Origin of the sequence: Citrobacter sp. B72 (assembly GCF_016894305.1) — a bacterium.
Lineage (GTDB): Bacteria > Pseudomonadota > Gammaproteobacteria > Enterobacterales > Enterobacteriaceae > Citrobacter > Citrobacter portucalensis.
On the sequence record NZ_CP069801.1, the window covers coordinates 230,685 to 346,027 of the forward strand.

The window sequence follows — 115,343 nt, forward strand, 5'->3', positions numbered from 1 at the left end:
CGGCACCGGTATTGTCGCCGACGGCATAAATACCCGGCACGCTGGTGTTCTGGAATTTATCAACGACGATGTAGCCTTTTTCGTTGGTTTTCACGCCGGTAACAGCCAGATTGAAGTTGTCCGTTTCTGGCTCACGACCAATCGCCCAAATCAGGCAGTCTACCGTTTCGCTACGACCATCTTCCAGTTGCAGGGTCAGGCTGCCGTCAGCGTTTTTAACAACTGCTTTTGGAATCGCGTGAGTATGCAGAGTCGGGCCTTCGGCGTTCATCACCTCAACCAGCGTGTCGACGATCATCGGGTCAAAGCTACGCAGCGGCGCGTGTTTACGTACGAACAGGTGCGTTTGGGCTCCCAGGCCGTTAATCACGCCAGCCAGCTCAACGGCAATGTAGCCTGCACCAACAACAGCCACGCGTTCTGGTAACGCTGGCAGCTCAAAGAAACCATTAGAATCAATACCGTATTCCGCGCCAGGGACAGTCGGGCGACTCGGGCGACCACCAGTGGCAATCAAAATATGATCGGCAGTGATGGTTTCACCATTCACTTCAATGGTTTTTGCATCAACGAAGCGCGCAAAGCCTTTGATCACATCGACATTATTTTTGCCCAGCACATTGTCGTACGAGGTATGAATGCGGTCGATATAAGCGGTACGCGTTGCGATCAGTTTATCCCAGTCGAACTTATTGATGGTGGTGTCGAAACCGTAATCCGGACCGTACATGTGGATCGCTTCGCGGACCTGTGCGGCATGCCACATCACTTTCTTCGGTACGCAGCCAACGTTAACGCAGGTGCCGCCTAACTCTTTGGCTTCAATCAGTGCGCATTTTTGACCGTACATTGCTGCACGGTTAATGGAGGCAATACCGCCGCTGCCGCCGCCAATAGCGATGTAATCGTAATGCCTGGTCATGGCTTTTCCTTTAACTGTTCTGTGAATGATTACCTGACAATATCGTGCTTATCAGGACTAACAAACATCGTCGGTGATGGCCGTAATTGTATGACACCGCCTGATAGGTTCCACTGATATTTGTGATTACTCAGGGACGATCCAGTTGACTGAAGTATGACCGGTTCCTGTCGGAACCAGTTTGCTGTGCAACCACGGCAGGACGTTGTTCATCTGCTGCTCCAGCTTCCACGGCGGGTTAATCACAATCATGCCGGAAGCCGTCATGCCGCGCTGATCGCTGTCCGGGCGTACTGCCAGCTCAATTTGCAGAATTTTGCGGATGCCGGTGTCTTCGAGGTCGTGGATCATGCGCTTGATTTGTTGGCGCAGAACCACCGGATACCACAACGCATAGGTGCCGGTCGCGAAACGTTTGTAGCCTTCGTTAATACCGGTCACTACTGCCTGGTAGTCGCTTTTGATTTCGTATGGCGGATCGATAAGGATCAACCCACGACGGGAAACCGGCGGCAATTTTGCTTTCAGCTGCTGATAACCATCGGCTTTGGCCACGCGAGCGCGCTCATCTTTCTGGAATTCGCCGCGCAGCAGAGGGAAGTCGCTCGGGTGCAGTTCAGTTAATTGCAGGCTGTCCTGTTCGCGCAGCAGCTGGCGAGCAATTAACGGAGAGCCCGGGTAGTAGCGCAACTGACCGCTACGGTTGAAGTGCTGCACTACGCCAATGTAGGGTTCCAGTTCGGCAGGCAAATCGTCCTGCTGCCAGATACGGGCGATACCTTCAAGGTATTCACCGGTACGTTCGGCATGCTCACTGCTCAGCTGATAACGGCCTGCGCCAGCATGGGTGTCCAGATAGAGAAACGGTTTTTCTTTCTCTTTGAGTGATTCAATGATCAGGCTCTGAACGGTGTGTTTAAGGACGTCGGCGTGGTTGCCTGCGTGATAACTGTGGCGATAACTGAGCATGGGTAATGAAATTCCGCTGAAATGACGATTTGCCACAGTTTACAGCAGATCGGCACAGATTACCCGTAGGCCCGGTAAGCGCAGCGCCACCGGGCGTCTTTCCATCACGGTTAGCATTGAAATCCTCTACACTTAACCCCATTGTACAAATTAATATGCACAGCGCCGGATACGCGCTTCATTCACTCTTTTCAACAGGACCGCGCTAATGACCAATCCATTGCTGACTCCCTTCGAACTGCCGCCGTTTTCTAAAATTCAGCCAGAGCACGTTGTGCCTGCCGTCACTAAGGCGCTGAACGATTGCCGTGAAAATGTTGAGCGAGTGGTTGCGCAGGGCGCGCCGTACACCTGGGAAAATCTCTGCCAGCCGTTGGCAGAAGTCGACGATGTGCTGGGGCGTATTTTCTCTCCGGTTAGCCACCTGAACTCGGTGAAAAACAGCCCGGAACTGCGTGAAGCCTACGAACAAACGCTGCCGCTGCTGTCTGAATACAGCACCTGGGTTGGACAACATGAAGGCCTGTACAAAGCGTACCGTGACCTGCGTGATGGCGATCATTACGCCACCCTGAACACCGCACAGAAAAAAGCGGTTGATAACGCGCTGCGCGATTTTGAGCTTTCTGGTATTGGTCTGCCGAAGGAAAAACAGCAGCGCTATGGTGAGATTGCCACCCGCTTGTCTGAGCTTGGTAACCTGTATAGCAATAACGTCCTCGATGCTACGATGGGCTGGACCAAGCTGGTGACCGACGAAGCGGAACTTGCCGGGATGCCGGAAAGCGCGCTGGCCGCCGCAAAAGCGCAGGCTGAAGCCAAAGAGCAGGAAGGCTATCTGTTAACCCTGGATATCCCAAGCTACCTGCCGGTGATGACCTACTGTGATAACCAGGGGCTGCGTGAAGAAATGTATCGCGCATACTCCACCCGCGCCTCCGATCAGGGGCCGAACGCGGGCAAGTGGGACAACAGCCCGATAATGGAAGAGATCCTCGCGCTGCGCCACGAACTGGCACAACTGCTGGGCTTTGAGAGCTACGCCTTTAAATCTCTGGCTACCAAAATGGCGGAGAACCCGCAGCAGGTACTCGACTTCCTGACTGACCTGGCGAAACGTGCCCGTCCGCAGGGTGAGAAAGAGCTGGCTCAACTGCGCGCCTTCGCGAAAGCGGAATTTGGTGTTGATGAGCTGCAGCCGTGGGATATCGCTTACTACAGCGAGAAACAAAAACAGCACCTCTACAGCATCAGCGACGAGCAACTGCGTCCTTACTTCCCGGAAAACAAAGCCGTTAATGGTCTGTTTGAAGTGGTTAAACGTATTTATGGCATCACCGCCAAAGAGCGCACCGATGTTGACGTCTGGCATCCGGAAGTTCGTTTCTTCGAGCTGTACGATGAAAACAACGAGCTGCGTGGTAGCTTCTATCTTGATCTGTATGCCCGTGAACACAAACGCGGCGGGGCGTGGATGGACGACTGTGTCGGCCAGATGCGTAAATCCGACGGCACATTGCAAAAGCCGGTCGCTTACCTGACCTGTAACTTTAACCGTCCGGTGAACGGTAAACCTGCGCTGTTTACCCACGATGAAGTGATCACCCTGTTCCACGAGTTCGGCCATGGTCTGCACCATATGCTGACTCGTATTGAAACTGCGGGGGTTTCCGGTATCAACGGTGTGCCATGGGATGCGGTCGAACTGCCGAGCCAGTTTATGGAGAACTGGTGTTGGGAGCCGGAAGCGTTGGCGTTTATCTCTGGTCACTTTGAGACCGGTGAACCGCTGCCGAAGGAACTGCTGGATAAAATGCTGGCGGCGAAAAACTACCAGGCAGCGCTGTTTATTCTGCGTCAACTGGAGTTCGGTCTGTTTGATTTCCGTCTGCACGCGGAGTTTAACCCGCAGCAAGGGGCTAAAATCCTCGAGACGCTGGCGGAAATTAAAAAACAGGTCGCCGTGGTGCCGGGCCCAACGTGGGGCCGCTTCCCGCATGCCTTCAGCCACATTTTTGCTGGTGGCTACGCAGCGGGTTACTACAGCTATCTGTGGGCAGACGTACTGGCGGCAGATGCCTTCTCTCGCTTCGAAAATGAAGGGATTTTCAACCGTCAAACCGGACAATCGTTCCTCGATAACATCCTCACCCGTGGCGGTTCTGAAGAGCCGATGGAACTGTTCAAGCGCTTCCGTGGCCGTGAGCCACAGCTGGATGCAATGCTGGAGCATTACGGGATCAAAGGCTGATTATTCACGTGAAAATCTGCTTAGTAGATGAAACAGGCGCCGGAGACGGCGCCTTATCTGTTCTTGCCGCCCGCTGGGGACTGGAACACGATGAAGATAACCTGATGGCGCTGGTGATGACGCCGGAACATCTGGAACTGCGCAAACGTGATGAACCCAAACTCGGCGGTATCTTCGTGGATTTCGTGGGCGGTGCGATGGCCCATCGGCGCAAATTTGGCGGTGGACGCGGTGAAGCGGTGGCGAAGGCTGTTGGCATTAAAGGCGATTACCTGCCGGATGTGGTCGATGCGACAGCTGGGCTGGGGCGCGATGCGTTTGTACTGGCCTCGGTAGGCTGCCGCGTAAGAATGCTGGAACGTAATCCGGTAGTGGCGGCGCTGCTTGATGATGGCCTGGCGCGCGGCTATGCCGACCCGGAAATCGGTCCGTGGCTGCAGGAACGTTTACAGCTGATCCATGCGTCGAGTCTGACGGCGTTAATCGATATTACGCCGCGCCCGCAGGTGGTGTACCTCGATCCGATGTTTCCACATAAGCAGAAAAGCGCGCTGGTGAAAAAAGAAATGCGGGTGTTTCAGTCGCTGGTGGGGCCGGATTTAGATGCGGATGGGCTGCTGGAGCCTGCGCGTCAGTTGGCCACCAAACGTGTGGTGGTGAAGCGCCCAGACTACGCGCCGCCGCTGGCGGATGTCGCCACGCCGAACGCGGTAGTCACGAAAGGGCATCGGTTTGATATCTACGCTGGGACAGCATAGTTTGTAGATCTGTGCGCTGTGCTGCCTGATGCGCTACGCTTATCAGGCCTACGGCAGCGTGTGGTTTGTAGGCCGGATAAGGCGTTAGCCGCATCCGGCTTGGTGCGCTGTGCTGCCTGATGTGCTGCGCTTATCAGGCATACGGCTGTGCGTGGTTTGTAGTCCGGATAAGGCGTTAGCCGCATCCGGCATGGTGCGCTGAATTGCCTGATGCGCTGCGCTTATCAGGCCTACGGCAGCGTGTCTTTGTAGGCCACATCCGGCATGGTGCGCTGAATTGCCTGATGCGCTACGCTTATCAGGCCTACGACAGCGTGTCTTTGTAGGCCACATCCCGGCTTGGTGCGCTGAATTGCCTGATGTGCTGCGCTTATCAAGCCTACGACAGCGTGTCTTTGTAGGCCACATCCGGCATGATGCGCTGAATTGCCTGATGTGCTGCGCTTATCAGGCCTACGACAGCGTGTCTTTGTAGGCCGCATCCGGCTTGGTGCGCTGAACTGCCTGATGCGCTACGCTTATCAGGCCTACGACAGCGTGTCTTTGTAGGCCACATCCCGGCTTGGTGCGCTGAATTGCCTGATGTGCTGCGCTTATCAAGCCTACGACATCGTGTCTTTATAGGCCGGATAAGGCGTTAGCCGCATCCGGCATAACCTATTAAACAAACGGTGCCAGCGGGTCGGCAATCTCAAATGCTACTGCTCGGTCTGCTTTCGGTGGGTAAATCAGCTCGCTGACAATCGACACCTTCAGCTTCTTCGCTTCTGCGCGCGTCAGTTTCACCTGCTGATCCCATCCTTCGCTATACACCGCACCCCAGGCACCAAGATCCAGGCAGGTGACGTAGTTTTCCTGACGATATGGCAATGGCGCTACGTCCAACAGATCTGCCGCAGCGTTATTACCGGCAAATTTACCCAACAAAATAGCGTGCTGACAGGTCATTAACGCATGGTTGCCTTTGTCGTCGGTGGCGGCATAGGCCACATCGCCAGTGGCGTAGATATCATCGTGACCCACAACCTGCAGATTGGCATTCACATGCAGACGGCCCTGGCGATCGCGCGGGGCGTTAATCTGTGCTGTCAGGCTATTAGCCTGCACGCCGACGGTCCAGATAACCGTCTGAGAGGCAATCACCTGCCCATCTTTCAGCGTGACGCCGGAGGCATCCACGCACTCTACTTCCGCATTGACCAGCCACTCGACGCCTAGTTCAGCAGAGGCTTCGATAATCACGTCACGTAATTCCTGGCTCCAGCGTCCGCCTGGTTGAGCACCGCGTTCAACTACGACAACTCTGGTCTTAGCATCTGCGCCCAATATTTCGCGCAAACGACCCGGTAATTCCAGCGCCATCTCTATCCCGGTGAAACCACCACCACAGACCACCACGGTATTACGAGCCTCACTTTCCGGTTGTAATGCCAGATTATTAATGTGCTGCTCCAGTACGGCGGCGCTCTCGAGTTGGTCGAGGTCAAACGCGTGCTCGGCGGCACCGGCGACGGCGTCGCGGTTTACGTGACTTCCGCTGGCGAGCACCAGGCGGTCATAGCGACGCAGATGAGTGTCACCGTTGGCATCTTTCCAGCTCACCTCTTTAGAGTCCGGGAGGATTTGCTCGACGTGACCTTGCAGGAAGTTGACGCCGGTAACGTCAAACAACGGTTGCAGTGGTGCGACCAGCGTATGAACGGCGCTTTCATAAAAGCGTGGGCGGACACGCAGCTCCGGCTGTGGCGCAATTACTGTAATATCAATTGCCTGCTGATGTTTATCCGCCAGTCGTGCGGCGCTTAATGCTGCCCACATACCGGCAAAGCCGGCGCCCACGATCAGAATTTGTTTACGCATTGGGGTTTTCTCACTGGTGACTACGAATTATTTACTCGGATTTTATTTGTCGTAGTTATGAATTGCAATGCGATCGAGCTCCTTTTTGCCTTAAAGGGTGGTTTTTCTTGATTATCTGTTTGATAAATATGTATTTAAAGTTCTATTGTGAAAAGGGGGCACTTTGCTGTCTGGAATGAATGAGCTGAAAAAGCTACAATAAACTCAGATTCATTTTGGCTGAGATAAGAGAATGGCATTCTACAGTTCGGGAGTTGAGTACGGCATTCATAGCCTGATGTGTATGGTCGACAGTAAGGGCGACGCGCGGGATATGAGCGTGCGGGAAATAGCCGAACTGCAAAGCGTACCGTATGACTATCTGGCAAAAATTTTCACCCGTCTTTCCAAAGCGGGTCTGGTGCGCAGCATTGAAGGCAAAGGTGGCGGTTTCCAGTTAGCTAAACCCGCTGAACACATCACGGTGCTGGATGTGGTGAATGCTATTGATGGCGATAAGCGCATCTTTGAATGTCGTGAAATTCGCCAGCGGCTGGCGGTATTTGAGGAGCATCCACCCGAGTGGGCCTGTGAAGGCATTTGTGGCGTGCGTTCGGTAATGGACATGGCCCAGCAGCGAATGGAAGAAGCGCTCGGTCAGCATACGATTCTGGACTTGGCGCGCAAAATGTACCGTAAAGCGCCGGACACTTTTGTGGTGGAAGTTCAGGAGTGGATAGACGCGCGTAAAGGGTAGTGAGTGAAAATGCCCGATAGCGCAAGGTGACCGGGCATGTTGAATGTAGACCGGATAGGGGCAATAGCCGCCATCCGGCACTGAAGGTTATTGCTCGGTGCTCGGCGTATTAATCATGCGGTTCAGCCATGGCACCATAATCGCCATAACAACCGTTACGGCCAGGGTGACAAGGCCAATCTTACTGAAGACGTTGGTATAGATAGGCAGCGTTTGCAGCGGGTCGGTGATGTTCTCTGGTACGGCGGTGAACGTGGCGACATAACCCCCCATCAGGAAGGCCGCGGCCTGCGTCAGGAACCACATCCCAAGAATGAAGCCCATCAGGTGTTGTGGCACGAGAGCGGCGACCATAGCCAGTCCCAGGGCGCTAATCAGCAGTTCACCCAGGCTCTGGAACAGATACACCAGCACGATAAACCACGGCGACGTCAGCCCTTGTGCATCGGCAAACCACATCCCGGCAGCGGCGGCCGTCAGGAAGCCCAATGAGCACAGGAACATACCGAGCGTAAATTTCATCGGCATGGTCAGATCTTTGCCTTTGTTGCCCAGACGGGTATAGATTGCGGCCAGTACCGGACTCGCCAGTACCACCCAGAACGGGTTCAGCGCCTGGAAGCTCACCGGGTTGATGGCGAAACCAAGAATTTCATGGTGTACGTTATTGATCGCAAAGAAGTTTAGCGATGTCGGCATCTGCGCGTACAGCACGTAGAACACCACCGCTTCCAGCATCAGGATAAAGGCCACGAACATCTTGTTGCGCCCGGTTTTATCCAGTTTGAATGCCTGACGGAAGAAGATGATGGTCACGGCAATCGACAGGACGATCAGCACCAGGTTGGCAATCTGCACGTTGTGCATCAGCCAGGCGCAGATAAATACCATCACTACCGTACCGGCCAGCACGTACAGCAGGTTACGGAAGTTCAGCGGCTTATGGTCTGGCTCAGAGCCGATATTTTTCACCATTCCGCGGCAGGCAAAGTATACCAACAGCGCGACGATTAGTCCGGCTCCGCACAGGTTGTAAGTCACAGCGTAGCCAAACTTATCGGCAATCACCGGCGCCAGCGACAGTGACAGTAGCGAACCGATGTTAATCGACATATAAAACAGGGTGAAAGCACCGTCCAGACGGGCGTCTTTCGGGGGATAACATTTTGACAGCAGGCTTGCCGGGTTGGCTTTAAATAGCCCGTTACCAACGGCAATGGTACCCAAAGCAATAAAGATCAGATCCGGCTTAAGCAGCGACATCCCGGTCATGAAGTAGCCGATTGCCAGCACAATGGCACCGAGTACCAGCGTGCGCTTGGTGCCTAACAGATGGTCGCCGACGTAGCCGCCGATCGAGATCAGACCGTAAACCAGTGCGGCAAAGGCACCAAAGGTGACAAATGCCTGTTCTTGTGAAAATCCGAGCTGCTTAACAAAAAATACCGCCAGGATGCCCTGTACGCCGTAATAGCCAAATCGTTCCCATAATTCCACAAAGAAGATCATGAAGAACGGACGAGGTTGCTGCAGCAAGCCCGTAGGTGCAGTTTTATTCATATTCCATCGCCTTTCAAAGCCATCCCGAAAAGTATGAACGCGTATGCTTAAACGCGCCGAAAAAGTCTTATTTTGTTATAGACTGCGGTTATTGGCCGCAAGGGTAGAGTATTATAGAGATAGTTTTCGATCCAATTAGTTGATCACACTAATTATGATTTGTTTGTTGGATTGATGTACTAATTGTGACCGAATGATAAAAACAAAAACGCCCGCGAAGGCGGGCGTTTACAGGCTTAACGACTTGCAGTGGGCCGGGTTAACTTCCGGCGGCAAGCATTTTATGCTTCTTCGTCGTCACGCAGCGGAACAATCAACATGTCGACGTGGACGGTGTTGATCAGTTGGCGCGCGGAGGACATCAGTTTGCTCCAGAAATCCTGGTGGTGACCACAGACGACCAGATCCATGTCGTATTTTTTGATGGCATCAACCAGAACCTGACCCAGGTCGCCGCTACCGCTCAGGGTTTCGGTGATAGGGTAGCCTGCATTGGTGGACAGCTCGGTTAACGCGTGGTGGGTTTCTTCAGAAATGCGTTTCTGCATGTCGCCCAGATTCACGTCGATGAGCCCGGTGTACAGGTCGGAATAGTTTACGTCAACGTGGATAAGGGAGACTTTAGCATTGTAAGGTCGCGCCATAGAAACCGCTTTTTCAACCAGAACTTTGCTTTCCGGAGAAAGATCAACCGCGATAAGAATGTGTTTATAAGCCATAGTGTTACTCCTTCCATAAGTTGTCGATGACTAGCCTGCTGGCGTTATATGCCGCCGCGTCATCCGCGTCCTGCGAACCTTGTGCGCGGGGCTAGCCCAGTCGTAAAAAACGTACCATATAAGGACTATCCTTACATTATAGCGACCAGGATAATCCGTCAATCCGCCTTGCTTGCCAAATAGTTAAACAAATTTTTTAGTTAATTGCATTGATAGCGATTAACCTTATGGCAAAAAAATTAACTAATCTCCTACACTATCTAAAGAGGCGTTCGGATGCGTGATACTAACACGAACGGTTTCGGCTGCACTCTTCATTGAATGGTTTGGCAGGGTATCGGGGAGCGGTAGTCCCGGAAAGGAGTTCCGTGGGCGGGTCGCCGGGGAGGAGGTATGATAAGCACCATTGCATTATTCTGGGCTTTATGTGTCGTTTGCATTGTTAATATGGCGCGCTATTTTTCTTCGCTACGCGCACTGTTAGTGGTACTTCGTGGTTGCGATCCATTACTTTACCAGTATGTAGATGGAGGGGGCTTTTTTACCTCGCATGGGCAACCGAACAAGCAGATGCGTCTGGTGTGGTATATCTACGCTCAGCGTTACCGCGATCATCATGATGATGAATTTATTCGCCGCTGTGAGCGGGTTCGCGGTCAGTTCATTCTCACCAGCGCGCTATGCGGCTTGGTGCTAATCAGCATGGTTGCGCTGATTATCTGGCACTGATGCCAACAACAGATACAAAAAAAGCGGGTCAGCTTCCTGACCCGCTTTTTTACCGTGCATTCGCTTAGATAAGCTTCAGGGAGAGCCAGTACAGCACCCCGGAAAGAATAATCGCAGCCGGCAGGGTGAAGACCCAGGCCATCAGAATGCTGGTTACCGTTTTACGCTGCAATCCGCCGCCATCAACAACCATCGTCCCCGCAACGGAAGAAGAGAGAACGTGGGTGGTGGAAACGGGCATACCGGTGTAGCTGGCGAGACCGATAGAGACTGCGGCGGTCATCTGCGCCGACATCCCCTGGGCATAAGTCATGCCTTTCTTACCGATTTTCTCGCCGATGGTGGTGGCAACGCGACGCCAGCCAATCATCGTACCAATACCCAGCGCCAGTGCGACGGCCATAATGATCCAGATAGGCGCGTACTCAATGGTGCTCAGCATGTCAGCTTTCAGTTTTTTCAGCAGACGCTGATCGTCAGCGCTTACGCCAGGCAGCTTAACCACTTTATCGGTGGTATCAGAGATGCACAGCATAATACGGCGCAGCTGACCACGCTGTTCGACGCTTAACTTGTCGTAGGTTTCCAGGTTCGCCAGCATACCTTTCGCACGTTCCAGCGCGTTGATGGTATTCGCCGGGTGGCAATGGAACTCTGTCGTCGTCGCGGGTGCCGCGTCCGTCGGGGACGGAATCAGCTGGTCTACGCCTGTGGCCTGTTTAAGCAGGTCAGGGCGCTGCTGGAAGAAGACTTCGACGTTATTGATTGCATCACGGGTACGGGTAATCTCGTAACCGGAAGCATTCATATTCACCACGAAGCCTGCAGGCGCTACGCCAATCAGCACCAGCATCACCAGACCAATGCCTTTCTGCCCGTCGTTAGCGCCATGAGAGAACGCTACGCCGATAGCGGAGAGGATCAGTGCAATACGGGTCCAGAACGGCGGCTTTTTCTTGCCATCTTTCTTTTCACGTTCTGCTGGCGTCAGGTGGATACGGGCACGTTTTTTTGTACCGCTCCAGTAACGACGCAGAATGAAAATAAGACCGCCTGCAACCACCAGACCAACAATTGGCGAGATGATAAGCGAAGCAAAAATACCGATAACTTTCGGAATGTTAAGTGCGTCCACCACCGAGGTGCCGGTCATCAGTGCATTGGTTAAACCAATACCGATAATGGCGCCAATCAGCGTGTGGGAGCTGGATGCAGGTAAACCAAAGTACCAGGTACCCAGGTTCCAGATAATTGCCGCCAGCAGCATGGAGAACACCATGGCAAGGCCATGTGACGATCCCATATTAAGCAGCAGATCCGTTGGTAGCATATGCACGATGGCATACGCCACGCTGAGACCACCCAGCAAAACACCAAAGAAGTTGAACAACGCAGCCATGACCACCGCCAATTGCGAACGCATTGCACGGGTATAGATCACGGTTGCGACAGCATTGGCTGTGTCATGGAAGCCGTTAATTGCTTCGTAGAACAGCACAAAAGCCAGAGCAAGCAATAGTAAAAGCCCGGTATGTAAATCCAGGCCAGCAAACAAATGTAGCATAGGACGTTACGCCATTTTGAGGACATGAACGCGGCGCATTATCAGTGACTTTGGCGGCGCGGGCAAAGTGAAATATAGAGTTTTTTTGATTTGTCTCCTGCTTTGTTTTACACCACTAAAGAATTATCCTATATATTTCAGTTAAATACCCTTTATCGGTAGTTTGGTGCTGGTGCGACCACTGAGGAATCTTTACAATTCACACCCGCTTTTTAGAGAGGATCGCAACGTGGAAAGGTTTGATACCGTTATTATAGGCGCTGGCGCAGCGGGTATGTTTTGTGCCGCGCAGGCAGGACAAGCAGGTAGTCGAGTACTGCTTATTGATAATGGTAAAAAGCCAGGACGCAAGATTCTCATGTCTGGCGGGGGACGCTGCAACTTTACCAATCTTTATGTCGAACCGGCCGCCTATTTGAGCCAAAACCCCCATTTTTGCAAATCGGCACTGGCGCGTTACACGCAGTGGGATTTTATCGACCTGGTGGGCAAACATGGTATTGCCTGGCATGAAAAAACGCTGGGTCAGCTGTTCTGCGATGATTCCGCTCAGCAAATTGTCGATATGCTGGTAGACGAGTGTGAAAAAGGTAACGTAACTATGCGGTTACGGAGCGAAGTCCTGAGCGTGGTGCAGGATGATGAAGGTTTCACCCTCGAACTGAACGGCATGACGGTCGGCACGAAAAAACTGGTTATCGCTTCCGGTGGGCTTTCGATGCAGGGTCTGGGGGCAACGCCGTTTGGTTATAAAATTGCCGAACAGTTTGGTCTGAAGGTGTTGCCAACGCGCGCGGGACTGGTGCCCTTTACGTTGCATAAGCCACTGCTGGAGCAGCTTCAGGTGCTCTCTGGCGTGTCGGTCTCCTCCGTTATCACCGCCGAAGACGGCACCGTATTTCGCGAAAATCTGCTCTTTACACACCGAGGACTTTCGGGCCCAGCTGTTTTGCAGATTTCCAGTTTTTGGCAGCCAGGCGAATTTGTCAGCATTAATTTGTTGCCGGATGTTGACCTGGTGAGCTTCCTCGACGAACAACGTAGCGCACACCCTAACCAGAGCTTAAAGAATACCTTAGCAATGCAGTTGCCAAAGCGTCTGGTGGAATGCCTGCAGCAGTTAGGGCAAATTCCAGACGTGTCTCTGAAGCAGCTTAACGTACGCGATCAGCAAACGCTGGTTGAAACGCTGACCGAGTGGCGGGTGCAGCCGAACGGTACGGAAGGGTATCGTACCGCTGAAGTCACGTTGGGCGGCGTTGATACCAACGAGCTGTCATCGCGCACGATGGAAGCCCGCAAAGTGCCAGGGCTCTACTTTATCGGCGAAGTGATGGACGTCACCGGCTGGTTGGGTGGCTATAACTTCCAGTGGGCATGGTCGAGTGCCTGGGCATGCGCGCAGGATTTGGTGTCTGAATAAGCGAAGACGATACGTTGAGCGTGGACCCGCTGCGTTTTACATAAAGCTCACTTGTGAAATTTGCCCGGTAAATGGATTGCCGGGCACGATTTTTTGCCTGCAACATACCTGCTACAACCGAATAGACATATTGAATCCAGGTGTTAGTATTCAATAGACAGCAGTAATGAGTATGCGTGTTTCATTTCCGGCCAGGAACGCTGATGATGACAACATTACTACCCGATATCACAGCATTTTCATCATTCACTTCCTTCGCGGCGCAGGTTGCTTACATGCCTGTCTGCTCTCTGGCCATTGTTTCTCATTCCTTCTTATCCCGGATGGAATCTCCCGCTGAATAGCTGTTCAGTGGGCTTTGTGACACGCATCGTTTGATAACAGGGATTACGGCGGGTCGAATATGGATAAGTTTAAACGTCATATGATGTGGTGGGTGGCGGGCATTCTGGTCGTGGTGGCCGCGATAGCATGGTGGGTGCTTCGTTCTGCGGGAATACCGGAGGGGTTTGCAGCCAGCAATGGCAGAATTGAAGCTACCGAAGTGGATATTGCCACCAAGATTGCCGGGCGAATTGACACGATCCTCGTGTCGGAAGGGCAGTTCGTTCGCCAGGGCGAAGTGCTGGCGAAAATGGATACCCGCGTGCTGCAGGAGCAGCGGCTGGAAGCGGTAGCCCAAATCAAAGAGGCCGAAAGTGCGGTGGCGGCAGCGCGGGCGTTGTTAGAGCAGCGGCAAAGTGAAATGCGCGCCGCGCAGTCGGTGGTAAAACAGCGTGAGGCGGAACTGCAGTCGGTCTCTAAACGCCACGTCCGCTCCCGTTCGCTATCTCAGCGTGGGGCTGTGTCTGAGCAACAGCTGGATGACGACAGGGCTGCGGCAGAAAGCGCACGCGCTGCACTGGAATCCGCAAAGGCGCAGGTCTCTGCGGCAAAAGCCGCCATTGAAGCCGCTCGCACCAGTATCATTCAGGCGCAAACCCGCGTAGAAGCCGCGCAGGCTACCGAACGTCGTATTGCGGCTGATATTGATGACAGCGAGCTGAAAGCCCCGCGCGATGGCCGCGTACAGTACCGCGTAGCTGAACCGGGCGAGGTGCTTTCCGCGGGCGGTCGCGTGCTGAATATGGTCGATCTCAGCGATGTCTACATGACGTTCTTCTTGCCAACCGAACAGGCTGGTTTACTGAAGATTGGCGGAGAAGCGCGTCTGGTGCTGGATGCTGCGCCGGATCTGCGTATTCCGGCGACCATCAGCTTTGTGGCTAGCGTCGCGCAGTTCACGCCGAAAACGGTCGAAACCAGCGATGAACGGCTGAAACTGATGTTTCGCGTCAAAGCGCGTATCCCGCCAGAGCTGTTACAGCAGCATTTGGAGTACGTGAAAACCGGTCTGCCGGGCATGGCGTGGGTGCGTGTTGATGAAAGTCGCGCCTGGCCTGACGACCTGGTGGTGAGGTTGCCGCAATGACGCATCTGGCGCTGGTTCCCGTTCCTCCCGTGGCGCACCTTGACGGCGTGAGTCAGCATTACGGGAAAACGGTAGCGCTGAACAATATCACGCTGGATATCCCTGCCCGCTGTATGGTGGGGTTGATTGGCCCGGATGGTGTCGGAAAATCGAGCCTGTTGTCGCTCATCTCCGGCGCGCGGGTCATTGAACACGGCAACGTGATGGTGCTGGGCGGCGATATGCGCGACCCAAAACATCGCCGGGATGTCTGCCCGCGCATTGCCTGGATGCCGCAGGGGCTGGGGAAAAACCTGTATCACACGCTGTCGGTATATGAGAACGTCGATTTCTTTGCCCGCTTGTTTGGGCATGACAAAGCGGAGCGTGAGGCGCGGATTACCGAGCTGCTGAATAGCACCGGACTGGCACCGTTTCGCGACCGTCCTGCAGGGAAACTCTCGGGCGGGATGAAGCAAAAGCTGGGGCTGTGCTGCGCGTTAATCCACGACCCGGAACTGTTAATTCTCGATGAACCCACCACCGGGGTCGACCCGCTGTCCCGCGCCCAGTTCTGGGATCTGATTAACAGTATTCGTCAGCGGCAGACCAACATGAGCGTGCTGGTTGCGACCGCTTATATGGAAGAAGCCGAGCGCTTTGACTGGCTGGTGGCGATGAACGCCGGGGAGGTGTTAGCCACCGGGAGCGCGCAGCAGCTACGTGAGCAAACCAACAGCAACACGCTGGAGCAGGCGTTTATCGCGCTGTTACCTGAAGCCCAGCGCCAGGCGCATAAACCGGTAGTGATCCCGCCGTATCACGCTGAGCAGGAAGAGATTGCCATCGAGGCGAAAAACCTGACCATGCGCTTCGGTAAATTTGTGGCGGTGGACCACGTTAACTTCCGCATTCCGCGCGGGGAAATCTTCGGTTTTCTCGGCTCCAACGGCTGCGGTAAATCCACCACCATGAAAATGCTCACCGGACTGCTGCCCGCAAGCGAAGGCGAGGCGTGGCTGTTTGGGCAAGCGGTTGATCCGAAAAATATCGATACCCGCCGCCGGGTAGGCTATATGTCGCAGGCATTTTCGCTTTACAGCGAGCTGACCGTCCGGCAAAACCTCGAACTACATGCGCGGCTGTTCCATATCCTCGAAGCAGAAATACCTGGGCGGGTGCAGGAGATGAGCGAGCGCTTTTCGCTGACCGATGTCGAAGATGCGCTGCCCGGTGCGCTGCCGTTGGGGATCCGTCAACGCCTGTCGCTGGCGGTGGCGGTGATCCATCGCCCGGAGATGCTCATTCTTGATGAACCGACCTCCGGGGTCGATCCGGTTGCGAGGGATATGTTCTGGCAACTGATGGTCGACCTGTCGCGCCAGGACAAAGTGACCATTTTTATCTCCACCCACTTTATGAACGAAGCGGAGCGCTGCGACCGCATGTCGCTGATGCACGCCGGAAAAGTACTGGCCAGCGGTACGCCGCAGGAACTGGTGAAACAGCGTGGAGCTGCCAGTCTGGAAGAGGCGTTTATCTCCTGGTTGCAGGAAGCGGCAGGCCCGGCGCCGGAAACTCAGTTAGCGCCAGCCAATGTCCCGACAGTGCATGAAAACAGTAAGCCGCCGCGGCAAGGTTTTAGCCTGCGGCGCTTATTCAGCTACAGCCGCCGTGAAGCGCTGGAACTACGGCGCGATCCGGTACGCTCCACGCTGGCGCTGATGGGCACGGTGATCCTGATGCTTATCATGGGCTACGGCATCAGCATGGATGTGGAAAACCTGCGTTTTTCGGTGCTCGACCGCGACCAGACCGTCAGCAGCCAGGCGTGGACGCTGAATCTGGCGGGATCGCGCTATTTTATCGAACAACCGCCGCTCACCAGTTATGACGAGCTGGACAAACGGATGCGTTCTGGCGAAGTTGCGGTAGCAATTGAAATTCCGCCAAATTTTGGCCGCGACATCGCGCGTGGAACGCCGGTGAAGATTGGCGTCTGGGTCGATGGCGCAATGCCAAGCCGCGCTGAAACGGTCAGGGGTTACGTGCAGGCGATGCACCAGACCTGGCTGCAGGATGTGATGGCGCGCCAGCCAAATGCCAGCGGGCAAAACGGGCTGATGACCATTGAAACTCGCTATCGTTACAACCCGGATGTGAAGAGCCTGCCGGCGATTGTTCCGGCAGTGATCCCACTGCTGTTGATGATGATCCCCTCCATGCTCAGCGCCCTCAGCGTGGTGCGTGAGAAAGAGCTGGGGTCGATTATCAATCTGTACGTTACGCCCACGACCCGCAGCGAGTTTTTACTCGGCAAACAGTTGCCGTACATCGTGCTGGGCATGCTGAATTTCCTGCTGTTGTGCGCGCTGTCGGTGTTTGTATTCGGCGTTCCGCATAAGGGGAGCTTTGTGACTCTGACGCTGGCTGCGCTGCTGTACGTCACCATTGCCACCGGGCTGGGGCTGTTAATCTCCACGTTTATGAAAAGCCAGATCGCGGCCATTTTTGGTACGGCGATTATTACATTGATCCCGGCGACGCAGTTTTCCGGAATGATCGATCCAGTTGCCTCGCTGGAAGGGCCGGGCCGGTGGATTGGTGAAATTTATCCGACCAGCCATTTTCTGACCATCGCGCGCGGAACGTTCTCTAAAGCGTTGGATCTGACCGATCTCTGGCAGCTGTTTATTCCGCTGGCGGTAGCCATTCCGGTGGTGATTGGTCTGAGCGTATTACTGCTGAAAAAACAGGAGGGGTGATGCGCCGATTACGCAATATTTATAACCTCGGCATCAAAGAGTTGCGCAGCCTGCTGGGTGACAAAGCGATGCTGACGCTGATCGTCTTCGCCTTCACGATTTCGGTTTATTCTTCCGCGACCGTCCTGCCGGGTTCGCTGCATCTGGCACCGATTGCTATTGCCGATATGGACCAGTCGCAGTTGTCGAATCGGATTGTGAACAGCTTTTATCGCCCGTGGTTTTTACCGCCGGAGATGATCACTGCCGATGAAATGGATGCCGGGCTGGACGCCGGGCGCTATACCTTCGCCGTAAACATTCCGCCTGATTTTCAGCGTGATGTGCTGGCCGGACGACAACCGGATATACAGGTTAACGTCGATGCCACGCGGATGAGCCAGGCGTTTACCGGCAACAGCTATATCCAGAATATCATCAGCGGCGAGGTGAACAGCTTTGTGGCGCGTTACCGCGATAACAATGAGCCGCCGGTAGCGCTGGAAATGCGCATGCGCTTTAACCCTAATCTGGAACCCGCCCGCTTTGGCGCGGTGATGGCGATTATCAACAACATCACCATGTTGGCGATTGTGCTGACCGGGTCGGCGCTGATCCGCGAGCGCGAGCACGGGACCATTGAACATCTGCTGGTGATGCCGGTGACGCCGTTTGAGATCATGATGGCAAAAATCTGGTCGATGGGGCTGGTGGTGCTGGTGGTTTCCGGTCTGTCGCTGATGCTGATGGTAAAAGGCGTGCTCGGGGTGCCGATTGAAGGTTCGATACCGTTGTTTATGCTGGGCGTGGCGCTGAGCCTGTTCGCCACCACCTCGATCGGCATTTTTATGGGCACGCTGGCGCGCTCTATGCCGCAGCTGGGGCTGCTGATGATTCTGGTACTGCTGCCGTTACAGATGCTTTCAGGTGGCTCCACACCGCGTGAAAGCATGCCGCAGGCGGTGCAGGACATTATGCTGACCATGCCGACTACTCATTTTGTCAGTCTCGCGCAGGCGATACTTTATCGCGGAGCCGGGTTTAGCATTGTCTGGCCGCAGTTTCTGACGCTGCTGGCGATTGGCAGCGCGTTCTTCCTGATAGCACTGCTGCGTTTCAGAAAGACGATTGGTACGATGGCGTAATCATTATTGCTGGGGCACTTCGCTTACCTGGCCTACAAAGTATAACGGACGTAGGCCGGATAAGGCGTAGCCGGCATCCGGCAACGAAACAGGCAATTACTCTTCTTTCGGCAGGCACTGTAGATGGCCGTGGCGCACGCCGCGCTGGGAAATCACGTCATCGGCAAAATGCTGTACATCGCCCATGTCGCCTTTTAGCACGGCGATTTCCAGGCAGTCGTCATGGTTGATGTGCACGTGCAGCGTGGCGACCGATAAATCGTGGTGGTGGTGTTGGGTAGAAACAATACGGCTGGCCAGATCACGCTTCTCATGCTCATAAACATACGAGAGCACCGCGAAGCCCTGAGTGCCGTGTTCAAGGGTAGTTTCCTGCGCCAGTGCGCCACGCAGAATATCGCGGATCGCTTCGGAACGGTTATTGTAGCCACGGCGCTGACTCAGGCCGTCGAGCGTTTCCAGTAAATCGTCATCGAGGGTAATGGTGACTCGTTGCATCTGCAGTTAACCTTTCATGTGGCGCGTTGGCGCACAGGGGGTAAGGGGAATAGCGTATTTTGTAACACACGTCCGGCATCCGGGGAAAAGGTTAATGCTCTCGCAATAAACGCAGCAGGGTACTGACCTGTTCATCCAGCGGAGCGAGAGTATCTTTAACGATCAGATGCAAAGGCGTGGCGCGACGAGCACCATGGCTTAACGGCAGTGGGCGTAAAAGCCCCTGATCAAGCTGCGTCTGAATACGTTCCTCGGGCAGCCAGCCGTAACCGACCTGATACATCACCGCATCAATCGCGGCATCAATGGTCGAGAAGGTCCAGGCATCACGCGCCGGTTGTTGTGGGTTATCGCGATCGGCAATGCGAATCAGCGGCCAGGCGCGTAATGCGTCTTCATTCAGCGGCGCATCCAGCATGCAGAGTGGGTGATCGCGGTGGGCCACGGCCACGAAGTCAATATTCATCAGCCATTCGCCGCGTCCGGTGACATCCTGACGCCGGGTCAGGACCATTACGTCCGCATCGGCATGTGCTGCCAGTCGAGCATCACCATTCTCCAGGACTTCGGTCAGACGCACCTGCGTTTGCGGCCAGGCCTGCTGAAACTGTTTGAGAATGGCAAACAGGCGTTTGCGTGGGAAGATGCTATCTACCATCAAATCCAGCCGCGTTCGTGTACCGTTTTGTAACGTTGCGGCCCGGGTTTCCACCCATAAAAAGGCCTTCAGTAGCGGTTTGACCTGATTGAGTAATAGCTCTCCGGCCGGTGTCAGGACAGCCCTGCGGCCTTCCGGGGTCAGCAGCGTTACGCCAAGTCGCTCCTGTAACAGTGCCAGATTATAGCTTACCGAAGACTGGCTACGGTTGGTCTCTTCCGCCGCTTTAGCGAAGCTGCCCAGCTCCACCACTTTCTCCAATAGGGCCCACTGCTCGAGGGTTGTTTTGTGCATAACTCATCTAATAATTGAATGAATTTGATGCAAACATAGCGTTATTCATCCAATTTTTGAAGCGTTAAGATCCTCACATCAAGTAAGAGGAGAACGAATATGAGCGCGTTTGATAAACATGATTTAAGCGGATTTGTTGGCAAACATCTGGTCTATACCTACGATAATGGCTGGAATTACGAGATCTACGTGAAAAACGACACTACCCTGGATTACCGCATTCACAGCGGTATTGTGGGAAATCGTTGGGTGAAAGATCAGCGGGCCTATATTGTGCGGGTCGGGGAGAGCGTTTATAAAATTTCATGGACCGAACCGACCGGGACCGACGTCAGCCTGATCGTAAACCTGGGTGACAAACTCTTTCACGGCACCATCTTTTTCCCTCGCTGGGTGATCAATAATCCGGAAAAAACGGTCTGCTTCCAGAATGACCATATTCCGCTAATGATGTCGTACCGCGATACCGGCCCGGCGTATCCCACCGAGGTGATTGATGAGTTCGCGACCATCACTTTCGTACGTGACTGCGGCGCGAACAACGATGACGTTATTGCCTGTGCGGCGAGCGAGCTGCCGAAAAACTTTCCGGAAAATTTACGCTAAGGCTTCCAGGCGCTGCACGGTGTCTGCGGTCAGGGTAAACGGCGTGGGGGTGCACACCGCCAGGCTCAGGGTATCGAGCTGGCACTGGCTGACGGAGAGTGAGGAAGTTAACGCGGTACTGTCGACGCTGACGATTTGCCAGGCACTGCCGCCGCGCTGCTTCACGATAGCTTCTTTACGCGTCCAGATGCGCCAGAACGCCGCCAGCTGTTGTTCCGGGCGTTCGGCCTCGACTTCGGCATGTTCACCAAGACTGAATACCGTATTTGCCAGCGTTTGCCAGTTATCGCGCGGGCGAACGACTTCTATATCGCAGCCGACTTCCCCTTCGTCGCTGAGCAGCAGGGCGATATCATCACCGCTGTGGCTGAGGTTGAACCACAGCGGCGTGTCAGCAGAAAAGGCCGGTTTTCCTTGCTCGCCATATACGATGTCCGGTAATGGCGAAAGGGTATGGGAAAGCAGCACGCGACCGGCCAGCCAGCGCGCACGGCGAGCACCTTGCGGCGCTTGCTCACTCAGTGCGGCAGGCAGTGCACCAGCGCTTAAAACAGAAACTTTCCCAAGAACGATCCGGTACATATTAGGGCTAACCTTTAGTAATAATGGGGTTGTGTATCATTCTTCACATGCTGTTTGCAAGTTTATCCCGGTAATCGGCTTTTGGGCCTGCCGGGCCCCAGCAAAATCGCCAGTTTGCTGCCGCCAGTGGTCGTTTCCATCCAGATTTTACACACGCTGGTTAACGGCACGGAGAGCAACATGCCGACCGGACCGAGCAGCCATCCCCATACCAACAGAGAGAGGAAGACGATTAGCGTCGATAATCCCAGCCGATGCCCCATCATTCGGGGTTCGAGAATATTGCCAATCACCATATGCACCACCAGAAACAGTGCGCCAACCAACAGACATTCGTAAATGCCATTAAAAAGCAGTGCCTGGATCATGGGCGGGACGGCGGAAATGACCGAGCCAATGTTGGGCACGTAGTTTAACAGGAATGCCAGTACGCCCCACATCAGAGCAAACTGAATCCCCATCAGTGCCAGTCCCAGCCAGATTATGGCACCGGTCCATAAGCTGAGCAGCGTTTTCAGCGCCAGATAGTGTGACACACCCTTCAGCGCTCGATGTAGCCCCGCAATGTGGATTTGCGGATTATTTAACGCAAAACGCATCTTATAGGGGACATGACGCACCTCAAACAGCATAAAAACTACCGTCATCACCAGCAGAAAGACGCTGGCCATGGCACCAGAAAGACTCGTCATCAGCGTGGTTGTGAAGGTCATCAGCTTGTCAGAGTCCATGCGTTGCAGTATACGTTCCGGGGACATATGCAGATTCAGAAAAGGCACCATCTCTTGCAAATACAGAACCTTGCGCGTTAGCTCCTTATTGTATTTTGGCAGCAGGTCCATGAATTCAGTGATTGACGACGCCAGCACGCCAACCAACGCCGTAAGAACGATCAGCATCACCACCACGACTAAGGTAATAGCGATTGGGCGACCGACTCCCCGGCGGATAAACCAGGTGACCAGTGGATTCAATACAATGGCAAAAAAGAGGGCCAGCAGCAGCTGCACAATGATATCCGCCGCAGCATGGATACCTGCGAGGATCACCACCAGAGCGGCCAGTTTGAGCAAAATGTGCAAACCCGTTTTATCGGGCTGGGTGGTTATCATGTCTTCTTCCTGTTTGCGTTTTTGCATTAAGTGTAGCGGCTGGCTTGCGACTGATATTCCTAAACTGGCTACTGATTTCTGCTCTGCAACATGGTAGAAATGAAACACTGTTGTGAAAACGTGGTGACCCTCCATGCCCGAACCCGTCGCTGAACCGACGCTTAGCGGTTTACGCCTGAACCTGCGTATTGTTTCTGTGGTGATGTTTAACTTCGCCAGCTACCTGACCATCGGCCTGCCGCTCGCGGTGTTGCCTGGCTACGTCCATGATGTAATGGGATTTAGCGCTTTCTGGGCTGGGCTGGTCATCAGCCTGCAATATTTCGCTACGCTGCTGAGCCGTCCGCATGCCGGTCGCTATGCCGATCTGCTGGGGCCAAAGAAGATTGTGGTATTTGGGCTGTGCGGCTGCTTTTTAAGTGGCCTGGGCTATTTACTGGCGGGATCAACGAACGGCTGGCCGTTGGCCAGTCTGCTGCTGCTTTGTCTGGGGCGCGTGATTCTCGGGATTGGGCAAAGCTTTGCCGGGACCGGCTCTACGCTGTGGGGCGTGGGGGTGGTTGGCTCAATGCACATCGGACGGGTGATTTCCTGGAATGGTATCGTGACCTATGGCGCGATGGCGATAGGCGCGCCGCTGGGTGTTCTGTTTTATGCCTGGGGTGGCTTACAGGGGCTGGCGCTGACCGTGATGGGCGTGGCACTGTTGGCAATCCTGCTGGCGCTCCCTCGTCCGGCGGTGAAGGCCAGCAAAGGCAAACCGTTGCCATTTCGCGCGGTGCTTGGGCGCGTCTGGTTGTATGGCATGGCGCTGGCCCTGGCCTCCGCTGGATTTGGGGTAATCGCTACCTTCATTACCTTGTTCTATGATGCCAAAGGCTGGGATGGCGCCGCATTCGCGCTGACGCTTTTTAGTTGTACGTTTGTCGGTACTCGTTTGTTGTTCCCAAATGGTATCAACCGTTTAGGCGGGCTGAATGTGGCGATGATCTGCTTTAGCGTCGAGATTGTCGGGCTACTGCTGGTCGGGATGGCTTCGATGCCGTGGATGGCGAAAATCGGCGTTCTGCTGACCGGGGCTGGGTTCTCACTGGTTTTCCCGGCGCTGGGCGTGGTGGCGGTAAAAGCCGTTCCTCAGCAAAATCAGGGCGCTGCGCTGGCGACCTACACGGTGTTTATGGATTTATCGCTGGGGGTTACCGGGCCGCTGGCCGGGCTGGTCATGACGTGGGCGGGTGTGCCGGTTATCTATCTGGCGGCGGCAGGGCTGGTAGCGGTGGCGTTATTGCTGACCTGGCGGTTAAAAAAACGGCCTCAGGTGGTGTCACCGGAGGCCGCGTCATCGTCTTAACCGTTACTGGATAACCAGCGTGTTAATGATGTTTTCTGCGGTCGTCTGCGCTTTTTGCTGATCGTCAGCAGGCAGCGTGATTTGCAGCGTCAGCAGTTGGTTGTCCACTTTACCCAACACCACGGAAGAGTATGCGGTCTGGCCTTTGGCCGAGATGATGCTGTCTAACTGCTGCAGCGTGTGGCCTTTCAGCTCAATAGATTTATTGGTGACGACCTGCAGCTGCGGGTCACGGCTACGCTGCTGATCTTCCAGACGTTTTGCCAGCACGGCCAGATCTTCGTTGGTGTTGTCGCCAACAATCACAATCACTGCTTTCTGGCCGGTTGCGTCAGAATATACGTGCATATTGTTCGCCTGGGTGCCCAGCTTACCGCTCTGATCGGTCATATCCGCTGGCAGGGAAAAACTGAGTTTGCCGTCCAGCAGGCTGACCGGTTGTCCGGTGGCGTTACTTTCTGCGGCAGCACCCTCGGCTGGCGCTTTTGTATCGCTATTATCACAGGCCGCAAGCCCCATAACCAGCAGGCCAATACCGACATATTTAACCAGATTGCGCATTGACTTCTTCCTTTCGATAAACGGCCATAACGGCTCATTCGTCCATCTTATCACAACTCGGAAAATGAACCTTTAACTCGTCTGCAATGCAGAGATTTCAGATTTATCTGCCAGCCTTTTCAGTAACATATTCAGCAGCACGCCATACATTGGCAGGAAGAAAATAATGCTGATCAGCACTTTGAAGCAGTAATCGACCAGTGCGATTTCCATCCAGTGCTCGGCCATAAAGGCATCCGGGCTACGCCAGAAAGCGATAAAGAAGAAGGCCAACGTATCGCTGATATTGCCAAACAGCGTGGACGCCGTCGGTGCCAGCCACCAGCGACGGTTCTGACGCAGGCGGTTAAAGACATGCACATCCAGAATTTGTCCCAGCGCGTAGGCCATAAAGCTGGCGGCGGCGATACGGGCGACAAACAGGTTAAAGTGCAGCAGTGCGCCGAATCCTTGCCACGATCCCATATAGAACAGTGATGAAACGACATAGGAGATCAGCAGCGCGGGGATCATAACCGCAAAGATGATACGTCGAGCCAGCGGCGCGCCAAAAATACGCACGGTCAGGTCGGTCGCGAGGAAAATAAACGGAAAGCTAAACGCGCCCCATGTGGTATGGAAACCAAAAATGGAGATTGGAAGCTGCACCAGATAGTTGCTGGAGGTGATCACCAGCAGATGAAATAGCGATAGCCAGAACAACGCTTTTACGCGCTGAGTTTGTGTAAACGGAGTCATATTGTGACCTTTTTGTTGGATGGGGTGAGGGAACCCAATAAAAAACCGTCGCATGATACTGCTTTAAGAGCACATTGCAATGGTTGTTTTTCACGCAATCGTTAACCTGATTGGCTTACGCCACAACAGAGCGTAAAATAACGCCGTTTTTGTATGAATGAGACGACGATGAGCGACCTGTTTACTTCCCCCGACCATACTCTTGATGCCCAGGGGCTGCGCTGCCCGGAACCGGTAATGATGGTGCGTAAAACCGTACGCGGCATGCAGGCCGGTGAAACGCTGCTGATTGTCGCCGACGATCCGGCAACAACCCGCGATATTCCTGGCTTCTGTACCTTTATGGAACATGAGCTGGTGGCCAAAGAGACCGACTCGCTGCCGTACCGTTATTTAGTGCGCAAAGGGCAGTAATCTTGTCATGCCGGATGGCGCTAACGCTTCTCCGGCCTATAAAGACTGAGTAACCTGTAGGCCTGATAAGCGAAGCGCCATCAGGCGAGAAACAGGCACTACCCTTTACGCAACAACCGCAGCGCGTTCGCGGTCACCAGCACCGTCGCCCCCGTATCCGCCAGCACCGCCAGCCACAGTCCGGTTATCCCGAGCAGCGTGGTGACGAGGAAAATCCCCTTCAGGCCCAGCGCAATCGCAATGTTCTGGCGAATATTGGCGTGGGTAGCCCGCGCCAGCTGAATCATTTGCACCAGACCACGCAGACGGTTGTGGGTCAGAGCGGCATCGGCGGTCTCCAGCGCGACGTCGGTCCCGCTTCCCATCGCAATACCAATTGTGGCCGCTTTCATTGCCGGAGCGTCGTTGATGCCGTCGCCGACCATCGCCAGCGGCGACTGTTGGTTAAGATGGGTAACGGCCTGCACCTTATCTTCTGGCAAGAGTCCTGCTTTGAATTCGAGGCCCAGTTCACCGGCAATGGCGGCGGCCGCACGCGGGTTATCACCGGTCAGGATCACCCCTTTCACGCCAATCTGATTAAGCTCGCTGATGGCGCTGCGAGCGTCATCGCGCAGCGTGTCCTGTAAGGCCAGTACGCCGAGAACGGTATCGTTACGCAGCACCAACACCACCGTTTGGCCCGCGCTTTCCAGCTCGCTAATCTGCCCGGCAAAGGCATCGGCAGGCTGCTTACCGGCGGCGCAAATCAGTACGCGTTCGCCGTTGACCAGCGCTTCAATTCCAGAGCCAACCAGCGCCCGTTGCTCTTTTGCGACAGGAATAGTCAGCTCGCGCGTTTGTGCTTCCCGAACAATTGCTTGTGCCAGCGGGTGCGTCGCGCCTTGCTCTACCGCTGCCGCCAGTGCCAGCAGTTCAGCCTCACCAATACCGCTTGCCGGATGAATCGCTGTGACGCGTGGTTTACCGACGGTTAGGGTGCCGGTTTTATCAAACGCCACCTGAGTGACTCTACCCAACTGTTCCAGCGCGGCTCCGCCTTTGATTAATGCCCCACGACGCGCCGCAGCGGCCAGACCAGAAGTAATGGCTGCGGGGGTTGAAATCACCAGAGCACAAGGGCAGCCAATCAGCAGCAGCGTCAGCCCTTTATAAATCCACTCCTGCCAGGATGCGGCAAACAGCAGTGGCGGTACGAGGGTGACCAGCAGCGCAACCGCCATAATGGCTGGAGTGTAAATCCGGCTGAAACGGTCAATAAAGCGCTCAATGGGAGCGCGGCGTTCTTCCGCTTCTTCAATCAGCTTCAGAATACGGTCAATCGCGCTGGCACCCGGCTCGGAGAGCACTTCCAGCGTAACCAGACGGTCCACGCTGGTGGCACCCGCCGGGACTTTCTCGCCGGTGGCGCGTTCAACCGGGATCGATTCGCCGGTCAGGGCGCTCTCATCAAAGCTGGCAAAGCCGGAGACCAGTTTGCCGTCGGCAGGTAAACGCCCACCCGCGGCAACCTCAATAACATCGCCAGGCCGGAGGGTATTGATAGCCACCTCTTCGCGCTCGCCGTTACGCAGGCGTGTGGCGGTTTCCGGTTTGAGCGCCATCAGTGCGCTGACCCCTTTACGGGCGCGGCTGGCGGCCCAACCTTCCAGACGCTCGCCAATTAAAAACAGCAGCAGCACCATAGCGGCTTCCGCCGTCGCGCCGATAAACAGTGCGCCAATGGCGGCGACGCTCATCAACGTTTCAATGGCAAAGTAGCTGCCGGTTTTCATCAGACGCAGGGCCTGACGGGCAATGGGATACAGGCCGACCAGCGTGGTGGCGATAAACGCTATCTGACCGAAGGGATGATTGAACTGCTCCAGCACCCAGCTAATCGCCATCATGATAATCAGCGAAATCAGCGGCAGGTTTTCTTTAAAACGTGACTCGGGAGCGGCGTCCGTCGCGTGCTCATCGCGCAGGGTATAGCCTGCTTTTTGCACCGCGTTTTCAACTTGCTGGCGGATATCGGAACCGGCATCGACCACCAGTTTTTCAGTGGCGAACAGAACCTGGACCTGGTTGACGCCGCTGACCTGGCGGACCGCATTCTCTACTTTGCGGGCGCAAGCTGCGCAGTCCATGCCTGCCACTTTCCAGGAATAGCGGGTACCTATTACGGTATCGGATACGGTTGGTGTAGTGGAGCAGCTTCCTTCGCAGCAGCAGTCATCCGCCTTTTGTGGTGCAGGCGCTGGCTTGAAAGAAGAGAATTGTGGGACTTTTTTGCCACGGGTATCGGGTGTCGACATGGCATCCTCCGGTTGATAATCATTTCGTATTAACCGGAGGATACACTCTGGAGTCGACTCCAGAGTCAAGCGTTTTAAAGATACAACGAACGAACAATCAGGAAATGTCCGGCGAAGTAGCAGGCGGCGGCAATGGCGTTATCGGCGCGGAAGCGGCGACGGTAATGGCTACCCAGCCAGACAATGTTGCCGATGAACAGGAGGGATGCGCCCATAAATGCCGACAGCGCCGGGGCGGTCGGGCGGAAGAACCACAGCTCACCGGCCATCCAGACCATCATCAGCGTGATGCCGATAAAGGTGCAGATAGCGACACGCAGCTCTTCCAGACGCGTCCAGATCACGGCGATCAGCAACGCCCCCAGCACTACCAGCACCAACGGCAAAGGCCAGAAGAATGACAGCGTCATTTGGCTGGCGAAGTAGATGGTGTACAGCAGATGCGACAGGAAGAATGCCCCCACGGCGTACAGCAGGCGTTGGCGCGGTAACAGCGTCAGCGCATCGCCCAGCAGCGAGGCAAGCAGGCCAGCCAGCACCAGATAGCTGATAGCGTTAAACATTGGCGCCTGCCAGGCCAGCAGCGCCAGCAGGAGTAACGTCAGGGGCTTAAAGACCCAGCGTTGCCAGGCAGGTCCACGATAGGAAGCATCCACGAACAACCATGCGGAAAGACAGACAGCGATAAACGACCAAAGCATCTTAGTTCCTTGAATTCGTTATTTTTTCGTAAGCGGGGTGCTCACGGCTCTACTGTCCAGTGTAGAGGTCGACACAGCCAGATGACAACACCATAACAGGCGATGTATGCTTATTTCCGCATTTTCTGATGGGTTAATAATATGAGCAAACCACCACTTTTTTTCATTGTTATCATTGTCTTAATCGTTATCGCTGCGTCGTTTCGCTTTGTTCAGCAGCGGCGAGAAAAAGCCGATAATGATGCGGCGCCGCTGGTGCAAAAGCAGGTGGTGGTAAGTAACAAACGGGAAAAACCGCTAAACGATCGGCGATCCCGTCAGCAGGAAGTGAGCCCGGCAGGAACCAGCATGCGCTATGAAGCCAGCTTTAAGCCACAAAACGGGGGGATGGAGCAGACGTTTCGTCTGGATGCGCAGCAGTACCACGCATTAACGGTCGGGGATAAAGGCACGCTGAGTTACAAAGGTTCGCGATTTGTTGATTTTACGCTTGAACGCTAAGGTGTCATCTGACTGATGCCGGATGGCGGCTTACGCCTTATCCGGCCTACAGATTTTTCGCCCCGGCCCGCAACGTGCCGCCGGGAGAAAAGATCACAGCTACTTCTTCAACTGATCTTTAATCTTCTTCTGCCACACCAGTAGCTCAAAGACGCCGAACAGAAAAATACGGATTTTCTCTCCGTTGGTCATCTGCGGGCCATCTTTAGGCATGGTGCTTTTTAGCAGCGCCAGCTGCATGCCATGCATCAGCACCATAAATATCAGTGCGACGTTAACGAAGATGTTGAGCGGGCGTGGAAAGGGTTGGAAAATATTCAGTAGTAAAAATGCCCAGACGCACAGCATCAACAGGCGTCCCAGGTTAATTAGCATCGTGCTCTCCTTGTGCTTCACGTTGGTACAGGCGATAGGCGACCTGTCCGGCGACTTTCTCACGGTATAGCGACCAGTTCACCGGAACCGGCGGTAAGCCGTTTTCTACTTCGCTTTCAACGTAAATATACGCTTCATTTGCCAGCCAACCATGAGTTTCCAGAAGCGTTAATGTTTCTTCCAGTAATCCTTTGCGAAACGGCGGGTCAACAAATACCACGTTATGCGGCGTACCTGCCTGAGCCAAAAATGTCAGCGTATTGGTGTTGACGACGCGGGCGTGAGAGGCTTTCAGCGTGGCGAGATTCTTTTGTAGCTGCTGAGATACCGCGCGATCCATCTCCAGAAGCGTCGCATTTGCCGCATAGCGAGAGAGGGCTTCCAGCCCCAGCGCGCCGCTGCCGGCGAAGCAGTCCAGACAGTGAGCATCGACCATTACCGGGGCCAGCCAGTTAAACAACGTTTCGCGCACACGGTCGGTGGTCGGACGCAGGCCGGGACTGTCCGGAACCGGGAGTTTACGGCCACGCCATTGCCCGCCAATAATGCGGATCTGGCCGCTACCAGAGTGATTCGGTTTTTTCATTTCTATTATTGCTCAATCCGCCTATAGCATGTCATTCCAGGCGGTGATGTGAGTTAAGTTAAGTGATAGACTATTTCATCATTTTTTTAGCTGCTATGTACATAGCGTTGACGCTGTGCCATGAAGCAACAGCGGGGGAGTGTAGTCGCAAATGGCGAAAGAGAAAAAACGTGGCTTTTTTTCCTGGCTGGGCTTTGGTCAAAAAGAGCAGGCACCGGAAAACGAGACAGAAGTAAAAAACGAAGAACAACAACCGGTTGCTGAAGAAACTACCGTCGTTGACGAACAACCGCACGTCGAGGAAACCCGTAGCGAGGCTGAATCGCAAGCCTTTGCAGCTGAAGTCGTTGAAGTAACTGAACAGGTTGCGGAAATCGAAAAACTGCAGCCGGAAGAAGAACCTGTCGCCGAACAAGCGCAGCCGGAGATTGAGCCGGTTGCTGAACCCATTGCTGAAACTGTAGTAGAAACGCCAGCAGCGGTGGTTATCGAACGCGAAGAATTGCCGCTGCCGGAAGAGGTGAAAACTGAAGAAGTTTCTGCCGAAGAGTGGCAGGCCGAAGCGGAAACCGTGGAAATCGTTGAGGCGGCTGAAGAAGAAGCTGAAAACGAACCGCAACTGACCGACGAAGAGCTGGAAGCACAGGCGCTGGCCGCCGAGGCTGCTGAAGAAGCGGTTATGGTGGTGCCGGTAGAAGAACCTGCTGTAGAAGAACCGGTAGAAGAAGAGGCGGTCCAGGAGCAGGAAAAACCAACCAAAGAAGGTTTCTTTGCGCGCCTGAAACGCAGCCTGCTGAAAACAAAAGAAAACCTCGGTTCCGGATTTATCAGTCTGTTCCGTGGTAAAAAGATCGACGATGATCTGTTTGAAGAGCTGGAAGAGCAACTGCTGATCGCTGATGTGGGTGTAGAAACGACCCGCAAAATCATTGCGAATCTGACGGAAGGCGCCAGCCGCAAGCAGCTTAAAGATGCGGAAGCGCTGTACGGTCTGTTGAAAGAAGAGATGGGCGAGATTCTGGCGAAGGTTGACGAACCGCTGAATGTTGATGGCAAAACACCATTTGTTATCTTAATGGTTGGCGTCAACGGCGTGGGCAAAACCACCACTATTGGTAAGCTGGCGCGTCAGTTTGAGCAGCAGGGTAAATCGGTAATGCTGGCGGCAGGTGATACTTTCCGTGCGGCGGCAGTAGAACAGCTGCAGGTTTGGGGTCAGCGTAACAACATCCCGGTGATTGCTCAGCATACTGGCGCGGATTCCGCGTCCGTTATCTTTGATGCCATCCAGGCGGCGAAGGCGCGTAACGTAGACGTGCTGATCGCTGATACCGCAGGGCGTTTGCAGAATAAATCGCACCTGATGGAAGAATTGAAAAAAATCGTTCGCGTCATGAAGAAGCTGGACGAAGATGCGCCGCATGAAGTTATGCTGACTATCGACGCCAGCACCGGGCAGAATGCGATAAGCCAGGCCAAACTGTTCCATGAAGCGGTGGGCTTAACCGGTATCACCCTGACCAAGCTGGACGGTACGGCGAAGGGCGGGGTTATCTTCTCGGTAGCCGATCAGTTTGGCATCCCTATCCGCTATATCGGTGTGGGCGAACGTATCGAGGATTTACGTCCGTTTAAAGCGGACGATTTTATAGAGGCACTTTTTGCCCGAGAGGATTAACAATGATTCGCTTTGAACATGTCAGCAAGGCCTATCTCGGTGGGAGACAAGCGCTGCAGGGAGTGACCTTCCATATGCAGCCTGGCGAGATGGCGTTTCTGACCGGCCACTCCGGCGCGGGGAAAAGTACCCTGCTGAAGCTGATTTGTGGAATTGAACGGCCCAGCGCCGGGAAAATCTACTTTAGCGGGCATGACATCAGCCGTTTGAAAAACCGTGAAGTGCCGTTTCTGCGTCGTCAGATTGGCATGATTTTTCAGGATCACCACCTGTTGATGGACAGAACCGTGTTTGACAACGTGGCAATCCCGCTAATCATCGCGGGTGCCAGCGGGGACGATATTCGTCGTCGCGTGTCAGCGGCGCTGGATAAGGTCGGGCTGTTGGACAAAGCGAAAAACTTCCCGATTCAGCTCTCCGGCGGTGAACAACAACGCGTCGGCATCGCCCGTGCGGTGGTGAACAAACCTGCGGTGCTGCTGGCGGATGAACCAACGGGGAACCTGGATGACGCGCTGTCAGAAGGGATCCTTCGCCTGTTCGAAGAGTTTAACCGCGTCGGGGTCACGGTATTAATGGCCACGCACGATATTGGCCTGATCTCCCGTCGCTCCTATCGCCAAATGGTTCTGAGCGATGGACATCTGCATGGAGGCCTGGCGCATGAATAGACGTGACGCTATTAACCAAATCAAACAGTTCGGTGGCCGACTGGATCGCTTTCGTAAATCGGGCGGTGCGCCGGGTGACGGCGGTCGCAACGCGCCAAAGCGTGCGAAAGCCGCGCCAAAGCCGAATTCGCGTAAAACCAATGTCTTTAACGAGCAGGTACGTTATGCGTTTCAGGGCGCGTTACAGGACCTGAAAAGCAAGCCGCTGGCGACGTTTCTGACGGTGATGGTCATTGCCATCTCCCTGACGCTGCCAAGCGTGTGCTACATGGTTTATAAGAACGTAAACCATGCGGCAAGCCAGTATTATCCGTCTCCGCAGATCACCGTTTACCTGCAAAAAACGCTGGATGATGATGCGGCGGCGCGGGTGGTTGGTCAGTTGCAGGCCGAGCAGGGCGTGGAGAAAGTGAATTATCTTTCTCGTGACGACGCGCTGGGTGAATTCCGCAACTGGTCTGGCTTTGGCGGCGCGCTGGATATGCTGGAAGAGAACCCGCTTCCGGCCGTGGCGGTTGTTATCCCGAAACTGGACTTCCAGGGTACGGAGTCGCTGAACACGCTGCGTGACCGCATCGCACAAATCAACGGTATTGATGAAGTGCGAATGGATGACAGCTGGTTCGCTCGCCTGGCGGCGCTGACGGGCCTTGTCGGACGCGTTTCCGCGATGATTGGCGTGCTGATGGTGGCGGCGGTCTTCCTCGTCATCGGTAACAGCGTGCGGCTGAGTATTTTTGCGCGTCGCGATACCATTAACGTGCAAAAACTGATTGGCGCGACGGATGGATTTATCCTGCGTCCGTTCCTCTACGGCGGTGCACTGCTCGGTTTTTCCGGTGCATTTCTTTCACTGATTTTGTCAGAAATTTTGGTGATGCGTCTGTCGTCAGCGGTGACTGAGGTGGCACAGGTATTTGGAACCAAGTTTGATATCAATGGCTTATCATTCGACGAGTGCCTGTTATTGCTGCTGGTGTGCTCAATGATTGGCTGGGTGGCAGCCTGGCTTGCCACGGTTCAACATTTACGCCACTTTACCCCCGATTAAAAAATCTCTGGTATAATCTTTCCCTGCACTGAGTAGTTCGCTCTGCAGGGAAAGAGTCCCTGTGATCTCTTCCCGGCGTATTCATTGTGATGTCACATTTTGTGCGTAATCTATACACATTACGACATGGAACTTGTGGATAAAATCACTGTCTGATAAAAGATTGAATGATATTCTCGTTGCTCATAAGCTCTGGCATGGTTGTTGCTACTGGTTTTTGTTAATTAGTTTTTAGCCAATGCGCCAGATGAAAAGATTGAGAGGATTTGAATGACCAAAGAAATGCAAAATTTAGCTTTAGCCCCTGTTGGTAACCTGGAATCTTACATCCGGGCTGCGAACGCGTGGCCGATGTTGTCGGCTGACGAGGAGCGGGCACTGGCTGAAAAGCTGCATTACCAGGGCGATCTGGAAGCAGCTAAAACGCTGATCCTGTCTCACCTGCGCTTTGTTGTTCATGTTGCTCGTAATTATGCGGGTTATGGCCTGCCGCAGGCGGATCTGATTCAGGAAGGTAATATCGGCCTGATGAAAGCCGTGCGCCGTTTCAACCCGGAAGTGGGTGTGCGCCTGGTTTCCTTCGCCGTGCATTGGATCAAAGCTGAGATCCACGAATACGTTCTGCGTAACTGGCGTATCGTTAAAGTTGCGACCACCAAAGCACAGCGTAAGCTGTTCTTTAACCTGCGTAAAACCAAGCAGCGTTTGGGCTGGTTTAACCAGGACGAAGTTGAAATGGTTGCTCGCGAGCTGGGTGTTTCCAGCAAAGACGTGCGCGAAATGGAATCCCGTATGGCGGCGCAGGACATGACGTTTGACATGTCTTCAGACGACGAGTCTGACAGCCAGCCGATGGCCCCGGTGCTGTATCTGCAGGATAAATCTTCTAACTTTGCCGACGGCATTGAAGAAGATAACTGGGAAGATCAGGCCGCGAACAAACTGACTCACGCAATGGAAGGTCTGGACGAGCGTAGCCAGGACATCATTCGTGCCCGTTGGCTGGACGAAGACAACAAGTCGACGTTGCAGGAACTGGCCGATCGCTACGGCGTTTCCGCTGAACGTGTTCGTCAGCTTGAAAAGAACGCCATGAAAAAACTGCGCGCGGCGATCGAAGCGTAATCTTCCAGCCGAACTGGAAATGCTGATAAACCCTGGATGAAAATCCGGGGTTTTTTGTTTTTATCTCTTCCCCTCTCTCCTGACGTTTAAGCTTTTTGTCATCAAGTTGTTATCTGCATGTCAAATTTAGCTATTCCAAAATAATAAAAATCGGGTATGTTTTAGCAGAGTATGCTGCTAAAGCACGGGTGGCTATCCAATAATCGAAATAAAGTGCTGAACAACAACATCACAACACACGTAATAACCACAATAATGGGGATTGTCAGGATGAATATGAAGGGTAAAGCGTTATTGGCAGGATGTATCGCCCTGTCTTTGAGCAATATGGCGTTTGCTAAGGATATTAAAGTTGCCGTCGTCGGCGCGATGTCCGGTCCGGTAGCGCAGTATGGCGATCAGGAATTTACTGGCGCAGAGCAGGCGATTGCAGATATCAACGCCAAAGGCGGCGTGAAAGGCGACAAACTGGTCATGGTGAAATATGACGATGCCTGTGACCCGAAACAAGCGGTAGCGGTAGCTAACAAAGTGGTCAACGACGGGATTAAATATGTTATCGGCCACCTGTGCTCGTCTTCCACTCAGCCTGCGTCAGATATCTATGAAGACGAAGGCATTCTGATGATCACCCCAGCGGCAACGGCGCCGGAGCTGACCGCGCGCGGTTATAACCTGGTGATGCGTACCACCGGTCTGGATTCCGATCAGGGACCAACCGCTGCCAAATATATCGTTGAAAAAGTGAAGCCGAAGCGCATTGCGATCGTTCACGACAAACAACAGTACGGTGAAGGCCTGGCGCGTTCCGTGCAGGATAACCTCAAGAAAGCCAACGCTGACGTGGTGTTCTTCGACGGGATCACCGCCGGTGAAAAAGACTTCTCGACGCTGGTAGCGCGCCTGAAGAAAGAGAATATCGATTTCGTTTACTACGGTGGTTACCACCCGGAAATGGGGCAGATTCTGCGTCAGTCTCGTGCCGCAGGTCTGAAAACCCAGTTTATGGGACCAGAAGGGGTAGCGAACGTGTCGCTGTCTAACATCGCGGGTGAGTCTGCAGAAGGCTTACTGGTAACGAAACCGAAGAACTACGATCAGGTTCCGGCGAACAAACCGATAGTGGACGCGATCAAAGCCAAGAAACAGGATCCGAGCGGTGCATTCGTATGGACCACTTACGCCGCGCTGCAATCCTTGCAGGCCGGTCTGAACCAGTCTGACGACCCGGCTGAAATTGCCAAATACCTGAAAGCAAACTCAGTGGAAACCGTAATGGGGCCGCTGTCATGGGATGCGAAGGGCGATCTGAAAGGCTTTGAATTCGGTGTGTTTGACTGGCATGCAAACGGGACGGCGACCGACGCCAAATAATTTTCCAGGTGCCTTTCGCGCTGCAAATGCGTTGGCTACGTTATTCAACCCCGGTCACTTACTTATGTAAGCTCCCGGGGACTTCATAACTTGCCGCCTTCCTGCAACGTGAAATTCTTGGAAAATTGCGAGGTGGTTTTTTATTTTTTGCTCCCAGCATGTAGGCCGGATAAGCGTCAGCGCCATCCGGCTTTTTTATCTTTTTTTCCAGCCATTCTCCTGGGCTGTAAACCCTAACGCCTGCATAAACGCGGCCATCACGCTGCGGTCTTCGACGCCGACGTCGGCCATCCACCATGAACTCACGTCAGGGTTTTCCCGGATGACTTCTTCGATCAAATACTGCCCGACGCCGCGACGGCGGGTGATATCGCGTACGCGCAATGAATCTAATGCACCTTGCGTGCCGCTCAGGGTTACGCGAACTGCGCCTAACAGACGCTCGTTAAAGCGTGCGGCGTAGATCCGGTGCGTTTCATCTACGCTTAATGATGAGGCGGAATATTCCGGCCAGATTTTGCCCAGATCAATCTGGTCCTGGTCGCTAAAGTTATCTAAACGAACGATGGTCAGCTTCATTAACAGCATGTCCAAATCACAAAAGATGGAATGAGTGTACCGAAATAATTCGCCCGGATGCTTTCTCTTTTTTATGTGAATAACCAGATTAATAATTTTGTAACAACGGTAATGACAGTTTGAAACCGTAGAGATTGAAAAACAGGCAGAATAATACCCTGGAATGCAGCATTTTATTCGGCTCTTTGTACCGTTATTTTATGCTGACAAACGTGCTTTTTTTTGTTTATCTATAGTGAAAAGCAGAATATTATCTTTTCTTAATCGACTGAAAAATAGAGATTTTAGCCTGATTTTGCTTAAAAAACTGCGCTAAACCATTAATGAGACTGGTAAAAATAGTGTAGTTCAAAAAAAGCACAGACTGCTTTTTAACCACATAAATACAAAATATTAATTACGTCACGAATGGGGATTCAGGTAATGAAACGGAATGCGAAAACAATCATCGCAGGGGTGATAGCACTGGCAATGTCACACGCGGTCATGGCGGAAGATATCAAGGTCGCTGTTGTCGGCGCGATGTCAGGTCCGGTCGCGCAGTGGGGCGATATGGAATTTAATGGCGCACGTCAGGCCATTAAAGATATCAATGCCAAAGGCGGGGTCAAAGGCGACAAACTGGTCGCTGTGGAATATGACGACGCCTGCGATCCGAAACAGGCCGTTGCGGTAGCGAACAAAATCGTCAATGACGGTATTCAGTACGTTATTGGACATCTGTGCTCATCTTCAACGCAGCCCGCATCAGATATCTATGAAGATGAAGGCATTCTGATGATTTCTCCGGGTGCCACAAACCCGGAACTGACCCAGCGCGGTTACGCTCACATTATGCGTACAGCGGGTCTGGACTCCTCTCAGGGGCCGACCGCCGCGAAATACATTCTGGAGAAGGTGAAGCCACAGCGTATCGCCATCATTCACGATAAACAGCAATACGGTGAAGGTCTGGCGCGTTCGGTGCAAGACAGCCTGAAAGCGGGCAAAGCCAACATCGTTTTCTTTGACGGTATCACCGCCGGGGAAAAAGATTTTTCTGCGCTGATCGCTCGCCTGAAAAAAGAAAATATCGACTTTGTTTATTACGGTGGCTACTACCCGGAAATGGGGCAAATGCTGCGCCAGGCGCGCTCCGTTGGGCTGAAAACCCAGTTTATGGGCCCGGAGGGCGTGGGCAACGCGTCGCTGTCTAATATTGCCGGTGATGCTGCTGAAGGCATGCTGGTAACCATGCCAAAACGCTATGACCAGGATCCGGCGAATAAGGCTATCGTCGATGCGCTCAAAGCTGACAAGAAAGATCCAACCGGACCATACGTGTGGATCACTTATGCAGCCGTCCAGTCATTGGCGACAGCAATGGATCGCAGCGGTAGCAAAGAGCCGCTGGACCTGGTGAAAGATCTGAAAGCACACGGGGCTGATACCGTGATTGGGCCGCTGAAATGGGACGAAAAAGGCGATTTGAAGGGATTTGAGTTTGGTGTCTTCCAGTGGCATGCAGACGGTTCTTCGACCGTCGCGAAGTAATACCTGAAGACGAGTTATCCCACCGCCCGTGCAAAACGGGCGGGTTTAAAAAGGTTACCTTATGTCCGAGCAGTTCCTCTATTTCTTGCAGCAGATGTTTAACGGCGTCACGCTGGGAAGCACCTACGCGCTGATCGCCATCGGTTACACGATGGTGTACGGCATTATCGGCATGATCAACTTCGCCCACGGCGAGGTGTATATGATCGGCAGCTATGTCTCCTTTATGATCATCGCAGCGCTAATGATGATGGGCATCGATTCCAGCTGGCTACTGGTCGCGGCGGGCTTCGTCGGCGCGATTGTGATTGCCAGCGCCTACGGCTGGAGCATTGAACGCGTGGCGTATCGGCCCGTGCGCAGCTCCAAGCGCCTGATCGCGCTGATTTCCGCTATCGGGATGTCCATCTTCCTGCAAAACTACGTCAGCCTGACGGAAGGTTCGCGCGACGTGGCGCTGCCCAGCCTGTTTAATGGCCAGTGGACTGTCGGCAGTAGCGATAACTTCTCTGCTTCCATCACCACCATGCAGTTGGTTATCTGGATCGTAACCTTCCTGGCAATGCTGGCGCTGACGCTGTTTATCCGTTACTCCCGTATGGGCCGCGCCTGCCGTGCCTGTGCAGAAGACCTGAAGATGGCCAGCCTGCTCGGCATCAATACCGATCGCGTGATTGCGCTGACCTTTGTGATTGGCGCAGCAATGGCGGCGGTAGCGGGCGTGCTGCTCGGTCAGTTCTATGGCGTAATTAACCCTTACATCGGCTTTATGGCCGGGATGAAGGCCTTTACCGCGGCGGTACTGGGCGGCATCGGCAGCATTCCAGGGGCGATGATCGGCGGCCTGATTCTGGGCGTTGCGGAAGCGCTCTCCTCTGCTTATCTGAGTACTGAATACAAAGACGTTGTTTCATTCGCGCTGCTAATTCTGGTGCTGCTGGTGATGCCGACCGGTATTCTGGGTCGCCCGGAGGTAGAGAAAGTATGAAACCGATGCATTTTGCAATGGCGCTGCTCTCTGCCGCTATGTTCTTCGTCCTGGCGGGCGTCTTTATGGGCGTTCAGTTAGAGCTGGACGGTACCAAGCTGGTGGTCGATACCGCCGCGGATATCCGCTGGCAGTGGGTATTTATCGGCACTGGCGTGGTCTTTCTTTTCCAACTGCTGCGTCCAGCCTTCCAGAAAGGCCTGAAGAGCGTCTCCGGACCGAAATTTATTCTGCCGGCGATTGACGGCTCCACCGTTAAACAGAAACTGTTCCTGGTGGCGCTGCTGGTGATTGCCGTGGCGTGGCCGTTTATGGTGTCACGCGGTACGGTGGATATCGCCACGCTGACGATGATTTATATCATCCTCGGCCTCGGCTTAAACGTGGTGGTGGGGCTTTCCGGCCTGCTGGTGCTGGGCTACGGCGGCTTCTATGCCATCGGCGCTTACACCTTCGCGCTGCTGAACCATTACTACGGTCTGGGCTTCTGGACCTGCCTGCCGCTGGCGGGACTGGTTTCCGCTGCTGCGGGCTTCCTGCTCGGCTTCCCGGTACTGCGCCTGCGCGGTGATTATCTGGCGATTGTGACCTTAGGCTTCGGCGAAATCGTCCGCATCCTGCTGCTCAACAACACCGAAGTAACCGGCGGTCCAAACGGTATTAGCCAGATCCCGAAACCGACCTTTTTCGGTCTGGAGTTCAGCCGTACCGCCCGTGAAGGCGGCTGGGATACCTTCAGCAACTTCTTTAACGTCAAGTACGATCCGTCTGACCGCGTCATTTTCCTCTATCTGGTGGCGCTGCTGCTGGTGGTCTTCTCGCTGTTTGTTATTAACCGTTTGCTGCGTATGCCGCTGGGTCGTGCGTGGGAAGCGCTGCGTGAAGATGAAATTGCCTGTCGCTCGCTGGGCTTAAACCCTACGCGCATCAAGCTGACAGCCTTTACCATCAGCGCCGCGTTTGCCGGTTTTGCCGGTACGCTGTTTGCCGCGCGCCAGGGCTTCGTCAGCCCGGAATCCTTCACCTTTGCCGAGTCGGCCTTTGTGCTGGCGATTGTGGTACTGGGCGGAATGGGCTCACAGTTTGCGGTGATCCTCGCGGCCATCCTGCTGGTGGTGTCACGCGAACTGATGCGTGATTTCAACGAATACAGCATGTTAATGCTGGGTGGTTTAATGGTACTGATGATGATCTGGCGTCCGCAGGGCTTGTTGCCGATGACCCGTCCACAGTTGAAGCTGAAAAACGGGGAAGCAAAAGGAGAGCAGGCATGAGTCAGCCATTATTATCCGTTAACGGCCTGATGATGCGCTTCGGCGGTCTGCTGGCGGTAAACAACGTTGAACTGGAACTACGACCGCAGGAGATTGTCTCGTTAATCGGCCCGAACGGCGCGGGGAAAACCACGGTCTTCAACTGCCTGACCGGTTTTTATAAGCCGACCGGCGGGACGATTAAGCTGCGCGACCAGCACCTGGAAGGGCTGCCGGGTCAGCAAATCGCGCGTATGGGCGTGGTGCGTACTTTTCAGCACGTGCGTCTGTTTCGCGAAATGACGGTGATTGAAAACCTGTTGGTGGCGCAACATCAGCAACTGAAAACCGGCGTCTTCTCCGGCCTGTTGAAAACCCCGTCGTTCCGTCGCGCGCAGAGTGAAGCGTTGGATCGCGCGGCCACCTGGCTGGAGCGTATTGGCTTGCTGGAGCATGCCAACCGTCAGGCCAGTAACCTGGCCTATGGCGACCAGCGTCGTCTGGAAATTGCCCGCTGCATGGTGACCCAGCCGGAAATCCTGATGCTCGACGAACCCGCTGCTGGACTCAACCCGAAAGAGACCAAGGAGCTGGACGAGCTGATTGCTGAACTGCGTAACCATCACAACACCACCATTTTGTTGATTGAGCACGACATGAAGCTGGTGATGGGGATTTCTGACCGTATTTACGTGGTGAACCAGGGCACGCCGCTGGCGAATGGGACGCCGGAACAGATTCGTAATAACCCGGATGTTATCCGCGCCTATTTAGGTGAAGCATAATGGGGGCGAGGATTAATATGGATAAGGCGATGTTATCGTTCGACAAAGTCAACGCCCACTACGGCAAGATACAGGCGCTGCACGACGTCAGCTTGTATATCAACCAGGGTGAAATCGTTACTCTGATTGGTGCTAACGGCGCGGGAAAAACCACGCTGCTCGGCACATTGTGTGGCGACCCGCGAGCGACCAGCGGGCGAATCGTCTTTGATGGTAAAGACATTACCGACTGGCAGACGGCGAAAATCATGCGCGAAGCGGTAGCGATTGTGCCGGAAGGGCGTCGCGTGTTTTCCCGCATGACGGTGGAAGAGAACCTGGCGATGGGCGGCTTCTTTGCCGAAAAGGACCAGTTTCAGGAACGCATCAAATGGGTGTATGACCTGTTTCCCCGTCTGCATGAGCGTCGTATTCAGCGTGCGGGAACGATGTCCGGCGGTGAACAGCAGATGCTGGCGATAGGCCGTGCACTGATGAGCCAGCCGAGGCTGCTGCTGCTTGATGAACCGTCGCTGGGTCTGGCGCCGATTATCATCCAGCAGATTTTTAACACCATCGAACAGCTGCGCGAACAGGGGATGACCATCTTCCTCGTCGAACAGAACGCTAACCAGGCGCTGAAGCTCGCCGATCGCGGCTACGTGCTGGAAAACGGTCATGTGGTGCTGGAAGACACCGGTGATGCGTTACTGGCTAACGAAGCGGTGCGTAGTGCGTATCTGGGCGGTTAATCATTCTCTGAATAGACAAGGGGCCGCTGTGGCCCCTTTTTATTGCTCTATGTTATTATTGAGAATAGTTATCAATAATAAAATGAACATGGAGAAAGGATGATTCGTTCAGGTACCTGCATGATGATTGGCAGTTTGTTTTTGACGCTTTCATTAACTACCCTGGCCTCAACACCGCCAGCGTTTGACCCGCGCGATCCCGCTATCTGGGAAGAGAAACCGGACAACCCGTTAGCGCAATCCGACTCGCCCTGCGAAGTGTTTACCAGCTCGGTATGTCCTGGCTGGGATGATGATAAATCGGATATCCAACGTGAACGTGAGCGGCGAGAGCAGCAGCGTTTACAGAATGAATATGAGCGACGCTGGCGTCGGGATTAATCTTCCTTGCTGGAGCAGCAGATAACGCCATCCAGGCCGGAGAAGGTATAGCGATATCCGGCTTTGTTGTGCACCACCCCGCATTTTCCTGTCACTACGCTTTCACCGCCTTGCCATCTGTTTGTCGCCTTACTATCTTTTTTTTGTAATAAAAAAGTTATTTTTCTGTCATTCGAGCATGTCATGTTACCCCCGCGAGCATAAAACGCGTGATATCGCGCATCCGGCACAACAAGAGAGATAACCGATGATATCGTTACGACATACAGCTTTAGGACTGGCACTTAGCCTGGCATTTGCAGGTCAGGCACTGGCGGTCACCACTATCCCGTTCTGGCACTCAATGGAAGGCGAACTGGGTAAAGAAGTTGATTCACTGGCGCAACGTTTTAATGCAGCCAATCCCGACTACAAAATTGTTCCGCAGTACAAAGGTAACTACGAGCAGAGCCTGAGTGCAGGAATTGCCGCTTTCCGTACCGGAAACGCGCCTGCGCTGCTGCAGGTTTATGAAGTGGGTACGGCAACCATGATGGCCTCAAAAGCCATTAAACCGGTCTATGAAGTATTCAAAGAGGCTGGCATTAACTTCGATGAGTCTCAGTTCGTACCGACGGTTTCCGGTTACTACACCGACTCTAAAAGCGGACACTTGCTCTCCCAGCCGTTTAACAGCTCCACTCCGGTGCTGTACTACAACAAAGATGCCTTCAAAAAAGCCGGTTTAGACCCGGAGCAGCCGCCGAAAACCTGGCAGGATCTGGCGGATTACACCGCGAAGCTGAAAGCCGCAGGAATGAAGTGCGGTTACGCCAGCGGCTGGCAGGGATGGATTCAGATTGAAAACTTCAGCGCCTGGAACGGTCTGCCGGTAGCAACCAAAAACAACGGTTTTGACGGTACTGACGCGGTGCTGGAGTTCAATAAACCGGAACAGGTGAAACATATCGCTCTGCTGGAAGAGCTGAACAAAAAAGGTGATTTCAGCTACTTCGGGCGTAAGGACGAATCCACTGAGAAGTTCTACAACGGGGATTGTGCCATTACCACCGCCTCTTCCGGTTCGCTGGCCGACATCCGCCACTACGCTAAATTCAATTATGGCGTCGGAATGATGCCGTACGATGCCGATGTGAAGGGCGCGCCGCAGAATGCGATTATCGGTGGGGCCAGCCTGTGGGTGATGCAGGGTAAAGACAAAGCAACCTACGAAGGCGTGGCGCAGTTCCTCAACTTCCTGGCGAAGCCTGAAATTGCTGCCGAATGGCACCAGAAGACCGGCTATCTGCCGATCACCACCGCTGCCTACGATCTGACCCGTGAGCAGGGCTTCTATGAGAAGAACCCTGGGGCAGATATCGCCACCCGCCAGATGCTGAACAAGCCGCCGTTGCCGTTCACCAAAGGGCTGCGTTTGGGCAATATGCCGCAGATCCGCACTATTGTGGATGAAGAGCTGGAAAGCGTCTGGACCGGGAAGAAAACCCCGCAGCAGGCACTGGATGCCGCCGTTGAGCGTGGCAATCAGTTACTGCGCCGCTTTGAGCAATCGACCAAGTCTTAAGTGTATAAGTGCCTGATGGCGCTGCGCTTATCAGGCCTACAAGTTCGTAGTTTGTAGGCCTGATAAGGTGCTTGCACCGCCATCCGGCACCTTCCAGGAAAAGAACCTACATGTCTTCATCCCGTCCGGTATTCCGCTCGCGTTGGCTTCCCTATTTGTTGGTGGCTCCGCAGCTGGTTATCACCGTTATTTTCTTTATCTGGCCCGCCGGTGAAGCGCTGTGGTACTCGCTACAATCCGTTGATCCGTTTGGTCTTTCTAGCCAGTTTGTCGGACTGGAAAACTTTGTCGCGCTGTTTCATGACCCGTACTACCTCGACTCATTCTGGACCACCATTAAGTTCAGTACGTTAGTCACGGTAAGCGGTCTGCTGGTGTCGTTATTTTTTGCGGCGCTGGTGAATTACGTGGTGCGCGGCAGCCGTTTTTACCAGACGCTGATGCTGTTGCCCTATGCCGTCGCGCCTGCCGTCGCCGCCGTATTGTGGATCTTCCTGTTTAACCCAGGTCGCGGGCTGATTACCCATTTTCTCGGTGAGTTTGGCTATGACTGGAACCATGCGCAAAACAGCGGTCAGGCAATGTTTCTGGTGGTGTTCGCGTCGGTCTGGAAGCAGATTAGTTACAACTTCCTGTTCTTCTTTGCCGCACTGCAGTCTATCCCGCGGTCACTGATCGAAGCTGCTGCGATTGATGGCGCAGGGCCGGTTCGCCGCTTCTTTAAGCTGGCGCTGCCGCTGATAGCCCCGGTCAGCTTCTTTCTGCTGGTGGTGAATCTGGTTTATGCCTTCTTTGATACCTTCCCGGTGATCGATGCCGCCACGGCGGGTGGACCGGTACAGGCGACCACGACGTTGATTTATAAGATCTATCGCGAAGGCTTTGTTGGGCTGGATCTCTCCGCCTCGGCCGCGCAATCGGTGGTGCTGATGTTCCTGGTCATTATTTTGACGGTGGTGCAGTTCCGCTATGTGGAAAGTAAGGTGCGTTACCAATGATTGAGAACCGTCGTGGGCTGACAATATTCAGCCATGCCATGTTGATTATGGGGATTATGGTGATCCTGTTTCCGCTGTACGTCGCGTTTGTCGCGGCGACGCTGGACAATAAAGCGGTGTTTGAAACGCCGATGACGCTGGTTCCCGGCACGCAGTTGCTGGAGAACATGAAATACATCTGGGTCAACGGTGTGGGCGTCAACAGCGCGCCGTTCTGGTTGATGATGCTTAACAGTTTCATCATGGCGTTCAGTATTACGGTAGGGAAAATCACCGTCTCCATGCTCTCCGCATTCGCCATCGTCTGGTTCCGTTTTCCGCTGCGCAACCTGTTCTTCTGGATGATTTTTATCACCCTGATGCTGCCGGTTGAGGTGCGAATCTTCCCCACTGTGGAGGTTATCGCCAACCTGAAAATGCTCGACAGCTATGCGGGTCTGACCCTGCCGTTGATGGCATCGGCTACTGCGACCTTCCTGTTCCGACAGTTCTTTATGACCCTGCCGGATGAGCTGGTTGAGGCCGCGCGTATTGACGGTGCGTCACCGATGCGTTTTTTCCGCGATATCGTACTACCACTGTCAAAAACCAATCTGGCGGCGCTGTTCGTTATTACCTTTATCTACGGCTGGAACCAGTATTTGTGGCCGTTGTTAATTATTACCGACGTCAATTTGGGCACTACGGTGGCGGGTATCAAAGGCATGATCGCCACCGGTGAAGGCACCACGCAGTGGAACCAGGTAATGGCTGCCATGCTGCTGACGCTCATCCCTCCGGTAATCATCGTGTTAGCCATGCAGCGTGCCTTCGTACGCGGTCTGGTCGATAGTGAGAAATAAAAATGGCTGGTTTAAAACTACAGGCAGTAACCAAAAGCTGGGACGGCAAAACCCAGGTAATTAAACCGCTGACGCTGGACGTCGCGGACGGGGAATTTATCGTGATGGTTGGCCCATCCGGCTGCGGAAAGTCTACGCTGTTGCGGATGGTGGCCGGGCTGGAACGGGTGAGCGGTGGCGATATCTGGATTGATAATAAACGCGTCACCGAGATGGAGCCGAAGAATCGCGGAATTGCGATGGTCTTTCAAAACTACGCGCTCTACCCGCATATGAGCGTGGAAGAAAACATGGCCTGGGGGCTGAAAATCCGCGGGATGGGCAAGGAGCACATTGCTGAACGGGTAAATGAGGCGGCGCGTATTCTCGAGCTGGGTGAGCTGCTCAAACGTCGTCCGCGCGAACTTTCTGGCGGTCAGCGCCAGCGCGTAGCGATGGGGCGAGCGATTGTGCGTGACCCAGCGGTATTCCTGTTCGATGAGCCGCTTTCTAACCTCGATGCCAAGCTGCGCGTGCAGATGCGTCTGGAGTTACAACATCTGCATCGCCGCCTGAAAACCACTTCGCTATACGTGACGCACGACCAGGTTGAAGCGATGACCCTCGCCCAACGGGTGATGGTGATGAACAAAGGCATTGCCGAGCAGATAGGTACACCGGTTGAGGTGTATGAAAAGCCTGCCAGCCGCTTTGTGGCGAGTTTTATCGGCAGCCCGGCGATGAACCTGCTGGACGGGTGCATCAGTACCTCGGGCACCCATTTTGAACTGGAGGGCGGCATGACGCTACCCATCGGCAGAAGCGCGAGAGAGTCTATTGGGCGTAAAATGACGTTGGGTATCCGCCCAGAGCATATTGCGCTAAGCTCGCAGGCCGAAGGCGGCGTGCCGTTGGTTGTTGATACACTGGAAATGCTGGGCGCAGATAACCTGGCACACGGACGCTGGGGTGAGCAAAAGCTGGTGGTGCGACTGGCGCATCAGCATCGCCCGACGGCAGGCAGCACGCTGTGGCTGCATCTGCCGGAAAAACATCTGCATCTTTTTGATGGCGAAACAGGACAACGCGTATGAGTAACTGGCCTTACCCCCATATTGTCGCCCATCGTGGCGGCGGTAAGCTGGCCCCGGAAAACACCCTGGCGGCGATCGACGTGGGGGCGCGATACGGGCATACCATGATCGAGTTTGACGCTAAATTGTCGAAAGACGGTGAGATCTTCTTACTGCATGACGACAACCTGGAGCGAACCAGCAACGGCTGGGGCGTGGCAGGCGAGCTGAACTGGCAGGATTTATTGCGCGTGGACGCCGGCGGCTGGTTTAGCGGTGAGTTTAAAGGTGAACCGCTGCCGCTGCTCTCGCAAGTGGCCGAGCGCTGCCGTCAGCACGGTATGATGGCGAATATTGAAATTAAACCCACAACCGGCACCGGAACGTTAACCGGCAAAGTCGTGGCGCTGGCCGCGCGGGAACTGTGGGCGGGAATGACGCCGCCACTATTGTCATCCTTTGAAATTGATGCACTTGAAGCGGCGCAGCAGGCGGTACCTGAACTGCCGAGAGGCTTGCTGCTTGATGAATGGCGCGAGGACTGGCGCGAGCTGACCATGCGGCTTGGCTGCGTCTCTATTCATCTTAATCACAAACTGCTGGATGAAGCGCGTGTGGATGCGCTGCGCGATGCGGGGCTACGTATTCTGGTATATACCGTCAACCGACCCCAGCGCGCGGCGGAACTGCTGCGCTGGGGCGTGGACTGCATCTGTACCGATGCCATTGATACGATTGGTCCGGATTTCCAACCTTTTTAAGGCCCAATCGTTTTTAACGGAACGTTAGGCTGCGGCGTGCTGGAGGGCTTCAGCATGTCGCCGTTCTTTTTCTCTGACAGCATATGTTGCTTATTCAGAGAGCTGTCCGGGTTACGGGTTCCACTCAACATCCCACCGTTGCTGTTGGGCAACATTTGCTGCTGGCTGGGATTCAACTCGCCTGGCTGAGACTGAAGGACCCGCTGGGAGTTGGTGTTAATTTGGTTTTCCAGATGCTGTTGCTGCATACGCGTCTGGGTTTGCAACTGTTGGTTGAGCATCCCTTTCTGCTGAATTTGCTGCGTTTGCATTTGGGTTTGCATACGCTGCTGACTCGGGATCTGATAACCGGGTTGGTTCGGGTTATTCATGGTGTTGATGGGCTGTGCAAAGCCTGCAAACGGCAACAGCATGGCTAAAAGTAAGAGTCGTTTCATCGCTTTTCTCCTCTCGGGGATCTCTTAAGTTTACTCCTTTCTCGCCGTTACGATGATTATTTCAGAGTTATGCACCAGGCTTAGTGGGGGCCGACCCCTATACATCTGGAGAATAACGATGATAAAACCGACGTTTTTACGCCGGGTAGCCATTGCTGCTCTGCTCTCAGGAAGTTGTTTTAGCGTTGCTGCCGCGCCGGCTGCGCCACCGCCGGTATCTTACGGAGTCGAGGAAGATGTGTTCCATCCCGTACGCGCTAAGCAAGGGATGGTGGCCTCCGTGGATGCTTTAGCTACCCAGGTTGGGGTGGACATTCTTAAACAGGGCGGGAATGCCGTTGATGCCGCCGTGGCCGTTGGCTATGCGTTGGCGGTGACGCATCCCCAGGCGGGCAATCTGGGCGGCGGTGGTTTTATGCTGCTGCGTACCAAAGACGGTAACACCACAGCGATCGATTTTCGTGAAATGGCGCCTGCTGGCGCGACCCGTGACATGTTCCTTGATGAGCAGGGCAACGCCGATGCGAAAAAGTCGCTGACGTCGCATCTGGCATCCGGTACGCCGGGTACCGTGGCGGGTTTCTCGCTGGCGCTGGAGAAATACGGCACGATGCCGCTAAACAAAGTGGTGCGCCCGGCGATGAAGCTAGCGGAAGAGGGCTTTGTGGTTAATGACGCGCTGGCCGACGATCTGAAAACCTATGGCAGCGAAGTGCTCCCTAATCACGAGAATAGCAAAGCCATTTTCTGGAAGGACGGCGAGCCGCTGAAAAAGGGCGACAAGCTGGTGCAAAAGAATCTGGCGAAAAGCCTGGAAATGATTGCCGAGAATGGCCCGGATGCGTTTTATAAAGGGGCGATTGCCGACCAGATTGCCGGGGAAATGCAGAAGAACGGCGGGCTGATGACCAAAGAGGATTTAGCCAGCTATAAAGCCGTGGAGCGCACGCCGATCAGCGGTGACTATCGCGGGTATCAGGTCTTCTCCATGCCGCCGCCGTCCTCTGGCGGTATTCACATCGTGCAGATCCTCAATATTCTCGAAAACTTCGATATGAAGAAGTACGGGTTTGGCAGCGCCGATGCTATGCAGGTTATGGCTGAAGCGGAGAAATATGCTTACGCCGACCGTTCAGAATATCTGGGCGACCCGGATTTTGTGAAAGTGCCGTGGCAAGCGCTGACCAACAAAGCTTATGCTAAAACGCTTGCCGATCAGATAGATATCAACAAGGCTAAGCCTTCCAGCCAGATCAAACCTGGCAAGCTCGCCCCGTATGAAAGCAACCAGACTACGCACTTCTCGGTAGTGGATAAAGACGGCAATGCCGTGGCGGTAACGTATACCCTGAATACCACCTTCGGGACCGGCATCGTGGCGGGTAACACCGGTATTCTGCTGAATAACGAAATGGATGATTTCTCCGCTAAGCCAGGCGTGCCGAACGTTTATGGACTGGTGGGCGGTGATGCTAACGCGGTTGGGCCGAAGAAGCGTCCGCTGTCATCGATGTCGCCGACTATCGTGGTAAAAGACGGGAAAACCTGGCTGGTTACCGGCAGCCCAGGTGGAAGCCGAATCATCACTACCGTGCTGCAAATGGTAGTGAACAGCATTGATTTCGGAATGAACGTCGCCGAAGCGACCAACGCGCCGCGTTTCCATCATCAGTGGTTGCCGGATGAACTGCGTATCGAGAAGGGCTTTAGCCCGGATACAATCAAGCTGCTGGAGCAAAAAGGACAGAAAGTAGCGTTGAAAGAGGCGATGGGCAGCACGCAGAGCATTATGGTTGGACCGGATGGCGCACTGTATGGCGCGTCCGACCCGCGTTCCGTGGATGATTTAACGGCGGGGTACTGATTTTTGATTAATAGCCCGGTGTCAGGCACCGGGCGTTTTGTTGGCTATGCCGTGAGTAACCGCGCTGGATTATCAATACAGAGCTTGCGAAGAGTATCGTTGTCTACTCCACGGACAGCCAGATAGGCGAGGAAAACATTCGGGACAAACCCCCAACCGTTCCCCCCATTTTTTGCCCACATCTGTTTGAGAAAAACATCATGGCTTAAAACTATCTGATCGGCGTAACCCAGTTCAATCAGATGAGCTACCGCATCTGCGGTCTCCTGAACGCCTGGGGCGATACCTTCTTTAGGGAAAGTGATGTCCAGGCCAATCATGTCAAATTCAAGCCATACGCCACGGTCGAGCATTTTACGTTGATAGGTAACATCTTTTCCTGACGGGTCCGAGTGTGCCAGCGAAACTTTTGCCGGAGAGACGTTCATCTCTTCAAGGACAATATCCAGCACCTCATCACCCAGTCGCAGCCACCCTGGCATATGGATATTCATCGCCGTATGGGGATTATTACGTTGTGCCAGAGACGCTGCCCGCAGACTGTTACGCTCCGCTTGGGTAAATGCGGGTGACACGCCAATTTCACCGATCATACCGGCGCGAATATCTGTCTCGCCAATCCCTTGATTCAGTTCCTTATCAATCAGTGCGGCTAATGAATCGACAGGTTTATGGATCCTGGTGCTTTCAAACTTCTCCAGATAAGGTCCTGATGAAGCAACGATATTCAAACCGGTTTTTATTGCCACTTCCCGTAACGATGAGGCGTCCCGACCGATAGACTCAGAACCCGTCGCGTCGACAATCGTCCTGCCTCCTAGTGACATAAAATTATTGATTTCAAAGATGACATCATCAATCTCTTTTCTGTCCATGTTATCGGCGCAGCAGTATGGGTCGTGTTTCAGTCCCCACTGTAGGTCAGCACTGACTTTTTTTCCTACCAGTTGCTGTGAAAAAGCATAATGTGGTTCATCAACAACGGATGACAGATCGTTAAACAGATGCTCATGCGGGAGCGTTAGCCCCATATCAGTGTGCGCCACTGGGCCTGTCACGGTTTGCAGGAAACCTTTCATCCTGACACCTCCATTTTTTGCGCCATTTTGGATGCTCTGTATTCAGGAATGGTGGTAACAATTGCGCCCACTAACGCGAACAACGTGCCGATGATGGTGACCAGATAGACCGTATTGCCTAAGGATGGGATCAATTCATCAATCAATACCGACCCAAGCAACTGGCCTGCGGTAGATGCTACACCCAGCATTAGCAGACCTAAGCCTCTGACCAGAATCGCCATCAGCCCGATGGACAGCAGACCCAGCGGGCCACCGAGATACATCCACCACGTATCGGGTAACTGGACGGTGACATGGCCTAATGCGACACGTATTGCCAGTGCAGCGCCCAGCACACAAAAGCCGACAATGAAGTTCCAGGTAATGGAAACCAGCATAGAACCCGTGGCCTCGGCAACTTTGGCATTTCCAGCAGGCTGCCAGCCAGCGAGTAATCCTGCCAAAAATGGAAGGATAGCGAGCAGGATAAAGGAGGTTGAATGCCATTGTGGCGACACGACAAAAATCGTGGCAATAACCGCGAATAATGCGCCAGCAACGCGCCATGGCGTAAAATATTTCTTCTCATCGACACCGACGCCAAATCGGTCGCACAGCAGGCCGGAAAGGAGTAGGGCGGAAATTAATGCAGTTTGAAAGGTGGCCACGCCCAACGCGCTGGCAGATGCGCCTTCAGAAAATACGACCATCGCACCGCATAATCCTGCAAACCAATTCCATAGCGGGATTTTTCTCTTTTTAATCAGCGTAGGGATCGAGGCGAATTGCTGGCGTGTTTCTTTGCGCGCAACAATAATAAAAAACATGACGACCAGACCGCTGGCAAACGAGATTACTGCGCAAGCATTACCGTCTTGTAACCAGTGTCCTAACTGCCCATTAACGGCAGACTGCATCGGGGAGAGCATACCGGCTAAGATGGTGGCAAGCATCAGTAAGGGGGTTGAGTACTTATTCTTGTTCATACATCAATCCTTATATTTTATTAAAGGAGTAACTTTCGTTACTCCATTGTTTTTTATTTTCTGGCGATGAATTGAAGCGTGTTGACCCACAGGTCGGTATAAAATGGCCATGACATAAACTGCTGGGTTCCCCAGTGTGGGGAGCAATCACTCATAAAGCAGGCGGTTTTACCCTGTTGGTATTCACCGAACACTAACAATGGGTCATTATTTATTGTTAAAACGACATCGGCATCTTCTCTGGCGACAACCTGGTTATATCCAAGAAATACCGGGTAGTCTGAGAATCCGTTAACGACAGGATGTTCCGGGGAGATAGCCTCAGCGTAGATCCCCTCTGGTTTTTCTACCCGGTCATCGCCATCAAGCATAATAACTGGCAGAACCTCAGCAAGAACGGTATTCTTATAATTGGCTTTTGCCTCAATACCCATAAATGACAGATAGCCGCCAATCATGAGCAGACCACCACCATTTCTGACATACTCTTTAATTGATTCCAGAGCATTTGGCTTTATTTTTAGCTGATAGAACGTCTCGTTTTGCAACAGGAACGTATTGCTGCCGATATCGCTAATGACAATGACATCATAACGATTTAGTTCATCAATGCTTTCTGGAAATGCAATTTGCACGGTGTGAGCCGGCATATAATCAATTTCTACACCACCTTTCTTTAAGCATTCAAGCAACCATGTAGCACCTTCTTCATATTTACTGGAGGTAAAACTGTCATAGCCTTTTGAATGAATCATGTGAATATGCCAGGATTCTCCAATAAAGAGCACCTTTAGTTTTTTCTGCGTATTGTTCATAGTCTGCTCCTTGATTTAGTGAGTAGAGATAGTTTGTTTGTAATGTGAGCCCTGAATGCGATGAAGAACGGATTCATTTTCTGGCATGTCAGAGGCATTCGGTGTTTCAACAGCAAGCGAGGCGAATGCGCTGGCGTAACACAATGCAGATGCCAGTGATTTTCCTTTAGCAAGGCCAGACGCGAGTGCGCCATTGAAGGCATCGCCAGCGCCAGCCGTATTTTTTACAACAGCCGGAAATGCCGGAGAATAGATGAATTGCGCTCCGTCATAAGCGAGAGAACCTTTGCTACCCAATGTGATAATGGTATTTTTGACGCCTTTCTGATGAATAATCTTTGCTGCACATTTGGCTGATTCAATATCGTTGACGGACATGTTTGCCAGCAGACCAGCTTCGGTTTCATTTGGCGTGATATAATCGATGTCATCAATGATGGTGTTAACCATTTCATTATATGGCGCTGGATTAATAATGACCGGGATATCATTTTTCTGCGCGAGGCGAATGGTTTGTTGAAGTGCCTCGTAATTTGTCTCCAGTTGTACGAGAACAATATCTGAATGAACGATGGCTTCTTTTTGTATGGTTATTTCATCAGGTGAAATTGTCATGTTAGCACCTGGATAGATAGCGATGACGTTATCCCCGGTATCTCCATTCACCATAATAGTCGCTGTACCTGTTTGTGTTTCTTTGGTCTGATAGATAACGCTGTTATGGATCTTTGATGAGTTTATAAAATTAATGGCGTAATCACTGAAATGGTCTGATCCTACTTTAGTAATAAAATGCACATCAGAATCGGCATAGCTTGCCGCTAATGCCTGATTGCATCCTTTACCTCCGGGCGAAAAAATAAATTTATCGGCAAGTAATGATTCACCTGTCGAGGGTAGCCTCGGTAGGTAACTGATAATATCAACATTGAACGAGCCAATAACACATACATTATTCTTCATGGCAGAGAGACCTTTTTTTATTTTCTGCGCTGATTCATATTTTTCCAGCACATAAGCAATTTCGTTTTTTGCAACGTTATCAAGAGAGTCAAGGGTAATAAATGCACCACCATGACAGCGAGTGAGATATCCCTGCCCGGCAAGTTCATTGAGATCTGAGCGAATAGTTTCCTTTGTTACCTTGAGACTTTTCGCCAGATTTGAAACTTTTACAACTCCCGAAATACTGATTTCTTTCAATATTCTATGATGGCGTTCAAATTTCATTTTTTACCTCACCGTGGTTAAGTTAGTCCCAGGGGAAGTATATTGTTGTGATTGTCACCATAAAGTGATGGCAGAAACCAAAAAAAAACAAAAATGTAATATTAATATTATTAAAGTTACGAAAAATAGCGATGAAGATAGAAAGCTGGATAACCATATAATTCAGGTGGTTTTTAAGCCGGAACATGGCGGTGGGGGAAGGCGATAGGCTGTAATCAACAACTCTATGCCAGGACTGGATGGCGCTTCCGTTCTTGAATTTTTCGGTGGGATATAAAATAGATTGGCCTACAGCGTTCTGAACGATGTAGGCCTGACCGGTAGGTTATGGCGCATATCGCTGCAGTGATTCGGACCAGCGGAATATTTGGCTGCTTTTATCCTGTAGGTTAACGCGCTCTAAGTCATAAAACCCGTGCGTCTTTGCCGAGCGCATTTTGAGAATGTACTTACTTTCGCTGATGTCGTGCTGCCTTGTGCCGTCTTTATTCCAGTCTCCGGCAATGTCTGAATAGTAATAAACAAGGTCAGAAAACACGTTGATTATTTTGCTGTCTTTGATGGTGTAGAGTTCCAGCACTTCATAAAATGCGCCACCGCCGGAGTAGGCATCGGAGTATCCACCCCGTACCCCGAATGCCAGGGTATCGGGTGCTATCCGGTACGGTGCCAGATCCAGCTTTGTATAATAAGCCAGCGGTCTGACGGACTCATCATCGCTCTCTTTTTCAGCGGCTTTATTCCACTCTGAGAGCTGGTTTAACGGTTTTTCCGAGCGTGCAATCGGCGTTAGCTGTGGATTCTGCCAGGAAAAAACGCCGAGATATAATTTATTAGCACGCCCGTTGCTGTAGTTTTCCGGGCAGGTGTTATCCGCGTATTTTTTTGCTTGCTCGGCGTCAGCCTTATTATCGGCGAAACAGGCAATGCCAATATATTTACCGTCTTTTCCCCAAGATTTAGCACCAGTCAGGATCAGGTTGCCAGGATCTTCATTCGGTGCAACCCAGGCAATCCACTGCTTTTCAGATAAGCCCTGAGGAAGCTCACCAAATCCTTTTGCAGGGGTTGCTCCCGCCATTTGTTCAGAGAAAATCTGTTTACCTTCAGTATGTTGGATAGCACTGGGTATGGAATCGAGATTTTGTACAGTAGTGGCAAAAGCAGGGGAGAGCGAGGCCAGCAAAACCAGGGGAAGAAACTTTTTCACTATTGCGTCCTTTCAATAATCAGGGCGATATGACTCGCCCTTAAATTTATTTCACGCGCGCCATAAAGTAGGCATCAACGTACTCACCGTTGCGCAGGCCGTATTTCTTACCGGTGCCTTCGATTTCAAAGCCGTACTTCTTATAGACTGCTACCGCAGGCTCATTATCAACAAATACCGTCAGCTCAATGCGCTCGACGCGCAGCCAGTTGTCGCACATGTCGATCATCGTACGAATCAGCGCACTGGCAACGCCACGATTGTGCCACCTGGCATCCACGCAGATACCAAAATCGGCCACGTGGCTGCGGCGCGGACGCTGCGCGACCTCAATACAGAGATGCCCCACGACGATATCGTCAATGCAGGCAACCAGCTGTTTGACACCGGCTTGCTCGGTTAGCCGCGCTTGCCACATTTCGAGGGAAGGATGAGGAACCTGTAGCGTGTTGTGGTACACCTCCGGCTGGGCGTGGATCTGACGAATTGCGTCGTAATCTTTCGGTTCAGCGTGGCGTATCACTATCTCACTCATTCCTTATCTCCTGCAGGGTTAATTGTGCATTTACACTCGCTGAGAAAGAAAAATCCGTCAACTGCATTTTTTTGCAAAAAGAAGTAGACAAGTGCGAATGAGAATGATTATTATTGCTCTGCGTTCAGGGGAACCCCTACGGAGAACCTGAAAGCACGACATTGCTCACATTGCTTCCAGTATTACTTTAGCCAGCTTTTGCTGGCTTTTTTTTTGGCTGGGTTTCGGGCTAGTTTGCTTGCCAGCTTAATCCCGGGCTGTGCTCGCAATCCTCACGTACTCTGTGTACGCTCCGGTTGCTGCGCGCAGGCCGTGAATAATCTGCCTACGCCACTTACGCCCGATCTTTTGGCTGTATAATGCGGTAGGCCGGATAAGGTAACGCCGCATCCGGCACGATGACAGGATGGATTCAGTCTCCAGCCGCTTTGCGCTATGGTGTAGACAATCACCTTCAAAAGGATCGTCTCATGACCTTACACTGCGCATTTATTGGTTTTGGTAAAAGCACCACCCGCTACCATTTGCCGTACGTCCTCAACCGCAAAAATAGCTGGCACGTCGCGCACATTTTCCGCCGCAACGCCAGGCCGGAAGAGCAGGCACCGCAGTATTCACATATTCACTTCACCAGCGACCTCGATGAGATCTTAAACGATCCGCAGGTGAAACTGGTGATCGTCTGTACTCATGCTGACAGCCATTTTGAATACGCTAAACGCGCGCTGGAAGCGGGTAAAAATGTGCTGGTTGAGAAACCCTTCACGCCGACGCTTGCGCAAGCAAAAGAGCTGTTCGAACTGGCGCGAAGCAAAGGACTGACCGTTACGCCGTATCAGAATCGCCGTTTTGACTCCTGCTTCCTCACCGCGAAAAAAGCCATTGAGAGCGGCAAGCTCGGCAAGATTGTTGAGGTTGAAAGCCATTTCGATTACTACCGTCCTGAAGCAGAAACCAAGCCGGGACTGCCGCAGGACGGCGCGTTTTATGGTCTGGGCGTACACACTATGGATCAGATTATTTCGCTGTTCGGTCGCCCTGATCATGTGGCCTACGACATCCGCAGCCTGCGCAACAAAGCGAACCCGGACGATACCTTTGAAGCGCAATTGTTTTACGGCGACCTGAAAGCCATTGTTAAAACCAGTCATCTGGTGAAAATCGACTATCCGAAGTTTATTGTCCATGGCACCAAAGGCTCGTTTGTGAAGTACGGCATCGACCAGCAGGAAACCAGCCTGAAGGCCAATATCATGCCCGGTGAACCAGGTTTCGCCGCTGACGATTCTGTTGGGGTGCTGGAGTACGTCAACGATGACGGCATCACGGTAAAAGAAGAGGTAAAGCCGGAAGTGGGGGATTACGGTCGTGTCTATGACGCGGTGTACCAGACGTTGACGGCCGGTACGCCTAATTACGTCAAGGAATCTGAAGTTCTTACCAATCTGGAGATCCTCGAACGCGCCTTTGAACAGGCAACGCCTGCCACGATAACCCTCGCCAAATAGCCTGCACAGACTCCTCTGGGCTTGTTCATATTTTTTGAACAGAGGAGTCAATTTTCACCCTCTATGATCCCAGACGGATTGAGTCCACACTTACTCCATCGAAAACATCTGGGGGTGAACACAATGATCTACTTACGCAAAGCTAACGACCGTGGCCACGCTAATCATGGCTGGCTTGATTCATGGCATACCTTCTCTTTTGCCAACTACTATGACCCGAACTTTATGGGTTTCTCGGCACTGCGTGTGATTAACGATGACGTGATCGACGCAGGTCAGGGATTTGGTACTCACCCCCATAAAGACATGGAAATCCTGACCTACGTGCTGGAAGGTGCGGTAGAGCATCAGGACAGCATGGGCAACAAAGAGCAGGTTCCGGCCGGTGAGTTTCAGATTATGAGCGCCGGGACGGGGATCCGTCACTCGGAGTACAACCCGAGCAATACTGAGAAGCTGCATCTGTATCAGATCTGGATCATGCCGCAGGAGAACGGTATTACACCGCGCTATGAACAGCGTCGTTTCGATGCCGCTCAGGGTAAACAACTGGTGCTGTCGCCGGATGCCCGTGATGGTTCACTGAAAGTGTACCAGGATATGGAGCTGTACCGTTGGGCACTGGTCAAAGATGAGCAGTCGGTGCATCAGATTGCCGCTGAACGCCGCGTTTGGATCCAGGTGGTAAAAGGCAACGTGACGATTAACGGCACCAAAGCCACCACCAGCGATGGTCTGGCAATCTGGGATGAACAGGCAATTTCTATTCATGCCGACAGCGACAGTGAAGTGTTACTGTTTGACCTGCCGCCAGTATAAAAATACACGTCATCCTTCAAGCCGCATCTGTGTTGGCTTTCCTCGCTCACCCCGGTCGCGTACTTAATGTACGCTCCCGGGGATTCACTGCGTCGCCGCCTTGATGCAACTCGAATGATTTTGTGTATTTATCACAATAAAAACTCCTTTTTTTCTCTGCAAAGGTTCACGCACGTCCGTGGTAAACTGGGAGAATCTATCCCTTTTTAACACTTCAGGACGATGAAAAAGAAAAGACCCGTACTTCAGGATGTAGCCGACCGCGTGGGCGTGACCAAAATGACGGTCAGTCGCTTTTTGCGTAACCCGGAGCAGGTCTCCGTGGCGCTGCGGGGCAAAATTGCCGCTGCACTTGATGAGCTGGGTTATATTCCCAATCGCGCTCCTGATATCCTTTCTAACGCCACCAGCCGCGCTATCGGCGTGCTGTTACCGTCTCTCACTAACCAGGTTTTTGCTGAAGTGCTACGCGGCATTGAGGCCGTCACCGACGCCCATGGTTATCAAACTATGCTCGCGCACTACGGCTATAAGCCTGAGATGGAACAAGAGCGCCTGGAATCGATGCTGTCGTGGAATATTGATGGCCTGATCCTCACCGAACGTAGCCATACGCCCCGTACGCTGAAAATGATTGAAGTTGCCGGTATCCCGGTGGTTGAGCTGATGGACAGCCAGTCTCCGTGTCTGGATATCGCCGTCGGTTTCGACAACTTCGAAGCCGCGCGTCAGATGACTGCCGCTATTATCGCCCGCGGGCACCGTCATGTAGCCTATCTTGGCGCTCGTCTTGATGAACGTACTATCATCAAACAGAGAGGCTACGAGCAGGCAATGCGCGATGCCAACCTGGTGCCGTACAGCGTGATGGTGGAACAGTCTTCTTCCTACTCCTCCGGTATTGAACTCATCCGTCAGGCGCGGCGTGAATACCCGCAGCTCGACGGCGTTTTCTGTACCAACGATGACCTGGCGGTAGGGGCGGCCTTCGAATGCCAGCGTTTAGGGCTGAAAATCCCGGATGACATGGCGATTGCCGGATTCCACGGTCACGACATCGGGCAGGTGATGGAGCCGCGTCTGGCGAGTGTACTCACGCCGCGTGAACGGATGGGCAGCATTGGCGCAGAACGCCTGCTGGCGCGCATTCGTGGTGAAGCAGTCACGCCTAAAATGTTAGATTTAGGTTTCACCTTGTCACCGGGCGGATCTATTTAAGCCAACAAGTTTGAAGTAGCTCACACTTATACACTTCGAGCACGAATGGATATTGCTTCTCTATTTATCCGGCTGGACAATGTTACCGATAACAGTTACCCGTAACAATTTCCTGATTCTTGTACCAGTGGGGGCAACGCTTTGAGCACGACTAATCATGATCACCACGTTTACGTTCTGATGGGCGTATCGGGCAGCGGTAAATCTGCTGTCGCCAGCGAAGTGGCGCATCAACTGCAGGCCGCGTTTCTTGATGGCGATTTTCTCCATCCGCGCAGCAACATCATGAAAATGGCTTCCGGTGAGCCACTCAACGATGACGACCGTAAACCGTGGCTACAGGCGCTGAATGATGCCGCCTTTGCGATGCAGCGTACCAACAAGGTTTCGCTGATCGTCTGTTCTGCCTTGAAAAAAGTCTACCGCGACCAGTTGCGCGACGGTAACCCGAACCTCTCTTTCATTTATCTGAAAGGGGATTTTGACGTTATTGAAAGCCGTCTGAAGGCGCGTAAAGGCCACTTCTTCAAAACGCAGATGCTGGTTACCCAGTTTGAAGCGCTGGAAGAACCGGGTGCGAATGAAAACGATGTACTGGTAGTCGATATCGATCAACCACTGGACGGTGTGGTCGCCAGCACCATTGAGGTTATTAACCAAGGCAGTAAGTAGTGAGCACATTAACGCTTGTTTTAACAGCAGTAGGGTCCGTTTTATTACTGCTGTTTTTAGTGATGAAGGCGCGTATGCACGCCTTCGTTGCTTTGATGGTGGTATCCATTGGTGCAGGTCTCTTTTCCGGTATGCCGCTCGATAAAATCGCGGCGACCATGGAAAAAGGGATGGGAGGCACGCTCGGTTTCCTGGCGATTGTGGTGGCGCTGGGGGCGATGTTCGGCAAGATTTTGCATGAGACCGGCGCGGTCGATCAGATTGCCGTCAAAATGCTGAAATCCTTCGGTCATAGCCGCGCACATTACGCGATTGGCCTGGCCGGTCTGATTTGCGCGCTGCCGCTGTTCTTTGAGGTGGCGATTGTGCTGCTGATTAGCGTAGCGTTCTCAATGGCGCGCCATACCGGTACTAACCTGGTTAAATTGGTCATTCCGCTGTTTGCGGGCGTGGCGGCTGCCGCAGCGTTCCTGCTGCCGGGGCCTGCGCCGATGCTGCTGGCCTCTCAGATGCACGCCGACTTTGGCTGGATGATCCTGATTGGCCTGTGCGCCGCGATCCCGGGCATGATTATCGCCGGGCCGCTGTGGGGTAATTTCATCAGCCGTTACGTTGAGCTGCACGTACCGGAAGACATTACCGAGCCGCATCTGGGCGAAGGAAAAATGCCCTCCTTTGGCTTCAGCTTATCGCTGATCCTGCTGCCGCTGGTGCTGGTTGGTCTGAAAACCATCGCCGCACGCTTTGTTCCGGTCGGTTCTTCAACCTACGAATGGTTCGAGTTTATCGGTCATCCGTTTACCGCGATTCTGGTTGCCTGTCTGGTGGCGATTTACGGTCTGGCGGTGCGCCAGGGCATGCCAAAAGACCGCGTGATGGAAATCTGCGGCCATGCACTGCAGCCAGCGGGGATTATTCTGCTGGTGATTGGTGCTGGCGGCGTGTTCAAACAGGTACTGGTAGATTCCGGCGTTGGTCCTGCACTGGGCGAAGCGTTAACCGGTATGGGCTTGCCGATCGCTATCACCTGCTTCGTGCTGGCGGCGGCGGTGCGTATCATTCAGGGGTCCGCGACAGTGGCATGCTTAACGGCGGTCGGTCTGGTGATGCCGGTGATTGAGCAACTGAACTACTCCGGTGCCCAGATGGCGGCGCTGTCTATCTGTATCGCGGGCGGCTCTATCGTGGTCAGCCACGTTAACGACGCTGGTTTTTGGTTGTTCGGTAAATTTACCGGCGCGACTGAAGCGCAAACGCTGAAGACCTGGACGATGATGGAAACCATCCTCGGTACGGTCGGCGCGATTGTCGGTATGATTGCTTTCCAGCTGTTGAGCTGATGGCATTGCCCGGTGGCGCTAGCGTTTACCGGGCCTGGAAACGAGCACATATCGACACCGTAGGCCGGGTAAGGCGAAGCCGCCACCCGGCTTTTTTACAGTACCATCACCCCATCCTCGGTTTTCAACCATCGCGGCGCTTTTAGCGTATCGGCGAAATAGCCCACTAAATCCTGCAGTAAATCACCCGCCACGCGTTCCATCTCGTCAGACAGCGTTTTACTCATCAGTAAATGCGTCAAAAGCTGGCAGTAACGCCCCATCTGATCTGGTTCGGGTTCAAAGAGGGGAGAGCGGGTTGGTAAGGTTTCTGCCGTCAGGCTAGCCTTTAGATGCTGCGGTACAGGTTCCGTTAAGGTTGGTTGCAGTAGTGCCAGACAGGCCGACAGGCGCGCACAAATCGCCAGTTTTTCAACAGGGTCATGACATTCAACAAGCCCTTCGACAAAACGCTCACAGTTATCCGCCAGTTCGGTGAAGTCCGTGGCATGGCTAAAGGGAAGGGTAAATAAAGAGTATGAAAAGAGAGGGGTAGTAGCCATAGGGCAGCCTCCGATGAGTGATTTCATCCACCACTGGAGAGGCTAATCTCACTGGTGGTGGAACCGAACAGGGTTAGCCTTACCGGCCTCATCGGATACCGGCGCGTCTTGCGACGCCCCCGCCCGGTCCACCATTGGAGTGTACCTAAGCGTGCGACACAAAAATACTTGCGTCACCGATGAAGAAGTTCAGAAGGCTAATTCTGGCACCTGATTTTGCAGGTGCAGCGAGAAGATAATGCTTATCCGTGATGCTGACAAGAGGGCATTCCGGAAGGCGCTTCGCAGAAATGAAAATACGTTTTCTCAGCGGTTTAAAAGCATAAGGAATACCTGGTATTACAGTGCAATGCCGTTCAGTTAAGCATGTAGGGTGAACATGTGATTATTGCTCAGGGTTCCGTTCACCTCAGTGGTGTCATTTCTCTGAAGCGCTGATGCCCGTGAACGTGCAAGGGAGGCTCACCGCCGCCTCCCTTGCAACCCAGGCTCCCGGCGGGAAAATCGTCGCTGCGCGAGTTATTCGTCTTATTCCGTCTGCCTGTCGGGTCGGGGCCGAGCCTGCATCCATGCAGGCCGTCCCCTCTGCCCGCATCCCTGCGGGCAGACCCGGTCAGCCGTCAACACCTCATCGATTTTCAGCCGGACCAGGGTGTCGCTTCAGCGCTCTGGCTTTCAGCTATATCCGTTTTGCTGTTCACAGGTATTCAAGTAAAAGCTCAGGTGGTCAGGTGTGAGCTGGTCCGGCTGAAAATTGCCGACACGTTTCCGTAAGGCCGGGAGAACCCGCAGGGATGCGGGTTCAGGGCGCGTTTTGCATGGACGCTGCCTCGCGCCCGGCCCGGTAGCCTGGAGGAATAAGTGGAGGGAACCACGAAGTGGCAATTTTCCTGCCGGGAGCCGGGATTGCTAAGGGGGCTGCGTAGCCCCCTTAGCACGTTCACTGGTGACGAGATCTCAGAGAAGCAATGAGCATAACGTGAACGGAATCGTTCTCTGAAATGCCATGCTCTCCAGCTTCAAAACGGTTACCCCTTCATCCACATCCGCACGCCGTCGAGGAACATCTGGGTTGCCATCATCACCAGAATTAGCCCCATCAGGCGCTCCAGCGCGTTAACCCCTTTCTCTCCCAGCAGACGTAAAAACAGCGAAGACTGCAGCAAAATCACGAATGTACCGCCCCAGGCGATCAGCAGCGCAATCACCAGATGCCCCATCTGGTTTGGATACTGATGCGACAACAGCATTAATGAGGCCAGGATTGTCGGCCCGGCTACCAGCGGAATCGCCAGCGGTACGATAAATGGCTCTTCACCAGCCGGAAGCCCGGTGCTATTCCCGGTGGCGCTGGGGAAAATCATCTTAATGGCGATCAGGAACAAAATGATGCCCCCGGAGATCGATACGGTTTCTGCACGCAGGTTAAGAAATGCCAGAATTTTCTCGCCCGCAAACAGGAATATCAGCATCACCAACAGCGCAATAAACAGCTCGCGAATCATAATCGCGCGGCGACGTTTTGGTTCGGTATGTTTCAATACGGACATGAAAATGGGCAGATTTCCGAGCGGATCCATAATCAGGATCAATAAAACTGCCGCTGAAATGATTTCATTCATAACTCAAATTCCCTGATAATTACCGCGGACTTTCTGCTTGCTTGCGCAGCGGGATAAGTCGCATTACTGATGGCTTCGCTATCATTGATTAATTTCACTTGCGACTTTGGCTGCTTTTTGTATGGTGAAGGATAGGCCAGTAGGATACTGGTTAGCATACACAGCACACATCTCTGCAGGAAAAAACGCTATGAAAAATGTTGGTTTTATCGGCTGGCGCGGTATGGTCGGCTCTGTTCTCATGCAACGCATGGTTGAGGAGCGTGACTTCGACGCCATTCGCCCTGTTTTCTTTTCTACTTCCCAGCTCGGGCAGGCGGCACCGACGTTCGGTGGCACCGCGACCGGCACACTTCAGGACGCTTTTGATCTGGATGCGCTGAAGGCGCTCGATATCATTGTGACCTGTCAGGGCGGCGATTATACCAACGAAATCTATCCAAAGCTTCGTGAAAGCGGTTGGCAGGGTTACTGGATTGACGCAGCCTCTTCGCTGCGTATGAAAGACGATGCCATCATTATTCTCGATCCGGTTAACCAGGATGTCATCACCGACGGCCTGAACAAAGGCATTAAGACCTTTGTTGGCGGCAACTGTACCGTTAGCCTGATGCTGATGTCCCTCGGTGGCCTGTTTGCCAATGACCTGGTTGACTGGGTTTCCGTGGCGACCTATCAGGCGGCTTCCGGCGGCGGCGCGCGCCATATGCGTGAACTGCTGTCTCAGATGGGTCATCTGTATGGCCATGTGGCCGAGGAACTGGCGACCCCTTCCTCTGCTATTCTCGACATCGAACGTAAAGTGACGACCCTGTCCCGCAGCGGCGAACTGCCGGTTGATAACTTTGGCGTACCGCTGGCCGGTAGCCTGATTCCGTGGATCGACAAACAGCTCGATAACGGTCAGAGCCGTGAAGAGTGGAAGGGACAGGCGGAAACCAACAAAATTCTCAACACGTCTTCCGTGATCCCGGTTGATGGCCTGTGCGTGCGCGTCGGTGCGCTGCGCTGCCACAGCCAGGCGTTCACCATTAAACTGAAAAAAGATGTGTCTATTCCGACCGTGGAAGAACTGCTGGCGGCGCACAATCCGTGGGCCAAAGTTGTACCAAACGATCGGGATATCACCATGCGTGAGTTAACCCCGGCGGCCGTTACCGGCACGCTGACCACGCCAGTAGGCCGTCTGCGTAAGCTGAACATGGGACCGGAGTTCCTGTCAGCCTTTACCGTGGGCGACCAGTTGCTGTGGGGTGCTGCGGAGCCATTGCGCCGTATGCTGCGCCAATTGGCGTAATAGTTTGTTAACGATCAAGGGGTGAGGAATCACCCCTTTTTTTGCGTAATACAGGAGTAAGCGCAGATGTTTCATTTTTTACCAGGAGTAAGATAAAGCATTGGCTATTCTTTAAGGGTGACTTAGTACCGGAGGTATTAAGTTGTTGCCTGAAGGTGGGACGACGCAGAGAGGATGCACAATTGTGCTGCGCCGTTCAGGTCAAAAAAAGTGTCACTACCTGATGTCGAAAATCAGTTGGAAGGGGTGACGCCATAAAACAGGATGACAACCATGTCCGTTCGTATCGATAGAGACGTGATTAATGCGCTAATTGCAGGCCATTTTGCGGATCCTTTTTCCGTACTCGGTATGCACCAAACTGATGCTGGACTTGAAGTCCGCGCCCTATTACCTGACGCCACCGAAGTGTGGGTGATCGAACCCAAAACCGGACGCAAAGTCGGCAAGCTGGATTGCCTCGACTCTCGCGGTTTTTTCTGTGCTGTACTTCCCCGCCGTAAAAATTTCTTTCGCTACCAGTTGGCCGTTGTCTGGCATGGACAACAGAATCTGATTGATGACCCTTATCGTTTTGGCCCGCTGATCCAGGATATGGATGCCTGGCTGTTATCTGAAGGTACGCACCTGCGACCTTACGAAACGCTGGGTGCGCATGCGGATACCATGGATGGCGTAACCGGTACGCGCTTCTCAGTCTGGGCACCTAACGCTCAACGCGTGTCAGTGGTTGGGCAGTTCAACTACTGGGATGGTCGTCGCCACCCGATGCGCCTGCGTAAAGAAAGCGGTATTTGGGAGCTGTTTATCCCCGGTGCGCAGCATGGTCAACTGTATAAATACGAGATGATCGATGCCAACGGTAAGCTGCGAATCAAAGCGGACCCTTACGCCTTCGAAGCGCAAATGCGTCCGGAAACCGCGTCGCTTATCTGTGGTCTGCCGGAAAAAGTAGTGCAAAGCGAGGCGCGCAAAAAAGCCAACCAGTTTGATGCACCGATCTCTATCTATGAAGTTCACCTGGGGTCATGGCGTCGTCATACCGATAACAACTTCTGGCTGAGCTACCGCGAGCTGGCGGATCAGTTGGTGCCGTACGCCAAATGGATGGGCTTTACCCACCTCGAACTGTTGCCGATTAACGAGCATCCGTTCGACGGTAGCTGGGGCTACCAGCCTACCGGCATGTATGCGCCGACCCGTCGCTTCGGGACGCGCGATGATTTCCGTTATTTCGTGAATGCCGCGCATCAGGCGGGGCTGAACGTTATTCTCGACTGGGTGCCGGGTCATTTCCCGTCGGACGACTTTGGTTTGGCAGAGTTTGATGGCACCAACCTGTATGAACACAGCGACCCGCGCGAAGGATATCACCAGGACTGGAACACGCTGATCTACAACTATGGTCGCCGTGAAGTCAGCAACTACCTGGTGGGCAACGCCCTGTACTGGATTGAACGCTTTGGTATTGACGCGCTGCGCGTGGATGCCGTGGCGTCGATGATTTATCGCGACTACAGCCGCAAAGAAGGGGAATGGATCCCAAACGAATTTGGTGGTCGTGAAAACCTCGAAGCCATTGAATTTTTGCGCAATACCAACCGCATTCTTGGCGAGCAGGTGCCTGGTGCGGTGAGTATGGCGGAAGAGTCCACCGACTTTGCCGGCGTTTCAAGACCACAGGATATGGGCGGTTTAGGGTTCTGGTATAAGTGGAACCTCGGCTGGATGCACGACACGCTGGACTACATGAAGCTGGACCCGATTCATCGTCAGTACCATCACGACAAGCTGACCTTCGGCATGCTGTACAACTACACCGAAAACTTTGTCCTGCCGCTGTCGCATGATGAAGTGGTACACGGTAAAAAATCCATTCTCGATCGCATGCCGGGAGACGCATGGCAGAAGTTTGCCAACCTGCGCGCCTACTACGGCTGGATGTGGGCCTTCCCGGGTAAAAAACTGCTGTTTATGGGCAACGAGTTTGCGCAGGGACGTGAATGGAACCATGACGCCAGCCTCGACTGGCACCTGCTGGAAGGTGGCGATAACTGGCACCACGGCGTACAGCGTCTGGTGCGCGATCTGAACCACACCTACCGTCATCACAAAGCGCTGCACGAGCTCGACTTTGACGCCTATGGTTTTGAATGGCTGGTGGTGGATGACAACGAACGTTCGGTGCTGGCTTTCGTGCGTCGTGACAAGGTCGGCAATGAAATCATTGTGGTCAGTAACTTTACGCCTGTGCCCCGCCACGGCTATCGCTTCGGTATCAATCAGCCAGGTAAATGGCGTGAGATCCTCAATACCGACTCGATGCATTACCACGGTAGCAATACCGGCAACGGCGGTGCGGTGCACAGCGATGAAATCGCCAGCCATGGTCGTCAGCACTCACTGAGCCTCACGTTACCGCCGTTGGCAACGATCTGGCTGGTCAGGGAGGGGTAATGACGCAACTGGCAACCGGCAACGCCACCCCCCATGGTGCAACGTATGACGGCCATGGTGTCAATTTCACACTCTTCTCGGCCCACGCTGAACGCGTTGAATTATGCGTATTCGATGAGCAAGGGTGCGAACTTCGCTATGACCTGCCGGGGCGTAGCGGTGATGTCTGGCACGGCTATCTGGCCAACGCCCGGCCCGGTCTGCGCTATGGCTATCGTGTTCATGGCCCATGGCAACCGCAGCAGGGCCACCGGTTTAATCCGGCCAAGCTGCTGCTTGACCCTTGCGCCCGTCGGGTGGATGGCGAGTTAAAAGATAACCCGCTGCTGCACGGTGGGCTAAATGAACCGGATCATCATGATAATGCCACCATCGCGCTGAAGGGCGTGGTGGTGTCCGATCATTATGACTGGGAGGATGATACCCCGCCGCGCACGCCGTGGGGCAATACCGTGATTTACGAAGCGCATGTCAAAGGGTTGACGTATTTGCATCCAGACCTGCCGGAAGATATTCGCGGAACCTACAAAGCGCTGGGCCATCCAGTGATGATCGATTACTTCAAGCGCCTCGGCATTACCGCGCTGGAGCTGCTGCCGGTGGCGCATTTTGCCAGCGAACCACGGCTTCAGCGGCTGGGGCTGTCGAACTATTGGGGCTACAACCCGGTAGCGATGTTTGCGTTGCATCCGGCCTATGCCTGTTCGCCGGAGAGTGCGCTTGATGAGTTTCGCGACGCGGTAAAAGCGCTGCACAAAGCGGGGATTGAGGTCATTCTCGATATCGTTTTGAACCACAGCGCTGAGCTGGATCTCGAAGGCCCCGTCTTCTCGCTGCGCGGAATTGATAACCGTAGCTATTATTGGATCAGGGACGATGGTGATTACTACAACTGGACCGGTTGTGGGAACACCCTCAATCTGAGCCATCCAGGCGTTGTGGAATACGCATGTGAATGCCTGCGCTACTGGGTTGAAACCTGCCATGTGGATGGTTTTCGTTTTGATTTGGCTTCCGTCATGGGGCGTACACCTGCGTTTCGTCAGGATGCGCCACTGTTTACCGCGATCCAAAACTGTCCGCTGCTCTCACGCGTTAAGCTGATTGCGGAACCGTGGGATATTGGTGAAGGCGGGTATCAGGTGGGGAATTTTCCCCCGCCGTTTGCCGAGTGGAATGACCATTTCCGCGATGCGACCCGACGCTTCTGGCTCCAGCGTAATCTCTCGTTGGGTGAGTTTGCCGGGCGTTTTGCCGCATCAAGCGACGTGTTTAAACGCGATGGTCGCAAACCCAGCGCGACGGTCAATCTGGTGACTGCGCACGACGGTTTTACGCTACGCGACTGTGTGTGCTTCACAAATAAGCACAATGAAGCGAATGGTGAGGAAAATCGCGACGGCACTAGCAATAACTACAGCGACAATCATGGTAAAGAAGGATTAGGCGGCACGCTGGACCTGATTGAGCGGCGGCGCGACAGCATTCATGCGCTGTTATCCACGCTGTTGCTCTCCCAGGGGACGCCGATGTTGCTGGCGGGCGATGAGCATGGTCATAGCCAGCACGGCAACAATAACGCTTACTGCCAGGATAACGCTCTAACCTGGCTGGACTGGCAGCAGGCAAACAGCGGGCTAACCACATTTACCGCTGCCCTGATCCATCTTCGTCAGCAAATTCCTGCATTAACGGACGATCGCTGGTGGGAAGAGGGCGATGGCAATGTTCGTTGGCTGAATAAGTACGCACAACCCTTAAGTGCGGATGAGTGGCAAAACGGCCCGAGGCAGATGCAAATCCTGCTATCAGACCGTTTTCTGATTGCAATAAATGCCACGCTTGAGGTGACAGATATCGTTTTACCTGAAGGGGAATGGTGCGCCGTTCCCCCATTTGCCGGAGAGGATAATCCGGTGCTTACGGCTGTCTGGCAGGGACCTGCGCACGGACTGTGTGTGTTCCAGAGAAGATAAAAAAGGAGTTAGTCATGGTGAGTTTAGAGAAGAACGATCGTGTAATGTTGGCGCGCCAGCTGCCATTAAAATCTGTTGCCCTGATCCTGGCCGGTGGCCGCGGTACCCGCTTAAAAGATTTAACCAACAAACGTGCCAAACCTGCTGTGCACTTTGGCGGTAAGTTCCGCATTATCGATTTTGCCTTATCCAACTGTATTAACTCCGGGATCCGCCGTATTGGCGTGATCACCCAGTACCAGTCCCACACGCTGGTGCAGCATATTCAGCGCGGCTGGTCGTTCTTTAGCGAAGAGATGAACGAGTTTGTCGATCTGCTGCCTGCCCAGCAGAGAATGCAGGGTGAAAACTGGTATCGCGGTACGGCGGATGCGGTGACCCAAAACCTGGACATCATTCGACGCTATAAAGCGGAATATGTGGTGATCCTCGCGGGCGATCATATCTACAAGCAGGACTACTCACGCATGCTGATCGACCACGTCGAGAAAGGCGCGCGTTGCACCGTGGCCTGTATGCCAGTGCCTATTGAAGAGGCCAGCGCGTTTGGCGTAATGGACGTGGACGACAGCGACAAAATTATCGAGTTTGTTGAAAAACCCGCTAACCCGCCAGCCATGCCAGGCGACCCGACCAAATCTCTTGCCAGTATGGGGATCTACGTTTTCAACGCCGATTATCTGTATGAATTGCTGGCGGAAGATGACCTCGATGAAAACTCCAGTCACGATTTCGGTAAAGACATTATCCCGAAAATCACCGAAGCTGGCATGGCGTATGCACATCCATTCCCGTTGTCCTGCGTGCAGTCTGACCCGGAATCCGAGCCGTACTGGCGTGATGTGGGTACGCTGGAAGCCTACTGGAAGGCGAACCTCGATCTGGCTTCGGTGACGCCTGAACTGGACATGTACGACCAGGACTGGCCAATCCGTACGCACATGGAATCGCTGCCACCAGCGAAATTTGTTCAGGACCGTTCCGGCAGCCACGGAATGACGCTGAACTCGCTGGTTTCTGGCGGATGCATAATTTCAGGTTCGGTGGTGGTGCAGTCCGTTCTGTTCCCGCGAGTGCGGGTGAATTCATTCTGTAACATTGATTCGGCAGTGTTGTTACCTGAAGTGTGGGTGGGACGTTCGTGTCGCTTACGTCGTTGCATTATCGACCGTGCCTGCGTTATTCCCGAAGGCATGGTGATTGGTGAAAACGCGGAAGAAGATGCGCGTCGTTTCTACCGTTCAGAGGAAGGTATTGTGCTGGTCACGCGTGAAATGCTACGCAAACTGCAGATCAAACAGGAGCGATAATGCAGGTTTTACACGTTTGTTCAGAGATGTTCCCCCTGTTAAAAACCGGGGGACTGGCGGATGTTATTGGGGCGTTACCCGCAGCGCAAATAGCGGACGGCGTGGATGCCCGCGTGCTGCTCCCGGCGTTTCCTGATATCCGTCGCGGCATTCCCGATGCGCAGGTTGTAACGCGTCGGGATACCTTCGCCGGACGTATCACGCTGCTGTTCGGGCATTTCAACGGCGTGGGTATTTACCTGATTGACGCGCCGCATCTCTATGACCGCCCCGGTAGCCCGTATCACGACACTAACCTGTTTGCGTATACCGATAACGTGCAGCGTTTTGCATTGCTGGGCTGGGTTGGCTGTGAAATGGCCTGTGGCCTTGACCCATTCTGGCGCCCGGATGTGGTGCATGCGCACGACTGGCATGCGGGTCTGGCTCCGGCGTATCTGGCGGCGCGCGGCCATCCGGCGAAATCGGTGTTCACCGTCCACAACCTGGCGTATCAAGGCATGTTTTATGCAAAGCATATGGATGACATCCAATTGCCATGGTCGTTCTTTAATGTGCACGGACTGGAGTTTAACGGGCAGATTTCGTTTTTGAAGGCAGGATTGTACTACGCCGACCACATTACGGCGGTCAGTCCGACCTACGCGCGGGAAATTACCGAGCCGCAGTTTGCCTACGGCATGGAAGGTCTGTTGCAGCAGCGTCATCGTGAAGGCCGTCTTTCCGGCGTGCTGAACGGCGTTGATGAAAAAATCTGGAGCCCGGAAACCGATCTCCTGCTGGCATCGCGATATACGCGCGACACACTGGAGGAGAAGGCAGAAAACAAACGCCAGCTTCAGATAGCGATGGGACTTAAGGTCAACGATAAAGTACCGTTGTTTGCCGTGGTGAGCCGTCTGACCAGTCAAAAAGGGCTGGATCTGGTGCTGGAAGCGCTGCCGGGGTTGTTAGAGCAGGGTGGACAACTGGCATTGCTAGGCGCGGGCGATCCGGTATTACAGGAAGGATTCCTCGCCGCAGCGGCGGAACATCCAGGACAGGTGGGTGTGCAGATCGGCTATCACGAAGCCTTCTCGCACCGCATCATGGGTGGGGCCGATGTGATATTGGTCCCCAGCCGTTTTGAGCCGTGTGGCTTAACGCAGTTGTATGGACTGAAGTACGGCACGCTGCCGCTGGTGCGGCGCACCGGTGGGCTGGCTGATACAGTCTCTGACAGTTCGCTGGAAAACCTGGCGGACGGTATCGCCAGTGGGTTTGTATTTGAAGATAGTAATGCCTGGTCGCTGTTACGCGCGATCCGGCGTGCTTTCGTATTGTGGTCCCGGCCTTCGCTTTGGCGGTTTGTACAACGTCAGGCCATGACCATGGATTTTAGCTGGCAAGTCGCGGCGAAGTCATACCGTGAGCTTTACTATCGCTTGAAATAGATATCCAGGAATCACCTATATGAATGCTCCATTTACTTATGCATCGCCCACACTCAGCGTAGAGGCACTTAAGCATTCTATTGCCTATAAGCTGATGTTCACGATTGGTAAGGACCCGGTCATTGCCAATAAACATGAGTGGCTGAACGCCACGTTGTTCGCGGTGCGCGACCGTCTCGTGGAGCGCTGGCTGCGTTCTAACCGTGCGCAATTATCTCAGGAAACTCGTCAGGTCTATTACTTGTCTATGGAGTTTCTGATTGGCCGCACGCTTTCCAATGCACTGTTATCGCTGGGCATTTATGACGATGTCAAAAATGCGCTGGAAGGTATGGGGTTGGATCTTGAAGATCTGATCGACGAAGAAAACGACCCGGGTCTTGGCAATGGCGGTCTCGGGCGTCTGGCGGCCTGCTTCCTGGACTCTCTGGCAACGCTGGGCCTGCCGGGACGCGGTTACGGTATTCGTTATGACTACGGTATGTTCAAGCAGAACATTGTTGATGGCCGCCAGAAAGAGTCGCCGGACTACTGGCTGGAATACGGTAACCCGTGGGAATTCAAACGCCACAACACGCGCTACAAAGTGCGTTTTGGCGGGCGTATTCAGCAGGAAGGTAAGAAAACGCGCTGGATAGAAACCGAAGAGATCCTCGCGGTCGCCTACGACCAGATTATCCCCGGCTACGACACCGACGCCACCAACACGCTGCGCCTGTGGAATGCCCAGGCCAGTAGCGAGATCAACCTCGGTAAATTTAACCAGGGCGACTACTTTGCGGCTGTGGAAGATAAAAACCACTCCGAGAACGTCTCCCGCGTACTGTACCCGGACGACTCCACCTATTCAGGACGCGAGCTGCGGTTGCGCCAGGAGTATTTCCTGGTCTCCTCTACGGTGCAGGACATCCTGAACCGTCATTATCAGCTGCACAAAACCTACGACAATCTGGCGGATAAAATCGCCATTCACCTCAACGATACCCATCCGGTGCTGTCGATCCCTGAGCTGATGCGCTTGCTGATCGATGAGCATAAGTTCAGCTGGGACGATGCGTTTGAGGTCTGCTGCCAGGTCTTCTCGTATACCAACCACACCTTGATGAGCGAAGCGCTGGAGACCTGGCCTGTCGATATGCTGGGCAAAATTTTGCCGCGCCATCTGCAAATCATCTTTGAAATCAACGACTACTTCCTGAAGACGTTGCAGGAACAGTATCCAAACGATACTGCTCTGCTGGGGCGGACGTCGATTATCGATGAATCAAACGGCCGTCGTGTGCGTATGGCATGGCTGGCGGTGGTAGTGAGCCACAAGGTTAACGGCGTTTCCGAGCTGCACTCCAACCTGATGGTGCAGTCGCTGTTTGCTGATTTTGCGAAGATTTTCCCGACTCGTTTTTGCAACGTCACCAACGGCGTGACGCCGCGCCGCTGGCTGGCGCTGGCTAACCCGTCGCTCTCTGAAGTGCTGGATGAGAACATTGGTCGCACCTGGCGAACCGATCTCAGCCAGCTCAGCGAGCTTGAGCAGCACTGCGATTACCCACTGGTAAATCAGGCTGTGCGCCGCGCGAAGCTGGAGAATAAAAAGCGTCTGGCCACGCTCATCGCCCAGCAACTGAACGTGGTGGTGAACCCGAAATCGCTGTTTGATGTGCAGATAAAGCGTATTCACGAATACAAACGCCAGTTGATGAACGTGCTGCATGTGATCACCCGCTACAACCGCATTAAGGCCGATCCTGACGCTGAGTGGGTGCCGCGTGTGAATATCTTCGCCGGTAAAGCGGCTTCTGCTTATTACATGGCGAAACACATCATTCACCTGATCAACGACGTCGCGAAAGTGATCAACAACGATCCGCAAATTGGCGACAAGCTGAAAGTGGTGTTTATCCCCAACTACAGCGTCAGCCTGGCGCAGGTGATTATTCCTGCTGCCGACCTTTCTGAACAGATTTCTCTGGCCGGGACCGAAGCCTCCGGTACCAGTAATATGAAATTTGCTCTTAACGGTGCGCTGACCATCGGTACGCTGGACGGCGCCAACGTTGAGATGCTGGAGCATGTGGGCGCAGAAAATATCTTTATCTTTGGTAATACGGCGGAAGAGGTCGAGGCTTTACGCAGCCAGGGCTACAAGCCGCGTGAGTATTACGAGAAAGACGAAGAGCTGCACCAGGTGCTGACGCAGATCGGCAGCGGCGTATTCAGCCCTGAGGAGCCGGGACGCTATCGCGACCTGGTGGATTCGCTGATTAACTTTGGCGACCACTATCAGGTTCTGGCGGATTATCGCAGCTACGTTGATTGCCAGGATAAGGTTGATGAACTGTATCGTCACCCGGAAGAGTGGACCACCAAGTCGATGATTAATATTGCCAACATGGGGTACTTCTCGTCGGACAGGACGATCAAAGAGTACGCCGAAAACATCTGGCATATCGATTCGGTGCGGTTGTAACACACGATGCCGGGGGCGCTTCGCTTGCCCGGCCTACGTTTATGCACTCTTGTAGGCCGGGTAAGGCGCTAGCCGCATCCGGCATTTTTATCAGGACGCCAGCGACAACTGGTGTTTTTCAATGTACTCCGCCAGCCACTGGGTCATACGCGACTGCTGCTCAGCATTCAGCCACATACCTTCTTTCGTGCGACGCCACAACGCATCTTCCGCACGACGAACCCATTCATGATCGACCAGATATTTCAGCTCGGCCTCATAAAACTCATGGCCAAAGTCTTCACCTAACTCGGCAAGCGAGGTGGCTTCGCCGATAACCCATTCGGTGTTGCTGCCGTAGGTGCGAGAGTAATGGCGTGCCAGCGACTCGGTCAGGAACGGGTAGCGACGGCGCAGTTTGGCCGCGTAATCTTCGCGATCGCCGCCAATGTCACCGCCTGGCAGAATGCACTCTTTCGTCCATGCCGGACCAATACCCTGGTAGTACGATGCCAGTTTTTCCATCGCGTGCTCAGCCAGCTTACGATAGGTGGTCAGCTTACCGCCAAAGACCGACAGCAGCGGCGCTTTGCCGTTTTCGTCGTGGATATCCAGCGTGTAATCACGGGTGATCGCCTGCGGTGAGTCAGACTCGTCATCGCACAGCGGACGCACGCCTGAGTAAGTCCAGACGATATCATCACGGCCCAGCTGTTTCTTAAAGTGCGCGTTGTAGACCTTCAGCAGGTAATTGATTTCGCTTTCATCAATTTTCACTGCTTTCGGATCGCCTTTGTATTCAACGTCTGTCGTCCCGATGATCGAGAATTCGTCCATCCATGGGATAACAAACACAATACGCTTATCTTCGTTTTGCAGAATATAAGCTTGCTTCTGGGTATGTACGCGCGGCACTACGATGTGGCTGCCTTTAATCAGGCGAATGCCGTACGGTGATGGCAGGTGCATACCGTCGTCGAAGAACTCTTTCACCCACGGACCGGTGGCGTTGACCAGGCCACGCGCCTGCCAGGTGTATTTTTTGCCGGTATCGATATCTTCAGCTTCAACAATCCACAAACCGTTTTCACGGCGAGCAGAAGTGGCGCGAGTGCGGGTTAATACTTCTCCGCCTTTGCGTACGACCATTTGGGCGTTTGCCAAAACCAGTCGCGCATCGTCTACCCAGCAGTCGGAATATTCGAAACCGCGCACAATCTCAGGTTTCATTACGGAATCCGCGCCAAAACGCAAACCGGTAGAGCTTGGCAAACTGGTGCGTTTGCCCAGATGATCGTACATAAACAAACCAATGCGGATCATCCACGCCGGACGCAGGTGCGGGCGATGGGGCAGGCGAAAGCGCATCGGGAAGGCGATATGCGGTGCCATTTTCAACAGCACTTCACGTTCGGCCAGCGCTTCGCTTACCAGACGAAATTCGTAGTGTTCCAGGTAGCGCAGGCCACCGTGGATGAGTTTGGAGCTAGCGGAAGAGGTGGCGCAGGCTAAATCCTGCGCTTCCAGCATCAGCACGGATAAACCGCGTCCAGCGGCATCTGCCGCGATACCGGCACCGTTGATGCCTCCACCTATCACAATCAGATCTTTGGTTTCCATGCTGGCCTCTCGCACTTTCGTTATAGCTCATTAATGTTCGTTATCGAGCATAATAGCAAAGAATCGCGCCATTGGTAACATCGGATAAACAATTTACAGTGATACATATAACATTATGGCGTTTAACTGCCGTCGGGACGTACACTAAGCAGTAACATGTCTGAAAAGCGTCACCTGCCATATAAAGAAGAGAGAGCAATGGATCAGTTTGAATGTATTAATGTCGAAGAAGCGCATCAGAAGCTGCATCAGGGGAGCGCGGTGTTAGTGGATATCCGTGATCCGCAAAGCTATGCCATGGGTCATGCCCCGCAGGCGTTTCATCTGACGAACGACACGCTGGGGTCATTTATGCGCGAGCATGATTTCGACACCGCCGTGTTGGTGATGTGTTATCACGGCAACAGCAGTAAAGGTGCGGCGCAATATCTTCTTCAGCAGGGTTATGACGCGGTTTACAGCGTTGACGGCGGCTTCGACGCCTGGCATCGACATTTTCCGGCAGAAGTGGCATACGGTTCGTAAGCTAACAAAGATGCAGCCTGAAACGGGTAGGATATATATACTGTCCTCTTTTGTGTGGATGAAGCGACAGCAACCATGTTGATGATTACCTCTTTTGCTAACCCCCGCGTGGCGCAGGCATTTGTTGATTATATGGCGACACAGGGCGTTATCCTGACGATTCAACAACATCAGCAAACGGATGTCTGGCTGGCGGATGAGTCCCAGGCCGAGCGCGTGCATGCTGAACTGGCGAGATTTCTGGAGAATCCGGGCGATCCGCGCTACCTCGCGGCAAGCTGGCAGTCGGGTCAGACCGACAGCGGTCTGCACTACCAGCGTTATCCGTTCCTGGCCACATTGCGCGAACGCGCAGGCCCGGTAACCTGGTTGGTGATGGCCGCGTGTGTGCTGGTGTTTATCGCGATGAACGTGCTGGGCGACCAGGCGGTGATGCTCTGGCTGGCATGGCCGTTTGACCCTTCGCTGAAATTTGAATTCTGGCGTTATTTCACCCACGCTTTTATGCACTTCTCGCTGATGCATATTCTGTTCAACCTGTTGTGGTGGTGGTATCTCGGCGGTGCGGTTGAAAAGCGTCTGGGCAGTGGAAAACTGATTGTTATTACCGTGATCAGCGCCCTGTTGAGCGGCTATGTTCAGCAGAAATTTAGCGGCCCGTGGTTTGGTGGACTGTCTGGCGTGGTATATGCGCTGATGGGCTACGTGTGGTTGCGTGGCGAGCGCGATCCGCAAAGCGGTATTTTCCTGCAGCGTGGTTTGATTATCTTTGCTTTGATCTGGATTGTTGCCGGCTGGTTTGATCTATTCGGCATGTCGATGGCGAATGGCGCTCATATCGCCGGGTTGGCCGTGGGTCTGGCAATGGCGTTTGCCGATACGATGAATGTGCGGAAACGAACTTTGTAGGCCGGATAAGCGTTAGCGCATCCGGCAAAATTTCAGGGAACACTAATGAAGCAAACACAACGACATGACGCGATCATCGAGCTGGTAAAAAAACAGGGATACGTCAGTACTGAAGAGCTGGTGGAGCATTTCTCCGTCAGCCCGCAGACGATTCGCCGCGATCTTAACGATCTGGCCGATCAGAACATGATTTTGCGCCATCACGGCGGCGCGGCGCTGCCATCCAGCTCGGTCAACACCCCGTGGCATGACCGTAAAGCGACGCAGACGGCGGAAAAAGAGCGCATTGCCCGCAAAGTTGCCACGCAAATCCCGAACGGCTCAACGCTGTTTATTGATATCGGAACCACGCCGGAAGCGGTGGCTCACGCGCTGCTTAATCACAGCAATTTACGCATTGTGACCAACAACCTCAATGTGGCGAACACGCTGATGGCGAAAGAGGATTTCCGCATAATCCTCGCCGGTGGTGAACTGCGTAGCCGCGACGGCGGTATTATGGGCGAAGCGACCCTCGACTTTATTTCTCAGTTCCGTCTGGACTTCGGCATCTTAGGGATCAGCGGCATCGACAGCGATGGTTCTCTGCTGGAGTTTGATTATCACGAAGTTCGCACCAAGCGCGCGATCATTGAGAATTCACGGCATGTGATGCTGGTGGTGGACCACTCGAAGTTTGGGCGTAACGCGATGGTGAATATGGGCAGCATCAGTATGGTGGATGCGGTGTATACCGACACGCTGCCGCCTGCTGGTGTGATGCAGGTGATTGCTGACCATCATATCCAGTTAGAGCTGTGCTAAGGTAATTCCAGGCCTGATAAGCGTTGCGTATCAGGCATTAACTAAACGCCGTACCCCATCATCTTCAGCAGCTTCTGCGCATGTTGCACCGCATCCTGGCGATGTGCGACGCCGAGCTTTTGGTACAAATTGCGGATGTGCGTCTTGATGGTCGTTGCCGCGACGGCCAGCTCACCGGCGATCTGCTCGTTGCTGTAGCCAGAATAAATCAGTCCCAGAACCTGCCATTCGCGCTGGGTCAGCGGGCTGGTGCGGATAAGCTCCGGCACTTCCGGGTGAGTAAGTAGACGCTCAACGAATCCTTCATCGAAGTGGGCAAATTTATGGCGGTGGTGCTGGTTAATCTCACGCAAAATGCGCTGGGCGCGGTGCTGATCGAGCTCCGGTAAGGTATTGAGCTGAATCAGCTGACGCAGTTGTTGCGCCATGGCCTCGCCTTCGATAACAAAGTGGCTGATAAACCCGGTACGGTTCGCCAGCTGTAGGGCGTCGAGTAACACACGCTGGGCGTCATTTTTGCGCCCTGCCTGCCAGTAGAGCTGATTAAGCAGCAACAGGTTGCGGTTCAGATCGCTCATCAGGCGCAGGTTGCGCGCATTTTCATTCAACTCTTCCAGCACAATCTCAGCCGGTTCAAACTCGCCGAGCAGGATTTGCGCGCGAGCGATGTTGCGCCACTGGCTTTGCAGGAAGTGGTTATTGGCGAATTCTGGTTTCGGCGTGTGGCGCAGCCAGTTGGCGGCCGAGTTTTTGTCGCCCACCATTTGCCAGTAAATCACCCGCACCTTATCGGCGTTGGAGATCCAGTCGCTGTGATAGTGACCGTTGCCCAACAGGTTTTCCAGACGGTTGAGCAGGCTGCGAGCGTTATCGAGATCGCCCCGTGCCAGTGAACACTGAACCAGCAGCGCCAGACACTGTAGCTGTTGCTGCGGCTGGAAAGTGGAAAGCAGTTCAATACCGCTACGGGCAGAAGCTTCTGATTCATCCAGACGCGCCCATGCCCACAGTAGCTGCGCGCGAATACGTACCAGGAATTCGTGCATCGGCAGCTGTTCCAGGTGCTGTTCTTTGATCAGTTGGAATGCTTTTTCCTGAGTTTCCCAGGCGGCCTGTAAAAAGCCCTGGGCAAACAAAATTTCGCTTTGCTGGATAAGGCTCCACAGCGCGTAATGCCAGACGTCATGATGACGCGCCATTTGCTCGGTTTGCTGCATTAACGCCAGAGAGCGCGTGAGATCGCCCTTACAGTGCAGGACTTCGCCGTGCACCGAGGTGGCGACGATCCGGCTATAGAACCAGGCGATGGGCAACTCATCCAGCGCCAGTTTCGCCAGGCGTTCGGCTTCGTCAGGGTTGCCGTCGTTAATCGCTACCTGCGCCCGTAAAGCGTTGAATTCGGCGTGCAGTGTTGGCTCCATGTCGCCTTTCATTTCCTGCTCTGCGCGCGCCAGCAAGGTGTTAACCTCTCCGTAGCGGTGCTGGCTTTGCATCAGCCAGGCTTGCAACAGAACCAGACGCGGATTTTCCAGCAGGCTTTCCCACGGCAGGGCTTTCAGCGACTCTTCCAGTAACGTCAGCTCGCTATGGTTAAACAGTCCCCACGCATGATTAAGCAGGATATCGCGCAGCATATGGGCGTCGCCGGCCGCCAGCGCGTGGTGGATAGCTTCGCTGGGGAAGCCTTGCGCCATCCAGCTTTCAGCTGCGGCGCGGTGTATTTCGGGCAGTTCGTTCGCCAGCTCCCATTGGCAGCGCTGGCGTAAAAAGCTGCCAAACAGCGGGTGATAGCTGAACCACTCGCCAACGTCATCCATTCGCTGCAGGAATAACCCCTGGCGCTCAATTTCTTCCAGCCGCATCTGGCCGTTTTCTTCCCCGGTAACGCGGACGATTAGCGCATCGTTCATGGATCGCAGAATGGCGCTTTTTAGCAGGAAGTGACGGGTGCCGAGGTCGACGCTGTCCAGCACTTCATCAACCAGATAATCGGACAAATGGCTGGCGTTGATCCCCGCGAGGCGTCGTGCCGACTGGTGCGCGGAATGATTGTTCTGGCGGGCGGAAAGGGCGATCAGTTGTAATGCCGTGGCCCAGCCAGCAACGTCATCGCACATCCGGCTGCTTTCAGCAGCTTCGATGGGGGAGGACAAACGTCGGTCGAAAAATTGTTTGGCTTCCTGATGGTTAAAGGCTAACTGTTGGCTGCCTATCTCCAGTAGTTGATCGCGTACCCGCAGGTTAGCAATGCCCAACTGCGGCAGGTTGCGCGACAGCACGACCAGCGTAAGGTTTTCAGGCTGGTGACGCAGGAAGAAACGCATCGCTTCGTGAATGGCCGGATTAGAGATCAGATGATAATCATCTACTACCAGGTAGAGCGGGCGGTGCCACTCGGCCAGTTCGATAAATAGCTGGGCAAACAGTGACGTCAGGCTGGCGTACTGACGTTTTTGCACCATTGCTTCACTGGTGGTGCAGTGTCCTCCGGTCGCCTGCTGGATAGCGGCGATCAGATAACTGGCAAAGCGCTCTTGCTGATTATCGCCCTCATCCAGAGAATACCAGCCTAAATCATTTTTCCCTGCCGCCCATTGTGAAACCAGCGTCGTTTTTCCATAACCAGCAGGACTTGTTATCAGGGCAAGCCTGAAATTGTTCGCGCCGGAAAGTTTAGCCAACAGGCGCTCACGAACCACCGTATGGTCGAGTCGAACCGGACGACTTAATTTAGACGGAATCAACATAAGTTAGTCACTTCACTGTGTGAAAATAGGGAAGAATGATTTTTTTTGCGCTTCGTAATTAATAGATATAAGGTCGGCCAGATTGGTGTTTTATGCAAGCTAAGCGGACTTTTTGTGTGTCTGATTTTGCACTATGTCACAAATCTATACATCTATTGCAATAAATGCTTTAAAGAGTCGCAACAGGCGTGGCGACTGGATCCGTTGTAATTTTGACTGTGTCGAAAAATCCCTCTCTTTTTATGTGGTTACTCAAATAGCTAATGAATATCACCGAATTTTGTGGCCGACTTAAAAGTTTTATGTGAATTATCTTATCCGGCACAGATATTTCAGGTTAGAAACTATTTCCCTATTTACACATTGTTTTCATCGTCATATCGCTATTTGATATTGTCGATTAATCCTTTGTTACTAATGCGTCATTCGAAGAGCGTTATGCGGGGTTTGCGCGAATTTACGGGCAATTACCTCCCCTTTAAGTGGTGGTGATCACACTTTTATGCTCATCCCCGCTCCTCCTCCCTCCCTAATCCGTGCCAGGATGAGGAATGTCAACAACGAGCCAGGCAAACTAGCGATAACGTTGTTTTATTACCTAAGGATCTGGAACCCCTATGTCACAGCCTACTTTCAACAAAGATCAATTTCAGGCTGCCCTGACGCGTCAGTGGCAGCGCTTCGGTTTACTGTCGGCTCAAGAAATGACGTCGCGCCAGTGGTGGCAGGCAGTGAGTGGGGCGTTGGCTGAGTTACTCAGCGCCCAGCCTGCGGCGAAACCGGCAAAAAATCAGCGTCACGTTAACTACATCTCGATGGAGTTTTTGATTGGTCGCCTGACCGGCAACAATTTACTCAACCTCGGCTGGTATCAGGCGGTGAGCGATGAGCTGAAAGCGCATGACGTCAACCTGACTGATCTGCTGGAAGAAGAGATCGATCCGGCGTTGGGTAACGGTGGATTGGGACGCCTTGCGGCCTGCTTCCTTGATTCGATGGCGACAGTCGGCCAGTCGGCGACGGGCTATGGCCTCAACTACCAGTACGGCCTGTTCCGTCAGTCGTTTGCCGATGGCCAACAGATGGAAGCCCCGGATGACTGGCATCGTGGCAGCTACCCGTGGTTCCGTCACAACGAGGCGCTGGATGTGCAGGTTGGGATTGGCGGCAAGGTCACCAAAGAAGGGCACTGGGAGCCAGGGTTTACTATCACCGGCCAGGCCTGGGATCTGCCGGTTCTCGGTTACCGTAACGGCGTAGCGCAACCGCTGCGTCTGTGGCAGGCCAGCCATGCGCACCCGTTTAACTTGACCAAATTTAATGACGGCGATTTCCTGCGCGCAGAGCAGCAGGGCATCGACGCTGAAAAACTGACGAAAGTGCTGTACCCGAACGATAACCACACCGCGGGTAAAAAGCTGCGCCTGATGCAGCAGTACTTCCAGTGCGCCTGCTCCGTAGCCGACATTCTGCGCCGCCATCATCTGGCAGGGCGTAAGCTGCACGAACTGGCTGATTACGAAGTCATTCAACTTAACGATACTCACCCGACTATCGCGATCCCTGAACTGCTGCGCGTGCTGATTGATGAGCACCAGATGAGCTGGGACGATGCGTGGGCGATTACCAGCAAGACCTTCGCTTACACCAACCACACCCTGATGCCGGAAGCGTTAGAGTGCTGGGATGAGAAACTGGTGAAAGCACTCCTGCCGCGCCACATGCAAATCATCAAAGAGATTAACGACCGCTTTAAGACGTTGGTTGATAAAACCTGGCCGGGTGATGCTGAAGTCTGGGCGAAGCTGGCAGTGGTGCACAATAAACAGGTGCGTATGGCCAACATGTGCGTGGTCAGCGGTTTTGCGGTCAACGGTGTGGCGGCGCTGCACTCCGATCTGGTGGTGAAAGATCTGTTCCCGGAATATCACCAGCTCTGGCCGAACAAATTCCATAACGTCACTAACGGGATTACTCCGCGTCGCTGGATTAAGCAATGCAACCCGGCGCTTGCCGCACTGCTGGATAAATCGCTGAAAAAAGAGTGGGCTAACGACCTCGACCAGCTGATTAACCTGGAAAAATACGCGGACGATGCGAAATTCCGTCAGCAGTATCGTGACATCAAGCTGGCGAACAAAGAGCGTCTGGTGAAGTTTATTAAAGCGCGTACCGGTATTGAAATAACGACTAACGCTATCTTTGATATTCAGATTAAACGTCTTCATGAGTACAAGCGCCAGCACCTGAATCTGCTGCATATTCTGGCGTTGTACAAAGAAATCCGTGAGAACCCGCAGGCAGATCGCGTGCCGCGCGTATTCTTGTTTGGCGCAAAAGCTGCTCCGGGTTACTACCTGGCGAAAAATATCATCTTCGCCATCAACCAGGTTGCACAAACCATCAATAACGACCCGAAAGTCGGTGACAAGCTGAAGGTCGTCTTCCTGCCGGATTATTGTGTCTCGGCGGCGGAAATGCTGATCCCGGCGGCGGATATCTCTGAGCAGATTTCAACTGCAGGGAAAGAGGCTTCCGGCACCGGTAACATGAAGCTGGCGCTGAACGGTGCGTTAACCGTAGGTACGCTGGATGGCGCAAACGTCGAAATCGCCGAGAAGGTGGGTGACGAGAATATCTTTATCTTTGGTCATACCGTGGAAGAGGTGAAGGCGCTCAAAGCCAAAGGCTACGACCCGGTGAAATGGCGTAAAAAAGACAAAGTGCTGGATGCTGTCCTGAAAGAGCTGGAAAGCGGGAAATACAGCGATGGCGACAAGCATGCCTTTGACCAGATGCTGCACAGTATCGGCAAGCAGGGCGGCGATCCGTATCTGGTGATGGCGGACTTCGCGGCCTACGTTGAAGCTCAGAAGCAGGTTGACGTGTTGTATCGTGACCAGGACGCCTGGACCCGGGCGGCGATTCTGAATACCGCGCGTTGCGGCATGTTCAGCTCGGATCGCTCCATCCGCGATTATCAGGCTCGTATCTGGCAGGCGAAACGTTAAGGAATCGCGATGGAAAGCAAACGTCTGGATAATGCCGCGCTGGCGGCGGGGATCAGCCCCAATTACATTAATGCCCACGGTAAACCGCAGTCTATTGGCGCCGAAACCAAACGGCGTTTGCTTGACGCCATGCATCGCACCACCGCTGCCACTCAGGTGGCGGTAACCCCGGTGCCGAATGTCATGGTCTATACCGCTGGCAAGAAAATGCCGCTGGCGGTTGAGGGAAGCGGAGAGTTTAACTGGCTGCTGACCACCGAAGAGGGCGTGCAGCACAAAGGGCATGCCGTCGGCGGTAAATCTTTTAACCTTCCGGCGAAGCTGCCGGAGGGGTATCACACGTTGACCCTGACCCAGGGCGAGCTGCGTTCCCATTGTCGTATCATCGTGGCACCAAAGCGCTGCTATGAACCGCAGGCGTTGTTAGCCGGGCAGAAGCTGTGGGGCGCATGTGTTCAGCTCTACACCTTGCGATCGGAAAAGAACTGGGGGATTGGCGATTTCGGCGATCTCCGCACTATGCTGGAGGATGTGGCGCAACGCGGCGGCGCGTTTATCGGGCTTAATCCGATTCACGCGCTGTATCCGGCGAATCCGGAGAGTGCCAGCCCGTACAGCCCGTCGTCACGTCGCTGGTTGAACGTTATTTATATTGATGTAAACGCCGTAGATGATTTCCGTCTGAGTAAAGAGGCGCAGGCGTGGTGGAAGAAACCCGCGACTCAGCAAGCTCTGCAACGCGCCCGCGATGCCGAGTGGGTTGATTATTCTGCTGTTACCGCACTGAAGATGACGGCGCTACGTATGGCGTGGAAAAGCTTCTCTGCGCGTGATGATGAGCAGATGGCGGCATTTCGCCAGTTTGTGGCTCAGGAAGGGGATAGCCTCTACTGGCAGGCGGCCTTTGATGCGCTGCATGCGCATCAGGTGAAAGAGGACGCATTGCGCTGGGGCTGGCCGGTGTGGCCAGAAGCTTTCCAGTCAGTGGACTCGCCAGAGGTAAAACGCTTCTGCGAAGAACATCGTGATGACGTAGATTTCTACCTGTGGTTACAGTGGCTGGCGTATACCCAGTTTGCTGACTGCTGGAAAACCAGCCAGGGCTTTGCCATGCCGATAGGGTTGTATCGCGACCTGGCCGTTGGCGTGGCCGAAGGCGGGGCGGAAACCTGGTGTGACCGCGAGTTGTATTGCCTGAAAGCTTCAGTTGGCGCGCCGCCGGATATTCTCGGTCCGCTTGGGCAAAACTGGGGACTGCCGCCGATGGATCCGCACATCATCACGGCACGCGCCTACGAACCGTTTATCGAACTGCTGCGCGCCAATATGCAGAACTGCGGCGCGTTGCGTATCGACCATGTCATGTCGATGCTGCGTCTGTGGTGGATCCCTTACGGTGAAACTGCCGATCACGGTGCCTACGTGCATTATCCGGTCGATGATTTGCTTTCAATTCTGGCGCTGGAAAGTAAACGTCACCACTGCATGGTGATTGGTGAAGATCTGGGTACCGTGCCGGTGGAGATCGTCAGCAAGCTGCGTGACAGCGGCGTCTACTCCTACAAAGTGCTTTATTTTGAGAATGACCATGAGAAAAACTTCCGTGCGCCGAAAGCGTACCCGGAACAATCAATGGCAGTCGCGGCGACGCATGACCTTCCTACGCTTAAAGGTTATTGGGATAGCGGCGATCTGACGCTAGGTAAAGCACTGGGCCTGTATCCGGATGAAGTCGTGCTGCGCGGGTTGTATCAGGACCGGGAACTGGCGAAACAAGGGCTGCTGGACGCGCTGCACAAATACGGCTGCCTGCCAAAACGTGCCGGTCACAAGGCGTCCCTGATGTCGATGACGCCGATTCTGAATCGCGGCATGCAACGCTACATCGCTGACAGCAACAGTGCGCTGCTGGGCCTGCAACCGGAAGACTGGCTGGATATGGCTGAGCCGGTCAACATTCCGGGGACCAGCGACCAGTACAAAAACTGGCGGCGTAAGCTCACCGCCACGCTGGAACAGATGTTCGCCGATGAAGGCGTGAATAAGCTGATTAAGGATTTGGATAAGCGGCGAAAAGCGGCCGCGAAGAAGAAGTAAAAAAGCCGGGGATTTCCCCGGCTTTTTTATGGTGATGGCTCGTAGCACGTAGGCCTGATAAGCGTAGCGCCATCAGGCTCAGTTTTATCAGACCACCATACCCAGCAGCAGACACCCTACCAGACCGCAGACGGAGATAATGGTTTCCAACATTGACCATGACTTGATGGTTTCACCGATGGTCAGGTTGAAGTACTCCTTGAACAGCCAGAACCCAGGATCGTTCACGTGGGAGAAGATGACGGAACCGGAACCAACCGCAATAACCATCAGCTCAGGGCTTACGCCGGTCGTTGCAATCAGCGGTGCCACAATCCCACCTGCAGTAATCGCTGCAACGGTTGCGGAACCCAGTGCGATACGCAGTACTGCAGCGATAGACCATGCCATCAGCAGCGGAGAAACGTTAGAGCCGTGCATCATTGAGGCGATGTATTTGTCCACGCCGCTATCAACCAGAACCTGTTTAAAGGCACCGCCACCACCGATGATCAACAGCATCATCGCGATGATTTTGATTGAGGACACCAGCGTGTCGTTAATCTGATCCATCGAACGTCCGCGGTTCAGACCAAAAGTGAACATCGCAATCAGCACCGCAATCAACGTTGCCATGACCGGGTCACCGAGGAATTCAGCAACCGTCAGGAAAGCATGGCCTTTCGGCAGAATCATCTCCGCCACGGCGCGCATTGCCATCAGGATAACAGGGACCAGAGAGGTCCAGACGCTGACGCCAAAGCCTGGCATCTCTTCTTCAGTGAAGGTTTTTGCGCTGTACAGACCTTCCGGGATTGGCTTATCGATGCCTTTCAGGAAACGCGCGTATACCGGACCGGCGAGAATAACGGTCGGGATTGCCAGAATCGTACCAAACAGCAGAGTTTTACCCATGTCTGCGTGGAAAATGGTGGCAATAGCGGTTGGACCCGGGTGCGGCGGCAGGAAGCCGTGAGTAACGGACAGCGCAGCCGCCATCGGCACACCAACGTACAGCAGCGGGATGTTAGCAGCGGCAGCAATGGTGAATACCAGCGGCAGCATCAGCACGAAGCCGACTTCGTAGAACAGGGCAAAACCGACGGTGAATCCGGTTAATACCACTGCCCACTGAATGTGTTTTTTGCCGAATTTAGCAATCAGCGTGGTTGCGATGCGCTGTGCGCCGCCGCAGTCCGCCAGCATTTTGCCCAGCATGGCGCCAAAACCCATAATCAGGGCGAGGCTGCCAAGGGTTCCGCCGACGCCGGCTTTAATCGAACCGATGACTTTATCCAGTGGCATCCCTTGCATCAATCCGACAGCAAGCGCCACCAGGACGAGAGCGATGAAGCCGTTCATTTTGAAACGGATCATCAGGAGGAGTAACAAGATTACACCGATAGCAACGATGACTAATGGCATGATTTACCTGGCCTTTACTTTGTTATGGGTAACGTCAGTGTTTAGATGACAAATTCCGATTGTCCCGACCGGGAACAGAGTATTCTCAGCACCAATGCTGGTTGCCTTCAAAACTAATCAGTTTAACTGGCTATTATGGGTGTGTTAGGTGCTGATACGAATGATACGGGTAACATGCTGCGCTTGAAAATCACCTGGACAGGCAAAATTTAAAATATGAGAGGCTGGTCAAATTATGCGGGGGATTGTTGCAGGGCACAGGCAGAGAAATGCAGTGTTGTAGGCCGTTACGCTGCCATTCGGCAGCAATGCCCGATAGCGACGCGGGTGCGTCTTATCGGGCCTACGGATACTCTACAGGTTCGGGCGTTAGTAGTAAGAGTGCTCGCCGCGCTGGTGTTCGGTTAAATCGCGAACGCCTTTCAGTTCAGGGAATTCAGCCAGCAGCTGCTTCTCGATACCTTCTTTCAGCGTTACATCTACCATTGAACAGCCGTTACAGCCGCCGCCAAACTGCAGAATGGCGTAGCCTTCATCGGTGATTTCCATCAGAGAGACACGACCACCGTGGCCAGCCAGCTGTGGGTTGATCTGCGATTGCAGCATATACTCCACGCGTTCCATCAGCGGCGCATCATCGGCAACTTTACGCATTTTGGCGTTTGGTGCTTTCAGGGTCAGCTGGGAGCCTAACTGGTCGGTAACGAAATCGATTTCTGCATCTTCCAGATACGGTGCGCTCAGTTCATCAACATATGCGGTCAGCAGGTCAAATTTAATGGCGGTGTCGGTTGCTTCCACGGCGTCCGGCGGACAATAAGAAACGCCGCATTCAGCGTTAGGCGTGCCGGGATTAATCACAAATACGCGGATTTGTGTCCCTTCTTCCTGATTTGCCAGCAGTTTGGCAAAGTGCGCTTGTGCAGCATCGGAAATATGGATCATAGTAATGGCCTAATAGTTGACTATTTTACTTGGTTATAATACGCCCATCATCGAGGCTCTACAAGGTTCGACACAGGCACCATACCTGGACAGTCGCCGCGCCATTGCGTAAAAGCAGCTGCGCGATTTCCGCGACGGTACTTCCGGTAGTGACGACATCATCCACAATAACCATATGGAGTCCCTGCACCGGCAATTCAAGGCGAAAGGCATTTTTCAGGTTACGTTTACGTAATCGGGCGCTGAGATGGTGCTGTGTGGCGGTTGCCCGAACCCGCGAGATGGTCCGGCTGTCCCAGTCGCAACCCAGCCAGCGCGCCAGCGGACGGCACAGTAAATCGCTCTGATTAAACCCCCTGCGCCAGTGTCGGCGTTGCCAGAGCGGGACGCTGACCAGCCTGTCCGGTAGAAGAAGGCCGCTGGCGCGCCGGGTCTGTAGTACCTCCAGTAATAGCAAACGTGAAAGAGCTGAGGCTGTTTCGCTGCGTCGTGAAAACTTGAGCTGGTGGATAAGCCCGCTCAACGGCGGAACATAGTCGCTGACGGTAACCAGTCGCTGCCACGGCGGCGGTTTTTGCAGGCAGCGCCCACAGGGAATGACGGTATGAGCGGCAGGGAGTCCACATTGAGGGCACAGGCTGGCGTGTTGACGCGTTGCCCGCGTACAGACTGAGCAGATCCCCCAATGCCCTAACGTCAGGGGCATTCGGCATAGCCAGCACAATCCCGGTACTGTTAGCATAGATGCATCCTTTCAGGCTAAAAGAGAACAATAACTGATGAATGACATCTGGTGGCAGACCCAGGGTTCGGGAAATTGCCATCTTGTGCTGCTGCACGGATGGGGACTGAATGCGCAAGTGTGGCATTGCATAAGCGAGGAACTGAGCTCGCATTTTACGCTGCATCTTGTCGACTTACCGGGATTTGGTCGTAGCCAGGGTTTCGGTGCAATGTCACTGGAAGAGATGGCTGAGCGGGTATTGAAACAGGCACCGGAGAAAGCTATCTGGCTCGGCTGGAGTCTGGGCGGGCTGGTCGCGAGTCAGGTGGCGTTAACGCATCCTGAGCGTGTTCAGGCGCTGGCGACCGTCGCGTCTTCCCCTTGCTTTAGCGCGCGGGATGAGTGGCCGGGAATCAAGCCAGAGGTGCTGGCAGGTTTCCAGCAGCAGCTGAGCGAAGATTTCCAGCGTACGGTGGAGCGTTTTCTGGCATTGCAAACGATGGGCACAGAAACTGCGCGTCAGGATGCGCGAGCGCTAAAGAAAACGGTACTGGCTTTACCCATGCCGGACGTCGAGGTGCTCAATGGTGGACTTGAGATCCTGAAAACGGTCGATCTGCGAGAACCGCTGTGCGCGGTGGAAATGCCTTTCCTGCGGTTGTATGGCTATCTTGACGGGCTGGTGCCGCGCAAAGTCGTCCCGATGCTGGATGCACTGTGGCCGCAGAGCGAGTCTTTGGTGTTTGCCAAAGCGGCGCATGCGCCGTTTATCTCGCATCCCGTAGAGTTCTGTGCAGCGCTTGTGGCGTTAAAACAGAAACTATAAATTTGATGTGTTGCCCGGTGGTGCCATGCTCGCCGGGCCTGAGATTAATGGCTGCGCGTAGCCAGATCCTCAGCGGTCAGGCCAGTAATTCTGATGATGGTTAGTGGGTCTATACCATCAGCCTGCATGGTTGATGCAATACGTAATGCTTCCTCTCGTTTGCCTTGTTGCAGACCCGTTTGTAACCCCTCCTGTAACCCTTCTTGCAACCCTTTCCTATGGCCTTCCTGAAGACCATTTAGGTGCCCTTCCTGTCGTAATCTTTCGGCGATAGTCATCAACTTGTCCTTATGTTGGGGTAAACGTTCGGCGACTTCATGAAGAAACTCGCCAAAATGTGTGGTGTTACCGGCCTGCATTAAATAATTAAACAAGGCTTTCAACTGGTTGTCATTAGCGTGTCCTTTAACAAGCAGGATGGCCAGTTTTTCTACCAGCCCCATCAAATCGCGTTTACGAATACGCTTTTGGATGAGCTCCAACAGCGCCATCCGGCGATGCTGCATAATCTCGTCATCGGGCACAACAGTGATATCGATCAGTGGAAACGCGGTGCTATACCTGAGAAAAAAGATGACGAGACTCTACTTCCCAGGTTACCAGTAATCATCCACGGATTAATAACGATGCGTGGCTGACTGGAAGATAGATCTTTTTTGCTGAAATAATGAAATCTGTGTGGAATCCATTACGCAAAAAAGCCGGATATCAGCGTAAACGTGCTATCCGGCCGGGACGTTTGCATCATTTGTAGGCCGGATAAGCGTAGCGCCATCCGGCAAAGAGCATCTGATTAGCGTAAAGCCCACCACTCGCGCAGGCAGGCTTTACCTTCTGGGCAACTTTTGCAGCTTCCGGAAAGACACCCGTCGGCATCTTCCTGAATCCGCACCGCTTTGCCCATCTTTTCTAACTGATTCAGCATGGCGTCAATCATGGGCTGCGGGGTATGCAGCGTGTGGCTAATTTGTGTCGCCTCCATGCGCCCCCGCAAAGCCAGTAAATCACGAACCTGAATAAGCGATGCCATTGTCGATAACCTTAGTGGCAATCGCCAGTCGTGCTGGAACAGCAGGAACTCGCCGTCCTATTGGTTGCCAGCAGTGCGAGGTCCACGCGGCTGCGAGCTCGACGCAGCAGGCCCAGCAACACGATGTTAAACAGGATGACCGCTAAAATGCACACCAGGCTGTAGGTCGGGTGCTCTTTGTAGCTGACCGTCTGATAAAACAGCGTCGACAGAGAGTAGGCGATATTCAGGCCCCACAGAATCGAGAAGCTCATCCAGCCACGGCTGGATTCACGTGCGATAGCGCCCATCACTGAAATGCACGGTACATACAGCAGAACAAAGATCAGGTAGCTGTACGCGGCGGCGGCGCTGCCAAATTTCTCGCCCATCACGCCCATTGCACCGGTAGCCATTTCACCGTCGCCCTTGCTGGCTTCGATAGGGTTAGCCAGCACGCTCAGGCTGAAAGTGTCTTTCAGGCTTTGCCAGGTTTCATCTACCGCGCTGAGCAGCTCATCACCGAGGTGGAAATCTGCCGGGTTGAACTCTTCTTCCTGAATGTTTTCTGCGGTATAGAGCGTGTTCAGCGTACCGACAACCACTTCTTTCGCCATCGCGCCGGTGAACAGACCTACGGTTGCCTGCCAGTTATCTTCGTGAACACCAATCGGTTTGAAGACTGGGGTAATGACGCGGCTAACGGAAGCCAGAGCTGAGTCGTTGATGTTGTCGACGATTTTCCCGCTCAGTGAGAAGCTGTTAAAGGCACTGAGGAAAATGCTGACGATGATGATGACTTTACCTGCACGCAGAACGAAGCCTTTCAGACGTTGCCAGGTTTGAATGATCAGACTCTTAATGTGCGGTACGTGATATACCGGCAGCTCCATCACGAACGGCGTTGCTTCGCCACGCATGATGGTGTGTTTGAGCATCAGGCCGGTCAACACCGCCATGACGATACCCAGTACGTACAGCGAGAAGACCGCCAGCGCGCCGTTCTGACCAAAGAACGCGGCGGCAAAGACGGCGAAAATCGCCAGACGTGCACCACAGGACATAAACGGCGCCATCATGATGGTCATCAGACGCTCACGCGGGGCATCCAGCGTACGTGCGCCCATCACTGACGGTACGTTACAGCCAAAGCCGACGATCAGCGGGACGAACGATTTGCCCGGCAGTCCCAGCGCCTGCATCAGACGGTCCATCACAAATGCGGCGCGCGCCATGTAGCCGGAGTCTTCAAGGAAGGAGAGGAACAGATACATCATGCCGATTTGCGGTACCAGCGGCAGCACGGTGTTAATCCCGCCGCCAAGGCCCTGGGCCAGGAAGATGGTCAGCCAGTCCGGGAAATGCAGCGTATAGCCAATCCACTGAATACCATGGATAAAGAGTGCCACGGATCCAACATCAAACAACGGCTGCAGCGCGCCGCCAATGTTGATGGCAAGCAGGAACATCAGGTACATCACGAACAGGAAAATCGGCAGACCGAGGAAGCGGTTGAGGATAATTTTATCTACCGCGGTGGTGAAACGGCTCGGCTCTGCCGTCAGGGTATTACTGACGGTATCGCAGATAGCAGCAATGCACTGGTAACGTGCATCGGCAATATGTAGCGCCGGGTCGTCCATTGTCTCACTCAGGCGAGCAACAGCGGCATCAAGGTTTTGTGCTGCATCACCGGCGTAAGCACGGCTGTAGATATCGCCTTCGAGCATCTGTAGGCCCAGCCAGCGGCGCTGTTTAAGCGGCATATCTTTGGCCATTGCGTCGGCGAGGGAGTCAGCTTCTTGCAGCAGCGGCTGGGCATAATGGACCAGCTCAACGGTGTCGTTTTCTTTGTAGCGATCGATCGCCAGCTTCAGTGCTTCAATGCCGCGCGCACGAGTGGAAACCAGTGGAACCACCGGACAGCCAAGACGAGCGGAGAGGGCGTCGATATCGATACGGATTTGCTGTTTCTCAGCAATATCCAGCATGTTCAGTGCGACGATACAGGGAATACCCAGCTCAAGCAGTTGCAACGTCAGGTAGAGGTTGCGTTCAAGGTTTGAAGCATCGACCACGTTGATCAAGAGATCCGCGTCGCCGCTTAAAATATAGTGGCAGGCAATCTGCTCATCGAGAGAGGTTTGCGATGAGATTGTCGTCAGAGAATAGGTGCCGGGTAAATCGACCAACGTGACCTGGTGGTCCGTCGTGGCGAAATGGCCTTCTTTACGCTCAACGGTAACGCCAGCCCAGTTGCCTACACGCTGGCGCGCGCCGGTGAGCTGGTTGAATAAAGTTGTCTTGCCGGAATTAGGATTACCAATTAAACCAATGGTTAGTTTTTTCATTTTTATAGACTCACTGTATTAACAGGAAACCGCTTCCACTTCTAATAACGCCAGATCCTTCTTACGCAATACCAGACTTACGCGACGCGTTTCGATATGGATAGGATCGCCGAGCGGGGCGACGCGTACCACGTTGAAGGATGAGCCGGGTAGCATGCCAAGTGACAACAGTTTCTGACGATAAGCCGGGCTGATTTCACGGGCAAAACCGGTAATTTTCCACGCACTGTCAGGAGTGAATTGCATAGGGACCTACTTATATCTCGCTAACTGGATGATAACCTCATGGGGCGACAGGGCGGCATGAGACCAGATGATTAGCCAACGTAAGGAAAGAGTAAATAATCAACAAATCAATGATAATGAGAATGGTTTCTATCATCAATAGAATAAATGTGACGGAATGTACAATTGGATAATAATTTGAGCCAATTTTGATATTCCTCAATATTTATTCTGGTTGGAAACGAGTGATTCGCGGAAGTAATTATTGGGGATCTTAATGTTTAATTAAGGTTTCATCTGTTAATGAAGTGATAAATATATTGTGGTGCAAAGCGGGGCATGGATTAAATATGCCGGATGGCGTCGCTCATGCGTCTTATCCGGCCTGCAAATTAATTGCGATAACCTGGCCGGACAGGGCGTTTACACCACCATCCGGCACAGGGTTTAAACTTAGCGTTTTTTACCCATCGCCGCCGCCAACGCATCCATCATCGCGCTGTTGCCTGCAGGCTGTGCGTCACGGCCACGCGGTTTCGCCGCTTTTGGTGCCGGGCGATTGCCCTGAGCGCGATCGTTATTCCCGCCGCCGCGACGCGCATTGGTTTCACCCGGCTGCTCGTCCAGACGCATGGTCAGCGCGATACGCTTACGTTGCAGGTCCACTTCCAGCACTTTCACCTTCACAATGTCGCCTGCTTTCACCACGGTGTGCGGATCTTCGACGAACTTATTCGACAGCGAAGAGATATGCACCAGACCATCCTGATGAACGCCGATATCAACAAACGCGCCGAAGTTGGTGACGTTGGTGACTGCCCCTTCCAGAATCATTCCCGGCAGCAGATCGTTCATGGTTTCTACACCATCGGCAAACTGCGCGGTTTTAAATTCAGGACGCGGATCGCGGCCCGGCTTTTCCAGCTCTTTGATGATGTCGGTGACGGTCGGCACCCCGAAGCGTTCGTCGGTAAAATCAGCGGCTTTCAGATTACGCAGTTCGCTGCTGTTACCCATCAGGTCACGCAACGATTGCTCGGTGGCGGCCAGAATGCGTTCCACAACCGGATAAGCTTCCGGGTGAACGGTAGAGGCATCCAGCGGGTTATCGCCGTGGTTGATACGCAGGAAGCCCGCGCACTGTTCAAAGGCTTTAGGACCCAGGCGGCTGACTTTTAACAGTTGCTGACGGTTCTGGAATTGACCGTTCTCATCACGCCAGGCAACGATATTCTGCGCCATCATGCGCGTCAGACCAGCAACACGGGTCAGCAGCGGTACGGAGGCGGTATTCAGATCGACGCCGACGGCGTTCACGCAGTCTTCCACCACCGCATCCAGCTTACGCGCCAACTGAGTCTGGCTTACGTCGTGCTGATACTGGCCCACGCCGATAGATTTCGGATCGATTTTCACCAGCTCAGCCAACGGATCCTGCAGACGACGGGCGATAGACACTGCGCCACGCAGAGATACGTCGAGGTCCGGGAACTCCAGCGCCGCCAGTTCGGATGCGGAGTAAACCGACGCACCGGCTTCACTGACGATCACTTTCTGCGCGGTCACTTGCGGGAACTGCTTTTGCACGTCGAGGAAGAAACGCTCGGTTTCGCGCGACGCCGTACCGTTACCAATCGCCACCAGTTCAACGTTGTGTTTTTCACACAGCGCCGCAACGGCAACGGCGGCTTTGGCGGCCTGACCGGTATGCGGATAAATGGTGTCGGTCGCGACCAGCTTGCCGGTACCGTCAACCACTGCCACTTTTACACCGGTACGCAGACCTGGATCGAGGCCCATGGTGGCGCGCAGCCCGGCCGGAGCGGCCATCAGCAGGTCATGCAGGTTACGGGCAAAGACGTTGATAGCTTCATCTTCCGCACGTTCGCGCACGGTACCCATCAGCTCCGTTTCGAGGTGCATCAGCACTTTGATGCGCCAGGTCCAGCTAACCACGCCTTTACGCCAGCTGTCTGCTGGGGCGTTGCTCAGGCGTAGTCCCAGGTGATCCCGGATAATCTGTTCGCCGTGGCTCTCTTTTGGTGGCTCATCGAATTGCGGATCGGCATTCAGTGAAAGTTGCAACACGCCTTCGTTACGGCCACGGAACATGGCCAGCGCACGGTGGGAGGGCACGGAAGAAATCGGTTCGTGGTGATCGAAGTAGTCGCGGAACTTAGCGCCTTCCTCTTCTTTACCGCTTACCACGGTGGCGACCAGGTGGGCGTTTTTCCACAGATAATCACGTACTTTCGCCAGCAGAGCAGCGTCTTCAGCGAAGCGCTCCATCAGAATGTAGCGCGCGCCGTCGAGGGCGGCTTTGGTATCCGCCACGCCGTTTTCGGTGTTGAGATATTTTGCGGCTTCCGTTTCCGGGTCGTGAGATGGTTCGTTCCACAGCAGGTCTGCCAACGGCTCCAGTCCGGCCTCAATGGCGATCTGCCCACGGGTGCGGCGCTTTGGTTTATACGGCAGATAGAGATCTTCGAGTTCGGTCTTACTTAACGTACCGTTGATCGCTTTCGCCAGATCGTCGGTCAGTTTGCCTTGCTCGCCGATAGATTTCAGGATTGCCTGACGGCGGTCTTCCAGTTCACGCAGATATCCCAGACGGGTTTCCAGATTACGCAGTTGCGTATCGTCCAAACCGCCGGTGATTTCCTTACGATATCGTGCGATAAACGGCACGGTGTTCCCTTCGTCAAGCAGGCGAACGGCAGCTTCTACCTGTTCAGCACGAGCCTGAATTTCACCTGCGATAATGCGGCAGAAAGAATCATTCATCATGGATAGCTTCGTCTATAGGATAAAAAATCAGGGGATAGTTATACGGATTGACTGGCAAAAATGCCAGCCATCTGCCGGGGCTTCGGATTGTTCCGGTCTCACTTCACGTATTCAATCTCGTTCACGTACCAGCTGGCTTCGCCACCTGGGGTGTTTACTACTGCGAGATCGCCGACCTCTTTTTTCAATAGCGCCCGCGCCATTGGTGAGTCGATTGAGATGTAATCTTTACGACCGAAGATCTCATCGTAGCCAACAATACGGAATTTGCGGATGTCGCCATCGTCATTTTCAATCTCAACCCATGCGCCAAAGAAGACTTTGCCTTCCTGCTGCGGGGAGTAATCGACGATTTTTAGATTCTCCATGCACTTGGTCAAATAACGGACGCGGCGGTCGATCTCACGCAGGCGCTTTTTATTATACTGGTAGTCGGCATTTTCGCTGCGGTCACCCAGACTTGCGGCCCAGGTAACTTTTTTGGTGACTTCCGGGCGCTCTTCACGCCAGAGATAATTCAGCTCTTGTTTAAGTTTTTCATACCCTTCACGGGTTATCAGGGGCGTTTTCATCTTATTGTTTTACCTTCGACTCTGTGATGATGCGCACAATTAGTATTACGTGAGCATATCAACAGAATAAATAATGTATTGCGAGAAACATTGTATACTTAAGCTGCTGTTTAATATGCTTTGTAACAATTTAGCCTGGAATTCATACCAGAATTCGCTGGTGACTCACGTTAGCTTTCTTAAGAATATACACTTAATTGTTGCGAACCTTTGGGAGTAATAACAATGCAAGAGAACTATAAGATTCTGGTGGTCGATGACGACATGCGCTTGCGTGCGCTTCTGGAGCGTTATCTGACCGAGCAGGGCTTCCAGGTTCGAAGCGTCGCAAACGCTGAGCAGATGGATCGTCTGCTGACCCGTGAGTCCTTTCACCTGATGGTGCTGGATTTAATGCTGCCGGGAGAAGATGGCCTGTCTATTTGCCGTCGCCTGCGCAGCCAGAGCAACCCGATGCCGATCATTATGGTCACAGCGAAGGGTGAAGAAGTTGACCGTATCGTAGGGCTGGAAATCGGTGCCGACGATTACATCCCGAAACCGTTTAACCCGCGTGAGCTGCTGGCACGTATTCGCGCAGTCCTGCGTCGTCAGGCGAATGAACTGCCGGGCGCACCTTCTCAGGAAGAAGCGGTTATCGCTTTTGGTAAGTTCAAGCTGAACCTCGGTACGCGTGAAATGTTCCGCGAAGATGAGCCGATGCCGCTCACCAGCGGGGAATTTGCGGTACTGAAAGCGCTGGTAAGCCACCCGCGCGAGCCGCTGTCGCGAGACAAGCTGATGAACCTCGCCCGTGGTCGTGAATATTCTGCGATGGAACGTTCTATCGACGTCCAGATCTCCCGTCTGCGCCGCATGGTGGAAGAAGATCCGGCTCATCCACGCTACATTCAGACCGTATGGGGTCTGGGCTATGTCTTTGTTCCGGACGGTTCTAAAGCATGAGGCGAATGCGCTTCTCACCACGAAGTTCGTTTGCCCGCACGTTATTGCTCATCGTCACCTTGCTGTTTGCCAGCCTGGTGACGACATACCTGGTAGTGCTGAACTTCGCGATTCTGCCGAGCCTCCAGCAGTTTAATAAGGTCCTGGCGTACGAAGTTCGTATGCTGATGACCGATAAACTGCAACTGGAGGACGGTACGCAACTGGTGGTGCCGCCCGCATTCCGCCGGGAAATTTATCGTGAGCTGGGTATTTCCCTCTATTCCAACGAGGCCGCTGAAGAGGCCGGACTGCGTTGGGCGCAACACTATGAATTCTTAAGCCATCAGATGGCGCAGCAGCTGGGTGGCCCAACGGAAGTCCGCGTTGAGGTCAACAAAAGCTCGCCGGTCGTGTGGCTGAAAACCTGGCTGTCGCCCAATATCTGGGTACGCGTGCCGCTTACGGAAATTCATCAGGGCGATTTTTCACCACTGTTCCGCTATACGCTGGCGATTATGCTGCTGGCTATCGGTGGGGCGTGGCTGTTTATCCGTATCCAGAACCGGCCATTGGTGGATCTTGAACATGCGGCGCTGCAGGTGGGGAAAGGTATCATTCCGCCGCCGTTGCGTGAGTATGGTGCTTCAGAGGTGCGCTCCGTAACCCGAGCCTTTAACCATATGGCCGCGGGTGTGAAGCAGCTGGCCGATGACCGTACGCTGTTAATGGCAGGCGTGAGCCACGATTTACGTACCCCGCTGACGCGTATTCGTCTGGCGACGGAAATGATGGGCGAAGAGGACGGTTATCTTGCGGAGTCCATCAATAAGGACATCGAAGAGTGTAATGCCATCATCGAGCAGTTCATCGATTACCTGCGTACCGGTCAGGAGATGCCAATGGAGATGGCAGATCTGAACTCGGTGCTGGGTGAAGTGGTTGCGGCAGAAAGCGGCTACGAACGTGAAATCGAAACTGCGCTGCTGCCGGGCAGCATTCAGGTGAAGATGCACCCGCTGTCGATCAAGCGTGCGGTTGCCAATATGGTGGTTAACGCCGCCCGCTACGGCAACGGCTGGATTAAGGTCAGTAGCGGAATGGAGCAGCATCGCGCCTGGTTTCAGGTAGAGGATGATGGTCCGGGCATCAAGCCGGAGCAGCGTAAGCACCTGTTCCAGCCGTTTGTCCGCGGCGACAGCGCGCGCAGTACCAGCGGCACGGGCCTGGGGCTGGCGATTGTGCAGCGTATTATTGATAACCATAACGGTATGCTGGAGATTGGTACCAGTGAACGCGGTGGGTTGTCGATTCGTGCATGGCTTCCGGTTCCCTTCACTCGCGCACCGGGCAACACGAAAGACGCATAACAAAGAGAGGCGAAATGCCTTAATGCTCGTCAGTTAAGCATGTATGGTGAACATGTGATTCTTGCTCAGGGTTCCGTTCACCTCAGCGATGTCATTTCTCTGAAGCGCTGATGCCCGTGAACGTGCAAGGAAGGCTCACCGCCGCCTCCCTTGCAACCCAGGCTCCCGGCGGGAAAATCGTCGCTGCGCGAGTTATTCGTCTTATGCCGTCTGCCTGTCGGGTCGGGGCCGAGCCTGCATCCATGCAGGCCATCCCCTCTGCCCGCATCCCTGCGGGCAGTCCCGGTCAGCCGTCAACGCCTCATCGATTTTCAGCCGGACCAGGGTGTCGCTTCAGCGCTCTGGCTTTCAGCTATATCTGTTTTGCTGTTCACAGGTATTCAAGTAAAAGCTCAGGTGGTCAGGCGTGGCTGGTCTGGCTGAAAATTGCCGACGTGTTTCCGTAAGGCCGGGAGAGCCAGCATGGATGCTGGCTCAGGGCGCGCTTTGCAGGGACGCTTCCTCGCGCCCGGCCCGGAAGCCTGGAGGAATAAGCGGAGGGTATTGCGTAGCAACAATTTTCCCGCCGGGAGCCGGGATTGTAAAGGGCGTGGCGGAAAACGCCCTTTACACGTTCACGGGAATCCGTGTTTCAGAGAAACAATGAGCATGAGGTGAACGGAACTCTATCTCCGGGATAGCATGTTCTTTACCTCCGCCAGTTTACTGAAACTGAGGCGCTAACTGACTGGCATTAAGGCGAAATGCCTCCCTTTTTGTTTGCGGGATAGGCCGTAAAATAACGGACTTAAATTGCTTTTAATTGATTAATTATAAAAGGATTTCTTTGAATTAATAAAAGCAGTTTTCTGGGTGCTCCTGTGGGCTGGCGTCGTTTCGTTTCCCAGCTTTTAACCAGGTCATAACTCACGCCAACGGCGATGGCAAAATCCTGTTGGCGTAACCCTGTTGCTTCGCGGATGGCTTTAACATCAATTTCGCTAAAGGTATGTACATGTTCAGGCTTAGGTGTTTCTTCACCCTTCTCTATACGCACCATTTCTTCTGCACTGGCCAGCAAATCGGCAAATAATTCGTCTTTCATTTTGGCCTCACCACACCGGATAGCGGTGTCCTGATGATTAAAATTCCCATGATTAAATCAGCATATTGGATAAGTGCATTAAAACTCTTTTTTGCTCTTCGGTTAAATCATCCTGTTCATTTTTAGGATAGAGCAAAGCGAGATAGATTCGACCTTTGCGCGTCACGTTGTAATAAATAACCCTAATACCGCTGCGTTTGCCCATACCAGAGCGGCTCCAGCGAATTTTTCTGAATCCACCTGTACCAGCGATAGTATCTCCAGCCTCAGGGTTCTCTATAAGCGTCTCTTGAAAGGCGCGAAACTCATCGTCAGGCAAAAGTAACGGACGGCGTTTACTAAATCCTTGTAGCTCAATAAATGTGAACATAGCGCGTCCTGCGCATGGGGTTGATAGTACAGATTATAGGTGTACGGAGTACATTTTAAAAGATAGACACAATAAAAAACCCCTTATCCTCTCGGATAAGGGGCTATATAACGAATCAAAAATTACAGCTTCGGTCCGGCGCTAACCAGCGCTTCACCCGCAGGGGTATCGGTATATTTCTCGAAGTTCTCGATAAACAGTTTCGCCAGTGCATTGGCTTTTTCCTGCCACTGCTCCGGAGATGCGTAGGTATTACGCGGATCGAGAATGCGAGTGTCCACACCCGGCAGCTCGGTCGGGATAGCCAGGTCAAACATTGGCAGACGGAACGTTTCCGCGTCATCCAGCGAACCGTTCAGGATTGCGTCGATAATCGCACGGGTATCTTTGATAGAGATACGCTTGCCGGTACCGTTCCAGCCGGTGTTAACCAGATACGCCTGCGCACCTGCCGCCTGCATACGTTTCACCAGCACTTCTGCGTACTGCGTTGGGTGCAGAGACAGGAATGCTGCGCCGAAGCAGGCTGAGAAGGTTGGGGTCGGTTCGGTGACGCCGCGTTCGGTACCGGCCAGTTTGGCGGTGAAGCCAGACAGGAAGTGGTACTGTGTTTGGTCTGCGGTCAGGCGAGAAACCGGCGGCAGCACGCCAAATGCGTCGGCGGTCAGGAAGATCACTTTGGTAGCATGGCCCGCTTTTGACACCGGCTTAACGATATTATCGATGTGATAAATCGGGTAGGAAACGCGGGTGTTCTCAGTTTTTGAACCATCATCGAAATCGATGGAACCATCTTCGCGCACGGTGACGTTTTCCAGCAGCGCGTCACGACGGATCGCGTTGTAGATTTCCGGCTCGGCATCTTTAGACAGTTTGATGGTCTTCGCGTAGCAACCGCCTTCGAAGTTAAACACACCGTCGTCATCCCAGCCGTGTTCGTCATCGCCAATCAGGCGACGTTTCGGGTCGGTGGACAGCGTGGTTTTACCGGTGCCGGACAGGCCAAAGAAGACTGCCACATCGCCTTTTTCCCCAACGTTTGCTGAGCAGTGCATGGAGGCAATGCCTTTCAGCGGCAGCAGGTAGTTCATTACGGAGAACATACCTTTCTTCATTTCGCCGCCGTACCAGGTACCGCCAATCAACTGGATACGCTCAGTCAGGTTGAAAGCCACGAAGTTTTCGGAGTTCAGACCCTGCTCTTTCCACTGCGGGTTGGTGCATTTAGCGCCGTTCATCACGATGAAATCAGGTTTGAAATCAACCAGCTCTTCGTCGCTTGGGCGGATGAACATGTTTTTGACAAAATGCGCCTGCCAGGCAACTTCGGTAATGAAGCGCACGGAAAGACGGGTATCGGCGTTAGCGCCGCAGAAAGCATCAATGATAAACAGGCGCTTGCCGGAAAGTTGCTGGGTGACTAATCCTTTCAGATGCTGCCAGGTTTCCGGGGAGAGCGGTTTGTTGTCGTTCTTACCTTTACCTTTGTCGGACCACCACAGCGTGTCGCGCGTGGTGTCGTCACGGACAATGTACTTATCCTTTGGCGAACGTCCGGTAAAGATACCGGTATCAACGGCAACGGCGCCCAGATTCGTTAACACGCCACGTTCATAACCTTCCAGGTTTGGATCAAGTTCTTCCTGGAAAAGCGTGTCGTAGTCTGGATTGTAAACGATATCCTGAACGTCATTGATACCATAAGCCTTGAGATCTTGCGGGGTTAAACTGTTGTTCACACGCATTTCACTGCTCCTTAGCCAATATGTATTACCTGGAATAGTAAGGTTTTTTAGGGATTGTTAACCGCGACAAGGCTCATAGATTTACGCATCCGGGAAAATCACGGGCGACCGAATGCGCTGCGACTCCTGTCACAAAGAGGCAGATATTATGGCAGGAAACCCTTTTTTGTTGTGGAAAATGTTCTTAAAACGTTAATGGAGAGTGTTTTTGGCGGGAATCTTGTGAGTGTAATCGCATTCACGTAAGAAATGAATGTGGGTTATACATAAACAATATCGATTCACTTCCCGTCGTCGTGGTCTGAAATCGCTCTATCAATGCTCAAAATTGTGAAGTTGATGCGATAATTAGCTTTTCCCTTCATTCTGGATACTGACATGGATAGTGCTGAAATTTCACGTACGACGCGTTGGGGCATGATATTCATCGGCCTGTTGCAGGGGACATTATGCTATCTGCTGATGACATATCTGGTGCCCCATAATGACGGCTGGCTGTTCTATGGCATGCCTGCGACGATTGCGATCACCTCGGCTCTTTTACTTACTGTTGTTTCTTTCAAACAACGCGCGCTGTGGTACTGGATGGCGCTGATCTTTGTTGTCGTGCTGGCGATGAGTGTCTGGCTAAAGTGGCAAGTCGAGGACAGTGATAAGTGGCGGCAACATGAAGTTTTTATGTTCTATGGTTGGCGCTTACTGCTGATAGCGATGCTTGCTTTGCCCTGGATTCAGTACTCGCTTCATGTCTCTCGTGAGCAGGCGCGTTACCCGCATTTTTATCGGCAATTGTGGCTTAATGCGTTGACGTTGCTGATTGTCTTTGTCGCCAACGGTTTGTTCTGGCTGGTGCTCCTTCTATGGAGCGAGATGTTTAAGCTGGTCGGTATTCCCTTCTTCAGCACGCTCTTCTTTGATACTGACTGGTTTGGCTATGTGGCCTTTGGTCTGATTACCGCACTGGCAGTGGTACTGGCCCGAACACAGTCGCGTCTGGTCACGGCGGTACAAAAATTACTGACGTTTATCGCCACCGGTCTGTTACCTCTGGTCGCGCTGTTGGCGCTGATGTTCATACTGACCTTACCCTTCACCGGGCTGGAGGCTATTTCGCAACGCGTGTCTGCGGCCGGGTTGATGTCAACGCTGACGCTGCTCCTGTTGCTGTTGATGGCTATTGTGCGTGAACCGCAAAAAGAGGCGTTACCCTATCCTGGCGCGTTACGCTATCTGATCAAATGCTCTCTGATTGTCGCGCCTATCTATATGCTGATTGCCGGTTGGTCACTGTGGGTGCGAATACAACAGTACGGTTGGACGCCTGAGCGTTTGTATGGCGTGCTGGTGGTCGTGGTACTGCTGGTATGGTCGTTTGGCTATCTGGCCAGCATTTTGCGCCGCGGGCGCAATCCACTTGAGCTTCTGGGGCCGGTCATTCTTGGCGTTTCGTTGCTGGCGTTGGGGCTGTTGGTTCTGCTGTCATCGCCGGTTATTGATGCCTGGCGCATCAGCGTTAACAGCCATATGAGGCTGTATCACAGCGGAAAAATTAAACCGGATCAAGTCAGCCTGTATATGTTGGATCACAGCGGAAAACCGGGGCGCGCAGCGTTGGAAGCATTACAAAAAGATGTGGCGTTTAATCAAGACAGTAAACGCAGACGCGACTTGATTTCTCTGCTGCAAGGGCGCCGGGATCCGGTTAAAGAGCTAACCGCAACACAGTTAGTATCGAAGGTTGTGATTGCTCCGGGGAGCCAGAAGCCAGACGATGCGTTCTGGGCGTTTGTCAAAACACAGGGGTATCGCATCACCTCTTGTGCTGAGCAGAATGCGTGCGTACTGGTGAGTCAGGACCTCAATGCGGATGGTCATCCTGAGCAGGTGTTATATGCCTTTGGCGATGGGGAGAGTCTGGTCTTCGGCGTGCAAAAAAACAAATGGGATTTGTTAGCTGTTGCCAGGCTACCTGAAGGATTCAATAAGGATAAATTGCTGCAGGCGGTGGCGAATCAGCAACTGGGCTCAGCCCCCAGAATCTGGCGGGATATCACTATTGATGGCAAAAGACTGCCGATGACTTATTACACCGAGTGAGTGTGTTGCCGACATCGTTTTTGCCGGATGGCAGCGCGAACGCCTTATCCGGCCTACGACAGTTTTTCCGTAGGCCTGATAAGCGCCGTGCCATCAGGCAAGACAGTGATTAATGCACCTGGGGATCGGCAGGGGAGGCATTGCTGCGGATCTCAGCAATATCCATGGCGTTAAACAGATAGTGACTACCGCAGTAATCGCAGTGCATATCGATCTCGCCTTCTTCCGCCAGAATGCTGTCCACTTCTTCGTCCGGCAACGTTTTCAGTGCGCCTGCGCAGCGTTCGCGTGAACAGGTGCATTTGAACTCAACGTCCTGTGGATCGTAGAGAGTAACCTCTTCTTCGTGGTACAGGCGCCACAGCACTTCGTTGGCCGGCAGCGTCAGCAGCTCTTCGGCTTTGATGGTTTCGGTCAGGGCGGTCAGGTGATCGAAATCATCTGCCTGTGCGTTTTGCGCCGGCATTACCTGCAGCAGCATTCCGCCAGCAGCGGGTTTGCCATCGACGTCGCCAGTGCGGATGAACAGGCGTGTCGGCAGCTGTTCAGAACGCATGAAGTAATCTTCCAGACACGCTGCCAGCGTGTCACCTTCCAGACCGACCACGCCTTGATAACGCTCGCCTTCTTCCGGGGTAATGGTGATCACCAGGTAACCGTTGCCCACCAGCGTTTTCAGATCGGCATCTTCAGGAATATCACCCTGCATGCGGGCCACGCCGCGCATCTGCTGGTTGTTGTTGCCGTTGATGACGGCCAGGCTCAGCGGACCATCACCCTGCAACTGCACAGTGATATCACCGGCAAACTTCAGCGTGGCGGTGAGCAGGCTGGTGGCAACCAGCAGCTCAGCCAGCACGTTTTTGACCGGCTGCGGGTAAGTATGATTTTCGAGGATCTGTTGCAGGGTTTCCGAAACGGTCACCAGCTCGCCGCGCACGGCAAAGTTTTCAAACAGATAACGATGTAATTGGTCATGTTGCGGCATAATCATCTCTCTTGCAGGTGACAGTCACTCGCTGTCGCCGTGTTTAAATCGTAACAGGTCGCGGCGCTCTTTCTTGTCCGGTCGTCTGTCCGGGTGCGGCATGGTTAACGCGTTAAGTTTACGCGCCAGCGCCATTTTTTCGCGTTTTTCCACGCTTTCCGCGGTTTCTTCATACAGCGTAACGGCTTCCGTTGCCGGGCGACGCTGCTCGGTAATGGCCTTGATAATGACCGTTCGTTCGTCATTTCCCTGGCGCAGGGTGAGGGTGGCGTTCAGCTCGACAATCTTGCTTGGCTTACTGCGCTGGCCGTTGTAGTGCACCTTACCGCCTTCAACCATTTCGCGGGCTAGCGCACGCGTTTTGTAAAAGCGTGCAGCCCACAGCCATTTATCCAGCCTGACTTCAGCAGAGGGCTTTTCTTTCATGGCGTCTCCTTCACATCAGTGAGGGGATCAGTCGGCGGTAGTCATTCAGTGACGGATGGCGTGCGTACTGTTTTTCGGCGATGCCGGAGTCGGGATTGGTTACGCCGAGGCAGTAACGAATACCGTACAGAGCAGCGGCGTCGAGAATGGGTTCGCTGTCGTCAATAAACAGCGTCTTCTCTGCACTCATTCCCGTTTCTTCAGCCACAGCGTGCCATAACCGCTGATCCTCTTTGGGATAACCAAATGTGTGGGTGGAAAGTAATAAATCAAGGTGTGAGGCCAGACCGGTATGCTCAAGCTTCACCGCCAGATTATGCGGATGCGCGTTGGTGAGCAAAATGCGGCGCTTGCCGCTGGCTTTTAAGGCATCAAGAAACGGTACGGTATCTTCGCGCAAAACGGCGCGCGGTCCCTGTTCCGTGGTCATGGCGCAAATATCCAGATCCAGGCACTCGCTCCAGTAATCCAGGCAATACCAGTTTAGCGTATGCTGCACGGCATGATACTGCTGACGAATATAGTCCTGAGCTTCCTGAGGAGAGATACCCTGCTTCGCGCCATAGGTTTCCGGCACCAGTTTTTGCCAGAAATAGTTATCGAATGCCAGGTCGAGCAGCGTGCCGTCCATATCTAACAACACGGTGTCGACATCCTGCCAGGCAATATTGATATGCATGGAAACTCCCCAGAAGAAAACATGATGCGCGACAGGGTAGCATATCCTGGCGCGCGAGCGTGTTATCGAATCAGGCTTTCCGGGTTGTCAATCAGTGTTGGATTGAGGCAACTTTCATAGTAGCTCTGAATTTCCGCGATGCGGGTGCGGTGACGCTGGTAGCGTCTGAATGCCTGTATGCTGTTGTAGATAGCGCATCCGAGCATGGAGAACATCAGCAGCGTCGTGCCAAGGTAGCGCCATAATCCTGAACGATCCGGGATACGGTGCAGGCCAATGTGCTGGGTACCATTGGCGTCAGTCGAAATATTGGTGACGATCCCCTCCGCGCGAAACGGCGTCTGCATTAGCATCTGTGCCAGGCGCTGGAAGGCGTTCCACTGTTCCTGAGGCGGATAGTCATATAGCGAGGTCGTCGGCCACGGCTGATCGACCAGATCGCTGCCTTCGTCGCTGATAATCAGGAAACCGCCGGGAGCAGGGCTATTCAGCGCCTGGGCTGCTCGTGCAGTCTCGCGTGAAATAAACGGTGCTGTAGAGGTATTCACCAGATTATCCAACGACTCTGCGCTTACCGGACGCAGCAGCACGTTCACGCCATCCAGTTTGCCTGCGTTTGCCCGTTTCACCAGCGCGGCCCAGTCTTTACTGTTACCGAGGTTAACCAGTGCATTCTTTAAGCGTACACATTCATCTTTGGCTGCACACAGATCGGCCGTTTTCAGGACAATCTCACCAAAATCGTCCAGTAACACCATGCCGGACTTTTGGATTGCCGAGCGTAGCGATGCGCTGACGCGAGAGTCATCGTCAGGTTTGGGATGCAGCTGACGGCTCACTGCCTGCGTGAGGGCGGTAGCCTTATTCACCAGGTCAGACTCAGGCAGCGGCAATGCGCGCGCGTCATTCCAGATAATTTGCGAGCAATCGAAAGGCATAAACGGCGTGGCAGGCTGCGCATTCCAGCTCCCTTGGGTATGAATGTTACACATACCCGTACCACTCAGGTGCAGCGTGTCACCCACGCGAACGCCCGCGTTTTCGAGCTGTTTAACGCTGGTGGCTTCGATAGTTTGCGCGCCCTTCATCCAGGAGAGCGTGACCTTTATCGGCATATCCAGCGGGATCCAAAACAGCAGCATCAGTAGTACCAGCAACGAGCCGCCTGCGATGACGGCGTTGCGCAGCCAGTGCTGTAACGGGAAGTTTTTCACTTCATCGTGCAGAGATAAAAAACGCCCCTGGCGGGCAACGTGGCGATCGAGATAAATATCGATATCCGTTTGCTGGCCAAGGTCTTGGGCGATGTAAGGTTGCCAGTGAGGTGGGTAGATCAGATCAATAATACCCAGCGAGATATTATTAATTTGTTCCTGGTCGTTTTCGCCAAACAATCCCCAGCGACGCGGCGTACCGCGCAGACAATGAATTTCCCGCAGGGCGCTTTTAGACGGCGGGGCGAACAATCCCCACAGACCCGCAGCTAACAGCAATACCGCGCCACCAACTGCCCACGGAACAAACGTGTTCGGGATAACCAAACAGAAAAAGAACAGCAGGAATGAGGCGGTTATCAGCAACGCCTCGCGCAATCCCGAAGGGCGGCTGAGCGCATATTCTTCATGGGTTTCCTGGCGAATATTCAGCAGTTCAATCTGCTCACTTTCTTCACCACGAATGGAAGCCTGGGTAGAAGCGGTGTGCTGTAACGCATAACCTCGCGCTTCCTGCATATATTCCTGCAGCGTATGGCCGTTCAACGAGATAACCAGCGGTATCGTATTGGTGTGGATTATCTCAACGCTGTTTTCGTCGTTGATGTATTGTTCCCAGAAAGGGGGAAGATGTACCTCAACGGAATCAAGATAGTAGCGCCATTTGTTAGGATCGTCGGTGGTAATGCCGTAACGTGTAATCGAACGAGTAAGCACGATGACGCTATTACTTTGGGCATTCAACGTTAATGAGACCGGCGCAGCACTGGCTCCTGTTGGACCAGGAACTTGCTGAATTTGACTAAGGCTTTCGAGATAGTTTTCGACTGCGCTGCGTTCTTCAGGTGTGAGTTTACGTTTCGAGGCGTCTGAGAAGACGCTGCTCAAGGGTAAATTTTTCTGCCTGGATTTTGATTTGAGTAGCCATCCTGCAAGCAATGAGCAGGCCAGCAAAGCAGCTAAAAAAATCAGAATGGTGCTCATGCTTTCCCCATCTTACTTAGTCTGTCAGGCGTGGTCAGTCGCACCCTGTTCAATATTCGTGATTCTGTGGTTGGCTATCGGCAAGTGTGGAGTCGAACTTGAGCATCTTTAAGTACAGCCCAGTAAATGCGAATCATAGCAAAATCACCAAAAATGGAATATCAGCAAATTCCTGGAGTTATTTCAACCTATTGACTTTTAATTTGAAATAGGGATTAACTTTTAGTACGTTACATAAATGTAAATAAACGGCAATTCACATTGCCGAAACCGTGCGGTATATCGCACAATAACCCCAGATTTCACAGCATAGATCCTCACAATGAGCAAATCATTACAGAAACCCACGATTTTGAAAGTGGAAACCGTCGCCCAATCCCGGCTGTTTAAGGTCGAAAGCGTGGACCTTGAGTTCAGCAATGGTGTACGCCGCGTTTATGAACGTATGCGTCCATCCACGCGTGAAGCGGTAATGATTGTGCCGATTGTTGACGACCATCTGATCCTTATTCGCGAGTACGCGGTCGGGACGGAGTCCTACGAACTGGGTTTTTCCAAGGGATTAATCGATCCTGGCGAAAGCGTGTTTGAGGCGGCGAATCGGGAGCTGAAAGAAGAGGTGGGGTTTGGCGCAAAAGATCTGACGTTTTTAAAGAAACTCAGCATGGCGCCATCTTATTTCTCCAGCAAGATGAACATCGTGGTGGCAGAGGACTTATATCCTGAATCGCTGGAGGGTGATGAACCCGAGCCATTACCGCAGGTGCGCTGGCCGCTGGCGCATTTGATGGACCTACTGGAAGATCCTGATTTTCATGAAGCACGTAATGTCAGTGCGCTGTTCCTCGTCCGTGAATGGCTGAAAGGGCAGGGACGGCTTTAATTACGATTGCCAACTGATACCTTATCCAGCCTACAAAATTCCGGAAGATCAAATAATTGTACCGAAATTGTAGGCCGGATAAGCGAAGCGCCATCCGGCAATCGATCAGAACAGTTCGTGTGTCTCACCATTATCGATAATGGTTGTCCCTACCTCGTGTACCGCCTGCTGCGTTGGCTGAGTACCTTCAATGAAATACTCTGCACGGCTGTTACCGCCGCTCGCCAGTTGACCGGTACTGCGATCGATATTGACCGTCACGATACCCGGCGGTGGCGTCAGTGGCTGTTCAGGCACACCTTCCAGCACGGATTTCATGTAAGCATCCCATGCAGGCTGCGCACTCTTCGCACCGCCTTCGTAGCCGGAGATTTGGTCTTTGATCGCGCCGGAAGCCGTTGTATGACCAAGGTTGCGGCGATGGTCATCAAAGCCGATCCATACCGACGTTACTACCCCTGGTCCGTAACCGGAGAACCACGCATCTTTAGAGCTGTTGGTGGTCCCGGTTTTCCCACCGATATCATGACGCTGTAAATCGCGACCTGCGCGCCAACCGGTTCCCATCCAGCCTGGTTCACCAAAGATATTGGTGTTCAGCGCGCTTTTAATCAGGAAGGCCAGCGGCGTGTTGATCACGTGCGGAGCGTACTCCTGTGTGCCGCTTTGCGCGACCAGAGCCTGGTTTGCCTGCTCAAGTTGCGGCATAGGCACGGCGGCATTCTGCTGTTCTTGCGAGACGGCGACATCTTCTACGTTACTGTTTTCCAGCACATTAGATTTCTGGGTATCGCCATATATCACCGGAATATCGCATTCCGGGCAGGCAATTTTCGGCTTCGCTTCGAAGATAACGCCGCCCATATCGCTTTCAATCTTACTGATGAAATACGGATCGACCAGGAAGCCGCCATTAGACATCACCGCGTAACCGCGCGCCACCTGCAACGGCGTGAACGAAGCCGAACCCAGCGCCAGTGACTCGGTATGCACAATGTTCTGTGCCGGGAAACCGAAACGTTGCAAATACTCTGCCGCGTAATCCACGCCCATAGCGCGCATGGCGCGTACCATCACTACGTTTTTCGACTGACCCAGCCCCTGACGTAAGCGGATAGGACCGGCGTACTGCGGCGGGGAGTTCTTCGGCTGCCAGTCAGAACCAGCACCGGCATCCCAGCGGGAGATTGGCACGTCGTTGAGCATGCTCGCCAGCGTCAGACCTTTATCCATCGCGGCGGTATACAGGAATGGCTTGATGTTGGAGCCCACCTGGCGTAGCGCCTGGGTTGCACGGTTAAACTTGCTCTGGTTGAAGTCAAAACCACCAACCAGCGCCAGCACCGCGCCGTTTTGTGGATTGATGGAGACCAGGGCGGAGTTGACGTCCGGCACTTGCGCCAGCCACCAGGCATCTCCCACCTGGCGTACCCAGATTTGCTGACCAGTCTGTACTACGTCGGTCACTTTACGCGGCGTTGGGCCTTGTTGAGTATCCGAACGGTAAGGACGCGCCCAGCGCATACCATCCATCCGTAATGACACTGATGTACCATCCGCCAGCGCGGCAATGGCTTCCTGTGGATTGGCGCTGGTAACAACCGCCGGCAGCAGGGGGCCATAAGTCGGCAGCGCTTTCAGCGTATCGGTAATTTTCTTGCTGTCCCAACTGCTTTCGCCCACTTTCCACAGCACGTTCGACGGGCCGCGGTAGCCGTGGCGCATGTCGTAATCCATCACGTTGTTACGTACTGCCTGCTGAGCTGCCTGCTGTACTTTGCGCGTAATGGTGGTGGTGATGCGATACCCGTCTTCATAGGCTTTTTCGCCATAACGGTTATACATCTCCTGGCGCACCATTTCAGACAGATACGGTGCAGAGAACGCGATTTCCGGCGCGTGGTAGTTGGCGTCAATGGCCTCGCCGCGCGCCTGATCGTACTGGGCCTGCGTGATGTAGTTTTCGCTCAACATACGCGACAGTACAACGTTACGTCGCGCGGTTGCACGGTCCATCGAATAGAGCGGGTTGAAGGTTGACGGCGCTTTTGGCAGACCAGCAATCACCGCAATTTCACTTAAGCTGAGTTGATCCACCGTCTTACCGAAATAGACCTGCGCGGCAGCACCCACGCCATAGGCGCGATACCCCAGATAGATCTTGTTCAGATACAGTTCGAGGATCTCATCTTTACTCAGCAGTTGTTCAATGCGGATCGCCAGGAACACTTCTTTGATCTTACGCATCAGCGTACGTTCCGGGCTCAGGAAGAAGTTTCTCGCCAACTGTTGGGTAATGGTACTCGCCCCTTGCGACGCGTGACCAGAGAACAATGCGACGCCGGCCGCACGGAAGATCCCCACCGGGTCTACCCCATGGTGCTCATAAAAGCGGCTGTCTTCTGTGGCGATAAAGGCTTTAACCATTACCGGCGGCATCTGATCCAGCGTGACCGGGATTCGACGTTTCTCGCCATATTGCGCGATTAGCTCGCCGTCAGCGCTGTAAACCTGCATCGGGATCTGTAAACGCACATCTTTGAGCGTCGCGACGTCAGGTAATTGCGGCTCGATATAGCGATAAAGGCCATAAATCGAGCCTGCTCCCAGCAGGATGCAACATACTGCAAGGATTAATAAATACTTTACGAACTTCACTGGAGATTTCCCATTTAGTGGCATTTGGGCAGTTTATAAACAAACGCGCGGTAGTATAAAGGCAAGCCAGACGCATTGATATACCCGTTAAAGCGACGGGTGATAAGGAGATCATCAGCAATGGCTTTCAATATCTGGAAAATTGGTCTGCATATTCAGCAACATGAAGCGCTGGCTGTCGCTATCGTTCGCGAAGCATCAGGTTGGTATCTGCAACGCTGGTGGCGTATACCGCTGACGCCTCAGGCTATCGTCGATGGCCACATTCGCGAGCCTGAACAGCTGGTCGCCGCGCTGCTGCCGTGGAGCCGGGAGCTTCCTCGCCGACACCATATTCATCTCTCTTTTCCCGCCAACAGGACGTTACAAAAAAAGTTTCCTCGTCCGACAATGACGTTACGCGAGCCAGAGCAAACCGCATGGTTGTCTGGTTCGATGGCGCGTGAACTGGATATGGCGCCGGATGCGCTGCATTTTGATTATAGCGAAGACACGTTGAGCCCGGCGTTTAACGTCACTGCTGCGCAAAGCAAAGAGATTTCAGCGCTTCTGACGCTTATCCAAACCCTGAAGGTGCAGGTTACGGCGATTACACCGGATGCCAGCGCGTTACAGCGATTTATTCCCTTCTTGCCAGAGCATCAGCAGTGTCTGGTATGGCGTGATGACGCCCAGTGGTTATGGGCGACCCGTTCGGCATGGGGACGTAAATCAACGGGCGATATTGGCAGTATCGATGAGCTTGCCACGACATTATCTCTGCCCACGACAGCCATTGCGCAATGCTCCCCTGGCGGCTTCGATCCTTTGAGCGCCGTGTCTGTACGCCAGCCGCCCATTCCAACGCAAAGTCATCACTTCGCCATTGCGCTGGGACTCGTTATGGGAGGCGCGTACCGATGATAGCGACCATTAATCTTCTGCCCTGGCGTCAGACTCGGCGTTACGCTTGCCTGCGCTTCTGGGGCATCTTATTTAGCGCTTCGCTACTGCTTAGTATTGGCGTGTTGTTGCGCTATTACAGCGTGTTGAGTGTAGAAAATCGGGCTGAATTGTTGCTGGCAGATGCCGAAAAGACGCGTGTCGAGGCCTTAATGGCGCTAAAGCCGCGTATGCAGCAGCGCCAGCAACGATGGCAACAGGTGCAGGTACGGAACAAACAGCGTGAGCAGACCCGAAGCTGGCAGCCGGTTTTGCAAGAGCTGGCGGAATTACTGCCTGAGCAGGCGTGGTTAACAAAAATGGTATGGCAGCAGGACACGCTGGAACTGACGGGAAACACGCTGAACTTTGCCGCGCTGAAGACTCTGGAAGCGCAATTACGCCAGCAGCCATTATTTCAGTTGAGCAGCCCCGGTGAAACGCAGCAGGATGCGCAGGGACGCTGGCAATTCCACTATCGACTGACACGGAGCGGCGCGCATGATAACGCTCTGTGATGTCTGGTTAGCGCAGTCGCCGCGCTTTCGACTCATCTGCTGGTGCGGCTGGATGTTGGGGCTACTCATACTGGTGACGTTATGTCTTTATCCCGTAGCGCGGGAGCGGACGATGCAACGCGAGACGCTGGTCCAGCAACGTGCAGCTATTCAGATGCAATGGCGAGATGTCTATCTGCTAGCGGCATCACCAGCAGAGCCGGAAGAGAAACTGACCCTGTTCTCTCCACTACTGTTTCAGACTTCACTTACTCGTCTTATCCACTGGCAACCCTCTGCGCAAGGCGGAGAGATGGCGCTGATATCGGCCTGGGATGCTATCCCGCAGACGTTTGTCCAGTTGGCGGATCAGGGGATGAACGTCAGCCGATTTTCGCTTAGCGCAGAAGACACGGAGCTGCTGCTAACGCTACAGCTGGAGCGCCTGAATGACGGTTGAACGCTGGCTGTTGGCATGTATGAGCGTACTGATGCTCACCGGTATGCGTAATCCCTTCCTGCCGCCGGAGGACCGTTGCCAAATTGCTGAGCTGTCGACATGGCGTTTTCAGGGCATGGTGAGCCAGGGCACGCGACCCATCGGCATCGTTCAGGATAGCCAGAAAAAATGGCGGCGGGTTAAGCCAAATGACGTCCTGAAAAACGGTTGGACGATTACGCAGATAACGGCCCAGAACATAACCCTCGGCACAGAAAAAAACTGCGAACCGCCGCGGTGGCAGTGGCAACGACAAGGAGCGGTAAATGAAGCGATGGATAGCGTGGATAGTAATAGCGCTGGCGGTCGGGATAACGAGCGCACTGGCGACGAAACCGCAAAACGTGACGCTGGTGGTCGATGATGTGCCGGTTACGCAAGTATTGCAGGCGCTGGCTGAACAGGAACAGAAAAACCTGGTGGTTTCGCCAGATGTCAGCGGTGTGCTGTCGCTGCATTTGACGGATGTCCCCTGGAAGCAGGCATTGCAGACGGTGGTAAAAAGTGCCGGACTGGTATTACGCCAGGAGGGAAACATCCTGCATGTACATTCTGTTCAATGGCAGAGTGAAAATGCGGCCCGCCAGGACAATGAACAGGCGCGGATTCAGGCCAGTATGCCGCTGGAGCAGCGCAGCATTATTTTGCACTATGCCGATGCTGCCGAGCTGGCAAAAGCAGGAGAAAAGCTGCTCAGTGCCAAGGGAAGCATGACGGTGGATAAACGGACCAACCGCTTACTGCTGCGTGATAATAGCGTTGCGCTTAACACCCTGGAAAAGTGGGTATCGGAAATGGATTTGCCGGTTGCCCAGGTCGAACTGGCGGCGCATATCGTGACTATTAATGAAAAAAGTTTGCGCGAGCTGGGAGTGAAGTGGTCGCTGGCTGACGCACAACACTCGGGGGCGGTTGGGAATGTCACGACGCTCGCCAGCGACCTTTCTGTAGCCACCGCCACATCCCGTGTGGGATTTAACATTGGCCGTATTAACGGTCGTTTACTGGAACTGGAGTTGTCTGCGCTGGAGCAAAAACAGCAGTTGGATATCATCGCCAGTCCACGATTACTGGCATCTCACCTGCAACCTGCCAGTATTAAGCAGGGCAGTGAGATCCCTTATCAGGTCTCCAGCGGTGAAAGCGGTGCGACATCCGTCGAGTTCAAGGAAGCGGTACTGGGGATGGAGGTAACACCAA

General features: G+C 53.6%; 100 protein-coding genes and 3 pseudogenes (2 of these 103 cut by a window edge). 56 read left to right on the top strand and 47 right to left on the bottom strand.

Features of this window, described 5'->3' with window-relative positions; translation table 11 throughout:
* Together gorA and JQN59_RS01060 are read right to left on the bottom strand one after the other, a co-directional pair.
* Positions 1–922: the 5' portion of a glutathione-disulfide reductase gene (gorA, locus tag JQN59_RS01055; protein ID WP_149607355.1), read on the bottom strand. It extends 431 nt beyond the left edge of the window; 922 of the gene's 1,353 nt are visible here — the first part of the coding sequence; its start codon is at positions 920–922; its stop codon lies off the left edge, out of view.
* Positions 923–1,048: 126 nt separating this feature from the next.
* Positions 1,049–1,891 carry a 23S rRNA (adenine(2030)-N(6))-methyltransferase RlmJ gene (locus JQN59_RS01060; RefSeq protein WP_071446704.1) on the bottom strand — a complete coding sequence of 281 codons (843 nt, stop codon included), beginning with the start codon at positions 1,889–1,891 and terminating at the stop codon, positions 1,049–1,051.
* Between the two features lie 208 nt (positions 1,892–2,099).
* On the opposite strand from JQN59_RS01060, the gene prlC reads away from it, so the two are divergent.
* Both prlC and rsmJ read left to right on the top strand, forming a co-directional pair.
* Positions 2,100–4,142 carry an oligopeptidase A gene (prlC, locus tag JQN59_RS01065; RefSeq protein WP_149607354.1) on the top strand — a complete coding sequence of 681 codons (2,043 nt, stop codon included), beginning with the start codon at positions 2,100–2,102 and terminating at the stop codon, positions 4,140–4,142.
* Positions 4,143–4,150: 8 nt separating this feature from the next.
* Positions 4,151–4,900: a 16S rRNA (guanine(1516)-N(2))-methyltransferase RsmJ gene (gene rsmJ, locus JQN59_RS01070; RefSeq protein ID WP_048215355.1), complete on the top strand. Its 750-nt coding sequence runs from the start codon at positions 4,151–4,153 to the stop codon at positions 4,898–4,900.
* Positions 4,901–5,560: 660 nt separating this feature from the next.
* Here rsmJ and JQN59_RS01075 read toward each other — a convergent pair.
* A complete protein-coding gene (locus JQN59_RS01075; protein WP_149607353.1) occupies positions 5,561–6,760 on the bottom strand; it encodes an NAD(P)/FAD-dependent oxidoreductase in 1,200 nt (399 codons plus the stop codon).
* A gap of 232 nt (positions 6,761–6,992) precedes the next feature.
* Between JQN59_RS01075 and JQN59_RS01080 the strand changes: the two genes are divergently transcribed.
* Positions 6,993–7,496 (top strand): RrF2 family transcriptional regulator, encoded by a 504-nt coding sequence (locus JQN59_RS01080; RefSeq protein WP_003023361.1) that lies wholly within the window; start codon positions 6,993–6,995, stop codon positions 7,494–7,496.
* Positions 7,497–7,583: 87 nt separating this feature from the next.
* Here the strand turns inward: JQN59_RS01080 and dtpB are convergent, their stop codons facing one another.
* Together dtpB and uspA are read right to left on the bottom strand one after the other, a co-directional pair.
* On the bottom strand, positions 7,584–9,056 hold the full coding sequence (gene dtpB, locus JQN59_RS01085; protein ID WP_048215357.1) for a dipeptide/tripeptide permease DtpB: 1,473 nt from the start codon (positions 9,054–9,056) through the stop codon (positions 7,584–7,586).
* A 281-nt stretch (positions 9,057–9,337) separates the two neighbouring features.
* Positions 9,338–9,775 carry a universal stress protein UspA gene (uspA, locus tag JQN59_RS01090; RefSeq protein ID WP_003023368.1) on the bottom strand — a complete coding sequence of 146 codons (438 nt, stop codon included), beginning with the start codon at positions 9,773–9,775 and terminating at the stop codon, positions 9,338–9,340.
* 393 nt (positions 9,776–10,168) lie between these two features.
* On the opposite strand from uspA, the gene uspB reads away from it, so the two are divergent.
* Positions 10,169–10,504 carry a universal stress protein UspB gene (gene uspB / locus JQN59_RS01095; protein WP_003023371.1) on the top strand — a complete coding sequence of 112 codons (336 nt, stop codon included), beginning with the start codon at positions 10,169–10,171 and terminating at the stop codon, positions 10,502–10,504.
* Positions 10,505–10,568: 64 nt separating this feature from the next.
* Here the strand turns inward: uspB and pitA are convergent, their stop codons facing one another.
* Positions 10,569–12,068 carry an inorganic phosphate transporter PitA gene (gene pitA, locus JQN59_RS01100; RefSeq protein WP_003827471.1) on the bottom strand — a complete coding sequence of 500 codons (1,500 nt, stop codon included), beginning with the start codon at positions 12,066–12,068 and terminating at the stop codon, positions 10,569–10,571.
* A 229-nt stretch (positions 12,069–12,297) separates the two neighbouring features.
* Here pitA and JQN59_RS01105 point away from each other — a divergent pair, with 229 nt between their 5' ends.
* The 4 genes from JQN59_RS01105 to JQN59_RS01120 all read left to right on the top strand — a co-directional run bounded on the left by JQN59_RS01105 (position 12,298) and on the right by JQN59_RS01120 (position 18,830).
* On the top strand, positions 12,298–13,491 hold the full coding sequence (locus JQN59_RS01105; RefSeq protein ID WP_149607352.1) for an NAD(P)/FAD-dependent oxidoreductase: 1,194 nt from the start codon (positions 12,298–12,300) through the stop codon (positions 13,489–13,491).
* A 403-nt stretch (positions 13,492–13,894) separates the two neighbouring features.
* Positions 13,895–14,962: an HlyD family secretion protein gene (locus tag JQN59_RS01110; protein ID WP_149607351.1), complete on the top strand. Its 1,068-nt coding sequence runs from the start codon at positions 13,895–13,897 to the stop codon at positions 14,960–14,962.
* On the top strand, positions 14,959–17,706 hold the full coding sequence (gene rbbA / locus JQN59_RS01115; RefSeq protein WP_149607350.1) for a ribosome-associated ATPase/putative transporter RbbA: 2,748 nt from the start codon (positions 14,959–14,961) through the stop codon (positions 17,704–17,706). Before JQN59_RS01110 ends, rbbA begins: the two co-directional genes overlap by 4 nt.
* Positions 17,706–18,830, top strand: a complete 1,125-nt coding sequence (locus JQN59_RS01120; protein ID WP_020996068.1) for an ABC transporter permease — start codon at positions 17,706–17,708, stop codon at positions 18,828–18,830. Before rbbA ends, JQN59_RS01120 begins: the two co-directional genes overlap by 1 nt.
* A 96-nt stretch (positions 18,831–18,926) precedes the next feature.
* Here the strand turns inward: JQN59_RS01120 and nikR are convergent, their stop codons facing one another.
* Positions 18,927–19,328, bottom strand: a complete 402-nt coding sequence (gene nikR / locus JQN59_RS01125) for a nickel-responsive transcriptional regulator NikR (RefSeq protein ID WP_003827507.1) — start codon at positions 19,326–19,328, stop codon at positions 18,927–18,929.
* Between the two features lie 91 nt (positions 19,329–19,419).
* Positions 19,420–20,280 carry a LysR family transcriptional regulator gene (locus tag JQN59_RS01130; RefSeq protein WP_003827509.1) on the bottom strand — a complete coding sequence of 287 codons (861 nt, stop codon included), beginning with the start codon at positions 20,278–20,280 and terminating at the stop codon, positions 19,420–19,422.
* A 99-nt stretch (positions 20,281–20,379) separates the two neighbouring features.
* Here JQN59_RS01130 and JQN59_RS01135 point away from each other — a divergent pair, with 99 nt between their 5' ends.
* Positions 20,380–20,886 (top strand): phenolic acid decarboxylase, encoded by a 507-nt coding sequence (locus JQN59_RS01135; RefSeq protein WP_048215363.1) that lies wholly within the window; start codon positions 20,380–20,382, stop codon positions 20,884–20,886.
* On the opposite strand, the gene acpT is transcribed toward JQN59_RS01135, so the two are convergent.
* Positions 20,878–21,468, bottom strand: coding sequence for a 4'-phosphopantetheinyl transferase AcpT (gene acpT, locus JQN59_RS01140; RefSeq protein ID WP_149607349.1), 591 nt, complete (start codon positions 21,466–21,468; stop codon positions 20,878–20,880). The two genes, JQN59_RS01135 and acpT, sit on opposite strands and share 9 nt — an antisense overlap.
* Before the next feature lie 62 nt (positions 21,469–21,530).
* Positions 21,531–22,580: an AI-2E family transporter gene (locus JQN59_RS01145; RefSeq protein WP_048237064.1), complete on the bottom strand. Its 1,050-nt coding sequence runs from the start codon at positions 22,578–22,580 to the stop codon at positions 21,531–21,533.
* Between the two features lie 133 nt (positions 22,581–22,713).
* Here JQN59_RS01145 and JQN59_RS01150 point away from each other — a divergent pair, with 133 nt between their 5' ends.
* Positions 22,714–23,931, top strand: coding sequence for an MFS transporter (locus JQN59_RS01150; protein ID WP_128316717.1), 1,218 nt, complete (start codon positions 22,714–22,716; stop codon positions 23,929–23,931).
* Positions 23,932–23,934: 3 nt separating this feature from the next.
* On the opposite strand, the gene JQN59_RS01155 is transcribed toward JQN59_RS01150, so the two are convergent.
* Together JQN59_RS01155 and JQN59_RS01160 are read right to left on the bottom strand one after the other, a co-directional pair.
* Entirely contained in the window at positions 23,935–24,492 is a 558-nt protein-coding gene (locus JQN59_RS01155) for a DcrB family lipoprotein (RefSeq protein ID WP_003827547.1), read from the bottom strand.
* 72 nt (positions 24,493–24,564) lie between these two features.
* Positions 24,565–25,230, bottom strand: a complete 666-nt coding sequence (locus tag JQN59_RS01160) for a 7-cyano-7-deazaguanine/7-aminomethyl-7-deazaguanine transporter (protein WP_003827549.1) — start codon at positions 25,228–25,230, stop codon at positions 24,565–24,567.
* Between the two features lie 168 nt (positions 25,231–25,398).
* Between JQN59_RS01160 and tusA the strand changes: the two genes are divergently transcribed.
* Positions 25,399–25,644 (top strand): sulfurtransferase TusA, encoded by a 246-nt coding sequence (gene tusA, locus JQN59_RS01165; protein WP_003827551.1) that lies wholly within the window; start codon positions 25,399–25,401, stop codon positions 25,642–25,644.
* Between the two features lie 98 nt (positions 25,645–25,742).
* Here tusA and zntA read toward each other — a convergent pair whose 3' ends face one another.
* Together zntA and JQN59_RS01175 are read right to left on the bottom strand one after the other, a co-directional pair.
* On the bottom strand, positions 25,743–27,941 hold the full coding sequence (gene zntA / locus JQN59_RS01170) for a Zn(II)/Cd(II)/Pb(II) translocating P-type ATPase ZntA (protein WP_079934307.1): 2,199 nt from the start codon (positions 27,939–27,941) through the stop codon (positions 25,743–25,745).
* A gap of 74 nt (positions 27,942–28,015) precedes the next feature.
* Entirely contained in the window at positions 28,016–28,642 is a 627-nt protein-coding gene (locus JQN59_RS01175) for a lysoplasmalogenase (RefSeq protein ID WP_003827558.1), read from the bottom strand.
* A gap of 141 nt (positions 28,643–28,783) precedes the next feature.
* Here JQN59_RS01175 and JQN59_RS01180 point away from each other — a divergent pair, with 141 nt between their 5' ends.
* The gene (locus JQN59_RS01180; RefSeq protein WP_071692519.1) at positions 28,784–29,143 is read left to right on the top strand and encodes a DUF2500 domain-containing protein; all 360 of its coding nucleotides are present in this window, start codon (positions 28,784–28,786) and stop codon (positions 29,141–29,143) included.
* Between the two features lie 99 nt (positions 29,144–29,242).
* Here the strand turns inward: JQN59_RS01180 and JQN59_RS01185 are convergent, their stop codons facing one another.
* Positions 29,243–29,518 carry a DUF1145 family protein gene (locus JQN59_RS01185; protein ID WP_003023415.1) on the bottom strand — a complete coding sequence of 92 codons (276 nt, stop codon included), beginning with the start codon at positions 29,516–29,518 and terminating at the stop codon, positions 29,243–29,245.
* Positions 29,508–30,104, bottom strand: a complete 597-nt coding sequence (gene rsmD / locus JQN59_RS01190) for a 16S rRNA (guanine(966)-N(2))-methyltransferase (protein ID WP_149607348.1) — start codon at positions 30,102–30,104, stop codon at positions 29,508–29,510. The genes JQN59_RS01185 and rsmD overlap by 11 nt, the downstream gene beginning before the upstream one ends.
* A 151-nt stretch (positions 30,105–30,255) precedes the next feature.
* Here rsmD and ftsY point away from each other — a divergent pair, with 151 nt between their 5' ends.
* The 5 genes from ftsY (at position 30,256) to JQN59_RS01215 (ending at position 36,003) form a co-directional block, all read left to right on the top strand.
* Complete coding sequence (gene ftsY, locus JQN59_RS01195; RefSeq protein ID WP_149607347.1) at positions 30,256–31,782, top strand: signal recognition particle-docking protein FtsY; 1,527 nt, start codon at positions 30,256–30,258, stop codon at positions 31,780–31,782.
* 2 nt (positions 31,783–31,784) lie between these two features.
* Entirely contained in the window at positions 31,785–32,453 is a 669-nt protein-coding gene (gene ftsE / locus JQN59_RS01200) for a cell division ATP-binding protein FtsE (protein ID WP_003023420.1), read from the top strand.
* On the top strand, positions 32,446–33,504 hold the full coding sequence (gene ftsX / locus JQN59_RS01205; RefSeq protein ID WP_003837835.1) for a permease-like cell division protein FtsX: 1,059 nt from the start codon (positions 32,446–32,448) through the stop codon (positions 33,502–33,504). The genes ftsE and ftsX overlap by 8 nt, the downstream gene beginning before the upstream one ends.
* Before the next feature lie 270 nt (positions 33,505–33,774).
* Positions 33,775–34,629, top strand: coding sequence for an RNA polymerase sigma factor RpoH (gene rpoH, locus JQN59_RS01210; protein ID WP_003023425.1), 855 nt, complete (start codon positions 33,775–33,777; stop codon positions 34,627–34,629).
* A 270-nt stretch (positions 34,630–34,899) separates the two neighbouring features.
* Positions 34,900–36,003 (top strand): branched-chain amino acid ABC transporter substrate-binding protein, encoded by a 1,104-nt coding sequence (locus tag JQN59_RS01215; protein ID WP_139157946.1) that lies wholly within the window; start codon positions 34,900–34,902, stop codon positions 36,001–36,003.
* Positions 36,004–36,086: 83 nt separating this feature from the next.
* Here JQN59_RS01215 and JQN59_RS26865 read toward each other — a convergent pair.
* Positions 36,087–36,214: pseudogene (locus tag JQN59_RS26865) on the bottom strand (hypothetical protein).
* Positions 36,199–36,582, bottom strand: a complete 384-nt coding sequence (gene panM, locus JQN59_RS01220; protein WP_149607370.1) for an aspartate 1-decarboxylase autocleavage activator PanM — start codon at positions 36,580–36,582, stop codon at positions 36,199–36,201. Before panM ends, JQN59_RS26865 begins: the two are co-directional and overlap by 16 nt.
* Before the next feature lie 423 nt (positions 36,583–37,005).
* Here panM and livK point away from each other — a divergent pair, with 423 nt between their 5' ends.
* The 11 genes from livK to ugpQ all read left to right on the top strand — a co-directional run bounded on the left by livK (position 37,006) and on the right by ugpQ (position 47,470).
* A complete protein-coding gene (gene livK, locus JQN59_RS01225; protein ID WP_003023433.1) occupies positions 37,006–38,115 on the top strand; it encodes a high-affinity branched-chain amino acid ABC transporter substrate-binding protein LivK in 1,110 nt (369 codons plus the stop codon).
* Between the two features lie 61 nt (positions 38,116–38,176).
* Entirely contained in the window at positions 38,177–39,103 is a 927-nt protein-coding gene (livH, locus tag JQN59_RS01230; RefSeq protein WP_003827575.1) for a high-affinity branched-chain amino acid ABC transporter permease LivH, read from the top strand.
* Positions 39,100–40,377 carry a branched chain amino acid ABC transporter permease LivM gene (livM, locus tag JQN59_RS01235; protein ID WP_048215381.1) on the top strand — a complete coding sequence of 426 codons (1,278 nt, stop codon included), beginning with the start codon at positions 39,100–39,102 and terminating at the stop codon, positions 40,375–40,377. The genes livH and livM overlap by 4 nt, the downstream gene beginning before the upstream one ends.
* Positions 40,374–41,141: a high-affinity branched-chain amino acid ABC transporter ATP-binding protein LivG gene (gene livG / locus JQN59_RS01240; protein ID WP_003023438.1), complete on the top strand. Its 768-nt coding sequence runs from the start codon at positions 40,374–40,376 to the stop codon at positions 41,139–41,141. Before livM ends, livG begins: the two co-directional genes overlap by 4 nt.
* Positions 41,142–41,158: 17 nt before the next feature.
* Entirely contained in the window at positions 41,159–41,872 is a 714-nt protein-coding gene (gene livF, locus JQN59_RS01245; protein WP_003827581.1) for a high-affinity branched-chain amino acid ABC transporter ATP-binding protein LivF, read from the top strand.
* Between the two features lie 99 nt (positions 41,873–41,971).
* Positions 41,972–42,253, top strand: a complete 282-nt coding sequence (locus JQN59_RS01250) for a hypothetical protein (protein WP_048215382.1) — start codon at positions 41,972–41,974, stop codon at positions 42,251–42,253.
* Between the two features lie 247 nt (positions 42,254–42,500).
* Complete coding sequence (gene ugpB / locus JQN59_RS01255; protein WP_149335487.1) at positions 42,501–43,817, top strand: sn-glycerol-3-phosphate ABC transporter substrate-binding protein UgpB; 1,317 nt, start codon at positions 42,501–42,503, stop codon at positions 43,815–43,817.
* Positions 43,818–43,927: 110 nt separating this feature from the next.
* Entirely contained in the window at positions 43,928–44,815 is an 888-nt protein-coding gene (gene ugpA, locus JQN59_RS01260; protein WP_048215384.1) for a sn-glycerol-3-phosphate ABC transporter permease UgpA, read from the top strand.
* Positions 44,812–45,657, top strand: coding sequence for a sn-glycerol-3-phosphate ABC transporter permease UgpE (gene ugpE / locus JQN59_RS01265; RefSeq protein ID WP_149607346.1), 846 nt, complete (start codon positions 44,812–44,814; stop codon positions 45,655–45,657). The genes ugpA and ugpE overlap by 4 nt, the downstream gene beginning before the upstream one ends.
* A gap of 2 nt (positions 45,658–45,659) precedes the next feature.
* A complete protein-coding gene (locus JQN59_RS01270) occupies positions 45,660–46,730 on the top strand; it encodes a sn-glycerol-3-phosphate import ATP-binding protein UgpC (protein ID WP_149607345.1) in 1,071 nt (356 codons plus the stop codon).
* The gene (gene ugpQ / locus JQN59_RS01275) at positions 46,727–47,470 is read left to right on the top strand and encodes a glycerophosphodiester phosphodiesterase (RefSeq protein ID WP_048227422.1); all 744 of its coding nucleotides are present in this window, start codon (positions 46,727–46,729) and stop codon (positions 47,468–47,470) included. The genes JQN59_RS01270 and ugpQ overlap by 4 nt, the downstream gene beginning before the upstream one ends.
* Here ugpQ and JQN59_RS01280 read toward each other — a convergent pair.
* Positions 47,467–47,907 carry a DUF2756 family protein gene (locus tag JQN59_RS01280; RefSeq protein ID WP_048215386.1) on the bottom strand — a complete coding sequence of 147 codons (441 nt, stop codon included), beginning with the start codon at positions 47,905–47,907 and terminating at the stop codon, positions 47,467–47,469. The genes ugpQ and JQN59_RS01280 overlap by 4 nt on opposite strands.
* A gap of 118 nt (positions 47,908–48,025) precedes the next feature.
* Here JQN59_RS01280 and ggt point away from each other — a divergent pair, with 118 nt between their 5' ends.
* Positions 48,026–49,771: a gamma-glutamyltransferase gene (gene ggt / locus JQN59_RS01285; protein WP_003827593.1), complete on the top strand. Its 1,746-nt coding sequence runs from the start codon at positions 48,026–48,028 to the stop codon at positions 49,769–49,771.
* Between the two features lie 44 nt (positions 49,772–49,815).
* Here ggt and JQN59_RS01290 read toward each other — a convergent pair whose 3' ends face one another.
* The 6 genes from JQN59_RS01290 to yhhY form a co-directional block, all read right to left on the bottom strand.
* Entirely contained in the window at positions 49,816–50,850 is a 1,035-nt protein-coding gene (locus tag JQN59_RS01290) for a phosphotriesterase family protein (protein ID WP_149607344.1), read from the bottom strand.
* Positions 50,847–51,818 carry a DMT family transporter gene (locus JQN59_RS01295; RefSeq protein ID WP_111464607.1) on the bottom strand — a complete coding sequence of 324 codons (972 nt, stop codon included), beginning with the start codon at positions 51,816–51,818 and terminating at the stop codon, positions 50,847–50,849. The genes JQN59_RS01290 and JQN59_RS01295 overlap by 4 nt, the downstream gene beginning before the upstream one ends.
* A gap of 53 nt (positions 51,819–51,871) precedes the next feature.
* Positions 51,872–52,633 carry a glutamine amidotransferase gene (locus JQN59_RS01300; protein WP_149607343.1) on the bottom strand — a complete coding sequence of 254 codons (762 nt, stop codon included), beginning with the start codon at positions 52,631–52,633 and terminating at the stop codon, positions 51,872–51,874.
* Positions 52,634–52,648: 15 nt separating this feature from the next.
* A complete protein-coding gene (locus JQN59_RS01305; protein WP_149607342.1) occupies positions 52,649–53,863 on the bottom strand; it encodes a PfkB family carbohydrate kinase in 1,215 nt (404 codons plus the stop codon).
* 325 nt (positions 53,864–54,188) lie between these two features.
* Positions 54,189–55,073, bottom strand: a complete 885-nt coding sequence (locus tag JQN59_RS01310) for a hypothetical protein (protein WP_149607341.1) — start codon at positions 55,071–55,073, stop codon at positions 54,189–54,191.
* Between the two features lie 46 nt (positions 55,074–55,119).
* Complete coding sequence (yhhY, locus tag JQN59_RS01315; protein WP_019078130.1) at positions 55,120–55,608, bottom strand: N-acetyltransferase; 489 nt, start codon at positions 55,606–55,608, stop codon at positions 55,120–55,122.
* Between the two features lie 470 nt (positions 55,609–56,078).
* Here yhhY and JQN59_RS01320 point away from each other — a divergent pair, with 470 nt between their 5' ends.
* The 5 genes from JQN59_RS01320 (at position 56,079) to gntU (ending at position 61,165) form a co-directional block, all read left to right on the top strand.
* A complete protein-coding gene (locus tag JQN59_RS01320; protein ID WP_057067165.1) occupies positions 56,079–57,116 on the top strand; it encodes an oxidoreductase in 1,038 nt (345 codons plus the stop codon).
* A 123-nt stretch (positions 57,117–57,239) separates the two neighbouring features.
* The gene (gene yhhW / locus JQN59_RS01325; RefSeq protein ID WP_003023472.1) at positions 57,240–57,935 is read left to right on the top strand and encodes a quercetin 2,3-dioxygenase; all 696 of its coding nucleotides are present in this window, start codon (positions 57,240–57,242) and stop codon (positions 57,933–57,935) included.
* A gap of 222 nt (positions 57,936–58,157) precedes the next feature.
* Positions 58,158–59,153: a gluconate operon transcriptional repressor GntR gene (gene gntR / locus JQN59_RS01330; protein WP_008786351.1), complete on the top strand. Its 996-nt coding sequence runs from the start codon at positions 58,158–58,160 to the stop codon at positions 59,151–59,153.
* Positions 59,154–59,294: 141 nt separating this feature from the next.
* Positions 59,295–59,825, top strand: a complete 531-nt coding sequence (gene gntK / locus JQN59_RS01335) for a gluconokinase (protein ID WP_003023475.1) — start codon at positions 59,295–59,297, stop codon at positions 59,823–59,825.
* Entirely contained in the window at positions 59,825–61,165 is a 1,341-nt protein-coding gene (gntU, locus tag JQN59_RS01340; RefSeq protein WP_003827609.1) for a gluconate transporter, read from the top strand. Before gntK ends, gntU begins: the two co-directional genes overlap by 1 nt.
* On the opposite strand, the pseudogene JQN59_RS01345 reads toward gntU, so the two are convergent.
* The 3 genes and pseudogenes from JQN59_RS01345 to yhgN form a co-directional block, all read right to left on the bottom strand.
* Positions 61,088–61,267, bottom strand: a pseudogene (locus JQN59_RS01345) (MarC family protein); the annotation flags it as partial. The gene gntU and the pseudogene JQN59_RS01345 sit on opposite strands and share 78 nt — an antisense overlap.
* The gene (locus JQN59_RS01350) at positions 61,261–61,707 is read right to left on the bottom strand and encodes a hypothetical protein (RefSeq protein ID WP_149607340.1); all 447 of its coding nucleotides are present in this window, start codon (positions 61,705–61,707) and stop codon (positions 61,261–61,263) included. The gene JQN59_RS01350 and the pseudogene JQN59_RS01345, both read right to left, overlap by 7 nt.
* A 1,028-nt stretch (positions 61,708–62,735) precedes the next feature.
* Positions 62,736–63,329: an NAAT family transporter YhgN gene (gene yhgN / locus JQN59_RS01360; protein ID WP_003023480.1), complete on the bottom strand. Its 594-nt coding sequence runs from the start codon at positions 63,327–63,329 to the stop codon at positions 62,736–62,738.
* A gap of 190 nt (positions 63,330–63,519) precedes the next feature.
* On the opposite strand from yhgN, the gene asd reads away from it, so the two are divergent.
* The 6 genes from asd (at position 63,520) to glgP (ending at position 74,269) form a co-directional block, all read left to right on the top strand.
* Positions 63,520–64,626 carry an aspartate-semialdehyde dehydrogenase gene (gene asd / locus JQN59_RS01365; RefSeq protein WP_003827614.1) on the top strand — a complete coding sequence of 369 codons (1,107 nt, stop codon included), beginning with the start codon at positions 63,520–63,522 and terminating at the stop codon, positions 64,624–64,626.
* 273 nt (positions 64,627–64,899) lie between these two features.
* The gene (gene glgB, locus JQN59_RS01370; RefSeq protein ID WP_032945237.1) at positions 64,900–67,083 is read left to right on the top strand and encodes a 1,4-alpha-glucan branching enzyme; all 2,184 of its coding nucleotides are present in this window, start codon (positions 64,900–64,902) and stop codon (positions 67,081–67,083) included.
* Complete coding sequence (glgX, locus tag JQN59_RS01375; protein ID WP_149607339.1) at positions 67,083–69,059, top strand: glycogen debranching protein GlgX; 1,977 nt, start codon at positions 67,083–67,085, stop codon at positions 69,057–69,059. The genes glgB and glgX overlap by 1 nt, the downstream gene beginning before the upstream one ends.
* 14 nt (positions 69,060–69,073) lie before the next feature.
* Complete coding sequence (glgC, locus tag JQN59_RS01380; protein ID WP_006687433.1) at positions 69,074–70,369, top strand: glucose-1-phosphate adenylyltransferase; 1,296 nt, start codon at positions 69,074–69,076, stop codon at positions 70,367–70,369.
* Complete coding sequence (glgA, locus tag JQN59_RS01385; protein ID WP_003827622.1) at positions 70,369–71,802, top strand: glycogen synthase GlgA; 1,434 nt, start codon at positions 70,369–70,371, stop codon at positions 71,800–71,802. Before glgC ends, glgA begins: the two co-directional genes overlap by 1 nt.
* Positions 71,803–71,821: 19 nt before the next feature.
* The gene (gene glgP, locus JQN59_RS01390) at positions 71,822–74,269 is read left to right on the top strand and encodes a glycogen phosphorylase (RefSeq protein WP_048215392.1); all 2,448 of its coding nucleotides are present in this window, start codon (positions 71,822–71,824) and stop codon (positions 74,267–74,269) included.
* A gap of 90 nt (positions 74,270–74,359) precedes the next feature.
* Here the strand turns inward: glgP and glpD are convergent, their stop codons facing one another.
* Complete coding sequence (glpD, locus tag JQN59_RS01395; protein ID WP_008786343.1) at positions 74,360–75,868, bottom strand: glycerol-3-phosphate dehydrogenase; 1,509 nt, start codon at positions 75,866–75,868, stop codon at positions 74,360–74,362.
* A 198-nt stretch (positions 75,869–76,066) separates the two neighbouring features.
* On the opposite strand from glpD, the gene glpE reads away from it, so the two are divergent.
* From glpE to JQN59_RS01410, 3 genes are all read left to right on the top strand, one after another.
* Positions 76,067–76,393, top strand: coding sequence for a thiosulfate sulfurtransferase GlpE (gene glpE, locus JQN59_RS01400; protein WP_003827629.1), 327 nt, complete (start codon positions 76,067–76,069; stop codon positions 76,391–76,393).
* A 75-nt stretch (positions 76,394–76,468) separates the two neighbouring features.
* Positions 76,469–77,302 carry a rhomboid family intramembrane serine protease GlpG gene (gene glpG, locus JQN59_RS01405; protein WP_032945236.1) on the top strand — a complete coding sequence of 278 codons (834 nt, stop codon included), beginning with the start codon at positions 76,469–76,471 and terminating at the stop codon, positions 77,300–77,302.
* A 45-nt stretch (positions 77,303–77,347) separates the two neighbouring features.
* Positions 77,348–78,106 carry a DeoR/GlpR family transcriptional regulator gene (locus JQN59_RS01410; RefSeq protein WP_003023499.1) on the top strand — a complete coding sequence of 253 codons (759 nt, stop codon included), beginning with the start codon at positions 77,348–77,350 and terminating at the stop codon, positions 78,104–78,106.
* A gap of 41 nt (positions 78,107–78,147) precedes the next feature.
* Here the strand turns inward: JQN59_RS01410 and malT are convergent, their stop codons facing one another.
* Complete coding sequence (gene malT / locus JQN59_RS01415) at positions 78,148–80,853, bottom strand: HTH-type transcriptional regulator MalT (RefSeq protein WP_003827634.1); 2,706 nt, start codon at positions 80,851–80,853, stop codon at positions 78,148–78,150.
* 617 nt (positions 80,854–81,470) lie between these two features.
* Between malT and malP the strand changes: the two genes are divergently transcribed.
* On the top strand, positions 81,471–83,864 hold the full coding sequence (malP, locus tag JQN59_RS01420) for a maltodextrin phosphorylase (protein ID WP_103284630.1): 2,394 nt from the start codon (positions 81,471–81,473) through the stop codon (positions 83,862–83,864).
* Between the two features lie 9 nt (positions 83,865–83,873).
* Positions 83,874–85,961, top strand: a complete 2,088-nt coding sequence (gene malQ, locus JQN59_RS01425) for a 4-alpha-glucanotransferase (RefSeq protein WP_136391406.1) — start codon at positions 83,874–83,876, stop codon at positions 85,959–85,961.
* Positions 85,962–86,048: 87 nt separating this feature from the next.
* Here malQ and gntT read toward each other — a convergent pair whose 3' ends face one another.
* The 3 genes from gntT to gntX all read right to left on the bottom strand — a co-directional run bounded on the left by gntT (position 86,049) and on the right by gntX (position 89,052).
* Positions 86,049–87,365, bottom strand: coding sequence for a gluconate transporter (gntT, locus tag JQN59_RS01430; RefSeq protein WP_003023507.1), 1,317 nt, complete (start codon positions 87,363–87,365; stop codon positions 86,049–86,051).
* A gap of 369 nt (positions 87,366–87,734) precedes the next feature.
* The gene (nfuA, locus tag JQN59_RS01435; RefSeq protein ID WP_003023509.1) at positions 87,735–88,310 is read right to left on the bottom strand and encodes a Fe-S biogenesis protein NfuA; all 576 of its coding nucleotides are present in this window, start codon (positions 88,308–88,310) and stop codon (positions 87,735–87,737) included.
* A gap of 58 nt (positions 88,311–88,368) precedes the next feature.
* Complete coding sequence (gntX, locus tag JQN59_RS01440; protein ID WP_149607338.1) at positions 88,369–89,052, bottom strand: DNA utilization protein GntX; 684 nt, start codon at positions 89,050–89,052, stop codon at positions 88,369–88,371.
* Between the two features lie 37 nt (positions 89,053–89,089).
* Here gntX and bioH point away from each other — a divergent pair, with 37 nt between their 5' ends.
* Positions 89,090–89,860 carry a pimeloyl-ACP methyl ester esterase BioH gene (gene bioH / locus JQN59_RS01445; RefSeq protein WP_048215399.1) on the top strand — a complete coding sequence of 257 codons (771 nt, stop codon included), beginning with the start codon at positions 89,090–89,092 and terminating at the stop codon, positions 89,858–89,860.
* Between the two features lie 44 nt (positions 89,861–89,904).
* Here the strand turns inward: bioH and JQN59_RS01450 are convergent.
* The 6 genes and pseudogenes from JQN59_RS01450 to greB form a co-directional block, all read right to left on the bottom strand.
* Positions 89,905–90,420, bottom strand: a pseudogene (locus tag JQN59_RS01450) (Rpn family recombination-promoting nuclease/putative transposase); the annotation flags it as partial.
* Positions 90,421–90,653: 233 nt separating this feature from the next.
* Complete coding sequence (gene feoC / locus JQN59_RS01455) at positions 90,654–90,890, bottom strand: [Fe-S]-dependent transcriptional repressor FeoC (protein WP_003023516.1); 237 nt, start codon at positions 90,888–90,890, stop codon at positions 90,654–90,656.
* 11 nt (positions 90,891–90,901) lie between these two features.
* On the bottom strand, positions 90,902–93,220 hold the full coding sequence (gene feoB / locus JQN59_RS01460) for a Fe(2+) transporter permease subunit FeoB (protein ID WP_008786334.1): 2,319 nt from the start codon (positions 93,218–93,220) through the stop codon (positions 90,902–90,904).
* A gap of 18 nt (positions 93,221–93,238) precedes the next feature.
* On the bottom strand, positions 93,239–93,466 hold the full coding sequence (gene feoA / locus JQN59_RS01465) for a ferrous iron transporter A (protein ID WP_003023519.1): 228 nt from the start codon (positions 93,464–93,466) through the stop codon (positions 93,239–93,241).
* Positions 93,467–93,898: 432 nt separating this feature from the next.
* Positions 93,899–96,232, bottom strand: coding sequence for a Tex family protein (locus tag JQN59_RS01470; RefSeq protein ID WP_149607337.1), 2,334 nt, complete (start codon positions 96,230–96,232; stop codon positions 93,899–93,901).
* A gap of 98 nt (positions 96,233–96,330) precedes the next feature.
* On the bottom strand, positions 96,331–96,804 hold the full coding sequence (gene greB / locus JQN59_RS01475; protein ID WP_003023524.1) for a transcription elongation factor GreB: 474 nt from the start codon (positions 96,802–96,804) through the stop codon (positions 96,331–96,333).
* Positions 96,805–97,029: 225 nt separating this feature from the next.
* On the opposite strand from greB, the gene ompR reads away from it, so the two are divergent.
* The 3 genes from ompR to JQN59_RS01490 all read left to right on the top strand — a co-directional run bounded on the left by ompR (position 97,030) and on the right by JQN59_RS01490 (position 99,544).
* The gene (ompR, locus tag JQN59_RS01480; protein WP_001157751.1) at positions 97,030–97,749 is read left to right on the top strand and encodes an osmolarity response regulator transcription factor OmpR; all 720 of its coding nucleotides are present in this window, start codon (positions 97,030–97,032) and stop codon (positions 97,747–97,749) included.
* The gene (gene envZ, locus JQN59_RS01485; RefSeq protein ID WP_003827658.1) at positions 97,746–99,098 is read left to right on the top strand and encodes a two-component system sensor histidine kinase EnvZ; all 1,353 of its coding nucleotides are present in this window, start codon (positions 97,746–97,748) and stop codon (positions 99,096–99,098) included. The genes ompR and envZ overlap by 4 nt, the downstream gene beginning before the upstream one ends.
* Before the next feature lie 110 nt (positions 99,099–99,208).
* Complete coding sequence (locus JQN59_RS01490; RefSeq protein ID WP_204528220.1) at positions 99,209–99,544, top strand: hypothetical protein; 336 nt, start codon at positions 99,209–99,211, stop codon at positions 99,542–99,544.
* A 341-nt stretch (positions 99,545–99,885) separates the two neighbouring features.
* On the opposite strand, the gene nadS is transcribed toward JQN59_RS01490, so the two are convergent.
* The 3 genes from nadS to pckA form a co-directional block, all read right to left on the bottom strand.
* The gene (gene nadS, locus JQN59_RS01495) at positions 99,886–100,182 is read right to left on the bottom strand and encodes a NadS family protein (RefSeq protein WP_048236945.1); all 297 of its coding nucleotides are present in this window, start codon (positions 100,180–100,182) and stop codon (positions 99,886–99,888) included.
* A gap of 52 nt (positions 100,183–100,234) precedes the next feature.
* Positions 100,235–100,552 carry a toxin HigB-2 gene (locus JQN59_RS01500; RefSeq protein ID WP_047408175.1) on the bottom strand — a complete coding sequence of 106 codons (318 nt, stop codon included), beginning with the start codon at positions 100,550–100,552 and terminating at the stop codon, positions 100,235–100,237.
* 122 nt (positions 100,553–100,674) lie between these two features.
* Positions 100,675–102,297: a phosphoenolpyruvate carboxykinase (ATP) gene (gene pckA, locus JQN59_RS01505; RefSeq protein WP_003023529.1), complete on the bottom strand. Its 1,623-nt coding sequence runs from the start codon at positions 102,295–102,297 to the stop codon at positions 100,675–100,677.
* A 378-nt stretch (positions 102,298–102,675) separates the two neighbouring features.
* On the opposite strand from pckA, the gene JQN59_RS01510 reads away from it, so the two are divergent.
* Positions 102,676–104,394: a DUF4153 domain-containing protein gene (locus tag JQN59_RS01510; protein WP_149607336.1), complete on the top strand. Its 1,719-nt coding sequence runs from the start codon at positions 102,676–102,678 to the stop codon at positions 104,392–104,394.
* Between the two features lie 109 nt (positions 104,395–104,503).
* On the opposite strand, the gene hslO is transcribed toward JQN59_RS01510, so the two are convergent.
* The 4 genes from hslO to igaA form a co-directional block, all read right to left on the bottom strand.
* Positions 104,504–105,382 (bottom strand): Hsp33 family molecular chaperone HslO, encoded by an 879-nt coding sequence (gene hslO, locus JQN59_RS01515; RefSeq protein WP_003023531.1) that lies wholly within the window; start codon positions 105,380–105,382, stop codon positions 104,504–104,506.
* Positions 105,383–105,406: 24 nt separating this feature from the next.
* Positions 105,407–105,808, bottom strand: coding sequence for a ribosome-associated heat shock protein Hsp15 (hslR, locus tag JQN59_RS01520; protein ID WP_003837900.1), 402 nt, complete (start codon positions 105,806–105,808; stop codon positions 105,407–105,409).
* Positions 105,809–105,818: 10 nt separating this feature from the next.
* Entirely contained in the window at positions 105,819–106,487 is a 669-nt protein-coding gene (gene yrfG, locus JQN59_RS01525) for a GMP/IMP nucleotidase (RefSeq protein WP_003023533.1), read from the bottom strand.
* Between the two features lie 62 nt (positions 106,488–106,549).
* Positions 106,550–108,685: an intracellular growth attenuator protein IgaA gene (gene igaA, locus JQN59_RS01530; protein WP_032945218.1), complete on the bottom strand. Its 2,136-nt coding sequence runs from the start codon at positions 108,683–108,685 to the stop codon at positions 106,550–106,552.
* 322 nt (positions 108,686–109,007) lie between these two features.
* On the opposite strand from igaA, the gene nudE reads away from it, so the two are divergent.
* Positions 109,008–109,568: an ADP compounds hydrolase NudE gene (gene nudE, locus JQN59_RS01535; RefSeq protein ID WP_003827667.1), complete on the top strand. Its 561-nt coding sequence runs from the start codon at positions 109,008–109,010 to the stop codon at positions 109,566–109,568.
* A gap of 105 nt (positions 109,569–109,673) precedes the next feature.
* Here nudE and mrcA read toward each other — a convergent pair whose 3' ends face one another.
* The gene (gene mrcA / locus JQN59_RS01540) at positions 109,674–112,226 is read right to left on the bottom strand and encodes a peptidoglycan glycosyltransferase/peptidoglycan DD-transpeptidase MrcA (RefSeq protein ID WP_188110086.1); all 2,553 of its coding nucleotides are present in this window, start codon (positions 112,224–112,226) and stop codon (positions 109,674–109,676) included.
* 120 nt (positions 112,227–112,346) lie between these two features.
* Between mrcA and JQN59_RS01545 the strand changes: the two genes are divergently transcribed.
* The 5 genes in view from JQN59_RS01545 to hofQ are tightly spaced (each overlapping or abutting the next) and all read left to right on the top strand, a layout consistent with a single transcriptional unit that may run on beyond the window.
* Positions 112,347–113,129 (top strand): DNA utilization protein HofM, encoded by a 783-nt coding sequence (locus JQN59_RS01545; RefSeq protein WP_149607334.1) that lies wholly within the window; start codon positions 112,347–112,349, stop codon positions 113,127–113,129.
* Entirely contained in the window at positions 113,126–113,665 is a 540-nt protein-coding gene (locus JQN59_RS01550; RefSeq protein WP_149607333.1) for a PilN domain-containing protein, read from the top strand. The genes JQN59_RS01545 and JQN59_RS01550 overlap by 4 nt, the downstream gene beginning before the upstream one ends.
* Positions 113,649–114,104 carry a HofO family protein gene (locus JQN59_RS01555; protein WP_032945211.1) on the top strand — a complete coding sequence of 152 codons (456 nt, stop codon included), beginning with the start codon at positions 113,649–113,651 and terminating at the stop codon, positions 114,102–114,104. Before JQN59_RS01550 ends, JQN59_RS01555 begins: the two co-directional genes overlap by 17 nt.
* A complete protein-coding gene (locus JQN59_RS01560; RefSeq protein ID WP_048227404.1) occupies positions 114,094–114,507 on the top strand; it encodes a HofP DNA utilization family protein in 414 nt (137 codons plus the stop codon). Before JQN59_RS01555 ends, JQN59_RS01560 begins: the two co-directional genes overlap by 11 nt.
* Positions 114,410–115,343: the 5' portion of a DNA uptake porin HofQ gene (hofQ, locus tag JQN59_RS01565; RefSeq protein ID WP_149607332.1), read on the top strand. Its footprint extends 314 nt past the window's final position; only the first 934 of its 1,248 coding nucleotides appear in the window; its start codon is at positions 114,410–114,412; its stop codon lies off the right edge, out of view. The genes JQN59_RS01560 and hofQ overlap by 98 nt, the downstream gene beginning before the upstream one ends.

What these genes read in the sequence shown, in the direction of transcription:
- JQN59_RS01280 (WP_048215386.1), bottom strand. Translation starts at nt 47,907, where the DNA reads ATGAAACGACTCTTACTTTTAGCCATGCTGTTGCCGTTTGCAGGCTTT.
- yrfG (WP_003023533.1), bottom strand. Translation starts at nt 106,487, where the DNA reads ATGCATATCAATATTGCCTGGCAGGATGTCGACACCGTGTTGTTAGAT.
- JQN59_RS01300 (WP_149607343.1), bottom strand. Translation starts at nt 52,633, where the DNA reads ATGAACAATACGCAGAAAAAACTAAAGGTGCTCTTTATTGGAGAATCC.
- JQN59_RS01155 (WP_003827547.1), bottom strand. Translation starts at nt 24,492, where the DNA reads ATGCGCAATCTGGTTAAATATGTCGGTATTGGCCTGCTGGTTATGGGG.
- pitA (WP_003827471.1), bottom strand. Translation starts at nt 12,068, where the DNA reads ATGCTACATTTGTTTGCTGGCCTGGATTTACATACCGGGCTTTTACTA.
- feoA (WP_003023519.1), bottom strand. Translation starts at nt 93,466, where the DNA reads ATGCAATTCACTCCTGACAGTGCGTGGAAAATTACCGGTTTTGCCCGT.
- nudE (WP_003827667.1), top strand. Translation starts at nt 109,008, where the DNA reads ATGAGCAAATCATTACAGAAACCCACGATTTTGAAAGTGGAAACCGTC.
- prlC (WP_149607354.1), top strand. Translation starts at nt 2,100, where the DNA reads ATGACCAATCCATTGCTGACTCCCTTCGAACTGCCGCCGTTTTCTAAA.
- JQN59_RS01120 (WP_020996068.1), top strand. Translation starts at nt 17,706, where the DNA reads ATGCGCCGATTACGCAATATTTATAACCTCGGCATCAAAGAGTTGCGC.
- uspA (WP_003023368.1), bottom strand. Translation starts at nt 9,775, where the DNA reads ATGGCTTATAAACACATTCTTATCGCGGTTGATCTTTCTCCGGAAAGC.
- JQN59_RS01500 (WP_047408175.1), bottom strand. Translation starts at nt 100,552, where the DNA reads ATGTTCACATTTATTGAGCTACAAGGATTTAGTAAACGCCGTCCGTTA.
- JQN59_RS01150 (WP_128316717.1), top strand. Translation starts at nt 22,714, where the DNA reads ATGCCCGAACCCGTCGCTGAACCGACGCTTAGCGGTTTACGCCTGAAC.
- greB (WP_003023524.1), bottom strand. Translation starts at nt 96,804, where the DNA reads ATGAAAACGCCCCTGATAACCCGTGAAGGGTATGAAAAACTTAAACAA.
- livG (WP_003023438.1), top strand. Translation starts at nt 40,374, where the DNA reads ATGAGTCAGCCATTATTATCCGTTAACGGCCTGATGATGCGCTTCGGC.
- panM (WP_149607370.1), bottom strand. Translation starts at nt 36,582, where the DNA reads ATGAAGCTGACCATCGTTCGTTTAGATAACTTTAGCGACCAGGACCAG.
- JQN59_RS01510 (WP_149607336.1), top strand. Translation starts at nt 102,676, where the DNA reads ATGGATAGTGCTGAAATTTCACGTACGACGCGTTGGGGCATGATATTC.
- glgA (WP_003827622.1), top strand. Translation starts at nt 70,369, where the DNA reads ATGCAGGTTTTACACGTTTGTTCAGAGATGTTCCCCCTGTTAAAAACC.
- bioH (WP_048215399.1), top strand. Translation starts at nt 89,090, where the DNA reads ATGAATGACATCTGGTGGCAGACCCAGGGTTCGGGAAATTGCCATCTT.
- hslR (WP_003837900.1), bottom strand. Translation starts at nt 105,808, where the DNA reads ATGAAAGAAAAGCCCTCTGCTGAAGTCAGGCTGGATAAATGGCTGTGG.
- JQN59_RS01470 (WP_149607337.1), bottom strand. Translation starts at nt 96,232, where the DNA reads ATGATGAATGATTCTTTCTGCCGCATTATCGCAGGTGAAATTCAGGCT.
- ugpB (WP_149335487.1), top strand. Translation starts at nt 42,501, where the DNA reads ATGATATCGTTACGACATACAGCTTTAGGACTGGCACTTAGCCTGGCA.
- glpG (WP_032945236.1), top strand. Translation starts at nt 76,469, where the DNA reads ATGTTGATGATTACCTCTTTTGCTAACCCCCGCGTGGCGCAGGCATTT.
- hslO (WP_003023531.1), bottom strand. Translation starts at nt 105,382, where the DNA reads ATGCCGCAACATGACCAATTACATCGTTATCTGTTTGAAAACTTTGCC.
- ompR (WP_001157751.1), top strand. Translation starts at nt 97,030, where the DNA reads ATGCAAGAGAACTATAAGATTCTGGTGGTCGATGACGACATGCGCTTG.
- rpoH (WP_003023425.1), top strand. Translation starts at nt 33,775, where the DNA reads ATGACCAAAGAAATGCAAAATTTAGCTTTAGCCCCTGTTGGTAACCTG.
- rbbA (WP_149607350.1), top strand. Translation starts at nt 14,959, where the DNA reads ATGACGCATCTGGCGCTGGTTCCCGTTCCTCCCGTGGCGCACCTTGAC.
- envZ (WP_003827658.1), top strand. Translation starts at nt 97,746, where the DNA reads ATGAGGCGAATGCGCTTCTCACCACGAAGTTCGTTTGCCCGCACGTTA.
- livK (WP_003023433.1), top strand. Translation starts at nt 37,006, where the DNA reads ATGAAACGGAATGCGAAAACAATCATCGCAGGGGTGATAGCACTGGCA.
- gntX (WP_149607338.1), bottom strand. Translation starts at nt 89,052, where the DNA reads ATGCTAACAGTACCGGGATTGTGCTGGCTATGCCGAATGCCCCTGACG.
- feoB (WP_008786334.1), bottom strand. Translation starts at nt 93,220, where the DNA reads ATGAAAAAACTAACCATTGGTTTAATTGGTAATCCTAATTCCGGCAAG.
- JQN59_RS01545 (WP_149607334.1), top strand. Translation starts at nt 112,347, where the DNA reads ATGGCTTTCAATATCTGGAAAATTGGTCTGCATATTCAGCAACATGAA.
- glgP (WP_048215392.1), top strand. Translation starts at nt 71,822, where the DNA reads ATGAATGCTCCATTTACTTATGCATCGCCCACACTCAGCGTAGAGGCA.
- malQ (WP_136391406.1), top strand. Translation starts at nt 83,874, where the DNA reads ATGGAAAGCAAACGTCTGGATAATGCCGCGCTGGCGGCGGGGATCAGC.
- JQN59_RS01290 (WP_149607344.1), bottom strand. Translation starts at nt 50,850, where the DNA reads ATGAAAGGTTTCCTGCAAACCGTGACAGGCCCAGTGGCGCACACTGAT.
- JQN59_RS01490 (WP_204528220.1), top strand. Translation starts at nt 99,209, where the DNA reads ATGCCCGTGAACGTGCAAGGAAGGCTCACCGCCGCCTCCCTTGCAACC.
- dtpB (WP_048215357.1), bottom strand. Translation starts at nt 9,056, where the DNA reads ATGAATAAAACTGCACCTACGGGCTTGCTGCAGCAACCTCGTCCGTTC.
- JQN59_RS01130 (WP_003827509.1), bottom strand. Translation starts at nt 20,280, where the DNA reads ATGCACAAAACAACCCTCGAGCAGTGGGCCCTATTGGAGAAAGTGGTG.
- JQN59_RS01250 (WP_048215382.1), top strand. Translation starts at nt 41,972, where the DNA reads ATGATTCGTTCAGGTACCTGCATGATGATTGGCAGTTTGTTTTTGACG.
- JQN59_RS01320 (WP_057067165.1), top strand. Translation starts at nt 56,079, where the DNA reads ATGACCTTACACTGCGCATTTATTGGTTTTGGTAAAAGCACCACCCGC.
- glpE (WP_003827629.1), top strand. Translation starts at nt 76,067, where the DNA reads ATGGATCAGTTTGAATGTATTAATGTCGAAGAAGCGCATCAGAAGCTG.
- malP (WP_103284630.1), top strand. Translation starts at nt 81,471, where the DNA reads ATGTCACAGCCTACTTTCAACAAAGATCAATTTCAGGCTGCCCTGACG.
- ugpQ (WP_048227422.1), top strand. Translation starts at nt 46,727, where the DNA reads ATGAGTAACTGGCCTTACCCCCATATTGTCGCCCATCGTGGCGGCGGT.
- ftsX (WP_003837835.1), top strand. Translation starts at nt 32,446, where the DNA reads ATGAATAGACGTGACGCTATTAACCAAATCAAACAGTTCGGTGGCCGA.
- ftsE (WP_003023420.1), top strand. Translation starts at nt 31,785, where the DNA reads ATGATTCGCTTTGAACATGTCAGCAAGGCCTATCTCGGTGGGAGACAA.
- JQN59_RS01560 (WP_048227404.1), top strand. Translation starts at nt 114,094, where the DNA reads ATGACGGTTGAACGCTGGCTGTTGGCATGTATGAGCGTACTGATGCTC.
- livM (WP_048215381.1), top strand. Translation starts at nt 39,100, where the DNA reads ATGAAACCGATGCATTTTGCAATGGCGCTGCTCTCTGCCGCTATGTTC.
- JQN59_RS01160 (WP_003827549.1), bottom strand. Translation starts at nt 25,230, where the DNA reads ATGACTCCGTTTACACAAACTCAGCGCGTAAAAGCGTTGTTCTGGCTA.
- malT (WP_003827634.1), bottom strand. Translation starts at nt 80,853, where the DNA reads ATGTTGATTCCGTCTAAATTAAGTCGTCCGGTTCGACTCGACCATACG.
- JQN59_RS01555 (WP_032945211.1), top strand. Translation starts at nt 113,649, where the DNA reads ATGATAACGCTCTGTGATGTCTGGTTAGCGCAGTCGCCGCGCTTTCGA.
- JQN59_RS01175 (WP_003827558.1), bottom strand. Translation starts at nt 28,642, where the DNA reads ATGCTTTGGTCGTTTATCGCTGTCTGTCTTTCCGCATGGTTGTTCGTG.
- JQN59_RS01550 (WP_149607333.1), top strand. Translation starts at nt 113,126, where the DNA reads ATGATAGCGACCATTAATCTTCTGCCCTGGCGTCAGACTCGGCGTTAC.
- JQN59_RS01410 (WP_003023499.1), top strand. Translation starts at nt 77,348, where the DNA reads ATGAAGCAAACACAACGACATGACGCGATCATCGAGCTGGTAAAAAAA.
- JQN59_RS01180 (WP_071692519.1), top strand. Translation starts at nt 28,784, where the DNA reads ATGAGCAAACCACCACTTTTTTTCATTGTTATCATTGTCTTAATCGTT.
- livF (WP_003827581.1), top strand. Translation starts at nt 41,159, where the DNA reads ATGGATAAGGCGATGTTATCGTTCGACAAAGTCAACGCCCACTACGGC.
- JQN59_RS01270 (WP_149607345.1), top strand. Translation starts at nt 45,660, where the DNA reads ATGGCTGGTTTAAAACTACAGGCAGTAACCAAAAGCTGGGACGGCAAA.
- gntR (WP_008786351.1), top strand. Translation starts at nt 58,158, where the DNA reads ATGAAAAAGAAAAGACCCGTACTTCAGGATGTAGCCGACCGCGTGGGC.
- rsmD (WP_149607348.1), bottom strand. Translation starts at nt 30,104, where the DNA reads ATGAAAAAACCGAATCACTCTGGTAGCGGCCAGATCCGCATTATTGGC.
- JQN59_RS01145 (WP_048237064.1), bottom strand. Translation starts at nt 22,580, where the DNA reads ATGATAACCACCCAGCCCGATAAAACGGGTTTGCACATTTTGCTCAAA.
- glgC (WP_006687433.1), top strand. Translation starts at nt 69,074, where the DNA reads ATGGTGAGTTTAGAGAAGAACGATCGTGTAATGTTGGCGCGCCAGCTG.
- yhhW (WP_003023472.1), top strand. Translation starts at nt 57,240, where the DNA reads ATGATCTACTTACGCAAAGCTAACGACCGTGGCCACGCTAATCATGGC.
- JQN59_RS01350 (WP_149607340.1), bottom strand. Translation starts at nt 61,707, where the DNA reads ATGGCTACTACCCCTCTCTTTTCATACTCTTTATTTACCCTTCCCTTT.
- JQN59_RS01075 (WP_149607353.1), bottom strand. Translation starts at nt 6,760, where the DNA reads ATGCGTAAACAAATTCTGATCGTGGGCGCCGGCTTTGCCGGTATGTGG.
- zntA (WP_079934307.1), bottom strand. Translation starts at nt 27,941, where the DNA reads ATGTCGACACCCGATACCCGTGGCAAAAAAGTCCCACAATTCTCTTCT.
- pckA (WP_003023529.1), bottom strand. Translation starts at nt 102,297, where the DNA reads ATGCGTGTGAACAACAGTTTAACCCCGCAAGATCTCAAGGCTTATGGT.
- glgX (WP_149607339.1), top strand. Translation starts at nt 67,083, where the DNA reads ATGACGCAACTGGCAACCGGCAACGCCACCCCCCATGGTGCAACGTAT.
- JQN59_RS01305 (WP_149607342.1), bottom strand. Translation starts at nt 53,863, where the DNA reads ATGAAATTTGAACGCCATCATAGAATATTGAAAGAAATCAGTATTTCG.
- JQN59_RS01110 (WP_149607351.1), top strand. Translation starts at nt 13,895, where the DNA reads ATGGATAAGTTTAAACGTCATATGATGTGGTGGGTGGCGGGCATTCTG.
- yhgN (WP_003023480.1), bottom strand. Translation starts at nt 63,329, where the DNA reads ATGAATGAAATCATTTCAGCGGCAGTTTTATTGATCCTGATTATGGAT.
- JQN59_RS01060 (WP_071446704.1), bottom strand. Translation starts at nt 1,891, where the DNA reads ATGCTCAGTTATCGCCACAGTTATCACGCAGGCAACCACGCCGACGTC.
- JQN59_RS01135 (WP_048215363.1), top strand. Translation starts at nt 20,380, where the DNA reads ATGAGCGCGTTTGATAAACATGATTTAAGCGGATTTGTTGGCAAACAT.
- nikR (WP_003827507.1), bottom strand. Translation starts at nt 19,328, where the DNA reads ATGCAACGAGTCACCATTACCCTCGATGACGATTTACTGGAAACGCTC.
- ggt (WP_003827593.1), top strand. Translation starts at nt 48,026, where the DNA reads ATGATAAAACCGACGTTTTTACGCCGGGTAGCCATTGCTGCTCTGCTC.
- acpT (WP_149607349.1), bottom strand. Translation starts at nt 21,468, where the DNA reads ATGTACCGGATCGTTCTTGGGAAAGTTTCTGTTTTAAGCGCTGGTGCA.
- nfuA (WP_003023509.1), bottom strand. Translation starts at nt 88,310, where the DNA reads ATGATCCATATTTCCGATGCTGCACAAGCGCACTTTGCCAAACTGCTG.
- asd (WP_003827614.1), top strand. Translation starts at nt 63,520, where the DNA reads ATGAAAAATGTTGGTTTTATCGGCTGGCGCGGTATGGTCGGCTCTGTT.
- igaA (WP_032945218.1), bottom strand. Translation starts at nt 108,685, where the DNA reads ATGAGCACCATTCTGATTTTTTTAGCTGCTTTGCTGGCCTGCTCATTG.
- uspB (WP_003023371.1), top strand. Translation starts at nt 10,169, where the DNA reads ATGATAAGCACCATTGCATTATTCTGGGCTTTATGTGTCGTTTGCATT.
- JQN59_RS01080 (WP_003023361.1), top strand. Translation starts at nt 6,993, where the DNA reads ATGGCATTCTACAGTTCGGGAGTTGAGTACGGCATTCATAGCCTGATG.
- JQN59_RS01215 (WP_139157946.1), top strand. Translation starts at nt 34,900, where the DNA reads ATGAATATGAAGGGTAAAGCGTTATTGGCAGGATGTATCGCCCTGTCT.
- nadS (WP_048236945.1), bottom strand. Translation starts at nt 100,182, where the DNA reads ATGAAAGACGAATTATTTGCCGATTTGCTGGCCAGTGCAGAAGAAATG.
- glpD (WP_008786343.1), bottom strand. Translation starts at nt 75,868, where the DNA reads ATGGAAACCAAAGATCTGATTGTGATAGGTGGAGGCATCAACGGTGCC.
- yhhY (WP_019078130.1), bottom strand. Translation starts at nt 55,608, where the DNA reads ATGAGTGAGATAGTGATACGCCACGCTGAACCGAAAGATTACGACGCA.
- ftsY (WP_149607347.1), top strand. Translation starts at nt 30,256, where the DNA reads ATGGCGAAAGAGAAAAAACGTGGCTTTTTTTCCTGGCTGGGCTTTGGT.
- livH (WP_003827575.1), top strand. Translation starts at nt 38,177, where the DNA reads ATGTCCGAGCAGTTCCTCTATTTCTTGCAGCAGATGTTTAACGGCGTC.
- JQN59_RS01185 (WP_003023415.1), bottom strand. Translation starts at nt 29,518, where the DNA reads ATGCTAATTAACCTGGGACGCCTGTTGATGCTGTGCGTCTGGGCATTT.
- JQN59_RS01295 (WP_111464607.1), bottom strand. Translation starts at nt 51,818, where the DNA reads ATGAACAAGAATAAGTACTCAACCCCCTTACTGATGCTTGCCACCATC.
- tusA (WP_003827551.1), top strand. Translation starts at nt 25,399, where the DNA reads ATGAGCGACCTGTTTACTTCCCCCGACCATACTCTTGATGCCCAGGGG.
- ugpE (WP_149607346.1), top strand. Translation starts at nt 44,812, where the DNA reads ATGATTGAGAACCGTCGTGGGCTGACAATATTCAGCCATGCCATGTTG.
- glgB (WP_032945237.1), top strand. Translation starts at nt 64,900, where the DNA reads ATGTCCGTTCGTATCGATAGAGACGTGATTAATGCGCTAATTGCAGGC.
- feoC (WP_003023516.1), bottom strand. Translation starts at nt 90,890, where the DNA reads ATGGCATCGCTTATTCAGGTTCGTGATTTACTGGCTTTGCGGGGGCGC.
- gntT (WP_003023507.1), bottom strand. Translation starts at nt 87,365, where the DNA reads ATGCCATTAGTCATCGTTGCTATCGGTGTAATCTTGTTACTCCTCCTG.
- ugpA (WP_048215384.1), top strand. Translation starts at nt 43,928, where the DNA reads ATGTCTTCATCCCGTCCGGTATTCCGCTCGCGTTGGCTTCCCTATTTG.